Source organism: Bifidobacterium sp. LH_230 (genome assembly GCF_056357555.1).
The window spans coordinates 1-115343 of sequence record NZ_JBKEWJ010000002.1; the positions used below are offsets into that span (position 1 = coordinate 1).

The following is a 115343-nucleotide window of genomic DNA, read 5'->3' on the forward strand; positions in this document are numbered from 1 at the left end:
CGAACCGGCGGCAGCGCCGCCATCGCCACGCCCCTCGACCACATCGTCGTTCTTCAAGGTCACCATCATTCAATCCTTCCAGAATGGCAGCCCATACACAAACAATTAGACACCCTCAGACGGCGATCACCACCGCGCCCAACGTCAGCAGCAGGATCACCGCGCCGATGCGCGCGTCCGACGGCATCCCGGCCAGTCCGGCCGGTCCCGTCACCCAACGGATCAGCCACACCTGCAACGACGGCATCGCCATCACCAGCAGATTCGACACCCACATCGCGACTGTCATCGCCGGCTTCACCCGCAACGCATCCACCGTCGCCGACCACGCCGTCCGCACGGCATCGCGCAGTTGCGCGCCCACATTCCCCAACATTCGCATCCGTACAGCACTCACGCGCCTCATGGTACGCCGCGGGGGGGGGCTGTTGTTTCCGATGTTTTACAATGGGAGCCGACGGCAACGGCAAGGAGATGACCATGATTCCGATCGAGGATGTGTATCGACAGATCGTAGAATTCGCCGTCGCCGCGGGAGCTGAGAAGGTCGTGCTGTTCGGTTCGCGGGCCAAGGGCACCGCGCGTCCGAAAAGCGACATCGACATCGCGATCGCCGGTTGTCTCGATTTCGACCGGCTGTACCAGCGGTTGCAGGACGACCTGTGGTCGCTGCTCAAAATCGACGTGATCAATCTGGATGAGCCGATCACCGACGAACTGCGCGACGAGATCGCGACAACCGGAAAGGTCCTCTATGAAAAAGTATGAGAACTACGCCTCCGCCCTGCGTTCGTTGCGTCAGGCTCACGATCAGGACCTCAGCAATGAGTTCGTGCAGAGCGGCGTGATCGACAAGTTCGAGTTGCAGTTCGAACTCGGCTGGAAGCTGTTCAATGCGCTGCTCGCATACGAAGGCGATCCGGTGTCGGCCTCCGGCTCGCCCCGCGACGTGTTGAAAACCGCGTTCCAGTATTACGACTTCATGGATGAGACGACATGGTTGCGCATGCTGCGTGACCGCAACGATTCGGCGCATATCTACGACGCGGACAAGGCGTTGCGCTTGTTGGATGCGATCATCGCCGACTACATCCCCGAATTCGAGCGGGTGAATCAGGGACTGATCGAGCGATACGGTGCAATGCTGACCGAATAGGTGCTCTTAGCCTGGCTGTCTCTTGGCACGGCCATCTCTCTCACGGCCATCTCTCAGCGTGGCAGATTGGTTAGTCCGTTGCCGTATTGCCCCGCTGAGACCCCTGTCGGCGTGGTGTTTTTGCAACGGTCTGTTCATTTCGCCACGCTTGGCTGTCCCAGCGTTGCAAAACGGCTAGTTCTTCGCCTGATTGCTTCGCTGGGATGCCTGTCGGCGTGGTGTTTTTGCTATAGTCTATCCGTTTTGCCACGCCGAACCGAAATGCTAATCAGTTATGTCGTCGGCGGGCGTGAAATCGATGGTGAGGGTGCGGCCCATGCCGTGAGCCAGCGCTTCGAGCGTTTTGAACGACGGGTTGATGCGCGCGTTTTCGATGCGCGCGATGGTGATGCGCGACACCCGCGACCGTTCCGCCAGCTGGTCCTGCGTCAGTCCCGATTCCTTGCGCGCCCGTACCAGCGCCTGTCCGATCTGAGGGTAGATACCGTCCGATTCTTCTTTCGTCGTGCTCATAATCATGCTCGCTTTCTCTGGCGTTACTCCTGTCAGAAGTTATTGCAGCGGTTTTCCAATCAGACAGATACGTTTGACGGTTATTCGTCTATGTTTTTGCGTGGATATGAGCCATGATGTAATGGAATGAGAGCATATAAAGTCCATTCATTATCTTCGCTGTTAAACCGTAATTCGCCTCCAAGGGATGTGATTATCATATGATGCATGCGTAGCCCTTCTCCGGAAGCTGGCAGATTAGACACCATCTTTTCCTTGACGGTGTTGGTCTGTGTGATGGTAACAGCGTCATCGTTTTCCGTGACTATCATGTAATAGTTTGATTCGGCTGAACCGTGGCGAAGAATATTGGCGAATATTTCGGTAATTAAATGCACTATTTCAGTGCCCGTTGCATCTTCAATGCATGGAGATGCGTCTACGCTGATATCGATATGACCGGTGAATCCGTGTCTTTTAAGATTCTCTTGCCCTTCTCCTATGGATCGACGAATGTCGGTCCATGCATGTTTTGACGCTGGATGATCGGCATGGGTCGTTTCGCTGAGCGTGCTTATCATGGTGCGAATGTTGCGTAACGCATGCTCGCTGAGATGCATGATATCGGTCAAACGAGGATCCTGCGTCGTACCGTCGTCGATATTCTGTTGCGCCAGCAATATGATTCCCGTCAAATCTCCCGTTATTGAGTCATGCAGGTCGCGGGCCAAGAGAAGCTGCTGTTCGGCTTGCCGAATATGGTGGTATTCGATGTCCTGTTGCCGCTGTCGTATTGCAAGCCGCTCATTTTCCTCATGGACGTGAAGAATGAACCCGAAAACGTATGACATGGCAGCGAATATGAATGTGAGTCCCATATTCATCAAGGAGAACGTTGTCCATTGCCTGAACAATAGATAATTGTGCCATAGCAGGGTGCAGGCCGCGAGCACGACGGGGAATATGATATGCCGTGGTCTGCCGATATATGCGAATAATCCAAGGACGAAACACACCCCTATCTCGAGAATGGACCGCCCATATGATGATGGGCTTGCGAGAAGAATCGCAAATAGTGTTATTTCGGCATAGCCGCTGATTACCGGAATACACGGCAGTGTCATTAACGTCAGCGACTGGATGATGGCAACCGACCACTGCCAGATGTTTTCAGGCTTCATGATTGAGAATTGCAGCAGTGAGTATCCCGTGACTATCGTGCATAGTATGGCAAGAGTTTGGTTGTGCTGATACCGCTGTAATGCCGATGTCATGATATTCGGTATTCGTGTCATGCATGTACTTTCCGTGACCATAGGGCGATTGCTTCTCGTTTGCTGCCGACGCCTAATTTATGTACGGCATGGGCGATATGAGTTTTGACGGTCGACGCCGTGATTCCCAAAGAATGTGCGATTTGTTCGGAGGAATATCCTTGTGAGCTGAGCGAAAGGATGTCTTTTTCACGCGCGGATAATAACAATACGAATGGTTTGCCGGTTGACGTCAAACGAAGATGCGCGGTATGCGGGTCATCGAATTGAGCACCGAATGTCGGATCCGCTTCGAGCAGTGCCGTCATGACGTTTTCCAGCCGTCCGATTTTTTCTTTTGGCATCACTCCCTGCATTCCAACGCGCCGTGCCTCGTCGTAATATGCTGATGGCTCGTACGATGTGATGCCGAGCAGTATTATCCTGCCATTTTCATAACGCAGCGCTTCGCATAGATCGATTCCGGATAAACCTTTCATCGACATATCCACCAATATGAGTTCGGGCAGTGGCCTCATGCCGGCGACGGAACGTCGAACATGTTCGAGCGCGGACTGTCCGTTGCGTTCGGTCCACAGAATGCCGAATGATCCGGTTCGTCCGAGAAGCGATGCGAGAGCGTGAATCGAAAGCACGTCATTATCGACTATTGCAATCGAATGCGTTGTCTGCGGTGATGTGGTCATCATTGATGTCATCCTTTGGACTATGAAAGATTGCGAACGGAATTCGCATATCCATACGATATAGACAACGTTTGCAAGACGTTGCCAGCATACCACTTCAAAGAGGAAAGGAACAACAAGTATGGACGTATGGGACAAGATAATACGGCATGCAAATCATATTGGTCCGGCACGTTGCATATCTGAACGGCGGGAATGCATATGCGTAAATCAGGCATGATGCCATTGGCTGCGGCCGGATTGATCTTGCTCGTTACGTTGTCCGGCTGCGCGCCGTCAGGTGGAATGGCTGCGATTGACGGTGGTTCCGAGCCCGATTCTCGTTTTATGAATTGGGACAAGGCCAATCAGGAGTATCGGAAGACCGTGTCGTCCTTTCCGTTCGAACTGAAGAACGGGGATCGTTTTCCGCAGGATATGACCAAAACCGGCAGTACCGACGAGAACGGCGATCCGGTGCTGTATGAGCGGGGCAGCGGGGCAAGCCAGGCGTACTTTTTCTGGATGTGCTCGGTGGAGAAGGATGTTCTGGACCATGTGCAATCCGACCCGCAACAGGCTCAGACATCCATCGCCGAATTGCGGCGGGTGCTCGATACGGACTGGTACCAAGCCCATGTCGAGGACCCGGATCGGCGCTTCGTCAATGCGCTCGACGCGGCCGAACTGGGTGATATGTCGGGGCTGAAGCAAAATTTCGATGCGGGTGCATGCCTGAGTATCCTCGCTCGGCAGGATTCCTGATGATGGCGGTGATGATCCGGTGAACGTCATGAATCGAGGAATGGGTGCGATAGCGGGTGCAGGAGCACTCGCGATCGCATTATGCGGATGCTCGTCCGTACCGGTCGGCTCATCCGCACAGATCGATACGTCCGCTCCGGAGATCCGGACGGTGAGTGTGACCAAAGGAGCACTGGTTCCGGTCGCCTCATTCACCAACGTGGTGCGTTCCGCCGCCGCGTTCACGGTCAGCGCCCCTGCGCGCGGCTGGTTCCGCCCAACCGTGGAACTTGGCGCCTATGTGACGGCGGATGCCGTGCTCGGCTGGGTCGGAGGAACCAGGATCGCATCGCCCGTAGATGGAGTGGTCGAGGCCGTGGCCGCCGCCAATGACGTCGCCGCGCACTATCCGGTGTTCTCCATCCGATATACCGGCATGTCGTCCACCGTGGACGCTTCGGCGCTGCTGAAAACCGTGGGGATCGACACCGTGTTGCGGGGGCGGTTCCAGATACGCGACGGCCAGGGGCCGACGGACTGCTTGGCCGTCGTGGAAACATCCGTGGCTGCGTTTTCGGCAGACGATACCGCGGATGGCGCGACGAACGGCATCGCCGCCGTGATTCCGGACGACGATGATGCCAGAAACGTCGTTGCGATCGGAGCCGGAACCATCGCCGGCGGCGACGATTCCTCCGACGCGACGCAATCTGGGGATGATGGTGCGGCGGGGTCCTCGTTGGTGCCTCAATCGTCGTCATCGAACATGCAGTGCCTGTTCCCCAAAGACGTGTCCGCGCGCACTGGGCAAAGCGTCACCACCGTATTACGGGCACCGCAGACCGAGCGATCGCTGATCGTGCCGATCACGGCCGTGGCCGGGCGGAGCGGTTCGGGCGAAGTGTTGAAGAAAACCGACGACGGTTTCGAGAAGGTCAAAGTGACCTTGGGAGCCTCGGACGGCACTTCGATCATCATCATGTCCGGATTGCGGGAGGGGGATGAGGTATCCGCGGCAGCGCCGAATCTCGTCCCTCAGTCGGTCGGATCATGACCGTGAACGTGTGCGGCGTTTCATCCGACGAACATCGTCTCCAAACGATGTCGGAGCCGCTGATCTCGCTTGACCACGTGAGCGCAGGTATACGTTTGCCACGAGGCGGCAGACTGATCACCGTAGACGATGTGACGGCGACGTTCCAACGCGGCACCTCCACGGCGATCGTCGGTGCATCCGGCTCAGGAAAAACCAGCCTTGCGTCGATCATCGGGCTGCTCAACGTCGACTTCACCGGTGAACTGCGCTTCGCCGGTGAGGACATGTCACGTTGCTCGGACGCGCGGCGCGCGAAACTACGCAACGGGCATATCGGTTTTGTCTTCCAGAACTACTCGCTGATCGATCATCTGAACGTGTGGGAGAACGTGGCGCTTCCGTTGCAATACCAAGGGCGTGCGAGACGTTTGGCGCAACGACGGATCGCCATGCGCAGATTGGCCGAAGTCGGTCTGCGTGATCGTGCCAAGGATAGGCCTTCGCGGCTTTCGGGCGGCGAGCAGCAACGTGTGGCGATTGCCCGGGCGTTGGTCGCGAACCCCGATCTGGTGATCTGCGATGAACCGACCGGTGCCTTGGACACGGTCACCGGACGTATGGTGGCCGACATGCTGTTTCACCAGATACGCGATCACGGCACCACGTTGATTCTTGTCACTCATGACCCGCGACTCGCCGCACGATGCGAACGTGTGCTGCACATGAGCCAAGGAGGGTTGCGATGCTCGGCATGATCGTCAACGATCTGCGTCTCACGCCGTTGCGTACGGCGCTCACCGCGATATCCATGCTGATCGGCATTCTCGCCCTGATCGCTTCGGTACTGATCGGCACGTTGGGAACGGATTATCTTCAAGCGGTGCATGCGAGGATGAACGGTCGTGAACCTACATGGTGCGCCACGATCAACGGCACCGATCCGGGGAACGCGAACGCCGATCTTGCGCTCATGGATGCTCTGGCCGCATTCCCGGACGGCGCGATGAGCGTCGCCTACCAGCAGGACGATTTGACGGTTCGTGCCGAGTCGAACGGCATGTCCGCGGATATGCACGCGGAGTTCATATTGACCGATGCCCAGAGGCTCGCCGTATTCCCGATGAATGTGGATGGCGGTTGGCTCACCGACGCGGACGGGTTCGCTCCGGTCGAGGTCGTTGTCAATCGTGCCGCGTCGAATCTGATCGGACGGCACGATGGCATGATGGTGATCGGGATGCGCGGCTCCGCACAACAGGTCTCCGCCCGTATCAACGGCGTTGCCAACGATGGAGCAAGTGATGCCAGACTGTACGTAAACGCCGCGAGCCTTGCAACGTTCGCGCCGCAACTGTGGAGTCCGCAATCGTTGTCGGTATATTGGCATGGCGACGAGTTGGATGATCGACAAGTGGTCGGTGCCCTGAACGATATGCTTGCCGATACCATCGGCGGCGTCGCGGCGGGATGGTCTCGCGTCGACGGCGCGCAATCGTATGCTTCGGTATTGCTGTTCCTGCAAGTCGGCACCGAGATCACCGCATTGCTGTTGCTGTTGGTCTCGGCCATCGGATTGGTGAACATCGGCCTGTCCGGCATCGAACAGCGTTCCCGTGAACTGCTCATTCGCCGAGCGCTCGGTGCCACGCGAACCGCCATCGCCGTATTGGTGGTCGGCTCGTCGCTGCTGCTCGGCATATTGGTCGCCGCAATCGGCATCGCCATATCGGCCGTGCTCGTCGCAGTTGTTCCGCCTTTGCTCACGCTGGACGTGCCGCTGGAACCATCGCGGTATCCGACGGATGCCGCGCTCGCCGCATGCCTGGCCGCTTGTGCGACGTCATTGTTCGGCTCGCTGGCACCGGCCATCAAAGCCGCCCGTCTGCAACCCGCGTTGGCGTTGCGGTGATAAGTTGCGGTGACAACGCGACCCGAAGTGGCGATCGGACCCATCCCGCGTGAAGAATACGGGCATGGTCGCGGGTTGCGGTTTCGCGTTGCAACATGCGTCCGGTAGGGTAGTGGGCTATGTGTGGAATTGTTGGATATGCAGGAAACGTTGAAACCGCGTGCGGCAAGCCTCTGGAAGTGTGCTTGCAGGGCTTGAAGCGCCTCGAATACCGCGGATATGATTCGGCCGGCGTGGCCCTGTCTGCCCCCGGCATGGAGCAGGTCGCCGTACGCAAGAAGGCCGGCCGCCTCGCCAATCTCGTCGAGGACATCGAACGCAAGCCGATGCCGCTCGCCACGGTCGGCATCGGGCACACGCGCTGGGCCACCAACGGCGAGCCGTCCGACGTGAACGCGCACCCGCACACCAGCGCGGACGGCAAGGTCGCGATCATCCACAACGGCATCATCGAAAACGCCTCCCAGCTGCGACTCGACCTGCAGGCCGAAGGCTACCGGTTCTCCTCGAGCACCGACACCGAGGTCGCCGCGAAACTGCTCGGCAAGATCGTCGACGCGATCATCGCGGAGGACGGTAAGCCCGACCTGTTCAAGGCCGTGCGCCGACTCGCCCGCATGCTCGAAGGCGCGTTCACGATCCTCGCGACCGACTGCCGCCAGCCGGACATCGTCGTCGGCGCACGCCACGATTCGCCGCTCGTCGTCGGACTCGGCGACGGCGAGAACTTCCTCGGCTCCGACGTGGCCGCGTTCGTCGCGTACACCAAGCGCGCGCTCGAAGTCGACCAGGACCAGGCCGTGTGCGTTTCCGCCGACAAGGTGATCGTCACCGACTTTTTCGGCAACGTGATCGACGATCCCAAGACGTACACCGTTGACTGGGACGCGTCCGCGGCAGAAAAGGGCGGCTGGGACTCGTTCATGGACAAGGAGATCCACGAGGACCCGGCCGCCGTCCAGCGCACGCTGCTCGGCCGTCTCGACAAGCACGGCGATCTGAACCTCGACGAGGTGCGCATCGAGGAGCATGACTTCAAGGCGATCGACAAGATCATCGTCATCGCGTGCGGCACCGCCGCCTACGCCGGCATGGTCGCCAAGTACGCGATCGAACACTGGGTGCGCATCCCGGTCGAGGTCGAACTCGCGCACGAGTTCCGCTACCGCGACCCGATTCTGACGCCGCGCACGCTCGTCGTCGCGATCTCGCAGTCCGGCGAGACGATGGACACGCTCATGGCCCTGCGCCACGCCCGCGAACAGGGGTCCAAGGTGCTGGCGATCTGCAACACGCAGGGCGCATCCATCCCGCGCGAATCCGACGCCGTGCTCTACACGCACGCCGGTCCCGAGGTCGCCGTCGCCTCCACCAAGGCGTTCGTTGCGCAGATCACCGCCGCCTACGTGCTCGGCCTGTACCTCGCGCAGGTCAAGGGGGCGATGTTCCGCGACGAGATCCACGCCACGCTCGACGCGCTCAAGGCCATGCCGCGCAAGATCCAATGGATCCTCGACACGCAGGCCAAAGCCGTGCAGAAGGCCGCCGAACAGATGGTGAACGCGAAATCGTTCCTGTTCCTCGGCCGCCACGTCGGCTACCCGGTGGCGATGGAGGGCGCACTCAAGCTCAAGGAGATCGCGTACACGTTCACCGAAGGGTTCGCGGCCGGCGAATTGAAGCACGGCCCGATCGCGCTTGTGGACGAAGGCGAGCCGATCGTGTTCATTGTGCCGCCCGAACGCGGCCGCAACGTGCTGCACGCGAAGGTGATCTCCGGCATCGAGGAGGTCAAGGCGCGCGGCGCGTTCATCATCGCCGTGGCCGAGGAGGGCGACCCGGATGTGGAGCGTTACGCGGACGTCGTGTTCTGGCGGCCGCAGTGCCCGACGCTGATGAGCCCGCTCGTCGACGTGGTGCCGCTGCAGCTGTTCGCGATGGACATGGCCAAGCTCAAGGGCTACGACGTCGACAAGCCCCGCAACCTCGCCAAGTCCGTCACGGTGGAGTAGCAGTTCAGCCGCAAGATAGTTCCGGCGTGGTCCGGTGCCGGCTGACATATATGTTGCTCGACACGCTCCGGGCTGAGCCGTTAAGAGAACAGTCCAGTGGACTGTTCTCAGGCGAAGTGAGCAGCTTGCTGCGAAGAATGCGCGAAGCGCATTGCCAAGTCTTACGGTCGATCAACATATATGCCAGACGGCACCTCGTTTTTGTGGAATGTTACGGTTTGATCTATCTGCAATAAGTTTGATAAAACGTAACGTTATGTACTACATAGGGAACGGCCGGGATATGCGTTGACCGACCGTATGACTTGGCCGAGCGGCCCGGAGCGTGTCGGGCAACGCATATCCCGGCCGCTCCCGGTCACCGCTGGAACTGTGGAAAGTCGGGTGATCAATGACACAACGGCACCGATGGGTGACGGATGAGCCGCATATTCCGTTCGATTTTGACGTGCTGTATGAGGATGCGGGGATTGTCGTGATCGACAAGCCGCATTTTCTGGCGACCACGCCGCGCGGCATGTGGTATCGCGAGACGGCGTTGATTCGGCTGCGCGAGCGGTATGGCGAGCCGGATATCGTGCCGGCGCACCGGTTGGATCGGCTCACGGCCGGCGTGGTGGTGTTCGTGCGTGACCCCGCACTGCGCGGGGCGTACCAGATGCTGTTCCAGGAGCGACGCACGACCAAGGTGTACGAGTGCCTGGCACCGGCGGCGCCGATTCGCCGGCCGCAATACGGAACGGTGACGCGGCTCGAGCCGCCGCGCGTGTTTCCTCTGCTGCGGCGCTCACGCATCGTCAAGCAACGCGGGATATTGCAGGCGTATGAGGAGCCGGGCGAGGTCAATGCCGAGACGGTGATTGAACTGGGATCTGAGGCTTGCGCGCGTGACCCCCTCGGTCGGCTGCGCCGACAACTCCCCCTATCAGGGGGCACAGAAAAGCCAACGACGCGGCTTCCAACGTTCGGGAGTGCAAGGACAAAGCCGGTCCGCGCCTATACGCTGCATCCGCGTACCGGCAAAACACATCAGCTGCGAGTCCATATGAACTCGCTTGGCCTGCCGATCATCGGCGACGACTTCTATCCGCATATCGTCGAACGGGTCTACGACGACTTCAGCCAGCCGCTCGAACTCGTCGCCCGGCAGTTGTCGTTCATCGATCCCGTCACCCGCGAGCCGCGCACCTTCACATCCCGTATCCCGCTGGGCTGAGCCGCTCACAACAGATTTGCGTGACATTTTGGCTACTTCCGGTGCGTTACTGGCCAAAATGTCACGCGAACAGGCCCATATGCGTGACATGTGGGATAGGAGGCGCGTGCCGCTATCACAAACATCACGCATATGGGGCTGTCCGCGTGACATATGGGATAGGAGTCGTGTATCACTAGCCGGAATGTCACGCAAGGAGACCTGTGAGCGTGATGTTTTGGATAGGAGCTACGTGTCGCCGGCCAAAATGTCATGCGGACCGGCCGGCTGCGAGGGGTATCTTGCAGTTGTAGGGCATGCGTGACGGCTCGGCAGGGGTGAGTGACGGTTTGAGCCGGTGAAAAGGGCCATTTTCCAATGGTCGGTTTGCTCGTTGTCGATACGGTATGGCGACTTATGCCCTACAACTGCAAGATGTCCCCACTACAAGGCTCTTCACTGGTCTGCGAGGGCGAGAATCGCTGTTCGTTCTTGCGGTTCTTATGATGGCGTCTGTTGAAGCGGATTCCGTGGCGGCTCTTACTCGCTGAGCTGGGGGCGCTATCGGCGAAAGAGAACCGCCCATGTCCTGTGTCAGGCATTGAGATCGCGCACGGAGGCTCGTTCGACGAGAGCGGCGGGGATGACGTGCTTGACGCCGGTGGGCAGCGTTTCGCCTTCGCATTGGCGGGTCACCATCGAGAACGCCTCGCGGCCGATGCCGTCGAAATCCAGCCGCATCGTCGTCAGTTCCAGCCGCGGCACCGTGCCGACCAGCGAATCGTCCACGCCGATCACGCTCACGTCCTCCGGCACGCGCTTGCCGGCCGCGCGAAGCCCTAACATCGCGCCGTACGCCATCTGATCGTTCGCTGCGTACACCGCCGTGCAGTCCCGCTCATGCGCGAGCGCCAGCCCGGCCTGATAGCCACTATCGGCTTCCCAGTCGCCGATATACACCGGCGGCACTGGCAGTCCTCGCTGCTGAAGCGCCTGCCGCCAGCCGTCCTCGCGGTTCTCGGCCGCGACCGACGTCGCAGGTCCGGCGATGTGATACACCGTGCGATGCCCCTTGCCGGTCAGATAGTCGACCACGGCTTCCGAGCAGCCGTATTGGTCGGCGTCCACGGTGGGGCAGTGGTCGGTCGGCTTTTCCGAGATGATGACTACGGGCAGTTCGGCCGGTGGTTCGAAGGTCAGGAAATCGGCTGTCTGCTCCTCCATGACGACGATCACGCCGTCGACCGGCAGTTGCTTGACGCGTTCGACCGCCGCGCGCAGCGTGCGTTCGCGACCTTGGCCGATCGTGAGCATGGTGATCGCGTAGCCGTGTTCGTTGGCGGCGGTGGAGATCGCGTTGAGGATGCGCACGTTGCCGTATGCGCTCATGTTGAACATGACCACGCCGATGTCTTTGAACCGGCCGTGTTTCAACGCGCGCGCCGCGTAGTTCGGACGGTAGCCGAGCTTGCGCATGGCCGCCTCTACCTTCTCGCGCGTGGCGGCCTTGACGGCGGTGCTGCCGTTGGCGACGCGGGAGACGGTCTGCGGGGAGACGCCGGCTTCGATGGCGACGTCTTGCATGGATATCGTGGATGGACGGTTCATGATTCACTTCCGAACGGCGATGTTTTCGTTGCCATTATACGGGATGCTGCGGCGTGGTTCAGCATTATTGCCGGTTTGATAGAAATTTTTATGATGATTTGATTCATACGGCGTGCCGTGTATCAGCGGATGCGCTATGATGGCAGTGCGAAAGGAATGATAACGCAAACATTCATGTTCCGAACAATGACGAAAGGACAGCAATGACGCAGCGCAGAGCGTTCCGCTGGCCGCAACCGCTTGAGGGCCAGACGGCCCGAATCTGGTACGGCGGCGACTACAACCCCGATCAGTGGCCGGAGGAGGTCTGGGACGACGACATCCGCCTCATGACCAAGGCCGGCGTCAACCTCGTCTCCGTCGGCATCTTCAGCTGGGCGAAGATCGAACCGCGCGAAGGTGTGTTCGACTTCGACTGGCTCGACCGCATCATCGACAAGCTCGGCAAGGCCGGCATCGCCGTCGACCTCGCCTCCGCCACCGCCTCGCCGCCGATGTGGCTCACCCAGGCCCATCCGGAGGTGCTGTGGCAGGACTACCGCGGCGACGTGTGCCAGCCGGGCGCGCGCCAGCACTGGCGTCCGACCAGCCCGATCTTCCGCGAGTATGCGCTCAAGCTGTGCCGCGCGATGGCCGAACACTACAAGGACAACCCGTACGTCGTCGCATGGCACGTGAGCAACGAATACGGCTGCCACAACCGCTTCGACTACTCCGAGGACGCCGAGCGCGCCTTCCAGGACTGGTGCAAGGACCGCTACGGCACTATCGACGCCGTCAACGACGCGTGGGGCACCGCCTTCTGGGCGCAGCACATGAACGACTTTTCCGAGATCGTTCCGCCGCGCTTCATCGGCGACGGCAACTTCATGAACCCGGGCAAGCTGCTCGACTGGAAACGCTTCAGCTCCGACGCGCTCAAGGCGTTCTACATCGCCGAGCGCGACCTGCTCGAGGAGCTCACCCCGGGCCGTCCGCTCACCACCAACTTCATGGTCTCCGCCGGCGGCACCGGCCTCGACTACGACGACTGGGGCGCGGAGGTCGACTTCGTCTCCAACGACCACTACTTCACGCCCGGCGAATCCCACCTCGACGAGATGGCCTACTCGGCCTCCCTGACTGACGGCATCGCCCGCAAGAACCCGTGGTTCCTCATGGAGAACTCCACCGGCGCCGTCAACTGGCGTCCGATCAACTACCGCAAGGAGCCCGGCCAGCTCGTGCGCGACGCCCTCGTGCACCTGTCGATGGGCGCGAACGCGATCTGCTACTTCCAGTGGCGTCAGTCCAAGGCTGGTGCCGAGAAGTTCCACACCGCGATGGTGCCGCACGCGGGCGAGGACAGCCAGGACTTCCGCGACGTGTGCGAACTCGGCGAGGATCTGCAGCGTCTTGCCGACGCCGGCGTGCTCGACACGAAGCTCGCCAAGTCGCGCGTGGCCGTCGTATTCGACTACGAGTCCGAATGGGCCACCGAACACACCGCCACCCCGACCCAGCAGGTGCGCCACTGGACCGAGCCGCTCGCATGGTTCCGCGCGCTCGCCGATCTGGGCGTCACCGCCGACGTGGTGCCGATCCGCTCCGACTGGGACACCTACGAGGCCGCCGTGCTGCCGAGCGTGTACCTGCTCGACGAGGCCAACACGCGCCGCGTGCGCGACTACGTCGCCAAGGGCGGCAAGCTGTTCGTGACCTACTACACCGGCATCTCCGACGAGAAGGACCACATCTGGCTCGGCGGCTACCCCGGTTCGATCCGCGACGTGGTCGGCGTGCGCATCGAGGAGTTCGCGCCGATGGGCACCGACTTCGAAGGCGCGCTCGACCACCTCGAGCTGACCAACGGCGCGGTCGCGCACGACTTCGCCGACGTGATCACCTCCACAGCCGACTCTGCCCGTGTGCTCGAGACGTACAAGTCCGAACCGTGGGTCGGTATGAACGGCGTGCCGGCGATCACCGTCAACGAGTACGGTGACGGCAAGGCCGCGTACGTCGGTTGCCGTCTCGGCCGCGAGGGTCTGGCGAAGAGCCTGCCCGAGCTGCTCGAGGCGATGGGCGTCGACGTGGCGTCCGGCGAGGCCGGCGCGGGCGACGTGCTGCGCGTCGAGCGCACGAACGAGGCCGGCGACGTCACGTTCCACTTCCTGTTCAACCGCACGCACCACCCGGTGAGCGTGCCGGCCGACGGCGAGGTCGTCGTCGCGTCGCTCGCGCACACCGGCGACGACAACACGGTGACGATCGACCCGAACGGCGTCGCCATCGTCAAGCGGTAGCCTGATCGTCATGTCGAGCGAGTCGCGGCCGAGTCGAGAAATCTTGCGGAGCGTCTGTAAGATTTCTCTGCTCGCTGCGCTCGGTCGAAATGACATGGTGACTTGCGCTCGGTCAAAACGACGTAACGGTTTTCCGACGGTCGTTGTGGCTTGATAATCAGCGGCTCTCCTCATGGTATTGACGTGAGGAGAGCCGTTTTCTTATGCCTTCTTATGGCTCGGTGTGTAGACTCGATACGAGCATCAGTCATCGGCATCGAACGGAACAGGGGAGCGGCGAACATGAGCGCACGGCAGACGATCGACCACGCGCAACGCATCATGGCCGCGATCCTGTCCGCCGTCTGCCTGCTCGCCGTCGCCGCATGCGGCCAGCGCGACACGCGCACCGAAATCGTCGTCTGGTCGTGGGAACCGAGCATGAAGACCCTGGCCGAGGCATTCGAGGCGGCCAATCCCGACATCCGCGTCACCATCAGGGACACGAGCGGCTACGAGAACCTCAACAGCGCCATCCAGGACGGCTACGGTCTGCCCGACGTCGCCCAGCTCGAATACTTTGCACTGCCGCAGTACGCGGTCAGCAGCCAGCTGCTCGACATCACCGATCGGGTGAGCGGATACGGCGACTTCTACACGCCCGGCTCCTGGGGCTCCGTCCAGCTCGGCGGCCGCACATATGGTCTTCCGATGGACTCCGGTCCGATGGCGTTCTTCTACAACAAAGACGTATTCGAACAGGCCGGCGTGGACGCGGCGAAGATCCGCACCTGGGACGACTACTACGAGGCCGCGAAGAAACTCAAGGCGATTGACGTGTACATCGCCGCCGACTCGGGCGACGCGAGCTTCTACAACGCGATGATCTGGCTGGCCGGCGGCCGCCCGTTCCACACGTCGTCGGACGGCAAGACCGTCACCGTCGATCTGACCGGCGACAGCGGCACACGCACGTTCACCGAATTCTGGCAGAAGATGATCAACGAAGGGCTGATCGACACGACCGACAAGACATGGTCGGACGGCTGGAAGAAGAAGCTCGGCGCGGGCACGGTCGCCTCCGTGTTCTCCGGCGCGTGGATGCCGTCGCTGCTGCTATCGGACGTGCCGGGCGGCGCCGGACTGTGGCGCGTCGCGCAGATGCCGACCGAAGACGGGCGCGAAGCCACCTCGGAGAACGGCGGATCGGCGCTGAGCGTCCTGCAGTCGACCCGCAAGCCGGACGCCGCGTTCCGGTTCGTGGACTACGTGTGCCACAACGCGGCCGGCATCGCCACGCGCATCGACGGCGGCTCGTTCCCCGCCGACAAGTCCACGCTCGCCGACGCGGACTTCGCCAACAAGACCACCGTGCGCGACTCGCGCAACATCGACATCGCGTACTTCGGCGGCCAACAGTACAACAAGGTGCTCTCCGAGGCGGCCGAAAACGTGACGACCGGCTACCAGTACCTGCCGTTCGAGGTGTACGCGCGCAACGACTTCAGTTCGACCGTGGGCAAGGCGTACGACTGGTCGGCGGCCAAATACAAGTACGAAAGCGTCAAGGACCGCATCGAGGCCGGCGAGACCAAGCCCAACGGCAAGCCTCTCGAACTGCCCGAGCACCCCGGCAAGCGCATCACGCTGCTCGACGGCATCACTTCATGGCAGAAGGATCTCAAGGAGTATGGCTTGAACCAGGGCTTCACGATCAAGTAGAAGAGGTCATGGGATACGACCGTCGGCCGAGGATATTTTCACCAGTACGTGTCATTTCGAGCGAGGCTGAGCCGAGTCGAGAAATCTTCACGCCCGTTGATCGGCAGGAGATTTCTCCGCTCGCTTACGCTCGGTCGAAATGACAGGAGACTTTGCCGCATTGACTGCTACCGCGCGGTGTTGCGCTCGTAGATCGCGGCCATGCCCTTGAAGATCAGATCCGGATCGTATACGTCGATCAGCTCCGTGTCGTTCTCGAGCACGCGGCCGAGTCCGCCGGTCGCTACCACTTGGAAGTCCTCGCCGATCTCCTCATGGAACTGCCGGATCGTGCGCTCCGTGCCGCCCAGGAAGTTGTAATACAGGCCGGCCTGCATCGCCGTGCGCGTGTTCGTCGCCAGAATCGAGTTCGGCCGCGTGATCTCCACCTCCGGCAGCTGCGCCGTCTCGCCCCACAGCGCGGCCGCCGCGGTACGGATGCCCGTCGTGATGATGCCGGCCGTGATCGTACCCTTCGCGTCCACGTAGTCGAACGTCGTCGCCGTGCCGAAATCGACCACCAGCACCGGCCCGCCGTACGTCACGTACGCGCCGACCGAATCCGCCAGCATGTCCGCGCCCAGCGACTTTGGATCGTCGATGCGGATGTTGATGCCGGTCTTGACGCCCGGCCCGACCACCATCGGATCGACGTCGAGGAACTTGATCATGCTCGCGCGGAACGAATGCATCACCTTCGGCACCACCGAACAGATGATCACGTCATCCACGTCGTCCGGCGAGAAGCCGCTCAACTCGAGGAACTGCATGATCATGAGGCCGTATTCGTCCGACGTGTGGTTCGCCTTCGTGGTGATGCGGTACGTGCCCACGATGTCGCCGCGGTCCAGAAAACCGAGCACGATGTTGGTATTGCCGATGTCGACCGCGACAAGCATGAGATTTCCCTTCTGCCGAGTGGAATGCGCTGGGTATTCAGTGTAGTCGGTGCGGTAGGGTGACGCATGTGAATGACGACGAAAAACCTGCTGAGGAACGTGGAATCGCGCGACTGGACCGGCGCGGCGTGACCGTGCTCGTATGCACGGGACTCGCGTGCGGACTGCTGTCTGGACTGTTCGGCATCGGCGGCGGCACCATCATCGTGCCCGCGCTGGTATGGCTCGGCCTGAGCCAGCGGCACGCGGCGGCGACCTCGCTCGCGGCCATCGTGCCCACATCGATCTCCGGCGTGGTCTCCTACGCCACGGAAGGCAACGTGAACTGGCTGGCCGCCGCCCTGCTCGCCCTCGGCGTGATCGCCGGCAGCCAGCTCGGATCGCTGCTGCTGAGCCGTCTGCCCGAAGTCGTGCTGCGGTGGATCTGGGTGGCGTTCCTCGTGTTCGTGATCATCCAGCAGGTCACGTTCACGCCGCCGCGCGAAGGGCATCTCGTGCTGCACGTGTGGTCGGGCGTGTTCCTCGTGCTGCTCGGCGTGGTGACGGGCGCGCTCGCCGGCGTGCTCGGCATCGGGGGAGGGGCGATCATGATGCCGGCGCTCTCGTTCCTGTTCGGCGCGAGCGACCTGATGGCGCGCGGCACGTCGCTGCTGGTCATGTTCCCCGGCGCGATCTCCGGCACGGTCGCGAACTGGAAACGCGGGATCGTGCATCTGAAAAGCGGACTGATCATCGGATGCTGCGCGGTGCTGACCGCGCCGCTCGGCACGATGATGGCCGGCTGGCTCACACCGCGCGCCGGATCATTGCTGTTCGCCGCGTGGCTTACGTTCCTCGCCGTGCGCAGCACGATCGTCGCGCTCAAGGTGACCCGCGCAGACCGCGCGACGCACTGACGGCGTGTTGTGACATGTCTTCCAGCGAAATCACATCGATGAGGGTAGGATGGGAGGCGTTGTAACCGACAAGGGTGCGGCACGGCGCGTGGACGCGCGGGCGGCGCACCGCTGTTTCGAAGGAGAACCAGTATGGTCTATCGCATGATTTACCGGAGACCATAAGAAACCGCGAAATTCCAACGTTTTTAAGCCTACCAAAACCCCGAAAATCGGGGTTTTTCTTTTTACCCGACGTTTTATCATGGAGGCATGAAAGACACCAGCCTGACGGCCTCGCGGGGCCTCGCTACGCTAACACCGAGCATCACGGTGGTCAACACGCACGGCACAAAGAAGTATCGGGCCTACACCTGCTACCGCACAGCCGCCGGGGACTGGCGGCAAATCACGGGAAGCGCGCCCGTACCGGAAGTACCCGAAGAAGAAAACCCGGCCGTCCATGAACTGGCCAAGTCAATGGCCGTGACCGCGATGGAAAAGAACATGCGCCGCAAGCTTGCCACCGGCAAGACCGGCACACCCCGCACGCACAAACTCAGCGAGGCAATAGAGCTTTTCTGGAAGGACAAAACAAAGCGCAATGTAAGGGGCAACACGCGTTACACGTATGAAAAACAGCTTGCCGCCGTGGGCAAGCGGCTACCGGACAAGAGCATCAGCGCATACAGCACCGCCGAGCTACAGGCCGTCGTGGACGCAATACCTGAAGCGGCCAAGGTGCTGAAAAGCATATACTACCAAGCCGTCCGCGAGGGATGGATACGAGCGGCGGACGACCCGACGCGCTACCTACGTATTCCAGCCGCACCGAAGGTGCGCAAGGCGCAAGCAAAGCACACCGAGGACTGGATTAGTAATGCGCCGGGCCTACTCCTATGGCTAGCCGAGCCGAACACGACCGACCCCACCACAGGGGAGAAAGAGCAGAACCGGTTCCATCGGTTCTATGCGCTCTACCTCATGGAGATGGGTATGGGTCTGCGCCGCGAGGAAGTGCTGGGCCTTCAGTGGAGGGACGTGGATTTTGACCACCGGCGCGTGAACGTGGCTGAGCGCGCCATCATCGAGCTACGAGGGAAAGCGACGGTCAAGACCGGAGGCAAGACCGAATCAGCGGCAAGGCTCCTACCGCTATCGGGAAGAATAAACGACGTATTGCGTGCCAAGCGGGATGCCGAACGGGGCAAACCGGACGATTGGGTTTTCCGCACCAGCAAGGGCACGTTTTTCAAGCCGTCGTACCTTACGGCCATCTGGCAAGAATTGCTTCTGGCCTACCACAATTGGGCCGTGCAGGACGACATCGCCCGGAGCCAACGGACGGGCAAGCCGCGTCAATGGCCGGACGAGAAGGAAATGACGAAGAAGCAATGGAGCGCTATGGGGTACGGGCCGTGGAAATGGAGGCAACACGACAACAGGCATCTAGCCGAGAGCATCATGGAAATGTATTCAGTCGATTGGGCCGTTCGAAAAGACATACTCGGGCATAAGAAGGAAGCCGACGTAACCGCACGATACACGCACACTACCGAGCAGAAGCGTCGGGAGGCCATCGAACTAATTGATAGCGAACTGACCCCAAGGGAGCCGGAGGAAAGCTACCTCACAGCCGAGCAGCTACAGGCCATCGAGGAGGAACCCGACTACAACTGACAAGCGTGGTACGAGCGCGGTACGCGACGCACAACGCAACGCAACGCACGAGCATCGTCGGCACATGCGGACGCACCGCCGCCGAACGGCACACCCCCGGCGTTCCGCCGCGCAAAGCACGACTCCACGGCGGGGCACCGTTCGGCTTGCGGCACATCGTCCGCGCACCGCCGCCCCGTGCTTATGCGTCACTACTGGCACGGGCGTACCGCTACGGCCCCGTACCACGCCCCTACGGGGGTCAATCAATCGGGATGCCATTCTCATCGACCGGGAACGGCAACGCCGTTGGGCTGGACATGTCCACGGGGCATATGTCATCGTCCGTCACCGGCTGGGGTGTCTTGACTGGGGCCGTTTCGGTCTTCTCGACGTACCCGCGGCCATCAGCGCCCGAGTGCGTTACGCCGGTGGACTCGCTTATCATTGCCCGCAGTGATTCATCCGCGAGCTTTTCCGGCCATTCAGGACCTGCGACATGACGGAACTCGATGGTATCCCCGTCCGAGCTGAGCGACGCGCACACCGTACTAATGCGTCGGTTTATCGGCCCCTGTTTCGGTTCAAACTCATCGTAGCCGTACCAGCCGCTCATAGGTCTATTAGAAGTGAATATCACCGTGTCGTACAACGCCCTTTTGTTTGCATACCGGGCCGTCAACTCCACGGGATACCGGTCAGTCCAACGCAACACATCATCGAGTCTCATACGGCCATCAAAATCCTCAACGATGACCACCGACTCGCCCCTGTAAGCGTCCCAAGGATGTACGTAATCCGTCAGCCTGTATACGTCCCTATCATGCCGCTTACCATAGAGCCAAGCCCACAAGGATTTTCCTACGCCGGTTTCACCATACACGTACAGGCAACGCACATCACGCATACCTTTTCCCTTCTCCTTCATCCAAATCTCATAGGCCCGGTCAAGGTATTTTGCAAAGGCCAACAGCTTCGGGTCTTTCCTCATCAGCTCGTCAGGGTCAGCGCCTGTGAGAACCCTTTTCACCGCATCATCGCGGGTAGCCAAATCCGTTCGTTTGCCCTGCTTGGGAAACTCAAAGCCGGGAGACTGCCAAGGGCCTTCTATTCGCGTCTCCATCTTCGAGACGTACCGTGACGCCGCCTCAGGACGACGCGCCACTTCGATGCACGTCTGGTCTGGGAACAACTTAGCGAGACTACCGCCACGCATCTGCGGGGTGGCAATGAAAAAGCAATAGTGTCTCATGCCGTTGTACTTGCCGCCGTCCCCGTATAGCCAGCCTCCATCGGGGGCCTTGGGCCGAGGCCCTTTTTCCCATTTCCCCGTTTCCGGGTTCCAAACCGTGGAGCCGTCCCCCTCCTCCTTCTGGCCTATCCAAGACCACGACGGACGCCCCTCCAACACCTTCGTGATGATACGAACATCCCCATGAACGTATTTCGATGGAATGGTGATGAACCATGCCGAGGCATTCATGTCATGACTCAACTGCGAAATCTTCTTCTTCGACGGATAGCGGATTTCACGCACGAAAGACAAAGCCATTCCAAGCACCTCCATTTTTGTAGGGAAGTCCCCCCATTTTTGTAGGGAAGTTCCCGCCATGCCCGGAATACCGGAGAAACATATTCACCCAGACCAAGCACACAGTACTTCTCCATACATATTTTTTTTGTAGGGAAGTTCCCTGCATTTTGTAGAGAAGTTAAAAAGCCCCGCGAGGCCTACTCCCATAAGGGTTTTCATCATTTTGTAGGGAAGTTCCCCGTAATGTTGCGCGCCCGGGCGGCAAAGCCGCCCGTCGCGTCTGCGCCCCCTTACGGGGGCTTGACCCCCGCTGACGCGGGGGCCACGGGGAACTTCCCCCAGTGTCCACATTTGTGGACATTACTTCTGCCGGGACTTACGCCAGCTCAACGCATCAGTGAGTCGGTACCACGCCCGCCCGTTCTGCTTCTTGATGGAGTCGCGGAAAACGCCCTGCGCCGTCAAGCGCATTATCTGTGTATCCGAGACCTCACCCAGTACGGCGACATCGGACTGAGACACGTAGGGTTCGCCGTCAATAATTCTCATCATCGTTCTCACCTCCCTTCTCGTTCCAGTAGGCCTTATAAGCCCGTTCCCGGCTATGACTCCATGCCTCGGCCAGCTCGCGGACGAAAAGCCCAATAACAAGAGCAAGAACCGCAACCCATACCGGCACGCGCGTAGACACCAGCCATTCCAGTACGTCATGCACCGTCATCGACCCGCCTCCGTATCTTGCGAAGCCCGCGCCTCGGCTCGTTGCTGTTTCCATCGCTCGTAACCGCCCTTAGAGACCTCGATACGGCCGTTATGCGGGGGTCTATCTCCTCCTCCGTCAGCCCCTCCAGCCGGTCGGGGTTCGTCACGTCGAGGGGTTTCTGCTGGGCCTGTAGCCGTGCCAGTTCCCGGCGCACCGCCACCCCCACGAGCTTTGAAATCGTCATGCCCGGCATCGCCGCTGCCCACATCCTGAGGGCCGAGTACGTCGCCGGTTCCAGCCAAGCCTTCACGGGCCGCTTTCGTCCGTCCATGATGAAAATCCTTTCCGTCAATCCAAACCAACGCGACGAACACCGTTGCCGCCGTTATCAGCCCCAGCAGAAAGCCGAGAACAAAAGACGCAAGAAGCTCAATCATGCGAAGCCTCCCATCGAAGCTCCTGGGCTTCCTCGCGTTTCTCATTCCGCCACTCACGCTCCATCTGCTCAGCAAGCGTGTCGTGTGTTTCGCCATCGCGCAGCATCTGCGATTGCATACGTCGAACGTCAGCCATGCCTTTTCGCATCAGCCCCGCATTGAATGAGACCGCGAGCGGTTCGAAAAGCACGTCTTCGGCAATGGCCGAATCAATGGACATCATCCCAATCAACCCCCATTGCCCTTCTACTGCAATAGGTTTATTGCCGAAGTAGTGCCAAAGCTCCACATACTCGGGCAAGCTCATATCCGTTCCCTGCAATGCCTCAGCAAGAGGCACGACACCGCTCGGAATAGCCATAAGAACACCTCCTTACGAGGGGCGGGGCCGAAGCCCCGCCAGTCGTACCAGTCCGATTACTTGCCTTGCACGGGCTCGAGGTCGTCCACGATGACGCTATAGCGCACTGAAGCATACTTGCCGCTCACTGCGGCGTATGGTGTTACGATGACCTTTTCCCCAGCCGGGGCGAGCGGTATGTATTGCGGCCAGTCCTTAGCGACGCGGGCCTTGACGCTGATGCCCTCGGCCACGACCCACGCCCCGGCATCATTCTGAATCTGCACGACCACACCGCGAAGGGGATAGACCGGCTTGCCGTCAACCAGCTTCTGCGTAGTGGAGGGCTTGCCATCAGCTCCACGCTCCATCTGAGGCTCCGCATCCTTATAGCCCTGAAGGCAAACGATACGCATCAGCCAAGCGCTCGTAGGAAGAACGAGCCGAGAAATCCTACCGTCCATGATGAACGTCCTTTCAGTATTCGCATCGGCCTTTCCGACGTGTCACCGTGGATATATCGGACGTGCGATTTTTCAAAAACCCCGGTGGACTGGGGGTTTCTCGTGAAACGGGAAGTAGTTAATATATTCGTAACATAAGTTTTACAAACACGTAACATTAGCTCGAAAAGCGGATTGCAGAGGCCGTGAAAACGGGGCCTGTAAGGGGCCTGTAGGTGACGAAAAGTCGCCGTGGCCGATATTAACCTTGCGAGGCCGGAAAGACCGGCACGGAAAGGCAAAACATGAAGACGATACGAATCACGAGCGACCGGGGGCTGGCCTTGCCCCAAGGACTCGAAGCTGCCTATGAGGGGAATGCAACCGTGGTCGTTTCCGGCATGCCGATGGAGATTGTACGCGAGGACATTCTGGACGGCGCGACCCGGATTGCAACCGCCGCGATGGAATGCCTCGGACTGCCTCTCTTGAGCGAGGAGGAAATGCCCACAGAAGACGACAAGCAAAGGCTGCTGGACGTCTTCAATGATTGGTTCTTTGAAGACCGGCCAAAAAGCGAACGGGACACGTTCGACACATATAACACCGCCGCCATCCGAGGTACGGGCCCACTGACATGGGACTGGGACATTTATAGGCCCAGCAAATGGCTTCTATGCCGGTGCCTCTCCGCATGGGTACTATGCCCCGAAAACATGGTAGGCATACCCTGCGCCGAGGCGACAATACGCAAGACAAAGCGAAAGTGCCCCAAGCTCCACCTGCCCGCCATGGGAACGAGCCAAACCTACGCCGCCACCGGGATGCTCGACGATGCGGCATGTTGGATTCGATACGCAAAGAGCCTCCCCGATACCGAGCTGCAAATGCTGCTCAGCAGTGCGGTGGATGACCCCCGGTTTGCCATGCAGCAGCTATGCAAAGCGCGGGGAATACTCTACGACATTCGCTAACACACAACATGCGGGATGTCATACCATCCCAGCCTATAATCATTCGTAAAGGTGTCGTGTTCTTTTACCGGACTTTTTACCGGGGAGAATACGACACCAGCAAAACCCAATAGTTCCAATGCAAAGGAGCATATTTATGGTCTACCGCATGATTTTGCATCCCATATACTGAATCGTTGAAAAATAGCCATTTCTTCTTCCTGACGTTGCGCAAAAGCGCAACTTTTTGTGTCATTGATTGTGTCATTGTGGTACACTCAAACCATGCGAAAAAAGGACGGCCTCGCGGGGCACGACTGTGTCGTAGAGACAATGAACAATCACCGACCCGTGTACAAGGCAGTGCGGTACTACTACGACGCTGAAGGGCGGCGTCGATTCATCACAGGGTTTGCCCCTCGTCCATCGGATGACGCCCCGCAGATAGAGAAGGACGCCGCGCGGCAGGCCGCGATCCTTGCCCTACAGAGGAACGTCCAGCGCAGGCTCGAAACCCCCCGACCAGTACGTAGCCGAAAGCATAGGTTGTCTGAGGCTATTGATGGATGGTGGGAAGAGAAGGATCTGAAGAACATCGCGGACTCCAGCCGCGACATCTACCGGCGCGAGATCGACAATCACCTACGACCCAACGGTGCCGAACGTCCAGACAAACCCATTGCGGAGTACACGACGGAGGAGCTACAGGCCATCGTGGACGGCCACCCCAGCATCGCAAGGTTCATTCAGGGCATCTGGGGCTATGCCGAGCGTATGGGATGGTTGCCAAGGGGAAAGAACCCCGCGCAGTACCTCAGGACGGAAAGCAAGCCGAAGGTGCGCGAGTCCCAAGAGCGATACGTGGAGGACTGGATCCGTCATGCGGGACACCTGCTCTGGTGGCTCAGCGACCCGAACAATGCCTATCACCGACGTTGGTACGCGTTCTTTCTCATCGAGCTTGTATGCGGCTTGAGACGTGGTGAGGTATGCGGTCTGAGGTGGGGTTGCGTGGATCTGCGGGCCACGCACGAGTCGATACGTGTCGAGGGTACCGTCATCGAGGTAGGTGGGAAACGCCGGGAGCAACCCTATGGCAAGACCGACTCGTCACAGCGAACTATACATATGCCCCGACGTGTGGAGGATGCACTACGGGCCATACGCCCGGCGCATCCAGACCCAAACGATCTCGTTTTCCATACCCAACGAGGAACCCCGCTCAAGCCCAGCTACACGGGGGAGCAATGGAACATCATCCAGCGAGCCTTCTACAACAGCGAATTGAATCCCGCTGACCCGCTCGACAAGACCCAATGGAGCAAAGGAGGCTATACCTCATACCGCTGGAGACAGCACGACAACCGGCATATTTTCGCATCGATTTTGGAGATGGAGGGCATCGACTTTGCCGTGCGTCAAGACCTACTGGGACATGCCCGGCCAAGCGTGACCGATCGCTATACCCAGACGACGAAAGCGAAACGACGCGAAGCCATCGAGCTTGTCGATGACGCACTGCTCTACCACGGCGAACCGAACAAGGACATGACAGCCGCGCAATGGATAGACCAACGCAAGCGAAAGCCCCAGCCGATCCGCATCACCGGACAGGCCCAGCCCAAAGACACAGTGGAGGAGCTACGCAGACTCGCAGATGGTCTCAAACCAAGGCAAAGCACGAGCCGGATACGGAGGAAGACCACCCGAGCCTGAGAGCCGATTTCAGCCCATGTCTGTACAGGGTATCGAAAAAGGCCGGAATCGCTTTCCAGCGTTCCGACCCTTCACCAGCAACAAGCACACACTTTGCCTTGGTTGATGGTTCGATTTCAGCGTTCCTCAACCCCGCTCGTCTGCGGCCCCCACACACCAGCACCCCGGCCCCTGCCACACCCGGATCAGCCGAGGCCACGGACGCACCCGAAACGGGTCGACGGAACGAACGGACAAACAAGGACTCCGGCAAAGGCCACCTCATTTGTCCGTTCGTTCCTTTCCTCGACCCGAGGGCGCATCCCGCACCTCGACACCCGGCGAGGCAGAAACCGAGAACATCAGCACATCGGAGCCGCTACGAACGGGAATCACACTTCATCCCAATCTCCATCAGCCTGTGCCTTCGCTTGTTTCGCTTGCAGATCCGCTACCTGACCATCCCTCTTCGCTACCTGCCCGGCCAGCCGCTTTTCGGAATAGCCCAGCTCCTGCATCATGGACAGGATGCTTTCCGACTGTGGTAGGTCAGGCCAGACCGGCCCCGACACCTGCGTGAACCTCACCGTATCGAAATCATCATCCAGCGTCACTTCCACCGTTGAAACACGACGGGCCAGCGCACCATCACCGTCATGGGCCAGATCCTCTTCCGAATACCAACTCGGCATAGCCGCGTTGGACGTGACGATCAACAGCGTGAATAGCGCGTACTTGTCGTGATACCTAGCACTGAGCTTTGTTCCCGGAGCGCCGTTGTACCAACGGGTGATGTCTCCCAGTGGCGGTACCCAGCCACGACCGAACTCATCCCATACGACCGTCTCCTGACCGGAGTAGTCATCGAACGGGTTTGCCCCCTGCGCTTCAAAATATGACCGCCCCCGGCGCTTTGCGAGACAACGCGCATACAGCGACTTTCCCGCACCCGGCTTCCCAACGAAACATAGAATGTCCACATCCCTCATGCCGCTATTCCATGCCCGATGCTTCATGCCAGCGGCATACGCTCTATCCAAGTCCCTTGCGTAGGTAGTCAGCGACAGATCCTGAGCTATCAACTCATCCGGATCCGTGCCTTCGAAAGCCTTTTCTCGTGCCTCATCACGAGCCACGAGATCTTCCCTTTGACCTTGCTTGCCTCCCATCACAAACCCGTCCGACATATACGGGCCAGCGACTCGCGTGTCTTCCTTGCGGCAATACAGATCAGCCGCTTCTTTTTTCGTTGTCCTCCGACAGTAGATGTCATACGGAAAGAACTTCAAGAACTTCGAGCCGTCTATACGCGGCGTGTACACAACCATCTGGGCATGAGCATACGGAGCCTTGCCCGTCGTACTGGAATTCGACCCCAGCTCAATCTGAAATTCCCACTCCCAATTCTTGCCCCTATCGAGAATGGCCTTCAGCCTTGAAACGGCCTTCATATACCGACGTTCATCTCCTACGGGATACGTCAAATCCTCCCCACCCAGCGACCAGACCGGCACGGTCAAAAAGAACGACTGACATTGACTGCCCAAGTACCGGGGATTTTCCTTGCCATCCAGATCCTTCTGCATTGCGATTGCGGCCTGAGATGCAGATGGACGGAACATAGCCTTGTCGCAAACACTACGGCATCCCTCGGCATATAGCCAGCGCCAGCCCAAGGACTCCGCATCATCGAAATCATCTTCCGGGCTATCCCACGGCACCGGGAATGCCGTATTGCCCCTACCTCGGCCTTCCACGCGCTTCACAACGATGGATCCATCGTCCTGCCGGATATACTTCTTCATGTCGAAACCTTTCTGTTTCAGTGCCCTGCGGAGAACCCATCTCCAAGGGGCTTTTTCTATTTCTTCCCAGCCCTATATCGGCCTCTTTTCTGTATGAAGTTCAGCCGATTTGTATGAAGTTCAGGCAAAATCTGTATGAAGTTCCAATGCCCCGCGAGGCCTACTCCCACAAGGGTTTTCAGCATATTTGTATGAAGTTGCCACGTAGCAAGGCCTTTCAGGCCAGCCGCCGCACGGCGGCGGCTCCGTGGCAACTTCACCACCCGGATCCATGTGATCATTTCCCGTGGTTCCGTGCAAAGGCCTGCGCTTCATCCAGCCGGTACAGCCAGCGTCCGCCGTGCCTGATGCACCATCCATCGAAGCGCCCCGCGATCCGCAGTTGTTTCACACGTGCCGGGTCTCTGCCAAGGAGCCTCGCGAAACTCGCCGCTGACAAATACAACACCCCGTCAATCTCATACATCCGTCGTTCTCCTTTCCAAGGACGAGGGCCGGGCGTCGGCCCGACACCAGCCCAGTCCCGAAAGACCACGCATAGCCCCGGTCTCGATGACCCGGCCCCTTCCAGCTCATTCCCCCAATACGCGCGAACCGACACAGCGGGTCGCTCCACCTACGCGCGGGGATACGTACAGCACCACCAACAGTGCCGTAGCCTCGTAGGTGTCCAGCCGACTCAAAGCCCGAAGGGTTTCTCCCGCCCCTCAGCCTCAAGCCGCTCGCGATCGGCCCAGTACCGCTCGTTCTCCTTCTCCTTGCGTTTCGCTTGATCCGATTCGGCCTTGCAAGCCCAAAGAACAACGGCCAGAACAAGAAGCGCTATCAGGCCCAACACCCAGCCCGGAACAGGCACCGTGACCCACATCGTCCACCACGACGCATCGGACCAACGCGGGTGCGTCAGCCACTCACCGATACTCATTGCCGTTCTCCTCTCCGAAGCTCATGCGACGCCGGGGCCTGCGTCCTTGCCCGATAGGCCTTTCTCCAATCCTCGAACCCGGCTCTGGTGAATCGAGCATCACCGAGGCCAGACCGTTCGGGTTCCCTTGAGGCATCCGTTCCCGGCGCTGGGGGGCTTGCTCCTCCTGGCCGTTCACGTACTCCTCGACCAGCCAGATCATCAGCTCGGTCAGCGTCTCGAACCGACGCCCCCGGCCTACGTCCCGATACAACTCGTCCTTCAGGGATGGATCCACCCAGAACTTCACGGCTTCCTTTCCGTCCTGCCTCGGCTTTCCCATGACATTTCCTTTCCACAACGACACCGACCAATGCGGCTACCGCACCGCACACGAACCCGACCAGAAACAGCGTCATTCCTCGATCTCCACATCTTCCAGTCGCGCTCCGCGCTCCTCCTTCAATCGCTCCACGGCGTTCAATACCCCCACCGGTTCGAACAGCCCCTGAAACGCATCCTCGGAAACGGTTCTTTCGATGTACGAACCATCGGCCTGATAGGAGTGAGAAGGAATGCCCTTCCGATCAGCCCATTCAACGAACTCAGCCACCGAGACGCCGGTGCCTTTGAGGCAGACGGCCAGCGGATAGATGCGGTTCACGTCGAACGGCAAAGCAACATACTCAACCATTTCATAGCCTTCCCCTACGAGGAGGGGGCCAGTCTCAGCCAGCCCCCTTCCCTTGCTTCATCACTTGGCCTGCGGCCTCTGAACCGGAACAAGATTGTCGACAAGCACCGAGCAATTCAAGGTGCCGTTGAAGGCCGAGAACGTGACCGTCACGTTCCCCTCAGGCACGAAGGCGGTCCAGCGGGGGATAGATACGGGCTGACGCACCCGCACCTTGACACCCTTCACCTGAAGCTCATGCTCACCGGTGGTCGGATCCAACGCGGCCGCCTCCAGCCCGCGAGCCTCATACGCAGGCTTTCCGTCGAACAACTTCTTCTTGTCCGTGGGCTTTTTGTCCTCCCATTCAACGATGGGGCTAGTGGCCTCCACACGTGTATTGGCCGAGAACTGCCATCCGAAGATCTGCTCGAACTGCTGAGCAGTGAGGTTCAGCTTGCCGGGGTACACCACGGCGGAAACAACATCAGACATGTCAAAACCTTTCTGTCTATTCGCGCGGGCCTTTCCCGTGCGTCACTATCCCTATATCGAGGAGAGCAAAACCCGGAAAACCCCGGTACAACGAGGAAAACGCAAAAACCCGGCCCCCGACGAACGGATTTGAAAAGTGTGAGATACATCACACCCCAAAAATGTGAGCTACATCACACAATGGCAAATACCGGGATAGGTACGCGCACGGCGCTATACTGGAACCGACAACAAGAAAAATGTGTCATTGCTTGTGTCATTTGGAATGGGCCAAGTGATGCAAAACCCAGCAATGACAAAGCAAAGGAGCATATTCATGGTCTATCGCATGATTTTCAACCAGACCGCGTATTTCGGCCGCGGAGCGATCAAGGAGATCCCGGCCGTCGCGAAGTCGCACGGTTTTACCAAGGCGTTCATTGTCACCGATCCGGTGCTGCTGGAGACCGGCACCGCCGAGAAGGTCACCAAGGTGCTTAACGAGGCCGGCATGCCGTATGAGGTGTTCTCCAACGTCAAGCCGAACCCGCCTGTCGAATGCATCCAGGACGGCGTGAAGAAGTTCGCCGAATCCGGCGCCGACTTCCTGATCGGTCTGGGCGGCGGCTCGCCGCAGGACACGTGCAAGGGCATTGGCATCATCACCGCCAACCCGGAGTTCGCCGACGTGCTCTCCCTCGAGGGTGTGGCCGACACGAAGAACCCGTCCGTGCCGATCTTCGGCGTGCCGACCACCGCCGGCACCGCGTCCGAGACGACCATCAACTACGTCATCACCGATACCGCGAACAAGCGCAAGTTCGTCGCCGTCGACCCGCACGACATCCCGATCGTCGCGTTCGTCGACCCCGACCTCACGGACTCCATGCCGCGCGGCCTCAAGGTCGCCACCGGCCTCGACGCCCTGACCCACGCGATCGAGGGCTACATCACGCCGGGTGCGTGGAGCCTGTCGGACTGCCTGTCGATGCAGACCATCCGCATGATCGCCAAGAACCTCGCCAAGTCCGCCGACGGCGACATCCCGGCCGGCGAGCAGATGGCGTACGCCTCCTACATCACCGGCATGGCCTACTCGAACGTCGGCCTCGGCCTCGTGCACGGCATGGCCCACCCGCTGGGCGGCCGCCTCGGCGTGGCTCATGGCGTGGCGAACGGCATCCTGCTGGCCCCGGTCATGGAGTACAACAAGGACTACACGGGCGAGAAGTACCGCGACATCGCCGACGCGTTCGGCGTGGCCGACGCGTACACCGGCGACCTCGAGACGGTACGCGAGGAGGCCGTGCAGGCCGTCCACAAGCTGACCGTCGACCTCAAGAACCCGACCACGATCTCCGAGGTCGGCGCTACCGAGGCCGATCTGGCGCCGCTCGCCCACGACGCGTTCAACGACGTGTGCACGCCGGGCAACCCGCGCAAGGCCACCGAGGAGGACATCCTCGCGATCTACAAGTCGCTGATGTGACGGTTGCGATCAGATAACAACATATGATGGGGCGGAGCCGTGAGTGGTTCCGCCCCATCGTTTTATGCAACGGCGCCTGTGATCATTGCCGTGTCATTTCGAGCGAGGCGCAGCCGAGTCGAGAAATCTTTCGGAGGCATTGCCGGGTAAGAGATTTCTCCGCTCGCTAGCGCTCGGTCGAAATGACAAATGGGGCAAGTCGTGATCGGTCGAAATGACAGATAGGCGCGCTATGTTCGGTCGAAATGACAGGATTCCGGAATATCACGCGCCTTTATGCGCGATCGGCTTCCACTGGGCCTTGGCGAAGATCGCCTGGAACGAGATCGGCACATAGCTCAGCATGTAGATCGGGAAGCTCAGCACGTAGGCGAACAGCTCCTTGTTCGTTGCGCCGATATGGTCGCGTTCCACGATGATCGTGAGCGCCGCGAGCGCCATCATCGTCACCACGGCGGTCACGATGCTGGACGCCCACCCGCCGAGTGAGGCGACCTGGCTCTGCCACGTCACGAACCCGCATGCGGCGAACAGCCAGCCGAGCATCATGCGCGCGATCGCCAGCACCATGAACGGGCACAGCAGCAGCGTGAAGTCCACGGCCGAGAAATCACGCTCGCGCACCGCGCGTTTGATCAGCGCCGGGCCGTAATAGCGGAACACCTGCAGGAATCCCTTGCTCCAGCGCAACCGCTGCCGCCAGCTCTGCTGGAAGGTGACCGGCTGCTCGTCGTACAGCATCGCGGTGCCGCAGTAGCCGATGCGGTCGCCGTGCAGCACCGAATCCATCGTGAATTCGAGATCCTCGGTCAGCAGGTGGAACTTCCAACCCTTGTTGCGCTGCATGACCTCCTTGGAGAACATGAACCCGGTGCCGCCCACGTGGCAGCTGGTGCCGAGCCGCATACGCGAGGCGGACAGGAAGCGCGATTCGCGGATGAACCACAGCGCCGAGCCGGACGACACCCAGTTGTCGGACAGGTTCACCGAGTTACGGTAGCTGGTCAGGATCTTGAATCCGGACTGGAACGCCTTGTTCATCTCCTCGAAGTAGTTCGGGGCGAGTCGGTTGTCGGCGTCGAACACGAAGAACGCGTCGTACTTGTCGCTCGCGCCGGACTCGTTCATCTGGTCGAGCAGGTAGGTGAGCGCGTAGCCCTTGCCGATCAGCTCCTTGTTGAAGCGTTCGATCACGTGGCAGCCCTTGGAACGGGCCAGATCGGCGGTGTGATCGTCGCAGTTGTCGGCGACGAGCCAGATGTCGATGAGCGTGTTCGGATACGTCTGCGACTGGATGTCTCCGATGAGGTTGCCGATGACGCCCTCCTCGTTGCGCGCGGAGATAAGGACCGCGTAGTGCCGGTCCATCGGCGCGTCGGGGAAGGTGATCGGCTTGGCGACCAACGAGATGACCACGCAGATCGCCTGATACACGATGCCGACCGTGCCGACGATGTACATGAGGATGTCGAGGACGGATAACAGAGCCATCAGCGCCACCTGCTTCTCGGATTGTCGTCGGATGAGGTACGTGCGGGAGCCTTCGTGCGGTCGGTCCCATGATGATCGGCGTCCCCTCCGGACTTGCCGGTTGCCGTCGCATCGTCGCCGGCCGTGTCCTCCGACGCGACATCATCCGCGTCGCCGGTGCCGTTCAGCCCATCCAAGCCGCCATGCCGCGTCTCGTCCCACTTGCCAAGCACGCCCTTCGGAATCGCCATCGTCGCCGAATCGTCCAACTGTTCCGAGGTCGGCATCTGGTACACCTGCTCGGTCAGGTGGCGCAGCTCCTCGTCGATCGGCACGCGCGCGCTCGAACCCTTCGCGGCGCGCGGCATATGCTCGGTGACCGGCTTGAATACGTGCTCGCCGATCGCCTCGGCACCTTCGACCACCTTCGACTTTTTCACCGTGTCCGGATCGTACAGCAGCGGCGAGTCAACCAGCTCGTAGCGCTTCGTATATACCTTGAAGATCGCCTGCAGGCTCGCGGTGATCGGCAGCGCGAGGAACGCGCCGAGCGCGCCGAACACCGAGCCGAACACGAGCACCGCGAGGAACGCGATCGCCGGATTCAGGTCCATCGTGCGCTGCGAGATCTTCGGGGACAGAATAAGGTTCTCGAACTGCTGGTAGACGGTGATGAACACGAGCACGCCCACCGCGTACAGCACGCCGTTCGACCCCCATGCGAACACGACCGGCAGCGCGCCGCCGATGTACGTGCCGACCGTCGGGATGAACTGCGAGACGATGCCGCAGAACAGGGCGAGCGGCAGCCAGTACGGCACGTGGATGATCTCGAGGAAGATCGCCGTGCATGTCGCGTTGATGAGCGCGAGAATCGAACGGGAGAACAGGAATCCGGAGATCTGGTCCTGCACGATCGTCCATGCGAGCAGGAAGCGGCGCTGCTGGCCGTCGCCGAGCCACTGGCACATGCTGCGGCGCATCTTCGGACCGGCCGCGGAAATATAGTACGTGACCATCACGATGGTCATCAGGTCAAGCAGCGCACTGAATAGGCCCATCGTGGTGCTCACGGCCTGACCGGCGAAGTTCGCCACCCACGAGGTCTGCAGGTTCTTGAAGATCTCGCCGCCGAGCGCGTCGATCTCGGGCATCCTGAACGACGAATACTGGTTGACGAGCGCGACGATCTGGTCGTAGAGGGCGGGGATGCCCTTGACCATCGAGATCACCTGCTGGACGAACATCGAGCCGAACAGCGCGAACAGCGCGCAGATGATCACCGCGAGTCCGACCAGGCTCACCGCGGAGGCGACGCCGCGCTTCCAGCCATGGCGGATCATGATGAGCACCATCGGCTCGATGGCGAGCGCGATGAAGATCGAGATGACCAGATCGAGCACGATGTAGTCGATCTTCGCCCATGAATTCCATACGAAGTAGGCGAGGAACACGGCGATCACCGCGTACAGCAGTCCGCGTCCCCACCAGTCCGGCGGCCTGCGCGAGTCGCCCTTCGCCGGGAACACCGACGCGAAATCGATTCTTTGGTCATCCTGTCCAGTCATGGCTCCCTATTCTAACGACGTCCGGTCATTTCGGACCGGCATTACCGTGCTGTCGTTTCGATCGGAGCGTGACTCCACTGTCATTTCGACCGAGCGACAGCGAGCGGAGAAATCTTTTCCGATGTTTGGCGCCTCGGTAAGATTTCTCGACTCGGCGTTGCCTCGCTCGAAATGACAATGAGAAAGAGCTCGTCGCCGATCTCGTTCGTACGGATGATGCGGGTGTTCCCGCGGCGTTTGTATGCTGAAGATATGCTGAATGTTTCGATCGTCATTCCCGCGTGGAACGAATCCGAACGCATCGCCGACTGCCTGCTCAACACGATCCGGCAGACGGTGATGCCGTATGAGGTGCTCGTCGTCGACAACCGGTCGACCGACGACACGTGCGCGATTGTGGAGCGGTTCATCGCCGAACACCCCCAAGCGCCGGTCAAGCTGCTGCATCAGAACGAGGAGCAGGGGCTGATTCCGACGCGCAACTTCGGCCTGAACGCGGCCACGGGCGACGTGCTGGGGCGGTTCGACGCGGACTGCATGATCAAGCCGGATTGGGTGGAGGTCGTCTCGGGCATCTTCACCGAGGACCCGGAGGCGATGGGTGCGACCGGGCCGGTGATGTACTACGACATGCCGTCGCGGCATTTCGGTTTGAAGGGCGACAATTCGATCCGCAAGCGCATCTACCGTGCGGACGGCGGCCAGCCGCTGCTGTTCGGCTCGAACATGGCCGTGCGGGCGAGCGCATGGCGGCAGATCGCGGGCGAGGTGTGCCGCGACAAGTCGGACGTGATGCACGAGGACATCGACCTGTCGCTGCATCTGATCGGCAAGGGGCTGAAGACCGTGTATTCGCCGCGCATGATCGCGGGCATGAGCGCGCGGCGCATGGACACGTCGTTCGGTTCGTTCCTCAACTACATGCGTCGCTTCCGCAACACGTTCGACGCGCACCCGCAGCATTGGCGCAAGCACAAGCCGGAGATCCTGTTCACGGCCATGTACCCGGCGATGCACCTGTTCTATCCGGTGTGGCAGAAGGTGCTCAACACCGCCGACATCAACCCGGCCGAGGCGGCGTGGATCAACGAGCAGATGAAGATCGCCGAAAAGCAGGGCCACGAGCTGTACGACGAGACGCCCACCGATGAGGAATACGACGAAAAGCACGAGTGAACGGGCATATCTTGCAGTTGTAGGGCCTTCCTGCGGGCTGAACCCGGATATGACGTAATCGACGTCAGGCGAGATGCTTGGAATATGGCGGTATTCCGGCATCGTTCGCGAAGTGCGGAAGCGGGCTTCGCCGGCATGAGGCCCTACAACTGCAAGATATGCCGTTTCCCGTCTATCCTGTTCGCGCGCATACGTCCACAGGATGACGGCGTGTCCAAGTCCGCTGGTCTAGAGTGGATGTATGAGCATAGACAACACTCAGGGGAATGTTGATTTTCCACAGCGGCCACCGATGACGACGATGCCGCAACAGACGCAGCCGTATGCGTATTCGCCGCAACAGGTGCCGCCGAATCCGTCGGCGGCCATGTCGATCCGCGGCCTGTGCAAACGATTCGATCAGAAGATCGCCGTCAACGGCCTGTCGCTTGACATCCCGGTCGGCTCGTTCTACGGGCTGGTCGGCCCGAACGGTGCGGGCAAGACCACCACGCTCAACATGGTGACCGGTCTGCTTGTGCCCGACGCCGGCTTTGCGCTCATTCTCGGCCACGACGTGTGGCGCGATGTGAACACGGTCAAACGCATGATCGGCGTGATGCCGCAGCCCGACCAGATCTTCGACCGTCTCACCGGCATGCAGCTGCTCGTCTACTCGGGCATGCTGCGCGGCATGGGACGCGCCGAATCGGTGCGCCGCGCCAACGACCTGCTCGCCGCATTCGATCTGACGGGCGCGGCGAACACGATGGTCGCCGATTATTCGGCCGGCATGACCAAGAAGATCTGCCTCGCCTCCGCGATGATCCACAGCCCGCGCATCCTCGTGCTCGACGAGCCGTTCGAATCGGTCGACCCGGTCTCTAGCGCGAACCTGAAGGACATCCTCATCGAATACGCGCGTACCGGCGGCACGGTCATCATCTCCTCGCACGTGATGGCGCTGGTGGAGAGGATGTGCACGCATGTGGCCGTGATCAACAACGGTCAGGTGTGCGCGGCCGGCACCGTGGACGAGGTCGCGGCCGGCGAGGATCTGGAGGACCGGTTCCTGCAACTAGTCGGCGGCCGTCACGAGGCCGCCCACCTGAGTTGGCTCGACGGCGGCGCGAATACGGTGGCACCGTCGAGCGTCAATGCTGTGTCATCTCAACCGGAGCGTAGCGAAGCGGAGAGATCCGATCAGGCCGTGGGCGCGCAAGATTGCTCGACTCCGCCACGCTCCGCTCGAAATGACAATGACGAATTGAATGGTGATATCCACCATGGCACGGGAGAGACGCGATGAGCGCCGCGTTGACACTCGTGCGCATGCGCTGGGCACTCACCTGGGCCACGCTGCGCAAGTCGGTCTGGCAGACCGTCGGCTATGCGATCGCGCTCGTGATCGCGGTCGGCACGGTCGTCTCCGTGGGCGTCGCCGCATGGTTCATCGGCGGTCTGCCGCCGTTCCTCCAACCTGATGACCCCGGCTCACTGCCCGTCAACATCCTCGGCCCATCCGGCGTTGTCAACTCGGTCGCCGTACTGGCCGGCGCGTTCCTCACGCTCGCGGTCGGCCTGTTCCAGATCATGCTGCTCGGCGAAGGCTCCACGATGAGCCCGCGCAAGTTCGCGCTCTACGGCATCCCGGACCGTGAACTGCAGTTCGGACTGTTCCTAGCCGGTCTGACCGGAACTCCCGCGATCACCGGGCTGCTCTCGCTCATATTGTGGGCGTTGGCCTTCCGCATGTTCGGCCCCGTCGCCGTCATCGCCGTGATCGTCGCCGCGCCGATCGCTGTCGTCACGATGATGAGCGTGTCGAAGATGCTGCTGTCGCTGTCGACCACGCTCGTCATGTCGAAACGCGGCACCGGCGTGTTCTATATCGTCATTGTCATGCTGTTCGTCAGTCTCATGCAGATTCCGAGCATCGTGTTCAATTCCGGCGCGGCGGACGGGTTCAGCCTCGACGGCGCCGCGATGGTCGCGTCCCTCGTCGCGTGGACGCCGTTCGGCGCGCCGTTCCAGCTGCCGTACGACGCGATGCTCGGCGACTGGCCGGCGTCGCTCGCACGTATCGCGATCCTTGCGATTGCCTGGATACTGTGTTTCATGGTGTGCACGTGGTGTCTTCGCCGTGAACGACTCACCGTGGGCGCAGGGGACAAGGCCGTGAAAACGAAGGGCATCGGCGCGTTCGGCTGGATGCCCGACTCGCCGTCCGGCGCGGTGTCCGCCCGACTGCTGACCTATCTCAGACGCGACCCGCGGCAGGCCATGATGTTTGTCATGCCCGTGTTCTTCCTCGTCATCTTCTCGCTGCAGGCGCACGGCATCAGCGGCATCGTCTGGCAGGTGCTCATCTGGTCCGGCTGGGGCATGGCGATTGTCGAAAGCAACGGTTTGGCCTACGACGGCCGTGGTTTCACCATGCAGGTGATCGCCGGCGTGCCCGGGTTCACCGACCGCATCGGCCGCGTGCGCGTCTACGCGTCCATCATCGTCGTCTATATGGTCATACTGTTCGTCGCGGTCGCGGTCATCACCGGCGACTGGGCGCGGCCGGGCGGCCTCGTGACCGGACTGACGTTCGCCGCCGCCGGACTCGGCGTCGCGTTCAGCGGACTCGGACTGGCCGAGATCACGTCGTGCGTGCTCATGTATCCGGTCGCCTCGATGGACAAGCCGTTCTCCTCGCCGCAGGGCCGCATGGTCGCGCAGGGATTCTTCCCGTTCGCGTATCTGATCGGCAGTTTCCTCGCCATGCTGCCGACCGGCATCGCCGCGATTATCATGATCGCGGTCTTCCCGACCTCGTTCGGCACGATCTACTGGCTACTCATCCCGATCGCGCTGCTCAACGGCGCAGGTGCGCTCGCGCTCGGTTCGTGGCTCGGCGGTAAGCTGTTGGACGCGCGGATGTTGTCGGTCGTGCATACGCTCGACTCGTTCGCATCATTGCAGAAGTAAATCGGCAAGGAGAGTGACGTGTCGGTCGCAACCGCAACGACCATCAGTGAACGGCAATGGTCGCGCATGATCGTGAGGATCCGCCGACGGCGTATCCTTCGCGTGACCGTCACATCGCTGATCGTCGTCGCACTATGTTGCGCGTACGTGATCGCCGACGTCACCGATCTGATCGCCGGACCGCTGACCTTGCAGCCGGTCGAACGCAGGACGATTCCGACCGCACTGGCCTCGCGCAACACCGGCACGATCGCCGGCACTGCGGATTCGTCGGCCGCCATCGACGCCGATGCCGCGAAGCGGCTTATCGACACGTTCGGTAGGACCAAAGGCGTCGGCGACCACTATTCGGTCGCGATCGCCGCCGCGGATGGCACGATCGTCGCCCAACACGACGCCGACACGCCACGCGAACCGGCATCCACCATGAAAACGCTCACCGCCCTCGCCGCATCGAACACGCTCGACATGGGATCGACGCTCTCCACCGACGTCTATCTGACCGACATCGATGCCTCCGACGGCAACGGCACGTTGATCCTGCGCGGCAACGGCGACATGCTGCTGTCCGCCGAGAGCAGCGACCCCGATCACGTCAACGGCCGGGCCGGACTCGGCACGCTCGCCGAACGCGCGGCGAAGGCGCTGCGCCGGCAAGGCGTCGGCTCGGTGACGCTGATGGTCGACGACTCCCTCTTCGGCGCCGATCGGTACCCGTCCGACATCGCCGAGAACAACCCCGGCAACCTGTACTACACGGGTGTCAGTTCCCTCGCCATCGACGGCGGACGGCAATGGGACGGCGACGCGCCCGCCAATCCCGACATTTTCAGCGCATACCCGGAATTGAGCCAGACCACGGCTTCGGATGCGGCGCAGGTGTTCGCCGCGAGACTCGCCGAACAAGGCATCACCGTCTCCAATGAGGCTATCGACGTGGCCACCACGGAACGGGCGAGTGCAACCGACGGCCTGACGCCGATCGCGTCCGTCGAATCGGCCACGCTCGCCGAAATCCTCGCATTCGCGCTGCGACACTCCGACAACACGCTCGCCGAGGAATTCGGCCGGCTCACCGCGCTCGCCGCGGGGAAGGACAACACTCCGCAAGGCGCGACCACGGCCGTGCGGAACGCGCTGACTACGCTTGGCGTCGACACGACGGGCCTGACGATGGCCGACTGTTCCGGACTGTCGCCGGGATCGAAGGTGAGCGTGACGACACTCGTTGCGGTGCAGGCGCACAACCTGACGGTCGGCGGTGCGGCCGCGGCGGCCGAAGGATTGTCGATTCCGGGCCTCGTCGGCACGGCCGCTGGCCGCGCGGTCAGCGACGACACGCTCGGTCTGCTGCGCGTCAAGACCGGCAGCCTCGACGAGGTCACGTCGATGACCGGCAATGTGTCGCGCATCGGCGGCGGCACGCTCGCGTTCTCGGTGATCGTCAACAAGTCGGACGACTGGTCCGCGGCGAAGGCGGCGATCGACGTGTTCGTGGACGGGCTGGCGAGACTCTAGCGGCTCATGGACGAGGCGACACGGTTGGCTGCCATGCGTGACGGGCGACCGAGAGCAAAGGCGAGATCATGGTATATACGAAACGATTGAAAGCCGGCATCGGCGCGGTGCGCGCGGCGCTGCACGGGATCGGCATCGACCGGCAGGCCGAGAGGTTCGCCCGGCACGGCGAACATGAGACGGACTCGGACGCGCCGCTCGTGCTGGTCGCATGCTCCGGTGGCCGTGATTCGATGGCGCTGGCGGCCTTGGCCGGCACGGTATGCGCGAGTCTGGGCGTGCGCTGCGGCGCGGTGATCGTCGACCACGATATGCAGGACGGTTCGGACGAGGTCGCCCAAGCCGCCGCCGACCGGTGCCGGGGGTTGGGACTCGCCCCGGTGATCGTGCGCCGAGTGCAGGTACGTGCGGACGGTAGGGGAGCGGAGGCCGCGGCGCGGGACGCCCGGTATGCGGCGATCTGCGAGACGGTCCGCGACACCGGCGCGGTGGCGGTGTTGCTCGCGCACACCAAGAACGACCAGGCTGAGACGGTACTCATCGGATTGCTGCGCTCCGGGGGCGTGGACGCGCTCGCCGGCATGCCGGAACGGTTCGTTCGTGAGGATGTGGTGTTTGTCCGGCCTCTGCTGTGCATGACCCGTGAGGATACGACGGGGGTATGTGAAGATCTTGGGCTGGAATGGTGGGACGATCCGACCAACGGGGATGCCGTACTCTCGGCCCCCTCTGATGAGGGGGCTGTCAGCCATAGGCTGACTGGGGGAGAGAACACCGGTTGTATCCAAGGCGCGAGGGGTGTACGCTCCCCCAGTCTCACTGCGTTCGACAGCCCCCTCGGCCGAGGGGGCCGAGAATGGCATGATCTTCCGTTGCGATCGCGGATTCGCCACGGGCTGATGCCGTTTCTGGAGGAGTTTTCCGGTTCGGACATCGTCACGCATCTTGCGGACGGTGCCCGTCTCATGCGCCGCGACAAGGACTACCTCGACATGCAGGCAGACCGGACGGCGGCCCGGGCCATGCTCGACTCCGGACCGGATGATGCCGTGCGATTGTCTGTCAAGACGCTGCAATCCGAACATCCCGCCATCCGTCTGCGTGTCATCGCGCATGCGCTGTCCGCGGCGAACATCGCCGCCACGGCCGTGCAGATCGAATCCATCGACCGTCTCATCGGCGACTGGCATGGCCAGTCGGCTGTGAATCTTCCCAGAGGATACTCAGCCTTCCGTCAGAAACACGTCATTCGTGTGTGCCAAGATGGTGCGCATGCGAATCGCCGACGTCCAGAATGATATTGACCACGAACTGGTCAGCAAAGAACAGATCGACAGCAAGATCAACGAGATCGCGGCCCGCGTAAGCGAGGAATACCGCGGCAAGGACCTGCTGCTCGTCGCCGTGCTCAAGGGCGCGGTCAATACGCTTGCCGCGTTCTCGCAAGCGCTGCGCATCCCCGTCCAACTCGACTTCATGAGCCTGTCCAGCTACGGATCGGGCACCGAGTCGAGCGGAACCGTGACGATCCGGCAGGATCTGTCCACCGATGTTCGCGGCCGGCACATCCTGATCGTCGAAGATATCATTGACTCCGGGCGCACGCTGGCATGGCTGGTCGACGAACTCAAACGTCGCGGCGCGGCCTCCGTCGAGATCTTCGCGTTGCTGGAAAAGCCGGCACGGCGCGAGGTCGACGTCGACGTGAAATATCGCGGCTACGAGATCCCCGACGAATTCGTCGTCGGATTCGGCCTCGACTATGACGAGCGTTACCGCAATCTCGACTCGATCGCGGTGCTCAAGCCCGAAGTGTACCAAGGAGTGAACGCATGAGCTATCCCCAGGGTCCCCAGCAGCAGGGGCCGGCCAACAACAATCCGTTCGGCAACCCGTTCAACCGCAACAACGGCAATAACGGCGGCAACAATGCCAACGGCGGCAACGGCAAGAAGCCGTTCTGGCAGTCGCCGTGGCTGTGGGGCGTGCTGCTCGTCGTGCTCGCGGTCGTCTCGTTCCAGATCTTCGCGGGCACCGGCTCGCAGACCATCGATACGAAGGACGGCATCTCGCTGCTGCAGTCCGGCGAGATCAAGTACGCCGAGATCGTCGACAACACGCAGCAGATCAAGCTCGAGCTGAACAACGACTTCGTCAAGAAGGACTCCGAGACCGGAAAGACGCGCAACTACGGCAAGAACGTCCAGTTCTACTATGCGTACGCGCAAAGCGCCCAGGTCGTGCAGCTCATCAACAAGGCCAATCCGTCGAAGGGCTGGACCACGAGCATGCAGCAGAGCGGCATCCTGAGCTACCTGCTCAACATGCTGCTGCCGATCGTGCTGCTCGTGGCGCTGTGGTGGCTGCTCATGCGTAACATGGGCGGCGCCGGCGGCATGCTCGGCATGGGCGGCAAGAAGAACAACGGCAAGCTGCTCGACGGCCAGACCCCGACCACCAAGTTCGCCGACGTGGCCGGCGAGGATGCGGCTGTGCAGGAGGTCGAGGAGATCAAGGACTTCCTCAAGGACCCGTCCAAGTACAAGGCGCTCGGCGCGCGCATCCCGCGCGGCGTGCTGCTGTACGGCCCTCCGGGCACCGGTAAGACGCTGCTCGCGCGCGCCATCGCCGGCGAGGCGGGCGTGCCGTTCTACTCGATGGCCGGCTCCGACTTCGTGGAGATGTTCGTCGGCCTCGGCGCGTCCCGCGTGCGTGACCTGTTCGACGAGGCGAAGAAGAACGCGCCTGCCATCATCTTCATCGACGAGATCGACGCCGTCGGCCGCAAGCGCGGCTCCGGCATGTCCGGCGGCCACGATGAGCGCGAGCAGACGCTCAACCAGCTGCTCGTCGAGATGGACGGCTTCGACAACGACACCAACCTCATCATCATCGCTGCGACCAACCGTCCCGACGTGCTCGACCCCGCGCTGCTGCGCCCGGGCCGTTTCGACCGGCAGGTCGCCGTCGAGGCACCGGACCTCGAAGGCCGCGAGCAGATCCTCAAGGTGCACGCCAAGGGCAAGCCGTTCGTGCCGGACGTCGACCTGCACATGGTCGCCGTGCGCACGCCGGGCTTCACCGGCGCGGACCTCGCCAACGTGCTCAACGAGGCCGCGCTGCTGTGCGCCCGCGCCGGCGCCCAGCTGATCGACAACCGTGCGATCGACGAGGCCATCGACCGCGTGCAGGCCGGTCCGAAGCGCAAGTCCAAGGGCATGGCGCTCGACGAACTGCGCAACACCGCCTACCACGAGGGTGGCCACGCGCTCGTCGCCGCCGCGCTGCACAACACCGACCCGGTCACCAAGGTCACGATCCTGCCGCGAGGCCGCGCGCTCGGCTACACGGCCGTCATGCCGACCTCCGACCGCTACTCGCAGACCCGCAACCAGCTGCTCGACCAGATGGCGTACGCGATGGGCGGCCGCACCGCGGAGGAGATCGTGTTCCACGATCCGACCACCGGCGCGTCCAACGACATCGAAAAGGCCACGGCCATCGCCCGCACGATGGTGCTCGAATACGGCTTCTCGAAGAAGCTCGGCGCGATCAAGTGGGGTACCGAGGACACCAACGGCGCCGACTACGACGCGCTCGCCCCGCACAAGTACTCCGATCAGACCGCCGAGATCATCGACGAGGAGGTGCTCCAGCTGGTCGAAACCGCGCACAACGAGGCGTGGACGATCATCAACGAGAACCGCGACGTGCTCGACGAACTCGTGCGTCAGCTGCTCGTCAAGGAGACGTTGAACGAGAAGGAGCTGGCCGAGATCTTCTCGAAGATCCGCAAGGCTCCGGAGCGCCCGGTGTGGCTGTCGAACGACCGCCGGCCGGATTCGGACCTGCCGCCGGTGGAGATCCCCGAGTCGCTCAAGCGTTCGGTCGGCATGAAGCCCGGCGAGTGAGACGGTATGAATGATTGAAGTTGCGGCGTGCTGCATCGACGGCACGCCGCAACTTGTATGTGAGGAGAAGACGTATGGCATATGACGAGGAAGGCGTGAAGCAGGCGGTGCGCCTGTTCCTGAAATCGATCGGTGAGGACCCGGACCGCGAGGGGCTGCTGGAGACCCCGGACCGCATCGCGCGCGCGGGACGCGAGATCTTCGCGGGACTCGACAAGGGCCCGCAGGAGGTGCTGGCCAAGCGGTTCCCGGTCGAAACCGACGAGATGGTGCTCGTGCGCGACATCGAACTGTTCTCGGTGTGCGAGCATCACCTGCTGCCGTTCCACGGCGTGGCGCATGTGGGATACATTCCGTCCAACGGACAGGTCGTGGGGCTGAGCAAACTGGCGCGCCTCGTGGAACTGTACGCGCGCCGCCCGCAGGTGCAGGAACGCATCACCCAGCAGGTGGCCGACGCGCTGATGGAATACGCGAACGCCAAGGGCGTGATCGTCGTGACCGAATGCGAGCACATGTGCATGGCGATGCGCGGCGTGAACAAGCCCGCCTCGCGCACCGTCACCTCGGCCGTGCGCGGCGTGATGCGCAATCCCGCCACTCGCGCCGAGGCCATGAGCCTGATCATGGCGCAGCACTGATGTAAATCGTTTGGAAGGGGATACGACATGACTGATCTGCAAGGCTTGCATGACACCGACCGCACGCTCGTGATGGGCGTGCTCAACATCACCGAGGACTCGTTCTCGGACGGCGGTTTGTGGCTCGACCCGGCCAAGGCGCGCGAGCACGGCCTCGCGATGCTGGACGACGGCGCCGACATCATCGACATCGGCGCGGAATCCACGCGACCCGGCGCCAAGCGCGTGTCCGAAGCCGACGAGCTCGCTCGCGTCACCGGCGCGGTCAAGGCGCTGCTCGGCGGTGAACTCGGCCATCACGATGCGATCCTGTCGATCGACACGACCCGCGCGCTTGTTGCCGCGGCCGCGCTCGAGGACGGCGCGCAGATCATCAACGACGTCTCCGGCGGCACACTCGACAAGGAACTGCCGCACGTCGTCGCCGACCACGACTGCCTGTACATCGTGCAGCATTGGCGCGGCTGGCTCGCCGGCGCGAAGGGCGCGACGCCCGACGCCGACACTTCGCACTACGAGCACGGCGTGCTCAGGGATGTCAAGGACGAGCTCATGCGTCAGGTCGACGCGGTGCTCGAGGCCGGCGTCAAACCCGAACGTATCGTCATCGACCCGGGTCTGGGCTTCTCCAAGCCCGGCATCGAGCACAACCTGCCACTGCTCGCCGGCCTGCAAGCGTTCGAGGACACCGGCTATCCGGTGCTCATCGGTGCGTCGCGCAAGCGGTTCGTCTCGGCCGTGCTGGCAGAAGCCGGATTCAGCGAACCTGACATGGACGACCGCGACAACGCGACCGCCGCGATCTCGGCCCTGAGCGCCGAACACGGCGCGTGGGCCGTGCGCGTGCACGACGTGCGCCGCAGCCGCGCCGCCGTGGCCGTCGGACAGCAGTGGCGTTCCGCGCAGCACTGAAGCCTATCGCAAGGAGAATGATGATGGACACGATTCGTCTGACCGGCGTGCGGGCGGACGGCACGCACGGCGTGCTCGACTTCGAACACGAGCAGCCCCAGCCGTTCGTCGTGGACGCCGTACTGCACGTCGACTTGGCCCGCGCCGGCCACAGCGACGACCTTGACGACACCGTCAACTACGGACTGGTCGCCGAACGGATCGTCGACATCATCCAAGGCGAGCACGTCGATCTGATCGAACGGCTTGCCGCCCGCATCGCCGACGCGATCCTCACCGAGCACGAACTCGTACGGTCCGTCGATATCACCGTGCATAAGCCGAATGCGCCGATCACCGTGCCGTTCGCCGACGTGGCCGTCTCCATCAGCCGCAGCCGCGACGACGCGGACACGACTCGACGTCCGGCCGCACAGTCGTCGTCATCGTCCGATGTCCACCATGCGGTCATCGCGCTCGGCGGCAACATCGGCGACGTGGCGGCGACCCTGCGCGCGGCCGTCGCCGGCATCGACGGTCTCGACGGCACGCAGGTCACCGGCGTCTCCCCGCTGTACCGCACCGCCGCATGGGGCATGGCCGACGGCACACCGGACTTTCTCAACGCCGTGGCGGAAATCACGACCACGCTGTCGGCGGCCGACCTGCTCGCCGGACTGCAGTCGATCGAAGCTGCACACGGGCGCACGCGCGAGTCGCACTGGTCGTCGCGCACGCTCGACCTCGACATCATCGACTACGACCACGTCGTCAGCGACGACCCGAATCTCACCCTGCCGCATCCGCGCGCATGGCAGCGGGCGTTCGTGCTCGCGCCGTGGCATGCGCTCGACCCCGGAGCCGAGCTCGCGGGGCCTCACGGGGGAGCGGTCGCGGACCTGCTCGCCGCGGCTCCCGACCGGGACGACGTGCAGCGTGGCGATGCCGGCTGGATGACCGGCGGCAACGAACGGGACGATGAGGCGGATTCACTGGACGTCGCCGCGCCGGCCTGCGTGTCCGGACGGCACGACGACGGGATCGCCGGACGCAGCGCCGACGCGACCTCGCAAGATCCGGTGTTCCGCACCGCGGTCGTGTCGATGGACAGCACGTCGCATGACGCCGAGCATCTGTTCCGCTCCGCGATCGTCGCGATCGACGGCGTGCCGGGCACGCAGATCGACGGCATCTCGCCGCTCTACCATGTGAGCAACTTCGAAGGACCGGACGCGATGGCGGCCGTCGTGCAGCTGACCACGAACCTTGGCGCGCGCGAACTGATCGGCGTGCTCGGCGGCATCGAACAGTCCGTCGTGGCCGCCGTCGCGGACAATGATCTTTCGCCTCACGATCCGCGGTATCATCGTCTGCTCGACCTCGACCTGATCGATATGGCCGGCGTGACCTCGGACGAACCGGACTGCCGAGTGCCGTGGCCGAGCGCGAGCCGGCATGCGGCGGTGCTCGCCCCGTGGCTCGACATGGACCCGGATGCGCGCCTCGGCGGCGACCCCGTCTCCTTCCTGCTCGCGACGGCTCCGGACGCCGATCGCGTCGGACTGCTCACGGATCATTGGATCATCGGAGGAACGCTATGAAGGCACACCGGACACCGTGGTGGTACTACCTCATCGCCATCGTATGCGGTTTGATCGGCGGTGCGCTGCTCGCCAAATACGATGAGGCGACCGGATTCGCGCTGATCGGCGTGCCGTGGTTCATCTCCGCGCTGCTGTTGCTGCTCGGCGTGAGCGTGCTGGTCATGGCATTGCAGGTACACAAATACGCGACGACCGACCCGTGCAAACGCGCCGCGCTGAAGCCGCTCGACCCGCAGAAAGCCGTGTCCACGCTGGTGCTGGCCAAGTCGCTCGGTCTGGTCGGGGCCGCTCTCGCCGGATGGTACGGCGGGCAGATCCTCATGATCATCGACCATGCCGAAGCGCAGTATTACGCGCAGGCGATCCTCGAATGTGCGATCGCGTGCGCGGTGTGCGTGGCCGATATGGTGATCGGCATCGTCGGGGAGTGGCTGTGCCAGCTGCCGCCGATGGACGGCCCGGAAAGCGCCAAGATGAAGGAGGCTGCGCGCCGCCAGCGCGGCATTGCGCCGGCGGCCGTCAAGTCGAGGCCGTAGCCGTTACGCCTGCGGGACGCGGATCATGGCCTCCTGCGCGATCACGGCGACCAGTTCGCCGTCACGCGAATACACCTTCGCGGAGCCGAGTCCGCGCCCGTGGGCGGCGGTCGGCGTGTCCTGCACGTACAGATGCCACTGGTTGATGTCCACGTCGCGATACCACCACATCGAATGGTCGATCGACGCGTACGAGATACCCGGCGTCGAAATGCTGAGCCCTGCGCGACGCAGCACCGGTTCCATCATGAGCTGGTCGCAGCCGAGGGCCAGCATCGCGCGATGCATCACCTGCGGCACCTCGACCGTGCCGTCAGCCTTCATCCACACCATCTGCGAACCGGAATCCTGTTTCGCGCTTTCCTTGTCCGGTCCCAGCATGATCGTGCGCGTCACGTGACGGATGTCGAACGGCGACTTCTCCGCATAGAACTTGGCGAACGGGGAATGCTCCGCATACGGGGTCATCAGTTCCTTCGCGCTTGTCAGCGACTCCGGATCGGGCACGTCCGGCATCGGATCGGAAAACTCGACACCCGACTGTCCGGTCTGCTGGAAGCTGGCGATCGCCGTCAGGATCGGCCCCTCCGACTGCGTCACGTTGATGCGCCGGGCCGAGAACGACCGTCCGTCGCGCAGCTTCTCGACGTCGAACAGCAGATCCTGCCGGATGTCTCCGGCCGAAATGAAATAGCCGTGGATCGAATGCGGCAGACGATCCGGATCGACGGTGCGCGACGCCGCGATGATCGACTGCGCGATCACCTGGCCGCCGTAGACACGACCAGTCGGGAAGTACAGGCTTTCGCCGTTGATGTACATATGCCCGCGGTATTCCGACGGCTCCCCAAGCCGCAGGACCTTCACCAGATGCTCCAATGGCGTAAGCGCTTCAGCATGTGTCATGACGTTCAACTTCCGATCTCTTGGCTAGCGGTTCATGCAATGCCAGCAGTCTATCGGCCTCACGTAAAAAACGGCAGGGCGTTTTGTAACAAGCGTAAGGATCATGTAATGCAAACGTGAACGGCCGGTGACGGGAGAGCCACCGGCCGTTCGTCGTATCTGTGCCATTGCGATGCGTGCGCTGTGCGGGGCGACATGCGACGGCATGCGTTGCTCGGTCAGCGGATCATTCGGCCTTCTTGCGGCCGCGGCGCTTCATCGTGCCGGCTGTCGCGTTGGCGGCGTCGAAGATCACGGCCTTGTCGTTCGGATAGACGGTGCCGTTGACCGACTGGAACGCGATCTCGCCCTCCGGCGCGTCAGCCAGCTCGAAGTACTGGCCGATGGCGGCGACGAGCGTGGCGTCCTTCACGCTGATCGACGCGGTCTGCTTGCCTTCCGGCTTGCTGAACTTCACCGAGTTCTCGGCCTTGGCAGTGGTCGGGGTGACGGCGATCTGACGGGTCTTCTCGTTGATGAGCACCTTCACGTACGCCGGATAGCCCAGTTCGATGGCGGTGGCCTTGTTGAACTTCACCGCGCCCGAGGTGACCGTCATCACGGTTTTGCCGGCCGGCTTGACCAGACGCACTTCCTCAAATCCCTGCAATGCAGACGCCATAATGCGCTCCTTATTGTCGTGATAATTTTATCGAATAATCGATACTCCATTCAAGCTATAATTGTACCGTCAATTTGCATCCAATTCATTCAAAATCAGTAAAAAATATCAACGATATATCCGATATATCTATCGCGATATTCATAACAATTACCGTACGGTTCTAATCGATATACGCTTATGATGTGGTACCGAAACATCAGGGTTATTGTCGGCGTTATTCGTCCCCGTAATCCAGATGAACAATGGCAACGCATAAAACGCGTATGCCTCGAATTGAATATACAGATACGCCACCAGAATGATCCAGCATACGGTCTGTCTGCTCCACGAATGGTGCACGCTGACATGCACGAGCATCATCACCACCAGCAGCGCAAAGCACAGCAGACCGAATTCCGTAATGAAACTCGCATACGCGCTCATCGTGAACGTATTGACCGGAGCCTTCGCCAATCCGTCGATCTCGGCGTTCTTCATGCCGCCGTGCGCGTCGTACCAGCGTCTCGCCCCCGCATATCCGGTACGGACGGCCGCGTAGATGTTGCCCGAACCCCAGCCGAACAGCAGATGCATGAGATCATGCTTCCACGCCCACATCGGCGCGAGCATATGGAAGATCCTCGCGCTCATCGAACCGTCTCCCGCCAGCATGCCGTTCGTGGCCAGCGAATTGAGACGCGGATTGAACATCACCGCGCTGATGCCGCCGCCCGCCATCAGGCTCATCGCGCCCACGAATCCCACGGTCACTCGGCGCGAACGGAAATTCACGGCCGACACCAGCCACAGGAACGCGGCCACGATAGAATCCAGCACGATGCGCGTGCCCGATCCCATCGCGATCGCGCCGATCGCGAACGCCGGCACCAGCACGCCGATGCGACGGTCACGTGTCAGCCAATAGACGGGCAGCAGCACGCCGAACAGATGCATGCCGATATAGCTCGGCTCGGCGAACATGAACTGCGGCCTCGTACTGGCGTAATACCGGTAGATCAGCTGCCAGAAATAGACCCTGACCGGCTGCCAGTCCCAATGCTTGACCAAGGCGACGTATTGCAGCACACCGGTGGCGAACGCGACGATATACGCCGCGAACAATGTGGTGACGAGCGGCCGTACCGGCACCTGCTTGAGCCGTATGCCGATATCCAGCGAGGCAAGGCCTGACAGGCCGAGCAGCACCGACAGCAGCGACTTGGCGATCGCCGCGGGCTGCATGCCGATCGTCTGCCAGCCGTACACCGACATCGCCGCCAACAACACGGGGAACAGGAAGAACGGCAGGAAGCGGCGCGCGGTGTCGCGCAGATATCGCCAGTTGACGATCGCGTACAGGGCGAACAGCCACGGCGATATCGGCGTCCAATACGGCAGCGCGATGCCGACCCTGGTGCCATCGAACGGCAGCATGGCGACGGCGGCGAACAGCAGCATGTCGGACGGCGTGATGGTGATGCGGCTGACCCGTTCGGTCATGTCGCCGCGGTGCAGCGGCTCAAGCGGCCGGGGCGGTTGCGTGGATGCGGATGCGGACGATGCGGTCATGCGAATGATTTCCTCTCATTGATGCTGTCTCGTACCTTAGCAAGTGAATATGTGGAATCTGTGCCGGACGGCGTACTGGATGAACGATGTGTGAGGGAAACGAGACGATTCGACAAGGGGGTACAGGGTGATTGATAGTATCGATGTGTTTTGTGTGCACATTGATTGATAAGGGAGAATCTCGTGGTTTCCACAGAGAACAACGAACCTCAGACCGGCCAGCTTCAGGCCGAGCCGGCCGAGGGCCGTGACGGTGGCGTCACCCTGATGGATATGCTGCGGATCATCCGCAAGCATGTCATCGCCGCGATCATCACATTCGTGGTCGTATTCGCCGCGGTCTGCGCCTATACGCTGCTGACCCCGCCGAAGTACTCGTCCACGGCGCAGGTGTTCGCCACGTACAGCGATTCGGCGCCGAACAGCGGCGACATCTCGACCATCAACAGCGCAAGCTCCTACATTTCCAACCAGATCAAGTCGTACCCGACGCTGGCCACCACCGAATCGGTGCTGCAGCCGGTCATCGACGATCTGGGCCTGACCGTGACGGTCAAGCAGCTTGCCGCCCAGCTGACCGTGACCAACCCGTCTCAGACCGCGTTCGTCAACATCACGGTCGAGGACGCCTCCCCGCAGCAGTCCGCGGCCATCGCGAACGCCGTGGCCAAGTCGCTCAGTTCCGTGGTGCAGAACTCGTTGTATGCGTCCGATCAGAAGTCGCCGGTCAAGCTGTCGGTCGTGCAGCAGGCGTATGAGCCGACTTCGCCGAGCTCGCCGAAGGTGGCGCTCAACATGGCGATCGGCATCGTCGTCGGCGCCATCCTCGGCGTGTTCGTGGCGCTGATCAAGGACCTGCTGTCGACGCGCATCCAGGAGGCGCACGATCTGCAGGAGATCATCGACGCGCCGATCATGGGCCGTATTCCGGACGATGAGAACCTCAAGGGGTCCGTGCCGGTCATCATCTCCGCGCCGAGCAGCTCGATCGCCGAGGAATACCGCCGTATCCGCACCAACCTGTCGTTCACGCAGCCGGTCGAAGGCACCAAGTCCCGTCTGGTTGTGATCTCGTCCGTCAGCCCGAACGAAGGCAAGACGACCACGTCGTGCAACATCGCGGCGACCCTGGCCGAAAACGGCGCGAGCGTGCTGCTCATCGACGCCGATCTGCGTCACCCGTCCGTGGCCGACAAGCTCTCCCTTGAAGGCAACGCCGGCCTGGCCCACGTGCTGTCCGGCCAGGCCGCCGTCAAGGACGTCGTGCAGCGCTACTGGAAGCCGAACCTGCACATCATGCCCGCCGGCCCGAAGCCGCCGAACGCGTCCGCGCTGCTCAACTCGCTGACGATGAAGGAGCTGATCAAGCAGGCGCTCACGCAGTACGACTATGTGCTCGTCGACACCTCGCCGATGATCGTGGCCAACGACGCCGCCATCTTCGGCGCGATGGGCAACGGCATCGTGCTGGTCTCCGGCCGCGACGTGACCGATAAGCGCGAGCTGCGCGACATCGCCGCCCAGCTTGACAACCTCGACGTGTCGGTGACCGGTTTCGTCTTCAACTTCGCCAAGGAAAGCAAGAAGACGAGCAGCTACGGCAACTACTACTACGATGACGACGAGGAGTCGAACCGTAAGAAGGGCAAGAGCCGCAAGAAGTCCGGCGCTCGCCGCGCGAAGTGACCTGAGCTGATATAGGAAGGCCGCGGCACCCATGATTGTTGATGGGTGCCACGGCCTTCTGCGTTTGCGGGGGATATGAGGCGTTGTCAGGCGGTGGCCTTGGCGATTATGGTCAGGGCCTGGCTGATCTGGTCGTAGGCCTTCTGGAACACCGGGAAATCCTTGCGGTGCGGGTCCTCGATGGACATCGGGGCGGGCAGCATCGGGCGGATCATCGACGCGTTGTCGATGACCGATTCGATGCGCTCCTTGCGGGTCGCCCCGGTGATGAAGCCCTGCTGGGCGCAGTAGGCGCACATGTTCGCGAAATCGGGCAGCAGGAACGTGCGACGGCTGGCGCGCGGTGCGATCGTGGCGATGTCCTGACGCTGGTGCGGCTCGAAGCACAGGATCAGATCGGCCGAATCGGCCAGCTGCGGGGTGATTCGCTTGGAACGGAACGCGCTCGGGTCGATGCCGGCCTGCTCCATGAGCTTGGCGCTGGACGGGTCGATGGCATGCTGGTCGAGGCCGCGCGTGCCGGCGCTGTCCACTTCGATATCGGGATCATTGAGATAATGCGACAGCATCAGCTCGCCCATAGGGGAGCGGCAGATGTTACCGGTGCAGACGAAAAGAATCTTCATACCTACCACCATAGTTCGAGAAAGGGGGTTGCGCTGTCAGCGCGTGTTGGTTCCCGGGATCGGTCCGGGAAATCCCGGGAACCGGAATAATGACATACATGAACATTCGCACATCGATGTGCCTTGGAACATGGCCGTTCTGTGCGACAAAACGAACATGGCTGGTTCCCGGGATCGTTCGTGCGCAATCCCGGGAACCAGCCATGAGCTGCCGTGAGGCTCCGCTTAGCGCAGGGCGAGGTTCGCCGCGCCGATCAGACCGGCGTCCTGGCCGGCCGTGGCGGCGACGATCTTCGCGTGGCCGCGGTAGGCGCTGCCCTCAAGGAAACGCGCGTAGTTGTAGCGTGCCGGCTCGAGCAGGATGTCGCCGACGGCCACCACGCCGCCGCCGATCACGAAGATGTCCGGATCGAGGACCGCGGCGGTCGCGGCCATCGTGCGGCCCAGCCACTCGCCGATCTTGTTGAAGGCGTACAGGCCGAGCACATCGCCCTCCTGGGCGGCCTGCGAGACCATCGGGCCCTCCAGCTTGGTGATGTCGCCGCCGCACAGCTCCAGCAGGCGCTTGGCGTCCTGCGGGCGACGGCGGACGGCCGACTTGGCGAAGTTCTCGAGCGAGGTGCCCGAGGTGTAGCGTTCGGCGCAGCCGCGCAGACCGCAGCCGCAGTGGTCGCCGTCCGGGACCATCGGCAGGTGGCCGATCTCGGCGGCCATGCCGAAGGAGCCGCGGTACAGCTCGCCGTTGATGACGATCGCGCCGCCGAGGCCGGTGCCCACGGTCAGCGCCACCATGTTGCGACTGCCCTGGCCGGCGCCGTGCACGTATTCGCCCCAGCCGGCGCAGTTCGCGTCGTTCTCGATGATGACCGGCACCGCATGGTCGATGAGCTCGCCGATGTGCTCGGACAGGTCATAGTTGATCCAGGCCGGGATGTTCGCGGCGAAGGTCATGGTCTTGCGGTCCGCGCCGACGTTGCCGGCGGCGGAGACGCCGATCGCCTGAATGTCATGGCCGGCGGCGATGGCCTCGCGGTAGACGCTGGCGATGTTCTGGTTGATCGCATCGGCATCCATCGGGGTGGGCACGCGCCAACGCTGCACAATGGCATCGTTTTCATCGCACACGGCGGCGGCGATCTTGGTTCCTCCGATATCGACGGCAAGGGTGGACATGGCTCTCCTTTGATAGTTCCGAATGCCTGTAGACACTGGAATCATAACGGCGAGAGCAGACGATACGGAGATGTCGCGCGCGGATCGTCGACAAAACGTCGTGATTCGTATGTTGGGAGCGCTCACAGTCGGCGTGTCCTAATTACCGGTCGTCAAGCAAACGATGTCACCGGGATGGCGCGCGGTTCCGGATACGGTGCCGGGGCTCCACGGCAGAAGTGGCGATCGTTACGCGCGACGAATACTATTCGTACCAGAACCGATTGAGTCGTCCGGGGAGGAACCGATGAGCGTCAGACGAGTGATGGGCACCGAAACCGAATACGCCGTGTCGCGCGCCGACGGGCAGCACGCCAATCCCGTGCAGCTGTCTTTCGACGTGGTCGGCGCGGCAGCGACCGAACGCAACGCGCATATCCGCTGGGACTACCGGCAGGAGGACCCGGTCAACGACGCGCGCGGTACCAGACTCGAGCGTGCCGCGGCTCGTCCCGACATGCTCACCGACGCGCCGCAGCTCAACATCGTCAACGTGATCGCCGCCAACGGCGGCCGCGTCTACGTCGATCACGCGCATCCCGAATACTCCGCGCCCGAAACCACCGATCCGTTCGAGGCGGTGCGCTACGACCACGCCGGCGACATCATCATGCTGGCCGCCGCGCGCAAGGCCGCCGACGTCACCGGTCGTCCGATCGTGTTGCACCGCAACAACGTCGACGGCAAAGGAGCCAGCTGGGGCACGCACGAAAACTACATGATGCTGCGTTCGGTGCCGTTCGACACGGTCGCGCGACTCATGACCGCGCACTTCGTCACCCGGCAGATCTACACCGGCTCCGGCCGCGTCGGCATCGGCGAACACAGCGAAACGGACGGCTACCAGCTGAGCCAGCGCGCTGACTACTTCCACATGAAGGTCGGCTTGCAGACCACCTTCGACCGGCCGATCATCAACACGCGCGACGAATCGCACAGCACCGACCAATACCGTCGCCTGCACGTGATCGTCGGCGACGCGAACCGCATGGACGTGCCGCAGACGCTCAAGCTCGGCACGACCTCGATGCTGCTGTGGCTGGCCGAGCATGCCGACGAAGCCGGGCTTGACATGGACGATCTGTTCGAACAGATCGAACTTGCGGACCCGGTCGCCGCCATGCACGCCGTCTCGCACGACCTGACGCTCGCCGAACCGTTGCCGATGGAACACGGCGGCGCGATGACCGCGTGGCAGATACAGGTCGCATTGCGTGCCGCCGTCTACGCGGTGGCTGCAATGGTATACGGCACCGACACCAGCGGCGAGCCGGTCTGGCCCGACAAGCCGACGCGCTCGATCATGGCGATGTGGGGGCAGGCGCTCGCCGACACCGGCGCGATCCGGCACGCCGACGACGACCATCGACTGACGCTGAGCGCGGAGGCGAGCCGCATCGAATGGCTGTTCAAATGGCAGCTGCTCGAGAAACTGCGGCGCAAAAGCTCCGGCAGCTGGCACGACCCGAAGCTCAAGGCCGTTGATCTGAGCTGGGCCGCGCTCGATCCGGCGCGTTCGGTGTTCGCCAAGCTGCGCTCGCATACCGAACGGGTCAATACGGATACGCAGGTCGCCGCGGCGGCCGAACAGGCGCCCGAAGACACCCGCGCCTGGCTGCGTGCCGAAATCGTCAATCGGTATCCCGAGCAGGTCGTCGCCGCATCCTGGTCGCATCTGACGGTGCGCGCGCATCCCGACGCGGTGGACGACGTCGACTGGTACGGCAACGCCAGCCGTCCGCAGATCCGCCAATCCGATCTGTTCACGCTGGACATGTCCGACCCGCACCGGTTCGATCGAACAACGTGTGAACGGATTGTGGACGAATGTTCGAGCGCGGCGGAAACGCTGTCGAGGCTCTCTGCAATCATCACCACTTCCAGATAAAATCGAACATGGTAACTGTACATTTCGCACAAGGGCACAGAGGAAGACGGCACGCCGGGCTCTTGGCACCATGACCATCGAACATATACACGTAACGCCGGTAGCCGGCGGCAAACGAGGAGACACATGGAACTGAGAGAACTTGCTCTGGAGGTGGCGCGCATCGCGCAGGACGCGGGACGGCATGCGCTGGGCGACCAGATGAACCCGCGTGATCTCAAAGGGCTGCATCTGGCCGAAGACAAGCCGTCGACGCTGGATGTCGACGACCGTCTCGTGCGGTTCATCACCAACCGCATCTCGTACGTGGAGAACTTCAACGGGCTGTGGCAGGACCGTCCCGCCGAATGTCATCCGGGGGAGCGCTACTGGTGCGTGGGCAACATCGACGGCATCATCAACTACACGCGCAACATGCCCGAATGGGCCATCACGATCTCGCTGTTCGAGTTCAACGAGGAGCTGTCCGCCCAGCCGATCCTCGGCGTCGTGCACGCGCCCGGCCTTGGCCTGACCTATCTGGCCGCGCGCGGCCAGGGCGCCATCCGCATCCGCAAAACCGCGGTCGGCGAGAAACGCGAGAAGATCATGCCGTCCACCACCGCGCATCTGGAAGGATCGGTGGTCAGCTACGGCATGTCGTATGTTCCGTCCGAATCGAAGCGCGCGCTTGACGTGGTGAGCGCGATCGCCGGTCAGCCGGCCGACATCAAACGCATCGGCCCGGCCTCGCTCGACCTGTGCAAGGTCGCGGACGGCACCTACGACGCGTATTTCGAGCCACACCTGCACAAGTGGGACGTGCCCGCCGTGTCCGCCGGCGCGGTCGTGTGCTGGGAGGCACAGGCCAAGCTGCGCACGTGGAAGGGCGGCCAGGTGCATTGGCGCCGCGGCAACGACATCGTCGCGTCGAACGGCCTGATCATCGATGAGCTGCGGCCGTACCTGCAGTGACGAAACGGTTATGATCGTATCGTGATCGCCAACGATTGCTCCCCTCGGGTCCTTCCCAAGGGGAGCATGTCTGTTATGTAGGGATGGAGGGAGCTATGCCTCAGGAATTCGTGCAGGGCAAGGCCGAGCAGGCCGCCGAACAGCGCGAGGAAACCACGCGTGTGGAAGCCGCCAAGGCGCAGGAGGCCGGCGATGTGCTGGATTCGGTGCTTGACGACATCGAATCCGTGCTGGAGACCAATGCCGAGGAGTATGTGAACAGCTTCGTGCAAAAAGGCGGCGAGTGATGCCGCAGCTGCGCGACAGCGGCAACAGCGGGCCGGGCGCGACGGTGCCGCTGTCCCCGCAGTTCGAAGGATTCGCCCGAATATTCGGCGTGGAGACCGAATACGGTGTATCGGTGACCGGCGCGAGCCGGCCGGTCGACGCCGGTCAGGTCGCGATGATGATGTTTCAGCCGATCGTCTCGCGGTCGCGCTCCACGAACACGTATCTGACCAATGGCTCGCGCCTCTATCTCGACGTCGGATCGCACCCCGAATACGCGACCGCCGAAGCCCGGGACCCCAAGGATGCGCTCGCTCAGGACTTGGCTGGCGAACTGGTGATGCGCCGGCTCGCGGCACAGGCCCAGCAGCGGCTGCGTGACGGCGGATACGGCGAGCGCCTGCGCGTGCATGTGTTCAAGAACAACGCCGATTCGGCCGGTCATTCGTTCGGATGCCATGAGAACTATCTGGTTCGCCGGTTCGTCTCGCTTGAACAGGTCGAACATGAGCTGTTGCCGTTTCTCATCACCCGGCAGCTGTACACGGGTGCCGGCCGTGTCACCGACGAGGGATTCGAGATCACGCAGCGGGCGGATTATCTGGACGAGGCGGTATCTTCGGCCACCACGCGGTCGCGTCCGATGGTCAACACGCGTGACGAGCCGCACGCCGATCCGGAGGAGTTCCGCCGTCTGCATGTGATCATCGGGGATTCGAACCGTTCGCAGTGGGCGACGTGGATGAAGCTCGCCGTGACTCATCTGGTGCTGTGCGTGATCGAGGAGGCGGCTCGTCGGGGACAGGACAGTGGTTTCGCATCGTTCGCGCTGGCCGATGCCGGGGCTGCGAATCGTGCGGTCAGTCGTGACCTGACCTGCCGCACGGCGCGGCTGCGATTGGCCGACGGCCGCGACGTGGGCGCGTTGGACATCCAGCGTGGCTATCTGCGGATCGTCGAACGGTTCATGCGCGACCATGCCGACGCGATGAACGCGGCGTTGCCGCATGATACGGCGGACCGTATTCTCAGCGAATGGCGGCACGTGCTGTCTGTCCTGGAGTCCGCCCGCAGCGCCGATCTGGCCGACCGCATCGACTGGGCGGCGAAACTGCGCCTGTTCGACGCTCTGCAGGCCCGGCATGCCGGCAAGGTTGCGCAATCGAAGCTCGAACAGCTTGACATGGATTACCATGACATCGTCAATGGAACGCTGTATGACTCTCTGCTGCGGCGGGGCGCGATGATGCGACTGGTGGATGATCGGGATGCGCGGCAGGCGCTGACCGATCCTCCGGCCGATACGAGGGCCGCGCTGCGCGGACGGTTCGTCGCCGCAGCGTTGGCGTCCGGTGCGCAGTTCTCCTGCGATTGGACGAGAGTGACGCTGACCGGCTCCGAACATCGCGAAGTCGTGATGCTGGACCCGTTCGCGGGAGAGCCGACCGCGGAATACGAACAACTGATGCGCGCGCTGTAGCCGTGGAACGCCGGTCGAACGCGCTGCGGATATAAATACGGGATATGAATAAGCCCCGACCGTCTATGGTCGGGGCTTTCTCGTCAGTCGTTGCCGAGACTACCGAGCGGAACCGCTTACTCGGTGATTCACTCGGTGACGGCCTTCTTCAGCAGGGAGCCAGCGGAGATGCGCACGCCGTAGGTGGCCGGGATCTCGATGGTCTCGCCGGTACGCGGGTTGCGACCGGTACGGGCGGCACGCTTGACGCGCTCAGCGGAGAACAGACCGGTCAGCTTCAGGCCTTCGCCGGACTGCATGGCCTCGACGAACACGTCCTGGAAAGCGTTGACAGCCGCCTCGGCCTGGGCCTTGGTCAGGTTGGACTTCTGGGCGATCTTCGAGACGAGATCAGACTTGTTGTATGCCATAAAGCATCCTTCTTGAGTCAGGGAATGGTCCTCCTAGGTCGAACCATTCACACGTTCATACTGAATAATAGCGCACGATCTTGCCAAATACCGCATTTTTCAAGGGTTTTCGAGTGAATTTACCCTGAAACCGGCATATTTGGACACCGAGGACCCCATATCACCCGCAGGGACTGTCCGATTGCCCCGCAAAGGGCTTGAACATTGGGCTGAGAGGGGATGCCGACCATTGGAACACACGATGTCAGATGAGGTTGCGCTTGTCCAGCCAGCGCATCGCGCCCGCGCCCAGCGGGATACGAATCCAGAAGAACACCACGCGGTACAGCAGCGTGGCGGACAATGCGACGCCGGCCGGCACGCCCATCGCGCCGAACGACACCGTCAGCGCCGCCTCGACGCCGCCCAGACCGCCCGGGGTCGGCACCGAGGAGCCGATCGCATTGGCGATCATGAAGATGAAGAACGTTTCGATCGGATTGGTCATCTGACCGAACGCCAGCAGCGCCGCCCAGAATCCCAGTCCCGTCGCGATGTTGAGGATCAGCATGCCGACGATGCCGGGCAGCAGCTTCACCGGATCGGACAGGATGTCGATCAGCTGGCGGGCGTACGCCTTCACCAACGGCAGCACGGTGCGGGCGACGAAATGACGCACCGGGGGAATCATCATCGCCACGGCGAGCGCCATCAGCACGATGCCGAGCACCACGATCAGCGTGTTCGTCGGAATCATGCTGCTCAACGCGTCGCTGCCGGTGAACAGGCCGACCAGCACCGTCAGCAGCACGGTGCCGACGTAATACACGACCAGCACGGCGCCCATGATCGCGGTGGCGGCGGTGTTGCGGTATCCGCTTTTGCGCAGGAACTGCAGGTTCACGAACGCCGGGCCGACGCCGGCCGGCATCGACACCATCGCGAAGCTCTGCGCCACCTGCGACATGAATACGCCCATAGGGCTGCGCTTGTCCTTATCCACAAACGCACCGAGTTCCAACGCCGATCCTAGCCATGCGATCAGGCCGAGCAGCAGACACAGCACGGCCATCATCGGGTTCGCGTTGCGGACGGCGGAGATCACCTCGTCAGGCTTGAGCTGCGTGAACACCACCGATACGGCGACGACCATCAGCGCGATGCCGACGAACGACCGCAGACTGAACCGCGACAACGTCACCGGTTCCATCGTCTCGGCCGTATCCTGCGGCACCAGATCATGCAGCCGCGCACGCAGGTCATCGAGCATATGCCTGTCCCAGCCGTCCAAATCGCGCGTCGCCTTGGGCACGGCCGCCTTCTGCACGAACGGGATCAAGGCCGTGACCGTATCGTCGCCCCACACGGAGCGTCCGGCCGCGACCGCACGTTCCGGCCCGATCAGCACGGCCAGCAGGATCAGCAGCTGCACCTGGTCGAGCGCGACGTTCGCCGGCGTGCTCGCGTCGTCGCCGTTCTGCCAGCCGGCGATGATCGGCGTGCCGGACTCCAGGCGAGCCAACGTGTCCGGGGTGATACGCCGGTGCGTGTATCCTCGCCGGTTCGCCACCGACAGGAACCGCATGAACGCGACGGCATCCTCGTCGCTGATCGTATTGCGGTTGCATTCGTGGATCGCGTCGCTGCCCTGCAATACCAGAATCGACGATTCGCCAGTATCGGCCACGCCGTAGACGCGCGGCGTGGGCAGACCGCAGTTCTTCAGCCCGAGCAGCATCGCCATATGATGCTGGGTCGCCTCGCGCGGCGAACGGTCGCGTCGCGTGGATACGCCGGTGAACCTGATCCACTGCCACAGCTGGCGCATGTAGCCGGCCGTATGCGACTGGCTGTCCAGTACGGAGATCACGAAATGGCGGCCGCGGTCGTCTTCGGCGTCATAGCGGCGGGATCGTTCGACCAGATCGTCGTCGAGCGCCGTTTTGAGTCCGGTGTCGATGCCGTCGCCGTCGACATGACGCGTCAGACGCGTCAGATGCAGGTCGATGCCGGCCAACGCCTGCACCAGCTCCTCGCCCCACACGCCCTGGTTCTTCGTGCCGACCGCGAACCGCAGCAGCATGCCGATCAGTCGGCCGACCGCGAACGACACCAGCACGCCGGACACCGAATTGACCGACAGCAGCACCAGCAGCGTGGCCACGGCGTACAGGATGTTCCATCCCCATTTGACGGTGGAGCGCGTGCGCCTGGGGCCGCCTGCGGTCAGCAGCGCGGCCGCCCCCGCATAGAAATCGGGCAGGAGGCTGGCTCCGGTCCAACTGTTCGGCGAGCTCAACGCCGAAACCAGCGTGGCATCGCCGAACCGGGATACGGCCAGCGATATGCCCCATACGGCGCCCAAGGCGCCGAACATCGCCAGCACCGACAGCGCGGCCTGCATCCACGCGCGGCTGAACAGCAGTTGCGCGACCACCATCACCACGATCGACACGATCGACAGTTGTTGCAGAAGCGTTACCGGCAGGTCGATCATCCAATTGAGCGCCTGGCCGGCCGTATGCGCATCCGTCTCCACGCCGGCGGTGATGCCGTGCAGGTACATGGCCGACAGCATCGCAACGGCCGCAAGCAGCACGGATGCTCCGGCCCGCAGCAGATCGCCGGCGTCGTGGATGCGCTTCGGCGGCACGTCGTCGATAACGGTCGTACTGGTCTGTTCCATCGTTTCGTCCATCATCGTCCGATCATCGTTCGTAAAACGCGATTCCGCCGGCGAGACGGTGCGCTCGCCGGCGGAATCGGCCGCGTGGAGCTGATATCATCAGTGTCACGCTTGATTGGTTGGGAGTAGGGGAGTCAGCGTAGGTCGGCGCTGACGGATCGCGGGTCAGCGGTCGAAATCGACCAGCTTGCTCGCCACGCCCGTGTACGTGGCCGGGGTGAGCGCCTTGAGACGCGCCGCGGTCTCGGGATCGAAGGACTGCTGGTCGATGAACGCCTCGACCTGTGCGCGGTTGATCTCGTGGCCGCGCATCAACTCCTTGACCTTCTCGTACGGCTTGTCCATGCCCGGCAGGCCTCGCAGTTCGCAGGCGCGCATCGCGGTCTGGATCGGCTCGCCGAGCACCTCCCAGTTCTCGTCCAGCTCGCGCGAGATCACATGGTCGTTCGGATGAATGGACTTCAAGCCGCCCATCAGGTTGTACAGGGCCAGCTGCGAGTAGCCGAGCGCCGAACCGATGTTGCGCTGCGTGGTCGAATCGGTCAGATCGCGCTGCCAGCGGGACTCCACGAGCGTGGCCGACAGGGTGTCGAGTAGCGAGCAGGAGATCTCGAAGTTGGCCTCGGCGTTCTCGAAACGGATCGGGTTGACCTTGTGCGGCATCGTGGACGAGCCGGTCGCGCCCTTGACCGGCACCTGAGCGAACACGCCGCGCGAGATGTACATCCACACGTCCACGCACAGGTTGTGCATGATGCGGTTCGCGTGGGAGACGGTCGAATACAGCTCTGCCTGCCAGTCATGGGATTCGATCTGCGTGGTCAGCGGATTCCAGGTCAGTCCCATGCGGTTCGTGACGAACTCGCGCGAGACGGCGATCCAGTCGACGTCCGGGCAGGCGGCCAGATGCGCGCCGAACGTGCCGGTCGCGCCATTGATCTTGCCCAGGTACTCCTGGTTTTCGATGTGCTTCAGCTGGCGGTTGAGACGGTAGACGTAGACCGCGAGCTCCTTGCCGAGCGTGGTCGGCGTGGCCGGCTGGCCGTGCGTGAGGCTCAGCAGCGCCTTGTCGCGGTACTCGTCGGCCTTTTCGGCCAGATGATCGATGATCTCCTTGAACGCCGGGGTCCACACCTGCTCCATCGCGTTTTTCACGCAACGGGCGATCGACAGGTTGTTGATGTCCTCGGACGTGCAGGCGATGTGCACGAGGGTCTTGAGCGCGTCGTTGATGTTCGCGAGCTCGGCCGGGGCCTTGTCGATCTGGTCGTCGATGTAGTACTCCACGGCCTTCACGTCGTGGTGGGTGACGGCCTCGTGCGCGGCATGCTGCTTGATGCCCTCGGCGCCGAAATCCTCGGGGATCGCGCGCAGGAACGCCTGCTCGGCCTCGGTGAACGGCTTGACGCCGTCGACGATCGGCTGGTTGCCGTTGCCGTCGAAGCCGTTCGCCAGCAGGATCATCCATTCGACCTCGACGCGCATGCGCTCGCGGTTCAGGGCCGGCTCGCTCAGGTATTCGACGAGCGGGGCGGTGGCGTTGTGGTAACGGCCGTCGAGCGGGGTCAATGCGATTGCGGGGGAAATATCAGTAAGCTTCATGGATTCTAGGGTACTTCCAGCCGTGAACCGGGCGGTGTCGTATGCTGAATGATTGTGAACGAAGCGCGCATATTGGTGATTGAGGACGATGCGGACATCAACGAGGTGACGTGCACGCGGCTGGAACGTGCCGGATTCGACTGCACGGCCGCATACTCCGGTTCGGAGGCGCGGCTGTTGCTGGAACGCGGTGCGGCCGGACCGTCGACCGGCCGTGACGGCGATGATGCCGGCTGCGGGTTCGACTGCATCGTCACCGATCTCATGCTGCCCGGATTGAACGGGGAACAATTGGTGACGATGCTGCGCGAGAACGGGACCGGCGTGCCGATCATCGTGATCTCCGCGCGCGACACCGTCGCCGACCGCGTGGCCCTGCTCAAACTCGGCGCCGACGACTATCTCGTCAAACCGTTCGACCTGGACGAACTCGTCGTGCGCGTCGAAGCCCAACTGCGCGGCCGCGGCTACGCTCACGGCCTCGCAACCGGCTCGGCTCCCTCGACCGAACAGGTGACGGCACCGGTCGCTTCGGACGATCACATGCCCGCTCTTATCGCCGGCCGCTGGACTCTCAACCCCGCCGCCCGCGCATTCGCCATCGACGATAAGCCGGTATCCCTCACCAACACCGAATTCAACATCGTCGAACTGCTCATGGCCCATCCCAACACGGTCTTCACCAAACAGCAGGTCTACGAACTGTGCTGGGGCGAGCCGTACATGATCGACGACAACACCGTCACCGCGCATGTGAGCAAGATCCGCGCCAAATTGAAGCCCTCCGGCACCGACTCGTACATCACAACCGTCTGGGGACTCGGCTTCAAGCTCAACGTGTGATCGCCGTCGTGCGTCATGATTTCGCAAGACTTTCGCAAGATTTCTGCGAGACTTGCGCGACGGTTGCGCAAGATCCGTTCCGTACAGTGAGTCTCATCGTCCGGAACACCGAGGGAAAGGAACGGAAGATGGACGCGATTCGCATACGGTCGCTTGCCAAACGGTACGCCGGCAAGCGTGTGGTCGACCATTTCGACATGACCGTGCCGCAAGGCGCGATCTACGGATTCGTCGGCAAGAACGGCGCAGGCAAGTCCACCGTGATGAAGATGATCGCCGGACTCGCCATGCCGGGCGACGGCGAGATCGCACTGTTCGGCAACGCGGCCAACGGGGCCGGTGGTTCGTCCGGCGGCGTGCAGCGCGTCGGCGCATTGATCGAGAACCCCGGTCTGCTGCCGCACATGAACGCCTTCGACACGATGATGGCACAGGCGCTCGCGCTTGGCGTGGCCGACCCGAAACCCGTCTGCCGCGACCTGCTCGACCAGGTCGGTCTCGGCAACGTCGGCCGCAAGAAGACGGGAGGCTTCTCGCTCGGCATGAAACAGCGGCTCGGACTGGCGCTCGCCCTCGTCGGCGGGCCGGACCTGCTCCTGCTCGACGAACCGCTCAACGGCCTCGACCCGGACGGCGCGCGCACCATGCGCAACTACCTCGTCCAACTCAACCAGCAGCGCGGCATCACCATCGTCATCAGCTCGCACGTGCTCGACCAGTTGGAACGCATGTGCACCCACTACGGCGTCATCGCGAACGGCCATATGGTGCGCGAAATGACCGCCGAACAGGTGCAGGCCGAATGCGGCGACAGCCTCACCGTACGCACCGCAGACACCGCGACCGCGCTCGCCATCCTCGAAGAGCGTCTGACGGGCAACCCGGCCGCCCCGGTGCGCTTCGCCGCCGAACCGGACGGCTCGATCACCATATCCGGCGGATTCGATGCGGCCGAAGTCTCGCGCGTATTGCATGACGCGAACCAGACCGTTCTCGAACTGTCCGCGAAATCACGAGACATGGAAGACTATTTCGTCGCCCTTATGGACGGCGCTCGCACGGAAGGGAACCTGCGATGATCAACCTGTTGCGTTCCGACCTGTACCGACTCATTCACGGCCGCAAATTCTGGGTCGTCACCATTTTGGTCGTCCTGCTGACCGCAGGCCTGCTCACCACGCTGATGCTGCTCGGCGCCGCCACCGGAACCGCGCAGACCGATACCGACGGCGTTTCGGTCACGACCAATGCCGCCTCCGGCTTGGCGGCATCCACCCGCATGATGGACTCGCATACCGCGATGCTGTCCAGTTCGGGACTGGGCAACGGTTCCGTACTGTCCATGATCGTCGCGGTGCTTGCCGTACTGGCCGTGATGGATGACTGGGATGCCGGTTTCGTCAAGAATCTCATCGCCGGCCGTCGCGGCCAAACATCATACGTCGCCGGCCGACTGCTGCTGGCCGCGCTGCTGGCCGCATGGAACATGGTCGTGACGATCGTCTCGCTCGAGCTGGCGTGCCTGGCGCTTGGTGTCCGGTTCCGCCACACGGAAAGCCTCAGCGCCTATCTGGGATTCTGCGGGTTGAAGATGCTGGGCGTGGTCACGTTCGTGCTGATCGTCGTCGCATTGGCGATGATCGTGCGCAGCAAGGCGTTCGGCATCGCCGCCGCGGTGCTTGTCGGCGCGGGCATCCTGGGATCGCTGCTGAACATCGTCCTGTCGGTGATCGCCGCGTATGCGCCGTGGGTCGGACAGCTTACGCAGTGGTTGCCGTCGAACAACGCGAAACTGTATGCCGACAGCGCGGGCCTGTTCGCCACGGCGGCCGGCGGCGTGTCGCTCGGCATGCCGGTCTGGGCGCACGCGCTGATCTGCTTCGCCGGCTGGATCATCCTGTCCGTCGGCGCGGCCCTCCTCGTCAACCGCCATCGTGACGTGTGTTGAGCTTCATGGCTTGGCTTGAGACGTACTTGCGTCTGTTGTAGTTTTCGCGGTGGCCGCGGCTGGCAGGCATAACCTGTTCCCGACACGCTCCGGGCCGCTCGGCCAAGTCTTACGGTCGGGCACAGGATATGCCTGCCAGCCGCTCGGTATCGTTGATAAGTTACGTAGATCGAACTCAGGTTGAGTTTCACAAAACGTAACGATTACATGCAAGAGAGCGTGGGGCGGCGGGATGCATATTGTGACCGTAAGACTTGGCCGAGCGGCCTGGAGCGTGTCGCAATATGCATCCCGCCGCCCCACGCGGCAACGCTGGGACCAAACATACACGAGCAAGATGAAACGTAGGATGGGTGCATGATGATTGTGGGGCTGCTGGTCGGGCTGGTTGCGGGGATTGCGATCGGGGTGGCGGCGTATGGGCGGCAGATGCGGCGGATGGCGCGGTTCTTGCGCGAGCGACCGGCGGGGAGCAACGCACGATTGGGCGTGGAATTGCCGGGCGAGACGAGCCGGGAGCTGGCTCGCGCGATCAACGCGCAGCTGGACGCGATACAGGACGAGCGGATCGCCGCGATGACCAAGGCGCAGGAGTTCCAGCGTGATCTGTCGTCGCTTGCTCATGACGTGCGTACGCCGTTGATGGGCGCGCAAGGGCATGTCCAGCTGGCGATGGCGGGGGAGCTGTCTGCGGATGACGGGCGGCATCTGCGGGCGGCGCTGCAACGGTTGGATGACATGCGCGGGCTGCTCGACCAGCTGTTCGCCTACGCACGGGCGAACGATCCCGATCGCACGCTTGACCTTGAGTCGGTCGCCGTACAGCCGCTTGTGGCGGAAGTGCTCGTCGGTCATTATCCCGAGTTCGAACAGCTCGGATGGGAGCCGACCATCGACTTCGACGACGAACGGTTCACGCTGGAAGCCGATCGGACCGCGTTGCGACGCATCGTCGACAACCTCGTCACCAACGCGCTGCGTCACGGCAGCGGCGCTCCTACGATCACGCAGCGCGGCGATACGGTTTCGTTCTCCAATCCGATCGGCGCCGAAGCCGCCGCGGGGCTTGACCCGAGCAAACTGTTCGACCGGTTCTATCAGGCCGACGACACACGTGGCACACGCGGCTCCGGTCTGGGGCTCGCCGTCGCGCAGTCTCTCGCGCAAGCCATGCATCTACGACTGAGGGCGGCGCTAAGGGCGGGACATGAAGATCATGCCTCAACGCTGGTTATCGCTATTCACCCGGCATGATTCGATGACTATACGAAAGCGGTTTGGAAGGTTTTCCCCATCGCCGCTGCAAGCCGTGCAAGCGTGACTATGGTGGGAGAAGTCTCGCCGTGCTCGATATTGATAATGGTGGTCTTGGCTACACCGCTTTCACGGGACAGCGCGTCCATGCTCATGCCGGCGTCGGTTCGCGCTTTGGAAAGCTGAATGCCCACGGTCATTTGAGCCATGTAGGCGTTGACCAATTCCGCCATTTCCGGATCTTGCATGGCCTCATTGAACATGTCGTCAAATGATTGTGTTGGCATTGTGTTCCTCCTGGTATTGCTTCATGATCCGGTGTGCCGTGGCTAGTTCTCGCTTTGGCGTCTTCTGCGTCTTTTTGGTGAATCCGTGAGTGATGATGCAGGTGTTTCCCTGAATGAAGAAGAATGGTGCTCTCTGGATATTGCCTCCGAATTGTGATCGAATTTCCCATATGTCAGTGTCGAGCTTTTTCACCCATTCTTGTTGCATGGCAACGCCGATGCCGAAGATTTCTATGTTTCTGATAGTCGCATACACTTTGGCGCGATCATTGCGTCTGAGCTTGCGCACCCATTCCAAGAATGGTGACACTCCCTCCTTGGTTTGGTAATACAGAAATTGCAGCATGTTGTTTCTCCTTGTATGGTAGTGAATTCACTACCGAATGTCAATGTGGAATCAGTCGTGACCGTTAAAGGTATCCATTTCGGTGTAGCGGTCGGCGGACGGGGCGATGGGGATGCCGCCATGCATCATGCGGCCGCGATAGTAGCGGGTCTCCTCGAGTTCGCCGTCGATGACCTGATGGAAATGTTGTTCGTGCGCGTTGACCGCGGGGGAGCCGAGGTCGGTCGCGTTCTGATAGGCGGCCTGATGGTATTTGAGCCAGTGCGTGATCTCCTTGCCGTCCGGCGCGTTCTGGACTTCGGCGCCGGCGTAATCGCGGCTCCATGACGAGGCCGCCGTGCCGGGGGTGCAGGAGCCCGCGCCGTCGATCGTGCCGTATGTGGTGCCGTCGGCGGTTTTCGTCGCGTAGCCGTGGATGGTCAGCCAGTTCTCGGATGCGGGATTCGCGGCCCCATCGAGCGCGGCGACCAGTTCATCCTCCATTTCAATGCTGGTCACCCATGTCCTCGACGGGATCGGATGGTTCGCGACTGGCGAGCCGGCCGTCACCACATGGTCGATCGTGTACTGGTCGGCCATGTCCGCGGCGATCGCGGCCGCGACGATGCCGCCTTGCGAGTGTCCGATCAGCGCGACCGGCTCGTCGGGGCCGATGCCGGCCTGTCGCATCGCCTCGACCACCATGCGGGCGCTGTCCGCACCCATGCGCTGCTTGGGATCGTCGCTCATCAGTTCGACGTTCTGCGCCCATCCGAACGGCGAATCGTCCTCGCCGTCCGTGCCCGGAATCGTCACCAGCCAGCCGACCGAACCGTCGGCCCTCCGGTATTTCTGGATCGCGATCGTCGCATAATCCAATCCGCTGCCCAGATCCACCTTGCCGAGCCGTTCCTCGGCCAGGCGTCGCAGATGCTCCAACGATTGCGCGACGGACGACGACGCGCCGACCACCGGCATGTCGGTCGCGACCTCCTGCACGTCGAGCGTGTTGCCCTGCAGGAGATCCTTCACGGGTTTGGACAACAAGGCGAATCGGCCTGCCGCCACGTTCACCTCGTCGGTGCGTCCGAGACTCTCGATCGGATTGATGCCGGAGGCGAACGACCCCAATCCGCTCATCAATCCCTCGTGCGCCCCGGCGGAGGATGTCAGACCCCAGATCGGGTTGAACCGGCCCTCGTGCAGGGAGCCGGCCACCATGCCGCTACCGGCCAAGGCGGCCGCGCCTGCCGCGGTGTAGCCGGGCTGATAGCGGGACACGCCTTGCGTCAGCTCGTTGACCAGACGGGCCGCCCACGATTCGCCGTCCGCATACAGGCTGTGGGCGCGGATCAGCAGCATCGCCATATCGTCGAGTCGGGCGCCGAGGCGTTCGCATTCGCGCGCATGGTCGACGCATCGGCCGATCAGCCGGTCGTACGGCAACGTGGCATGTCCCGCTATCTCGCCGCCGACCAGACCGGAGGCGAGCGTGGCGCACAGCGGCACGCTGAATCGTTGCTGCGCCAGATGCAAGGCGGTGGCGGACCATGAAGACGCCGCGGCTCTCCAGTCGCCGGCGGCGTCGAGCAAAGCGCGGGCCGTGGCCGTATACTCCTCCCGGGTGGCGGCCGAATACCGTGTGCCGCCGTGGATGACCGACGTGACCTGCCATCCCATCATGCACCGCCGATCCAGGCGATGCGATGCGTCTGTGTCGCGGCGTCCAGCATGCATTGCCCGTCGGAAACGAATTCGGCCAAACGTTGACGGAACAGGGCGGCGGCGTTGCCTTCCCAGGATATGCCGAGCGCGCGGGTCCGTGCGGCCGCGGTGCGCTCGGCGGCGACTCGCGTGGATCGCTCGTTCAGGGCGACCGAGTCGCGTCCGCCGGCCACGACGGTGCGGCACCGGCAGACGGCGGATATGCCAAACGGGACGTATGGCGTCGGGGATGCGGCGAACGGGGATGCCGGCGCGGCGAAGGGCGAGGTCTGCTGTGTGAAGATAGCGGTGTTCATGAACTCATTGAACGGGGCGCGACCGGGGTGTGTCCAGTTGAAACGGGGCTGTGGACGCAACCTCGAGTTTCGGGCGTGTTGTGGATAACCCAGTGTGATTCGTCCACAATTCAGCCGTATTGCGGACGTCCGGTCTGGCGCTACACTGGGCAACTATGCCGACAACAGACGTCCTTACCAATTCCGCTCATCCCAAGCGGACAATCAAACGCGTACGCAAGGACCCCGACGAACGACGTCGCGAGATCCTCGCCGCCGCGGTCCGGCTGATCTCCGAACGCGGCTACAACGGCATCTCCCTGCAGGACGTGGCCGACGAAGTGGGCGTGACCAAGCAGGGCGTGCTGCGCTACATCGGCAGCAAGGACAACCTGTTGGCGATGGTGTACCGCGACAACTACAACGCCACCGGCAACGTCGAGGAATTCATGGAGTCCGGACTGCCCGGCAGCACACCCGACGATCTGCGGTTCCCGGCCTACCTGCGATTCCTGGTGCGGTACAACTCCGGGCGTCGCATGCTGGTCCAGCTGTTCTCCGTGCTGCAGGTCGAGTCGTTTAACCCCGATCATCCGCTGCACGACGAGTTCGCGGGACGCGCGGACGGGATGTGGGAATACTATTCCGCATTCGACTGGCATATTCCGCCGCAGATGGGATCGTGGGACGAGAACATGCGGCCGGTCGTGCGCCGGGCGATGGAGACGATGGACGGCGTGCAGCTGCGATGGCTGCGCGAGCCGGCCATCGACCTCAACGAGGAATGGGCCGATTTCGAGCCGCTGCTGTTCCCTGCAGAGGTGTGGAGGGGGTATTGCTGACGGTCCGTCATGAACGTGATGTGAATCGGTTTTTGATGCCTGCTATGTGCAACTGCGTATGAGTTGTCCCGTGCGGATGCGCGTGTCGTGTGCACCCTCGTATTAAACTACCAGTTGGTAACTAAAATCGTCTTTGGATTTCATCGAAGAAAGCGAAACCGCCATGACCACAACCGACTCGACCCTGCCATATCGAAATCCTGATCTGGCGGATGATGTGCGCATCGCCGACCTGCTCTCCCGCATGACGCTGGAGGAGAAGGTCGGCCAGATGATGCAGCTCGACGCCCGCAGCGCCGACCTCGAGGACCTGATCGTCAACAAGCACGTCGGTTCGATCCTGCACACCAGCCCGGAGGACCTGCCGAAGGCCGTGCGTCTCGTCAACGAGCGCACCCGTCTGGGCATTCCGCTGGTCATCGGCGACGACTGCATCCACGGCTACTCGTTCTGGTCCGGCGCCACGATCTTCCCCGAACAGCTCGGCATGGCCGCCAGCTGGGACCCGGACAGAATCGAGGCCGCCGGGCGCGCCACCGCCGAGGAGGTCTCCTGCACCGGCGTGCACTGGACGTTCTCCCCGGTGCTGTGCATCGCGCGCGACACCCGCTGGGGGCGCGTGGGGGAGACGTTCGGCGAGGATCCGACGCTCATCGGCGAACTCGCCTCCGCGATCGTGCGCGGCTATCAGGGCGGCGCCAAGGCTGGCGAGCCGCTGCCCAAGGACGCGATCCTCGCCTGCGCCAAGCACTTCGCCGGCTACTCCGAAACGCAGGGCGGACGCGACGCGTCCGAAGCCGACCTGAGCCACCGCAAGCTCGAATCATGGTTCCTGCCTCCGTTCGAGCGCGTCGCGAAGGAAGGCTGCGGCACGTTCATGCTTGGCTACGAGTCGATCGACGGCGTGCCGGTCACATTCAACAAGTGGCTGCTCACCGACAAGCTGCGCGGGGCATGGAACTACCGCGGCATGCTCATCACCGACTGGGACAACGTCGGCCGTTCCGTATGGGAGCAGAAGGTCAAGCCGGACTACGCGCACGCGGCCGCCGACGCGGTCAAGGCCGGCAACGACCTCGTCATGACCACGCCGCAGTTCTACGAGGGTGCGCTCGAGGCCGTGCGCACCGGACTGCTCGACGAATCGCTCATCGACGCGGCCGTCTCGCGCATCCTCGCCGTCAAGTTCCGTCTCGGCCTGTTCGAGGACCCTCGTCTGCCTGATGAGACGCGCATCGCCTCCGTGATCGGCTCCGACGCCCACCGTCACACGAATCTCGAACTGGCCCGCGAATCCGTCGTGTTGCTGCGCAATGACGGTGCGCTGCCGTTCGTGGCCGAAACCGCGAGCCGCATCGCCGTCGTCGGACCGCTCGCCGACGACGCGCAGAACCAGCTTGGCGACTGGGCCGGCAGCTCCGGCCAGGTCAACTGGATGCCCGACGGTCAGCCGCGTGACATGATCGCCACCGTGCTTGACGGCATCCGCCAGCTCGCCGGCGATTCGTGCGATGTCGTGTACTCGCGCGGCGCGAACGTCGTCGACCTCGTGGATGATCCGGCCGGCAAGTTCTTCCCGGACGGCCAGCCGCGACCGAAGGTCGCCGTCAACGCGGCCGTCGACCAAGGCCTGATCGACGAGGCCGTGGACAATGCGCGTCAATCCGACGTCATCGTCGCCGTAGTCGGCGATGTCGTCCAGCTGATCGGCGAAAGCTGCTCGACCGCCACGCTCGACCTGCTGGGCGGTCAGAACGCGCTGCTCGACGCGCTTGCGGCCGTTTCCCGCGAAACCGGCAAGCCGATGGTCACCGTGCTCATCAGCTCCAAGCCGCAGATCCTGCCCGCGAGCATCGTCGGCGCGAACGACGTGTTCGCCAAGCGTTGCAACGACCCGACCGCCGGCGTCGGCTCGATCCTGTGGGCGCCCAGCCCCGGCATGGAAGGTGGGCGCGCCATCGCCGAGATCATCCTCGGCCACGTCAACCCGTCCGGGCGACTGCCGATCACGTTCCCGCGCCACGCCGGCCAGCTGCCGGTCTACTACAACCAGATCCGCGGCCAGCACGGAGACCGCTACGCCGACCTCACGCAGGACCCGGCGTTCGCATTCGGCGAAGGCGAGGGCTACACGACGTTCGAGTACGGCGAACCGACCATCACCGGCGGCGCCTCGTATGACGACGGCGCGTTCGCGGTCGGCGACACCGTGCATGCCTCGATCACGCTGACGAACACCGGCGAGAGGACCGGCACCGAAGTCGTGCAGGCGTACATCAACGACGTCGTCACCTCCTACAGCTGGACCGACCGCGAATTGAAGGCGTTCCGCCGCGTCACCCTAGAACCCGGCGAAAGCACGACCGTCACGTTCGACATCCCCGTCGCCGACTGCACCATCGTCGACCCGGACGCGCGCCGCATCGTCGAACCCGGCGAGTTCGAACTGCTCATCGGCCACTCGTCGCGCCGCAGCGACCTCAAGTCCGTGACGTTCACCGTCGCGTAGTGCTTCGTCGGGCTTAAATTGATGCGTGCTCATTCTTGGCTCCCTCGGTTAGGCCGATCCGTATAGCAAACGCCGGCGGCGTTTGTAGGCGAGGTGCGAGCGACAGCGAGCCAGCAGAGCGCGGCCGCAGGCCGTCCGCAGTTGCAGGACGCTGTCGGCGAAGCCGACTGGGGGAGTATCAAAGCCGTCATATTAAATTCGACAAAGTACTAAGCCGCTTGACGCAAGAAGCGTCGTCTATTGCCCGTTTTGCCGTTCTCATATACGGCGAAACGGGCAATTCTGTATGTGTCGCAGAGGAAGCTCCTCGGTGATCGTGCTCCGTCGTGCCGTATATCTGATAGTCTAGTTACCAATCGGTCAATTATCGGGCGGTGACGATGCCGTTCGTGATGGCCGTCCGTTGTTTGAAACGAGGCTCATATGAGCGATATCGCATCCACGCTTCCGTCCATCGACGACCTGACGCTGGAAGAGAAGGCGTCGCTGACATCCGGTTCCGACGCATGGCATCTGCAAGGCGTGGAATCCAAAGGCATCCCCGGCTACATGATCACCGACGGGCCGCACGGTCTGCGCAAGGCGGACGCCTCCAGCACCGGCGAAACCGACCTGAACGCGTCCGTGCCCGCCACCTGCTTCCCTCCGGCGGCCGGACTCGCCAGCTCGTGGAACCCGGACCTCGTGCGCGAGGTCGGCGAGGCAATGGGCGAGGAATGCGTGCAGGAGAAGGTCGCCGTGATCCTCGGTCCCGGCGTCAACATCAAACGCAACCCGCTCGGCGGTCGCTGCTTCGAATACTGGTCCGAAGACCCGTACCTGGCGGGCCATGAGGCGATCGGCATCGTCGAAGGCGTGCAATCCAAGGGCGTGGGCACCTCGCTCAAGCATTTCGCCGCCAACAACCAGGAAACCGACCGCCTGCGCGTCTCCGCACGCATCTCGCCGCGCGCCCTGCGCGAAATCTACCTGCCGGCGTTCGAATACATCGTCAAACACGCGCAGCCGTGGACGGTCATGTGCTCCTATAACCGGATCAACGGCGTACATTCCGCGCAGAACCGTTGGCTGCTCACCGACGTGCTGCGCAAGGAATGGGGATTCAAAGGCATCGTCATGTCTGACTGGGGCGCCGACCATGACCGCGTCGCCTCGCTCAACGCCGGGCTCAACCTCGAAATGCCGCCGACCGGCACTGACGGGAAGATCGTGGACGCCGTGAAAGGCGGGCGCATCCAGCCGGCACAGCTCGACGACATGGCGCAAGGCATGATCGATCTGGTCAACAAGACCCGTGCCGCGATGAGCGTCGACGGATACCGGTTCGACGTGGACGCGCACCACGAGATCGCGCGCCGCGCCGCCGCCGAATCGATCGTGCTGCTCAAGAACGACGATGCGATCCTGCCGGCGAGCAAGGCCGCGAAGATCGCTGTAATCGGCGAATTCGCGCGCACCCCGCGATATCAGGGCGGCGGCTCGTCGCACATCACCCCGACCAAAACGACCTCATTCCTCGACGCGCTCACTGACCGCGGCATCAACGCCGCATTCGCGCCCGGATTCACGCTTGACCTCGCCCCAGCCGATCCGACCCTCGAATCGCAGGCCGTGGACGTCGCCAAGGGCGCGGACGTCGTGCTCATGTTCCTCGGACTTCCGGAAGCCGCGGAATCCGAAGGATTCGACCGCGACACCATCGACCTGCCTGCCAAGCAGATCGAACTGCTGCAACGGGTCGCCGCCGCCAACGCCAATGTGATCGTCGTACTGTCCAATGGCTCCGTCGTCTCCGTCGCGCCGTGGGCGGCACAGGCCAAGGGCATCCTCGAATCGTGGCTGCTCGGCCAGGCCGGCGGCGCGGCGCTCGCCGACATCGTCTTCGGCGACGCGACCCCGTCCGGCAAGCTCGCACAGACCATCCCGATGGACATCAACGACGATCCGAGCATGATGAACTGGCCCGGCGAGGAAGGGCACGTCGACTACGGCGAAGGCGTGTTCGTCGGCTACCGCTACTACGACACGTACGGCAAGGCGGTCGACTATCCGTTCGGCTACGGACTGAGCTACACGACGTTCGACATCACGGACATATCGGCCGTCAAGACCGGTGCGAACAGCGCCACGGTGAGCGCGACCGTGACCAATACGGGATCGATGACCGGAGCCGAGGTCGTGCAGGTGTACGTCGCGCCCGGCAAGGCCGATGTCGCCCGTCCCCGGCACGAGCTGAAGGGATTCGCCAAGGTGACCGTGTCGCCCGGCGAGTCGCGCACCGTGACCATTGATCTGGACGACCGCGCGTTCGCATACTGGTCGGAGAAGTTCGATGACTGGCACGTCGAAGCCGGCGAATACACGATCGAGGTGGGCGTCAGCTCGCGCGATATCGTGGCGGCGGTGCCGGTCGCGCTCGACGGCGACGGCAAGTCGATGCCGCTCGACGACTGGTCGACGTTCGGCGAATGGTCGGCCGACCCGGTCGGCGCGAAGGTCGTCGCGGCGCTCGAGGCCGCGGGCGAGCGCGGCGACATGCCGAAGCTGCCGGACAACGACATGATGCGCATGTTCCTCATGAGCTCGCCGATCAATTCGATGTCGATGCTGGTAGGCGCCGACGGCACGTCGATCACTGATTTCATGCTTGCCGAATACGCGAAGCTGACCAAGTAGTTTCGGGCCGTCGGAACGAGGGTGGGGCTACACCAGGCGCGGCTCCACCCTCGTGGTCTTTGACGACGACACGCCGATTGTTGTATGTGCAACTGTTGTATGTGGGACGTATTATTCTTTTCTGTTGCATATACAACAGTTTCATGTGGGACTGTTGTATGACCAACATTATGATGGGAGGCATATGGATCAGCATGTCCTCAGCATCGAAATGCGCATGCTTTCCAAGGCCGTGGACCGGTATCTGGGCGAAAGCATGCCGGAATCGGCGCGGGATGCGACCGGAGGCAACGCCCACATCATCCTGTTCCTCGCCCGTAACCGGGACAAGCCGATCTACCAGCACACCATCGAGCAGAAGTTCTGCATCACCCGATCCACCGCGTCGCGCGTACTTGCCCTGATGGAGAAGAAGGGGCTTATCATACGCGAACCGGTGCCGCACGACGCGCGGCTCAAACGCATCGTGCTGACGCCCAAGGCCGACGAGATCGTCGCCGATCTCAAGGCGAACGGCGAGCGGACCGAGCGTCTGCTGGTCGAAGGACTGAGTCCGTTGGAACAGGCAACACTGCGCCAATGCATCCGACGCATGCGGCAGAACATCAACGAGGCACAGCGCGAATTTGAACAACATGCGGTTCCCCAGACACATACGGCGCCATCGCCGGACGAGGAACCCGAAAACGCCGACCATACGAAGGAGGAGAGCAAATGAGCGATAACGCAGCCGCCACCGAAGCGGCCATCGAACGGTCGCGCAAGGCCGTCGAACCGGCCCGGCCGAAGCACATCATCCGCACACTCGCCGGATCGATGCGCGAGTACAGGAAGGAAAGCCTGCTCACGCCGCTGTTCGTGTTCATCGAAAGCATCCTGGAAATCGTGATCCCCACGGTCATGGCCTCGCTCATCGACCAGGGCATCACCGGCGGCAGCATGCCCGCCATCGTCAAGTTCGGGCTGATCCTGCTCATCTGCTCGCTTGTCTCGCTCTCCTGCGGCTTCCTCGCCGGCAAGTTCGCGGCCATCGCAGCCGCCGGCTTCGCGAAGAACCTGCGCCGCGACCAGTTCGAGAAGGTGCAGGCGTTCAGCTTCACCAACATCGACCGGTTCTCCACCGGTTCGATCATCACCCGCCTGACCACCGATGTGACCAACCTGCAGAACGCGTACGGCATGATGATCCGCATGGGCGTGCGCGCGCCGATCATGGTCGTCGTCGCATGGATCTTCTCGTTCCGCATCTCGCCGTCGATCTCGCTCGTGTTCCTCGCCTGCGTGCCGATCCTGGGCCTCGGCCTGTGCGGCCTCGCCGTCCTCGTGCACCCGGTGTTCGAGCGCGTGTTCCACACGTACGACGCGCTCAACAACGTCGTCGACGAGAACCTGCAGGGCATCCGCGTCGTTAAGTCCTACAACCGCGAATCCTTCGAGATCTCCAAGTTCGACCGCATCTCGCAGCGCATCTTCAAGGACTTCACCAAGGCCGAACGCATCATGAGCTTCAACAGCCCGATCATGATGTTCTGCATCTACGCGTCGATGATCCTCATCTCGTGGATGGGCGCGCAGCAGATCGTCGCCTCCGGCAACAACGCCGCGCTGGGCCTGACCACCGGCGACCTGACCGCGTTGGTCACCTACGCGATGCAGATCCTCATGGCCATGATGATGCTGTCGATGATCTTCGTCATGATCATCATCTCCCAGGCGTCCGCCGAACGCATCTGCCAGGTGCTGCAGGAGGAAAGCACCGTGACGAACCCGGCCAAGCCGGTCACGACCGTCGCCGACGGCTCGATCAGCTTCGACCACGTCACGTTCCGCTACTCCGGTACCTCCGAAAAGCCGGTCTTGGACGATATCAACCTTGGTATCTGGTCTGGCATGACCGTCGGCATCGTCGGCGGTACCGGTTCCTCCAAGTCGTCGCTCGTGCAGCTGATCCCGAGACTGTACGACGTCAGCTCCGGCTCGCTCAAGGTCGGCGGCGTGGACGTGCGCGACTACGATCTCGAGGTCCTGCGCGACCAGGTCGCGATGGTATTGCAGAAGAACGTGCTGTTCTCCGGCACCATCGCCGAAAACCTGCGCTGGGGCAACCCGAACGCCACCGACGAGGAGATCCGCTACGCCTGCCAGCTCGCGCAGGCCGACGGCTTCATCCAGGAATTCCCCGACAAGTACGACACGTACATCGAACAGGGCGGCACCAACGTCTCCGGCGGCCAACGCCAGCGCCTGTGCATTGCGCGAGCGCTGCTCAAGAAGCCGAAGATCCTGATCCTCGACGACTCGACCTCGGCCGTCGACACCAAGACCGACAAGCTGATCCGCGCCGCGTTCCACAACGAGATCCCGGACACGACCAAGATCATCATCGCCCAGCGCGTCGCCTCCGTACAGGAATCCGACATGATCCTCGTCATGGACAACGGCCGCATCATGGCCCGCGGCACGCACGACGAGCTGCTGAAGACCTGCGACGAATACCGGTCCATCTACGAATCCCAGACCAAGAACACCGCCGAAGGACAGGCCGCGCTCGACGCCGCGGCCGCCAAGGAAGCCGCTGCGGTGCGAAACGCCGAACAGGAAGGAAAAGCGCGATGAGCGACAAGAAGCAGAACTTCGCCAATCGCAAACCGGGCATGGGCAAACCCGCCCCCGGCACCACCAAGCGCATCTTCGGATACATCATGGCATACCGGTGGCGCGTGATCGCCATCGTGATCTGCATCCTCGTCGGCGCGGCCGCACAGGCCGGCTCCGCGCTGTTCCTCCAGTCGCTCATCGACACGTACATCCTGCCGATGGTGGGGGCCGAGAACCCCGACTGGGGGCCACTGCTGCGAGCCGTCACCCTCATGGGATGCCTGTACGTCGCCGGCATCGTGGCAAGCTGGCTATGGCAGTGGCTCATCGTCACCGTCGAACAGGGCACGTTGAAGAAGATCCGCGACGACATGTTCGCCCACCAGCAGTACCTGCCGATCCGCTACTTCGACACCAACGAGCACGGCGACATCATGAGCCGCTACACCAACGACACCGACACGCTGCGCCAGGCCATCAGCCAATCGTTCCCGCAGATGTTCGCCTCGATGATCTCCGCGGTCGCCGCCATCATCTCCATGCTGTGGCTGTCCATCCCGATCACCGTGTTCGTGCTGCTGTTCACCGTGCTCCTGTTCTTCATCATCCGCAAGGTCGTCTCCCGCGCCGGACGCTACTTCGTCAAGCAGCAGCAATGGCTCGGCGACGTCAACGCGTTCGTCGAGGAATCCGTCAACGGGCAGAAGGTCATCAAGGTCTTCAACCACGAGGACGCCACGCAGAAGACCTTCGACGAGAAGAACGAGGAACTGTTCGAAGCGGCCGCCGAAGCGAACACGTGGGGCAACGTCACCATGCCGATCGTCGGCAACATGGGCTACATGCTCTACATCCTGCTCGCCATCGTCGGCGGCGCGATGGCCCTCGGCGGCGTCGGCAACGTCGGCCTGTCGGGCTTCGGCACGTTGACGCTCGGCACCCTCATCTCCCTGCTCACCCTGTCGCGCTCGTTCATCAACCCGCTCGGCCAGGTCTCCATGCAGCTCAACATGGTGATGATGGCGCTCGCCGGCGCATCCCGCATCTTCGCGCTCATGGACGAGGCCGTCGAGGCCGACAACGGCACGGTGACGCTCGTCAACGTCGAACTCGGCCCGGACGGCCGCGCCATGCGCGAAGTCGACCACGAGACCGGCCATTGGGCGTGGAAGCGCGAGGAAGGCGACGACGGAACGCGTTCGCTCAAGGCCGCCGAAAAGCTCAAGGGAGCTGCCCGCGAAGTCGCCGTCAAGGCCAAGGAACAGGCCGTCACCTCGCCGGACGGACGCTACACGCTGCTGCGCGGCGACGTGCGCTTCACCAACGTGACCTTTGGTTACAACCCCGACAAGCCGGTATTGCACGACATCACCTGGTTCGCCAAGCCGGGCCAGAAGGTCGCGCTCGTCGGCGCGACCGGCGCGGGCAAAACCACGGTGACCAACCTCATCAACCGGTTCTACGACATTCAGGAAGGCCAGATCCTCTACGACGGCATTTCGGTCGCCGGCATCAAAAAGCCCGATCTGCGCCGCTCGCTCGGCATCGTGCTGCAGGACGTGAACCTGTTCACCGGCACCGTGATGGACAACATCCGCTACGGCCGGCTCGACGCCACCGACGAGGAATGCATCGAGGCCGCGAAGCTCGTGAACGCGGACGGCTTCATTCGCATGCTGCCGCAGGGCTACCAGACCGTGCTCGAAGGCGACGGTTCCGGCCTGTCGCAGGGCCAGCGCCAGCTGATCTCGATCGCGCGCGCCGCGGTCGCCGACCCGCCGGCACTGATCCTCGACGAGGCCACTTCGTCGATCGACACCCGCACCGAGGAGGTCGTGCAGGCCGGCATGGACGCGCTCATGAAGGGGCGCACCGTGTTCGTCATCGCGCACCGCCTGTCCACCGTGCGCAACTCCGACGTGATCATGGTGCTCGACCACGGCAACATCATCGAACGCGGCTCGCACGACGAACTCATCGCGCAGCGAGGAGAGTATTACCAGCTTTACACTGGCGCGGTGGAACTCGAGTAACAAGCCGATACGGACGGCCTGACGGCCGACTGTCACATACCTCAGCGCTGCCGCGCTTCGGCGTCGCCTACGGACAGTCCACTGGACTGTCCGCTTGACGGCTCCGCAGCTTTACACTGGCGCGGTGGAACTCGAGTAACGGCTGGTGTCGTAGGGGCTTTCCGAAAGGAAGGCCCCTTTTCACGTATATGGAACGCCGATTAAGCTGGACGATGATACGACGCGCGAAAGGAGCGGACATGGACAACGATGCGGTGCTCGACATGCTGGAGCGAATCGGCGGCGACGTGGCCGTGGTCGGATCGATGAACGCCGACTATACGGTCGTGACCGAACGGTTGCCGAAACCGGGAGAGACGGTGAACGCGGGACCGCTCGTCATCCTGCCCGGCGGCAAATCAGGCAACCAGGCCGCATCGGCCGCCAAGCTCGGCGCCCATGTGCGCCTGTTCGGCTCGGTGGGCGACGACACGAACGCCGACTTCCTGCTCGGCGAACTCAACAAGGCCAGAGTGGACACGGCGCATATCCGCCACGTGCCCGGTCCCAGCGGCACCACCGTCATCACCGTGGACGCGCACGGCGAAAACACGATCGTCTATTCACCAGGCTCCAACGCACAGGTCGACGTCGCCTACATCGAAGCGTCGCGGAACGCGCTCACCTCGGCCACCGTGCTCGGACTGTGCCTCGAAAGCCCGATGGACACGGTCATCGCGGCCGCACGCGCGGCTCACGACGCCGGCATGACGGTGCTCGTCAACAACTCGCCGTTCGTGCCGCGACTGCCGCAGGAACTGGTGGATGCAACCGACATCCTGCTCGTCAACGAGCATGAAATGGCGCAGATGCTCGACATCGACGAGCCGGTCGACGGGGACTGGAACGATTTCGACTGGACGGACGCGCGGCAACGCATGGCCGTGCTCGGCTTCCGGCGGACGATCGTCACGCTCGGCGGCGAAGGATCGGTGATATTGAACTCCTCGGCATCGTCCGACCCGACGAACGAGACGCATGCGGAACGAACCGGGAACGACGACCGCATCACCCGCATCGCTCCGGTTGCGGTCGATGCTCTCGACACCACTGGATGCGGCGACGCGTTCATGGGCACCATACTTGCCGGCATCGCCTCGGGGTTCGCACTCGACGACGCCGCGCGACTGGCCTCCTACGTGTCCGCCTACGCGGCGACCGGCCACGGCGCCCAAGCCTCATACGGCACCGCCGCGCAGATACGGGACCGGTTCCGGCACTAACCGCGAACACATGGCGTAACCGGCCCGGCGCGTTCGAAGCGCAGCCATCCATCGTCGTGCGACGACTCGGATACACCGCGATGCCGCACGGCAGGTGAAAACCAGTTGAATTCTGCGCGCCGGCGACCGCCGGGACTACCGGCACGCGCTATCCGGCGATACCCTGAATATGGCAAGGATTCGTCCAAGGGAGGCATCCATGAAGAACATCATCCTCGATCTCGACACCGGCATCGACGACACGCTGGCCATCGCCTACGCGCTCGGCAGCGGTGAAGCCGAACTCATCGGCATCACCGGCACTTTCGGCAACGTGACCGTCGATCAGGGCGTACGCAACGTGCTCGCCGTCACCGACCTGTTCGGACACCCCGAAATCCCCGTCTATCGCGGCGTCGACCATCCGCTCGCCAAGGACACGTTCACCGTAAGCGCAGGATCGGCGTTCATCCACGGCAAAAACGGCATCGGCGAAGTCGACATCCCCGACTCGAACCGCGAACCGGAATCCGAATCGGCCGTCGACTTCATCATCGACGCGGCCAAAACGTACGGCAAGGAACTGACCTACGTGCCCACCGGATCGCTCACCAACATCGCGACCGCCCTGCAACGCGCCCCCGAAATCCGCAACCTGCTCGGCGGCATCGTGCTCATGGGCGGTGCGCTCACCGTGCCCGGCAACGTGAACGCGTGGACCGAGGCGAACATCGCGCAGGACCCGGAGGCGGCCGACTACCTGTTCCGCTCCGGCGTACGCAGCGAAATGATCGGCCTCGACGTGACCATGCAGACGCTGCTCACCCGCAAGCAGACCAAGCAGTGGCGCGACCTTGGCATGCCGGCCGGCAGGTTCCTCGCGGACATGACCGACTACTACATCCACGCCTACGAGCAGACCGCGCCCGGACTCGGCGGCTGCGGACTGCACGACCCGCTCGCCGTGGCCACCGCGCTCGACCCGACGCTCGTGGCCACCATGCCGATCAACCTCAAGGTCGAACTGGACGGACCGACCCGCGGCCGCACGATCGGCGACTACGACCGGCTGAACGACCCGTTCAAGACCACGTCGGTCGCCATCGCGGTCAACGTGTCGCGCTTCCTCGACGACTTCATGGCCCGCGTCACGTCCATCGCCGCACACCGTTGACCGGATTCGATTCCGCTTGCCGGGAAACGTCCCGTTCCCTGCTGCTAAGCTGAGCGGCAGGGAACGGGACCATGCAACAGCACGAAACGATACCGGCCGGCGAAGCATACAGCGCATTCGACGAGGAACGATGGGCGAGCGAACCTCCCAAATCACGCTCGCGCACCGCGTTCGAACGCGACCGCGCACGACTCATCCACTCCTCCGCATTACGCAGACTTGGTGCGAAAAGCCAGATTCTGATCGCCGGCACCGACGACTTCGCCCGCACCAGACTCACCCACACGCTCGAAGTCGCCCAGATCGGCCGGCAGATCGGCAAACTGCTCGGCTGCGACCCCGACGTGGTCGACTGCGCATGCCTCGCCCACGACCTCGGCCATCCGCCGTTCGGCCACAACGGCGAACGGGCATTGGCCGATATCGCCGCGAGCATCGGCGGATTCGAAGGCAACGCGCAGACCCTACGGCTGCTCACCCGCCTCGAACCGAAGGTCTTCCACCCCGACGGACGCTCCGCGGGCGTGAACCTCACCCGCGCCTCGCTCGACGCGGCCGTCAAATACCCGTGGACGCTCGCCGAAGCGGACCGGCATCCCAAAGGTGAGCGCAGCAAGAAGTTCTGCGTCTACCCGGACGACGAGCCGGTGTTCCGATGGCTGAAAACCAACGCGCCGGCCGCCACCAAACCCATCGAATGTCAGGTGATGGACCTGGCCGACGACATCGCCTACAGCGTGCACGACGTGGAGGATGCGATCGCCACGGGCGCGTTCGATCCGGTCGCGCTCGTCGACCCGCGCGTGTTGGACGGCATCGTGACCGCGACACGCGAATGGTATGGCAGCCGATGGGACGCGGACGAACTGCTCGCCGCCCTCCGCCGGCTCAAAACCCTGCATCTGTTCCCCGACCATTTCACCGGTTCCAGATCCTCGCTCGCCGGGCTCAAGAACATCACCAGCGACCTGATCGGCCGGTTCTCATGGTCGGTCGAACAGGCCACCCGAGACACGTACGGAGACGGCCCGCTCGTGCGCTACGGCGCGAACGTGGTCATTCCCGACGAGACGAACTATGAGATCGTCGTGCTCAAAGGCATCGCCGTGTACTTCGTCATGGCCCCGAACGAACGCGAACCCATGCATCAGGAGGAGCGCAGGATCATCGAGGACCTGATCGACGTGCTCATGGCGAACGGCGCCGCGCCGTCCGACGCGCTCGAAAGCGTGTTCCTCGACGATTGGAACGAAGCCACCAACGACAACGAACGTCTGCGTGTCGCCATCGATCAGGTCGCCTCCCTCACCGACAACTCCGCCCTGGCCCTCCACTCGATTCTGTGCTGAGCTGGCTTGCCGGTTCCTTACCGGTTCGCTGTCGGTTCGTTGAACAGTGAGATGCGTTGGCCGGGTTCGGCCGGCATATATGATGCCAGACACGCTCCGGGGCGCTCGCCCAAGTCTTACGGTCTGGCATCATATATGCCGGCCGAACCCTCGCTGATCCGTATTGTTACGAAACGTCAGATATTACTCAGCTCAGTGCGAGACTTACGTAACGTATTGCTGGAACGAGGGAGCTGGCGGCGCATGCAATGTGAGACCGTAAGACTCGGGCGAGCGCCCTGGAGCGTGTCGCACGTTGCATGCGCCGCCAGCTCCCGGACTCTCAGCGCAAAAACAAGCCAGCTCCCAGCGTGCCGGTATCCTAGAGCGTTATGGCCGGGATGATCAAGAAAGAAGACGTGGAGAAGGTGCGCGCCGCCGCGGACCTGTATGACATCGTATCCGCAAGCGTGACGCTCAAGGCGTCCGGCACGGGCACGTTCGTCGGACTGTGCCCGTTCCACGACGAGAAGACCCCGAGCTTCAACGTGCGTCCGGCGCTCGGCGTATGGCACTGCTTCGGCTGCGGGCTTGGCGGAGACGTGTTCAAATTCGTCGAACAGCAGGAGAACATCGACTTCCGCGAGGCGGTCGAACTGCTTGCCGACAAGTACCATATCGAACTGCATTACGAGAACGGCCAGTCGACCGACAAGCCGGTCGGATCGAAGCGCACGCGTCTGCTCGAGGCGAACGAGGAGGCGCAACGATTTTTCGTATCCCAGATCCTCACCAAGGAGGCGCTTCCCGCCCGCAAGCTGCTCGGCGGACGCAACTTCAGCCAGGCCGACTGCGAGCGCTTTGGCTGCGGCTACGCGCCGCAGGGTTGGGACAATCTCGTGCGTCATCTGGCGGGCAAGGGATTCACGCAGCAGGAGATGCTGGACGCGGGCCTCGCAAGACAGGGCCAGCGTGGCATCTACGATTACTTCCGCGGCCGCGTCACTTGGCCGATCCGCGATTCGACCGGCCGCACGCTCGGCTTCGGCGCGCGCAAGCTGTACGAGGACGACACGGTCAACGCGAAATACATCAACACGCCCGACACGCAGCTGTACCGCAAGACGCAGGTGCTGTACGGCATCGACATCGCCAAGGCCGCGATCGTCAAGAAACGCCAGGTCGTGATCGTCGAAGGATATACGGATGTCATGGCCATGCATCTGGCCGGCATCGACACGGCCGTGGCGACCTGCGGCACCGCGTTCGGCGCGGAGCACGCGAAGATCGTACGCCGTCTCATCGCCGACGATTCGCTCGGCGCGGTGCAGCTGGTCGGCCCGCTCAAGGTCAACGGACAGTCGTTGAGCTCGCGCATCGTGTTCACGTTCGACGGCGACGCGGCCGGCCAGAAGGCCGCGCTGCACGCGTTCGGACTTGACGCGGCGTTCCTGTCGCAGACGTTCGTGGCCGTGGCCGACGACAATCTCGACCCGTGCGACCTGCGGATTGAACGCGGCAACGAGGCGGTGCGCTCGCTGATCGACCATGCGAAGCCGTTGTACGACTTCGTGATCGACGCGGTGGTCGACCGGTTCGACACGTCGTACACGATGGGCCAGCTGGGCGCGGTGAAGGCCGCGGCCCCGCTGATCGCGCAGATCCGCGACCGTTCGCAGCGCGACGTGTACGCGCGCAAGGCGACGCGCCGCATCGGCATCGACCTGGACATCATGCAGCGCGAGGTGCGTGACGCGGTGCGCCGGCTGCACACGCGCGACGAGGACGCGTATGCAGCCAAACGCCGTGTCGGATCGTTCGGCGGCGGCATGCCGGGGGAGAGCGGTGATTTCGGCGGTGAGCCGGGTGCCGGTTTTGCCGGGCGCCCGATGCCCGGGCAGAACCCGTATGCGAATCCGGCCGCACGACGGTCGCTGGAACGGCGCGACGCGAACGAACAGACCTACTATCGTGTGGACGATGCGGTGTTCATCTGCGAACAGCAGTTCATGGCCACGCTCATTCAGGTGCCACGGGCGATCGATCCGGCCATGTTCGCCTCGCTCACGCTGTCGAATTTCATGACGCCGGTGTTCCGTTCCCTGTTCCAGGCGATCGCCGCGGCCGGCGGCCTGCCTACGGCGGACATGCCGCAAGGACTGTGGCTGCACAACCTCGCCAAGGCGGGCGGACCATTGCTCGAACCGGTGGTCAACGAGCTGGCGGTGATGCCATTGCCGCTGCCGCCCAACGAGAACGACCTGAAAGCGGGAGATGCGGGCAGCGCGGCGGCCGTGCAGACGAACGGTGCGGCCGCGCAGCTGCGCCCAGCCACACCCGCCGAACAGCAGTATGCGGCCGAACTGACCGCGAAACTGCTTGACATGGGTTTCATGCGGCGCATCGGCGCGGCCAAACGGCAGATGGCCGCCCTGCCGGACGGTGAGCAGAAGATCGCGATCCTCGGCCAGATCACGCAGATGGAAGCCGCCCGCAAGGATCTCGCCGCGCAGGTCTACGGCAACAACGTCGGCTGACGAATCGCGTGTCATCCCCGCCGTCATGTGTCCCGAAGATGAACTTTGCCTACGCTGCGGTGACATTTTGATGATCGATATGGTCTGCGACGCTGTGCGGCCATAGGGTGAAAGCATGAAGCAGTGGCATGATGACGGCAGGATCGAGATGGCCTCGGGCTCGCAGATGATGGCGGCGATGGAATCCGCGGCGAGCGTACCGGAACCGGTGGGGTTGCCGGGGTCCACGCTGATTCCCCGCCCGTTGCGCCGTCCCTTTGACGGCATGCGCGGCCGCATGAGGGAACGGCTGTCGTCCGTTCGCCGTACGCGTTCGGAACGGGAGCGTGCATCGCGGGAGGCTCGCGCCCGCCGACCGTTCCCGTGGTGGGTGTATGCGGCCGTGTTCGTGCTGTTTTCGGCTGCGGCCGTGTCCATGCTGCAATGGAGCGTGATGATCGCCCGCAGCCGCACCACGCCGTGGGAGTTCTTCGTCAAGATGTTCGGCATCGGCCCGGACGGCAAGGCCGTTGCGGCCGGCCAATTCCAATTCCTGCTCAACCTGCTGGTGATCGGCGTCGTCTACGCGGTGCTGGTGTTTGCGATCAACCGGTTCTGGATCGCCAGCGGCCTGTTCGTCACGGCCGTCGGCGTCATTGCCGTGCTCGAACGCATGAAGGTGCTGGTTCGCTCCGAAACGATCCGACCAACCGATATCACGCTGATGGCCAGCGGCGGCGCGGGCGGCATGGGCGACACCGTCACCAACACGCCGGCCGGCTCCGCCGAGGCGATCGTCCAGATGACGGTCACGGTCGCGATCCTGCTCGCGATCTGCGCCGCCGCCGCAATCTTTGACGGCCGCGGCTCGCTGATCGCCACCCCGCGCCGGTTCATCGGACGCATCCGCCGCGGACTCGCCGCCGTGATCTGCGCCGCGATGCTTGTCGCGTTCGCCGCCGACCTCGGCACCACCGGCTCATGGGCGAACTCGTTCGCCGCCGGCTTCGGCGACAAGGCGAAACTGTGGGATTCCATCGAGGACGCACAGTCGAACGGCGTCGCGGTCGGCTTCCTGCGCCTGACCCGTCCCAAGGTCATGGACCAGCCGGCCGGCTACAGCGAGGCGACCATGCGCAAGCTCGCGCAACGGTACACGTCCGAGGCGGCGGCCATCAACGCAAGCCGCACCACGAACCTCACCGACAGCACGGTCGTCATGATCCTGTCCGAATCGTTCTCCGACCCGACGCGCGTGCCCGGCATGACGCTTAACGAGGACCCGATGCCGTATATCCGTTCGCTCAAGAAGACCACCACGTCCGGTCTGATGCTCTCGTCCGGCTACGGCGGCGGCACCGCGAACCTCGAATTCCAGGCGCTCACCGGACTGAGCATGACCAACTTCGACGCGTCGCTGTCCAGCCCCTACCAGCAGCTCGTGCCGCAGATGAGCTGGTCGCCGTCGTTCAACCAGATCTGGAACGCGGCCGGCGACACCAGCCAGGCCGTCCACCCGTACAATCCTGCGCTGTACTCGCGCACCACGAACTATCGTAAGTTCGGTTTCGCGAACTTCTACTCGCAGAACGATCCGCTCATCGCCGATCATGCGAAGCGGCTCGACCGGTCGCACTACATCAGCGACGAAACGTCGTACGACAGCGTGCTGAACCTCATCAAGAACGCGACGAACGGCACGTCCGACGGTTCCGCGAACAGCACGTCCGGCAGCCAGTTCATCCAACTGGTCACCATGCAGAATCACATGGGGTACGAAAACTGGTACGACCACAACCAGTTCAAGGCCAGCTCCACCACCGGCACGCCGCTCGCCGCCGACGAGCGCACGCACATCGACACGTACGCCAAGGGCATGAGCTACACCGACCAGTACACCAAGGAGTTCCTCGCCAAGCTCGACGCGATGAGCAAGCCGGTCACCGTGATCTTCTACGGCGACCACCTGCCGAGCATTTACAAGCATGCCAGCGCCGACGACCGCAACTCGATCCCGCTGCACGAGACGGACTATTTCATCTGGTCGAACCAGGCCGCACGCAAGGCGGCGGACGAGCCGGAAACCGCGGGCAAGAAGAGCGGCAATCATGCGGGCGGCGACGGTCCGGACGCCGCCGAGAACGCGTACACCTCGCCGAACTATCTCATGGCGCAGACCGCCACGCACCTGAACGCGCGCGTCTCGCCGTACCTCGCGTTCCTGACGGCCATGCACCGCGCCGTGCCCGCGATGGAACCGCCCGTGGTCAACGTGACGCAGGGCTGGACGCGCATCCCCGAGGGCACGCCGCTCTACCTCGACGCCAGCGGACAGCGGATCGACGTGAGCCGCGCGCCGGCCGCGACCAAACGGCTGCTCGACGACTACCGGCTGATCCAGTACGACATCACCGCCGGCAACGGCTACCTCAAGTCGTTGGGATTCATGGACGTGCCTGAAAAATAGTCGTCGCACATTAAAAACTTAATGACAAACGATAAATTTGGCGTATACTGGAAGCGTAAGCATCACTATCGATGACGAGGAGGTCATCATGGTCACGCAATCCGCATCTGCGACCCGGCAATCCAAGCCGGACATGCTGCTCGACCGTGCGGGCGGCGCGGCGGTCATCATCGCGCGCATCGCGGCGGTCGTCCTCGCGTTCTTCGCGCTCATCCAGCTCGTCATCACCGTCCTGTTCCTGGTCGACGGCCGTTCGTTCACGCCCGACGCCACATCGGACTACGCCGTGTCGATGGACGCCGGCATCGGCACTGCGACCATCACCGGGCATTTTCTCGACAGCGACATCCGGCTCGTCGACTGGACGACCGACGCGATCAACGTGCCGGCCGTCGTGCTCGTCAGCCTCGAACGCACCGCGATCTTCGTGCTGCTTGCGCTCGTGTTCGGCGAACTCGCCGCACTGCTCGCGAACCTGCGCGACTGGCTGCGCGATCGCGCGCGTTACGCCGATACCGACTCCGGCACGCCATCGCCGTTCCGCACCGTGCCGATCGAACGGCTCGACCGCGTCGGCTGGTATCTCATCGCAGCGCCCGTCTCCGCGCTCGTCGTCTCCGGCATCTGCGCGCTGCTCGGCTGTGCGGTGTCCGTGACCGGCGGCGCGTCCACGGCCGTTCTCATCATGCTCGGCGTCCTCTCGTTCATGTTCGCGCGGGTGTTCGGCTACGGCGCCGCGTTGCAGAACGACGTGGACGGACTGCTGTGATCGCGGCGATGCCTGTGATGATGGGAGTGCGGCGATGAGCGGGCGTATCGTGCTTCGGCTCGACCGGATGATGGTCGAGCGCGGGCGTTCGCTGAACTGGCTGGCCGATCAGGTGGGCATCACGAACGTGAACCTGTCGAAAATCAAGAACAACCGCGTCTCGGCCATCCGGTTCAGCACGCTCGCCGCGATCTGCGAGGCGCTCGACTGTCAGCCCGGCGACATTCTCGCCTATGAACCGGACGACGATGAACAGATGTGACGCATCCCGGATGTCACGCGACGGCAAAGGCAGGGGATTCGCCGTCGCGTGACCAGCCGACGGCCTCCGCGCCGCCGCTGCCGATACGGCGATGCGAGGCGAACGGCATCAGGGCCAGCGCCGCCGCGAAGCCGACGATCGCATACAGGAACATCCACCGATACGATCCCGTGGCCTGCTGAATCAGACCGAACAACGTCGGACTGATCGCCGCGCCGGACGATGTGGCGAGATAGTAGTACGCCGTCAACGTGCCGGTATGCTCGGTGCCGCCTAGCTCGGTCGCCCACGGCAGCGCGTTGACGAGCACCATCATCCACAGAATCCCGAACGCGAACGCCAGATACGGCAGCAGTTCAGCGCGGCCGACCCACGGCATCGGCGCCAGCATCGCCATCGCCAGCACCAAGCCGGCGCCCATCGTCGCGCGCCGGCCGAACCGCGTGCCCATCCAGCCGGCCGGAATCGCGAACAGGATGCCGCTGACCGCGAACCAGACCAACCCGCCGCTCGCCGCGCCCGCATCCATGCCCAGATCATGCGTCGCATACAGTGTGAAATACGTTTCGATCGCGCTCGACCCCATCGTGTACAGGAACAGGACCAGCAGGATCGTGCGGAACCTGCGGCGGGCGTCCACGTCAAGATCGAGTTGCGGAACCGCCGCGTCGCGGAACTCCCTCCATCCGACGAACGGCAGCCGCGCCGGCTCATGCGGCTTCGTGCGGTACTTGGCCGGCTCGCGCACCAGACACGTCAACGCGGCCACGGCACCGACCATGATAAGCGCGCCCGCGACGAACGTGACGGACATGCCGTAGCGCCGGTACAGCAGACTGCCGCCGCCGAGCGCGAGCACGTTGCCGATCGAACCCATGAAGTTGATGACGCCGTTCGCGGTGCTGCGCTGGCCGGAGGCGGTCACGTCGGGCATGAGCGCGACGATCGGCGCACGGCAGGTCGACATGAGCACCGCGTACGCCACGACCGCGATGATCGTCAACGGCGCGTTCGGCGCGGCGGCGATGAGTATCAGGCACACGGCCGCGGCGGGGATGGCGAACAGGGCGAACGGGATGCGCCGGCCCCAACGGGTACGCACCTTGTCGGACAGAATGCCGCACAACGGCTGGATGGTGAACCCGCATAGGTTGTCGATGCCCATGATGATGCCGACGACGGCGGTGGGGATGGCGAGTTCCTTGAGTTTGATCGGGACGAACGCGTTGTACATGGCCCATGCGGCGGCGATGGCGAGCATGCCGAACCCGATGGAGAAGGTCTGGACGAGATCCAAGCGGGGCACGATCCGCGATGCGGTGTGTGCGGTGCCTGAGGTGCGCGACGCGGGCGCGGAACCGGCTCGGACGTGCGGCATGCGGGCTGCTGCTTGATGTGCTGCCATCCTGATCTGCATGATTCCAGTAGTAGTTGCGCGAATCGTCGCGACCGTGGACCGGATGGTGTGTTGCGGTGAAGCGAAGATGAATTCTTACGGACCGGCGTGGCTTGGGCTGGGCCGGGCGGCTTGCCGCGGCGGGCGGCGACGGGATGGACTGCTGCGTGGCGATTGGATGGGTCGACAGCCATTGGATTGGTCCGATCCGAATTGGACCGGTCCATGTGCGGGCAATGTGCGTTTCCGATAATGGTCGCGTTGCCAATCGCACAATGACGAACAGGACCGGCCATCTACGGACGGCCACGCAATCACTAGGGGGACACCATGACGCAGAACCGCGCCGAACTCAACCGCAACCTCGCCCAGATGCTCAAGGGCGGCGTCATCATGGACGTGACCACGCCCGAACAGGCCAAGATCGCGCAGGACGCCGGCGCATGCGCCGTCATGGCGCTCGAACGCATCCCGGCCGACATCCGCGCGGCCGGCGGCGTCTCGCGCATGTCAGACCCGGCCATGATCAAGGGCATCCAGGCCGCCGTGTCCATCCCGGTCATGGCCAAGGTGCGCATCGGCCACATCGCCGAAGCGCGCATCCTGCAGGCCATCGACATCGACTACATCGACGAATCCGAAGTCCTCTCGCCCGCCGACGACGTGTACCACATCGACAAGAACCAGTTCGACGTGCCGTTCGTATGCGGCGCGAAGAACCTCGGCGAGGCCCTGCGCCGCATCGCCGAAGGCGCCGCCATGATCCGCACCAAGGGCGAGCCGGGCACCGGTGACGTCATCCAGGCCGTGCGCCACATGCGTACCATGAACAAGCAGATCCACGAACTCGTCTCGCTGCGCGACGACGAGGTGTACGAGGCCGCCAAGCAGCTCGCCGTGCCGGTCGACCTCGCCAAGTACGTGCACGACAACGGCCGCCTGCCCGTCGTCAACTTCGCGGCCGGCGGCGTCGCTACCCCGGCCGATGCGGCGCTCATGATGGAACTTGGCGCCGAAGGCGTGTTCGTCGGCTCCGGCATCTTCAAGTCCGGCGACCCGGCCAAGCGTGCCGCCGCCATCGTGCAGGCCACCGCGAACTGGCAGGACGCCGACCTGCTCGCCAAGCTGTCCGAAAACCTCGGCGAGGCGATGGTCGGCATCAACGAGGACGAGATCCAGACCATCATGGCCGCCCGCGGCGAGTGACCTCGCGTCCGTTCCGTTGACCCGATCGGAGGTTCACTTATGGTCGTAGCCGTCCAATACATCTCCAAAGAGGAGTCCGACGACGCCGAAACCGCACAGCACGGCGTGACCGGCATCCTCGCCGTGCAGGGCGCGTTCGCTGAACACGCGGCCGTGCTCGACAGACTCGGCGCGCCGTGGAAGCTGCTGCGCGCCGCCGATGATTTCGACACGTCGATCGACCGCGTCATCCTGCCTGGCGGCGAATCCACCACCCAGGGCAAGCTGCTGCGATCGACCGGCCTGTTCGAGCCGATCGCGCGGCACATCGCCGCCGGCAAACCGGTGTTCGGCACCTGCGCCGGCATGATCCTGCTCGCCCGCAAGCTCGACAATGATCCGAACGTGTACTTCGGCGCGCTCGATGCGACCGTCCGCCGCAACGCGTACGGACGCCAGCTCGGCTCGTTCGAGACGACCGCCGACTTCGGCCGGCCCGGCGAGACGGACTACCTCGCCGGCCTGCCGCTCGTGTTCATCCGCGGGCCGTACGTCGTCTCGACCGGGCCAAACGCCGACGTGAAGACAACGGTCGACGGGCATCCGGTCGCGCTGCGGCAAGGCAACATCCTCGCCACCGCGTTCCACCCCGAACTCACCGGCGACACGCGGCTGCACGAACTGTTCCTCTCGCTATAGGGCACTGTAGCGCACCGTAGGGCGGCCGGGTTTCCGCAGGGCCGTGACGGAATGCTCGTGGGACCACAGTCCTGCGGGCATGTCCCGCCGCGAGGAGGTAGGGTGAGCATGTCGCGTAATGGCAAGGAGGGGAACACATGCAGCTGCGACTCGACCGGCACAGCAGCGTGCCGATGTACCGGCAACTGGCCGGCGAACTGCGCGAGCAGATCGTCTCCGGCATGCTCGCCGAAGGCTACCGGCTCCCGCCCGAACGCGAGCTGGCCGCACGCATGTCGGTCAACCGAGCCACCGTCCTGCAGGCATACCAGCAGCTCAAGGACGAAGGACTGATCGCGTCCAAGGTCGGCAAAGGCACGTTCGTGCTGCCCGCCGCGCCGGCACCCTCCGAAGTTCCATCACCAGCGTCGCCGACACGGGAACGGTCATTGTCAGTGCCGGCATCGGGATCGTCGACCATCCCGGCGTCATCCGCGGCTCCTGCGACTTCCGGCCATTCCCGTCCGCAGGTCGTCACCATCCGCGACACGCAGCGCGCCGCGGCCAGCTCCGAACCGACCGTCATCCGACCGCCGTGGTCGGTGCTGTTCAGCGACTATTCCAACCGGTTCACCTACCACGACATCGCCGAAGCCGAACGTGCGCAACGCGGCGGCTCCGGCGGTGCCGGCACGATCATTGACTTCGCCACCGGTTCGCCCAACCCGACCGACATCCCCGACGACCTGCTGCGCGCGGTCAGCCTTGAAGCGTTCGCCTCGCACGACTTCGACGGCCAGCCCGAATCCCCGATCGAAGGGTTCGACGAACTGCGCGACCTGCTGGCCGAACATATGCGCACCCGCGGCGTGCACTGCGACGCGCGCAACGTGATGGTGCTCTCCGGCTCCGAACAGGGCATCGACCTGATCGTGCGCGCGTTCGTCAACCCCGGCGACCGCGTGCTCGTCGAACAATCCACGTTCTTCCCCGCATTGCAGGCGTTCCGCTCTGCCGACGCGCGCATCGTCGGCGTGCCGATGGACGAACACGGCATGCGCACCGACCTGCTCGACGGCTACTGCGCGCGGTTCCGTCCCAAACTCATCTACACCGTGCCCACGTTCCAGAATCCGACTGGCACCACGCTGCCGATCGAACGGCGACGCGAACTCGTCGACGTGGCGAGGCGATACCAGTGCCTGATCATCGAGGACGACGCGTACGGGGAACTGTGGTACGGCAGTCCGGGCGGGCGGCCGGTGCCGCTCGCGGGCATGGAGAACTCAGGGTACGTGATGTACCTGTCGACGTTCTCGAAAACCGTGACCTCGGGGCTGCGCACCGGATGGGTGGTGGCCGATCCGCATGTGATCGCGCGGCTGGCCGCGTTGCGGCGCATGGTCGACCAGCATACGAGCACGTCGTCGCAGCGCATCTGCCTGGAACTGCTGCGCGAGGGGCGGATCGCCGCGCACATGCGCGCCCTGACCGCGGCGTACCGGGCGCGACGGGACACGGCCGTGCGTGCGCTGGAAAGATACGCGCCGGGTGACATGCGCTGGAACGTGCCCGAAGGTGGGTACTACGTGTGGGTCGCATTGCCGGACGGCGTGCGTGCGCTGGACGTGCTCGCCGACTGCCGCTCACGCGGCGTCACGTTCATGCCGGGAGGCGTGTTCGATGTGGACGAGACCGACGACACGCATATCCGGCTCAACGTCGTGCGGCCCGACGCGACGGATATCGAACGAGGCGTGCGCGTGATCTGCGAGGCGGTCGATAATCGTGTCCGGGATCGTGATCGCAGCCGATAACTGCGATGGCGATCAGGTGGTCACGAACAGTCAAAGTGTCGGGAAAGGGGACTTATCATGACGCAACAGGAGACCGCGCCGTTGGCGACCGTCGAATCGGCCGGCAGCGAGGACGGCATCACGCTGATCATCCATGCGGGTGCGGGCGACCGTGGCAAGCACCATACGCCGGAACGTTCGGCACAGGTGCAGGCCGACCTGCGGCGTGCATTGGACGCCGGATATGCGGTGCTGGAAGCGGGAGGCGCGGCCGAGGACGCGGTGGTCGCGGTCATTCACGTGATGGAGGACGCGCCCGAATTCAACGCAGGACGGGGAGCGGCGCTCACCAGCGACGGATTGGCGCGCATGGACGCATGCCTGATGGACGGCGACGGGGAAGTCGGCGCGGTCGCGGGAGTCAGCACGGTGAAGAACCCGATCGACGCGGCGCGGGCCGTCAAGGATCGGACCAAGCACGTGCTGTTCGCCGATCCGACCGATGAGGAAATCGCCGCATGGGGCGTGGAAACCCGGCCGAACGAGTATTTCGTCACCGAGGCGCGACGGCGCTCGCTGGCCGAGGCACAGGCCGGCGGCGACGCGTGGGCGAAACGGGCCGGCGGGGTCGCTGAGGCTGAGGCATCGGGCGACAGTGTGATCGGCGACGAGAAGCACGGCACGATCGGCGCGGTGGCACGCGATGCGGCCGGGCGGATCGCAGCCGGCACCTCCACCGGCGGCATCACGAACCAGATGCACGGCCGCGTCGGCGACTCGCCGCTGCCCGGATGCGGCACATTCGCCGACCAGCGCACCGTGGCCGTCTCCTGCACCGGCATCGGCGAGGCGTTCATCAAGGCGGTCGCGGCGCATCAGGTGTCCGACCGTGTACGGTTCGCCGGCGAATCCGTGCACGACGCGGCCGTGGCCACGCTCGAAGAAGTCGCCGCCTATCACGGCGACGGCGGCATGATCGTACTGCCCGCGACCGGCCGCGGCGTGGTAGCCTACAACAGCGAAATGATGAACTTCGGCTACCGTAGCGCCGCCGGAGAGCGCGTCAACGGGTGAGCGTGCGGGCGGTTTGACGATCGAGAGGCTGATTCCGAGTGCTGTCGGAGTCGGTTTGACGATCGAGAGGCAGGCTAGGGCGGTCACACGGTCGGAATGAGGCGTTTCCTCATGGAATATGGCTGATATGGCGTGCTTGTTCGCGTTCAGTCAGCCTCTCAATCGTCAAACCGACCTTTGCGCAGAGACAAAATGACCTCTTGATCGTCGAACTGCCGGCAGTCGCACGGCGTGTGACGATCAAGAGGCTTGACATTGCTCAGGCGAGCTGAGCGAGCAGCGCCGGCAGCTCGACCATCGTGTCGATGACGGCGTCGGCGCCGGCCCTGACGAACGCGTCACGCGCGGCGGCGCGGGCCGCGGCCTGATCGGCGGGGGAGAGCGCCTCGAACTCGTTCTGGCTCAACGCCATCTGCGAGCTGCCCTCGGTCACGCCGATCGTGAACACGCCGGCGTTCTTGCCCTCTCGGATGTCGGAGAGCGTGTCGCCCACCTTGGCGGCGCGGCGCACGTCGGTCACGCCCAGCGTCTCAAGGTTGCGGAACACCATGTACGGGTAAGGACGGCCGAACCCGTTCGTGGAGTCCGGGCTGAACCAGCAGTCCGGCGCGTAGCCGTTCGCCGCGGCCTGCGGCACGACGATGTCCATCATCTTGTCGGTGTATCCGGTGGTCGAGCCGATCTTGATGCCGGCCTCGCGCAGGGCGGCGATCGCATCCACCACACCCGGCTTCGGATCGGCGAACCCGTCGAGAATCGAAAGCAGCTTCGGCTCGAAATGCGCGTACACGGCGTCCACGTCCGCATCGGTCGGCGCCGAGCCGTGCTCGTCCTCCCAGGCGCGGGCGATGCGGTCCATGTGCAGCATCGTGTTGATGTGGTCGTGCTTGAGCATGCCCATCGGCTTGCGCGTTTCGGCCATCGTCGGTTCGATGCCGAACTCCTTGAACGCCTCCTGGAACGCGCGCACCGGCGCGAAGCACCCATAGTCCACGGTGGTGCCGGCCCAATCAAAAATCACGGCCTCAAAACGATTGGTCATAATACTGTTCCTTACGAAGTTGATGGTGAATAACTCGAAATCCCAAGGTGTGGCGGGAGGGTATGCGTTGCCCGATCATAAGCAGCGCAGGCATGTGCTAAGCTGTGCGAGCACATGCCGGAGCGAAGCCGAGCGGCTTCGGAGCGTATCGGGCAACGCATACCCTCCCGCCACACCGTCACACCCGATGTGATCGAGCGTTGGTTCGTCTCAGGCGGTGAGCTTCACGCCGGCCGGAGCGGCGGCCTTGATCGGCTCGCCCGCGGCGTCCATCGCGGCGATCGCGGCCGGCACGGAATCCGAACCCGTGGCCGCCTTGAGCAGTCCGCGCTCGCCCATGTACAGCGCCAGCAGCTCGGTCACCTTCTCGATGTCGTCGGCGTAGATCTCGCCGATGTTGCCCAGACGGAACGTCTCCTCGGTGGTGAGCTTGCCCGGGTAGATCGCGTAGCCGCGCTCCTTGATGAACTCGTACATGTCGTGGAAGTCGAACTGCGTGCCGTCCGGGTACAGGAACGTGGTGATGATCGGTCCCTGATGCTCGGCGAGGAACACGCGGAAGCCGAGCGCCTTCATGCGCGCGATGAGCAGGTGGTTGTTGAGCGCGTAGCGGGCGGAGCGCACGGGGATGCCGCCCTCGGCGAACATCTCGTCGAGTGCCTTGGAGAACGCGAGCACCACGTGGGTCGGCGAGGTGTAGCGCCACTTGCCGTTCGCCTTCTCGAGCGTGTTCCACTGGTCCCACAGGTCGAGCGAGAGCGAACGGGCCTTGCCCTTGGACGCCTCGAGCTTCGCCTTGTTGCAGATGATGAAGCTGAAGCCCGGCACGCCCTGGATGCACTTGTTGGCCGAGGAGACGAGGAAGTCGATGCCCCAGCCGGCGACCGGGATGTCCACGCCGCCGAACGAGCTCATCGCATCCACCATGAACGTGCAGCCGTGCGCCTTGGCGACGGTCGCGACCGCGGCGATGTCGTTGAGCAGACCGGACGTGGTCTCGGAGTGGATCATGGACACGTGCGTGATCGTCGGATCGTTGCGCAGGTATTCGTCGACCTTCGCCGCGTCCGGGATGCGGTCGTACGGTTCCGCGTACTGGACGTAGTTGATGCCGGCGTGCTCGCAGATCTTCACCTGACGGTCGCCGTACGCGCCGTTCGTGCACAGCAGCACCTTCTCGTCCTTGCCGATCACGGAGGTCAGCACGCTTTCCACGCCGAACGTGCCGGAGCCCTGCATGAGCACGGCGGTGTACTCGGACGGGTCGCAGTGCGCGAGTTCGAGCAGCTGGCGGCGGATCTTCTGCGTGATCTGCTGGTAGTCCTCGTCCCACGTGCAGTGGTCGAAGAGCATCTCCTCCTTGACGGTGCGCGTGGTGGTCAGCGGGCCGGGGGTGAGCAGCTTGTATTCGTTTGCCATGGTTGGTTCCTTTCCTGATGTCCGTTGCCGACTGTAGTCACTTGCGTAGTTCCTGTAATCTTCTACGTAGTTTTACGACTTCCGCCGGCGTGTTGTCTGTAGTTCTGTTGGTTTGTTCAGTTTCCGTTTGATTTATTGCTGGCTGATGGTTGATAATCGCTGGAATAGTTCCGGCGTGGGCTGTTGGCTGGGGTATATGTTGCTCGACACGCTCCGGGCCGCTCGGCCAAGTCATACGGTCGAGCAACATATACCCCAGCCAACAGCAGTTTGATTCGAAAAACTTACGTTAGATGGATCAAACGTGATGTTGAACGGAAACGTAGGGGTGGGGAGCGGTATGTGTTGTGCGACCGTAAGACTTGGCCGAGCGGCCCGGAGCGTGTCGAACGACACATACCGCTCCCCACCCCGGTAGGGGCACCTACGTAACGGTGCTGCCCAGAAACTTATTGATAAAGCGACTCACTTGCCTTGCGCGATGCGTTTGCACTCGGCGGAGAAGTCCTGGTGCTGCTGGAGCAGGTCGACGGTCAGGGGCTTGGGGAAGGTCTTGGAACGCTTGGATGCGTTGGCCGGGGCCTTTTCGCCCACGTACAGCGGCGTCGGATACGTTTCGAGCAGTTCCTTGCGGCCCTGGTCGATGATCACCGCGGCCATCTGCTGCGCCTTCGGGTTCGTCGCACGGCCCTTGTCGAGCACCGCCACCGATTCGGTCAGCGAGTAGTTGCCCTCCTCGGGGTCGACGTAGTCGATCGGCAGGCCCTTCTTCTTGTCCGCGACGGCCTGGTGGCGCAGGCCGAAACCGATCGCCACCTCGCCCGAACGCACGGCCTTCAACGGTCCGGAGCCGGACTGTTCGAGGTGCGGGCCGGCGTTGCGGTAGATCGCGGTGAGGATCTGCTTGCCTTCCTCGCCGGTGCCGTACGCGTCCGCAATGGCCTGGATCATCAGCCAGCCGGTCGACGAGCCTTCCATGTCTGGCACGGAGATCAGTCCCGCGTACTTCGGGTCGGCAAGCTCCTTGAAGCTCTTCGGTGCGTCCACGCCGGCGGCCTCGAGCGCCTTCGTGTTGACGATGATCGCGCCTTCTTGAGCGGTGGTCGGGCGGCGGTAGTTCGGCGCCTTCGAATTCTCGGACGTGCCCAGCAGCTGGGACTTCACGTCGGTCAGCGGCGCGAACATGTGGTTGCGCTCCTGCGCCGAATCGACGTAGTAGGAGCTCATGGTGAGCATGTCGGCCTCGAGCGCCTTGCCCTCGGCAAGCATTTTGCCGCCAAGCTCCGAGGTGCCGAAGCTCTGGATGATGTACGGGTCCTTGAACCCGTTGTTGTCGAGCGCGTGCTGGAAGGCGACCACGGCCTCGTCATCGGCGTTCGTGTAGATCACGACTTGGCCGTTGGCGGAGGCGGTGGAGGTCGCGCCGAAGCCGAAGCCGACGAGCAGCACGGCGAGCACGGCTGACAGTCCCGCGGTGAACGCGTTGCGGGCGCGACGGTTGCCGCTGGTCGGCAGCGGGAAGTCCGGCGTGCCGTTCTCGGCGGCCTGCACTGCGGCCGTGAGCTTCGTGTCGGCGGCGACGGTGGAACGTGCGGCGGCGACCTGCGGCGTGCGCACGGTGGCGCGGGCCGCGGCGCGGGCGCGCTCGGCGGAACGGTCGCGCGTGGCGAACGCGATCACGCCCTTGACGACGAGGTTCGTCACGAGGATGAGCAGCGAGAGCACGAACACGTCGTCGAACTTGGCGATGTGCTGCAGCGCGGAGATCTTCGTGGTGATGACCTGCGTGCGCGCACCGGTCAGGAACACGACCGCGGAGATCGTGACCATCGCGTTGACGAAGTAGTAGCCGAACACCTGCAGGATGGTCGGCAGCGCGTTCGGCGTGACCACGCGCACGATCGTCTTGATCCAGTTGTCGCCCATGAGCTTGGCGGTGGTCTCCCAGCCGGCGTTCATCTTCGAGAGCGAATCCTTGATCATCTGGTACGGGGTCGCGAAGTAGTGGATGATGTTCGCGGCGATCAGAATCCAGAACGTGTTCTGCAGTCCGGAGCCGGAGAACGCGAACAGGAACGCGATGCCGAGCACCATGCCAGGCACGGTGTTGATGATCGCCGAGATCGCGTCGACCGAACGCTTCGCCCAGTTCGGCAGCTTGGAGCGCGACGTGACCAGACCGGCCGCGTATGCGAACAGGCAGCCGATGATCGCGGTCATCACGGCCACGTACAGCGAGTTCGTGAACACCTGCGTGAGCTCTCCGGATCGGTGAACATGTTCGCGATGTGCGCGAACGTCGGCGCCGTGTTGAACGGCCATTCGGAGACGAACGGGATGAGCAGGATCACCGCGAACACCGACAGGGTGCACACCAAAACCACCACGGAGGCGATGCCGCACGCCCAGTCGCGGCGCGGCCCCTTCGGCAGGTCGACCTGACTGATCTGCTTGTAGCGGATCGCGAAGCGTTCGAGCACGGTCATGAGGATGATCGAGATGATCGACGGGATGAGCATGAACACTGCGATCACGGCGCCACGGTTGAAGTTCGGGATGGAGCCGAGCATCTGGTTGAACAGCGTCATCGCGAGCACGTCGTATTCGCCGCCGACCGACGTCGGGATGCCGTAGTCGGTGAACGCGAGGAAGAACGACTGGATGAACGCGACGGCCATCGTGCCGATCAGCGGGCGCAGCACCGTGTTGAGGAACGTGGTCAGGGGCTTGTCGCCCATGATGTGCGAGACGATGATGAACTTCTTGTCGACGAACTGGAAGCTGTTGTTGATCAGCAGGAAGCAGGTCGGCAGCGTGTAGATCACATAGCCGAGCAGCAGGCCGTTGAACCCGTAGATGTCGAACAGCTGGTGGCCGCCGAGCAGCCGGGTGATCAGGCCCTGCTTGCCGAACGAGTAGATGATCGCGAAGCCGTACGTGATGGTCGGCAGCAGCATCGGCAGCTGGGCAAGCAGCCCGACCGCCTTCTTGAACCCGGCCGGCACGTTCGTGCAGTTGATCGTGTACGCGAGCAGGAACGCGAGCAGCACGGCCACGAGCGCGGAGACGGACGAGACGGCGAGCGAGTTGGTGATCGAACGCGTGAATTCGGGGCGGGAGAGCACGGCCGCGTAGTTGGCGAGCGTCGCGGAACCGTCCGCCGTGGTGAACGACTTGACGATGACGAGCACCATCGGCACGACGAGGAACGCGGCGAACGCGACGGCCACGATGACCAGCAGCGTCCATAGTTCGGTCTGCTTCGGGGCGCGCGGACGGCGTTCGTAGTTGACGATTTCGGGGCGGATGTTGGGCAGCTGGTTGGCCGCCTGGATCGATTCGGCGGACATGTCAGGCCTCCTGCGCACGTGTCTCGGTGGAAGCCGCGGCGGCGGGCTGCTCGGCTTGCGCGTGCGAGTCGCCCTCGTTGAACAGCGTGTAGATGTTGTTGCGCTTGACCTCGAGCTGGTGCAGGATGAACTTGCGCACGAAGTCGGACGCGGGATGCTCGATGATGTTCTCCGGCGTGTCGTACTGCGCGATCTTGCCGTGGTTGATGATGAGCACGCGGTCGCTCATCGTGCACGCCTCCTCCGGGTCGTGCGTGACCATGATCGTCGTGAGCTTGTACTGTTCGACGATCTGCTTAATCTTCGCCTTGATCGATTCCTTGATCACGCCGTCCAATGCGGACAGCGGCTCGTCGAGCAGCAGCAGCTTCGGCTTCATCACCAGCGTGCGGGCGAGCGCGACGCGCTGCTTCTGACCGCCCGACAGTTCGTCGATGCGCTTGTTCAGATGCTCCTCGAGTCCGAGCAGCGAGATCAGCTCCTTGATCTCCTCCTCGGATGAGATGCCAGGGTTGTTGCGCAGACCGTACGTGATGTTCTCGTAGGCGGTGAGGTTCGGGAACAGCGCGTAGTCCTGGAACACGATGTTGAACCCGCGCTTCTCCATCGGCACCTGGGTCAGGTCCTCGCCGTTGTAGATGATCTGGCCACTGGTCGGATCGGTGATGCCGAGGATGATGTTGAGCAGCGTGGTCTTGCCGCCGCCGGAGGGGCCGAGGATCGACATGATCTGGCCGTCGCCCAGCGTCAGGCTGATGCCGTTGAGGACGTGGGTGTCCCCGAAGCTTTTGGTGATGTTGTTCAGTTCGAGCATATTTCTCAACTTGCCTTCCGGCAGACTGCTCGTGGCGGCCTGCGCGCTATCGATGCCGGCCGAATGCCTGCATCCCCGTTCGGTATTCAGTTATGTGCGACCGAACTTCATGCCGCAGTTTCCATAGTCGGGCACGAATCGGCCGTGCAAGGCCAGTTGAGGGGAAAGCTCAATAAAAGAATGGTGAACAATGAGTAAAACTACGCCACGACGCTGTAGTTTCGTAGTTTTGCGAATAGAGGGGACTCGTTATGGACGGCGGACACGTCGGAAACAAACCGCGACGCAGCGTCGCCCTGCAAGGTAAGGCGTGATAAAGATGCGGTCTCAGTCGTGGTATGCGCGATCCGCGATGATCTTGCCGGACCGGTCCAGTTCGGTGGAGAACCGGCCGTAATCGCTCAGTATCACGCCCATATACAGCATGTCGACGATCGCCGTGTGCGCCACGCGCGAGAAGATCGCGTTGCCGTAGATCGTATGCTCGCCGCGGCCCGCATACAGGCACACGTCCGCCCAGCTGGCCAGGGGAGTGCCGGATGCGTTGGTGACCGCGATCGTATGCGCGCCCTGCGATTTCGCCAGCCGCAGCGCCTTCACCGTGTCCGACGACGAGCCGGAATACGAGAACGCGATCGCGATGTCCGTCGATTCGAGATGCCCGGCGCCGATCTGCTGCATATAGGCGTCGGTGTTCAGCCTCGCCTTCAGGCCGAGATAGCCGAGCTTGGTGAACAGATCGGTGGCCGGAACCAGCGAGTTCTCCACGCCGTAGATGTCGATCAGCGAGGCTTCGGAGATCAGCGACACCGCCTTGCGGAACGCCGACTGATCCAGTGCCGACGCCAGATCGTCCAACAGCGTTTTCGCGCTGCTGACGGCCTTGAGCGGCACCGAATCCAGATCATCCCACGGGTTGAGGTCGAATCCCTCCAGCGGGTCGAAGGTCACGCGGCGTTCGGCCTCCGGGTGGCGCAGCACATACCGCAGTTCGCGGTAGCCGCCGAATCCGAGCTTGCGGGAGAACCGGATCACCGTCGGCTGGCTGACTCGGGTCACCTGCGCAAGCTGGCCGACGGTCAGCTCCGCGGCTTCGGCGATATGATCGCGAACATACTGTGCCACCGCCCGTTCCGCTGGACGCAGCGACGGATACACATGGTCGATGCGTTCGCGGATACCGACCGAAGACTGCATGAGCATCTCCTTCAAGCCTTGATCTGATTCGTGTCTCAGCATATGCGACGCGAGTGTATTCACGCTCGTGGAAAGTTAACGGCACGGTGAACACGCATTGAACACTTCAGTTTCCGCTGTGTCGGTATGCGCGCTCGTTCCGGAGTGGAATCGGCAGCGGCGATGGCGTACGGTCGCGCGATAATGGAGCGCATGGTGACGATAACGGTGGGCGCGCCGACGCATCCGGCCAGCGAACGGCTCTACGGCGTCTTCTTCGAGGACATCAACCACGGCGCGGACGGCGGTCTGAACGCGAACATGGTCGACAACTACAGTTTCGACGGTGTGTACCTGCGTCACGAATCGTTGCGGCTCAAAGGCGCCGACCGGTGGCGCACCGAGGCCGACCCGCTGCGCAACTGGCGGTTCGCCGGGCTGACCGCGACCAGCTGCGGCACCGAGATCCGCGGCGAGCACGGGCAGCGGGTCGCGACCGACTGCCCGGCCCCGCCGATCCACCGCAACAGCCGATACGCGCGGCTGACGATAGCGACGGACGCCGCGTCCGGTGACGCGCCGGCCGATGGCGGCTCCGCGGCATCGATCGAAAACCTCGGATACAACGGCGACGGCGACTATGCGGACTTCTGCGCGATGTCGATCGAGTCCGGGCACGCATACGATTTCTCCGCCTGCGTTCGGTCTGCCGACAGTAACGCGGCCGATGCCCCGATCTCGCTGCACGTCGTCGTGCTCGGAGCCGACGGGCATCCGCTCACCGACGACGTGCGGTTCGACATCGACCGGTTCGCCGGCGAGCCGCTGCGCGATGGTTGGATTCAGGTACGCCACCGGCTGGCCGGACTCGATTCCGGGTACGGCAAACTGCACATCGACGTGATCGGTAAGGCGGGGTCCGCGTTCGATCTTGATCTTGTTTCGCTGATGGACGCCGATTATTGGGGTGCGGGCGATCCGAAATGGCGGTACGGCCGGCTGCGGCGCGATCTGGTCGAGTCGATCGCCGCATTGCGCCCCTCGTTCGTGCGCTTTCCCGGCGGGTGCATCGTCGAAGGCGTGACCCCGGGCAACGAATACCGGTGGAAGGATACGGTCGGTGCCTTGCCCGCCCGGCGCCAACAGGCCAACATGTGGGCGTTCAAAACGCCCGACGGCTCCACATACTCGCAAAGCTACCAGCTCGGCTTCTACGAATACTTCTGCCTGTGCGAGGATCTCGGCGCCAAGCCTCTGCCGACACTGTTCGCCGGCATCACCTGCCAGTCGCCGTACCGCGATCCCAAGCATGTCGACACCGACTCCGACTGGTTCCGCAGCGTCGTCGTGCAGGACTATCTCGACCTCATCGACTTCGCCAACGGCGATCCCGCCGACAGCGTTTGGGCCGCCGTGCGACGCGACATGGGCCATCCCGAACCGTTCGGACTCGACATGATCGGCGTGGGCAACGAGAACTTCGGCACGGACTACGTCGAGAAATTCGATGCGATCAGCCGTGCCATCCACGCCAAGGACCCGCACATGCTGTGCGTGATGAGCGCCGGCCTGTTCCCGTTCCGGCTGCCGATGCGCCGCACATGGAACCATGCGCACGAGGTCGCGGCCGGTCAGGTACCCGGCGTGGAGGCGACGCCGGCCAATGCCGGCAGTGACGGCGACGAACCCGGTTTCGGCTCGCCGTCCATCCTCGTGGACGAACACGCGTACCACTCGCCGGAATGGTTCATCTCCCAAGCCCGCCGCTTCGACGACTACCGGCGCGACGGCACCGGCGTGTACTTCGGCGAATACTCGGCCAACGGCTACTTCGCCGCCCAGCCGCAGGACTACGACCATGCCAGCCAATGGCGTTCGGCGCTCGCCGAAGCCGCGTTCCTCACCGGATGCGAACGTAACAGCGACATCGTCAAAATGACATCGTACGCACCGCTGCTCTCGCACGTCACCGGCCACGGCTGGGAGCAGAACCTCATCGAATTCAACCCCGCGCACGTCCAGCCGAGCGTCAACTACGAGGCGGAACGGCTGTTCTCCACGAACTACGGTCCGATGATCTGCGGCTGTCACAGCGACGAGGACGCAGACGATCTGTTCTTCTGCGCGACCGGCGACGATCCCGATATCGATCCTGCCGTCGATCCCGCTTTCGCGGAAATGCAAACCGGTGACAACGATCGCTCCGGCAATCGTGCGCAACGGTTCATCAAACTCGTCAACACAGGGGAGCGGCGCATCTCGCTGACCCTGAACGTCACCATGCCGGTGACGGGCGTCGATGCCGGGACGTTGCGCTCGCTGCACGTCGAAACGCTAGCCGCGGACCCGCACGAACGCAACACGATCGACTATGCCGGCTCCGGGCATGACTGCGTCAGCCGGTCGGTGCGTGACTCGGTGCTGCCGGCGGACGCGAGCGGACCGGTGCGCGTCGCGCTCGCCCTGCCGCCGTACAGCATCACGCTGGTGCGGCTTTCCTAAGCGGTTCCGACCGGCGAAAAACTTGGGGGCGGTCGGAACCGCAGAACTAGGGGCCGTAAGGCTGAGCGGTTGTTTTCGTTGGAATCGGTCGGAAAACAACACGGCGAAACTACGTACTTGGGCCGGCGCTTCGATAAAATCGCTGAAGTTAACGAACGGTGAACTTCGGAGGAACAATGCGTCGCTGGGCCATCGAGCTGCTCAAAAGCGAAACGATCCTGATCGTCGCCACGGTGCTCGCGATCATCTCCTGCTTCATCGTTCCGCCGGACGCCGACTACAAGGATTACGTGCACATGAGCACGATCAGCCAGCTGGTGTGCCTCATGCTCGTGGTGTGCGGCTTCCAACGCATCGGCGTGTTCCGCATCATCGGCTCGCGGCTGCTGCACCACGTCGGCACCGCGCGAGGCCTGGTGATCACGCTCATCTCGCTCACGTTCTTCTCGGCGATGCTCATCACCAACGACGTGGCGCTCGTCACGTTCATCCCGTTCGCGATCTCCGTGCTCATCATGGCCGACATGGAGGAGTACGCCGTGCTCGTCGGCACGCTCATGACCATCGGCGCGAACGTGGGCAGCATGCTCACGCCGATCGGCAACGCGCACAACCTGTACTTAAAAGCGCTCACCGGCATGCCCGCGATGGAGATGATCGGCATCATGGCGCCGTATTCGGCCACCGCCGCGGTGATGCTCGTCATCATCTCGTGCATCGTGTTCGGCAAGAAGCCCGTTTCGGAATTCCGTTCGCTCGACGGCGCCGGCATCGAACAGGGCGTGCTCGCCCCGTCGAGCGAAGGCCACCAGCCCGACGAGATCCGCATCACCGGCTACGGCGCGGGCTACGGCGGCTGGCGCACCGTCGTCTACACGCTGCTGTTCGTCGTCTGTCTGCTCGCGGTGAGCGACTTCATCCCGCTGTGGGCCATGTGCGTGATCGTGTTCGCCGCGTTCCTCGTATGCGACCGCAAGGTCTTCAAGAACGTCGACTGGGGTCTGCCGCTCACGTTCACCATGTTCTTCATCTTCATCGGCAATATGAAGCGTGTGCCGGAATTCTACGAACTGGCCGCCTCGCTCGTCAACATCCGCCCGCTCGAGGTCGCGGTCGGCTCCAGCCAGCTCATCAGCAACGTGCCGACCACGCTGCTGCTGTCCGGCTTCACCGAACAGTGGCGCCCGCTCATCATCGGCACGAACCTCGGCGGCATGGGCACGCTCATCGCCTCCATGGCCTCGCTCATCGGCTACAAGAACGTCGTGCGCAAATACCCGCACCAGAAGGGCCGGTATCTGGCCGTTTACTCGGCTGTCAACGTGCTGTTCCTCATCGTGCTCGTCGGGCTTTCCTGGATCATCGAGCCGTGACATTGTCGCGAGTGCCCCGCCGTTAGTCGCACGAATGTCACGGGAAACTGTCCGTTTGCGTGATGTTGTCGCGATGATTTCGCCGGTACTCGCACGAATGTCACGGAAACGATGCGGTTGGCGTGGTGTTTGGGCGATGATGCCGGTGGGAGGGTGGCCATTCGTATGATGCTTCCGGGCGTGGCCTGATCGTCGCGGAACTATCATGAATGCACTATGGAACACGGGTGTTCCGGTCTGTCGCGAAGGAGCATCGCCATGGAAAAGACACCGCAGAAGAAGCGCCGCGAACGCATCGCGCATATCGTCGCCGGCACGGTCGGCGCGCTGATCTCCGTCGGACTGCTGCTGTATTACGTGCCGTGGCCGCAACGCATCCGCATCGACGGCGACGCGTACCGGGCCGACAAGAACGCCGGCTCCGATACCTCGTACACGATATCGCTGGACGCGACCCGGCTGCACTATCTGTTTCGGAAGGATCGCCTGGCCGGACACGTCACCATCAGGCCGGCCGGAGGCGGGGAGACGGTGATCGACCATGACCTCGACCGTTCGTTGTGGCACATCACGGACGCGACCCAGCCCGGCACCAAGGACACGGTCTCGTATTTCAGCGGGTTCTGGGTCGACTACACCGACTCCGGTCCCGACATGACGCAGGTGAGCGGCCTGCTGTCGGCCGACCGGACCTTGCTGCTGATCGAGGTCAACAGTGACCAAGACCGAGGCGTCTACATCGCGCCGGCCTCCGACGAACAGTCCGCCGAGAAGATCAAAGCCGAACTCGGCAAGGTCTTCGACATAGACGGCTGGATCGACCGGCAATAGGTCCGTTTTCGGGTTGCGTGGTATTCCGGACACTCTCCCAAAGCCACTTGGATTCATGATGTAAGCGTGATATTCGTGCGAGAACTTCGCCGGTACTATCCAAAACATCACGCTAAGATGCCTGATTTCCGTGACATTGTTGCGAGTGTCTTGCCGTTAATAGCCCAAATATCACGCTCAGGGGACTGTTGCGTGATGTTCTGGCGATTATGCCGAGAAAGTCACTCGAATATCACGGTTTGGACTGTTCAGCGGAGCAGCATGGAGATGAGAGTGCTCTTGCGCTTGGTGTAGGGCGGATAGATGGTGGCGAGCGTGTCGGGGAGCGTTGGCTTGGCGACGACGGTCTTGATGTGACTGAATTCGAGGAAACCGGCATGGCCGTGGTATGCGCCCATGCCCGACGCGCCGACGCCGCCGAACGGGAGCCGGCTGGACATCAAATGCCCAAGCGGCAGGTTGAAGCCGAGCGCGCCCGAACTCGTCTCACGCTCGAACAGCCGGCGTACACAGGCACGGTGCGAGAACACGTAGCAGGCCAACGGTTTCGGCCTCGCATTGATGAACGCGACCGCCGAGGCCGTGTCCGCGACCTCCAGAATCGGCAGGATCGGGCCGAAGATCTCCTCCTGCATCACCGGTGCATCCGGCGAGACATGCGTGAGCACGGTCGGCGCGATATGACGGCTCGCCCGGTCGCCGTACCCGCCACAGACGATATGAGCGGCGGAGGAAGGGGCAGCCGGGTTCGGCATGAGCGACATCAGCCGGTCGTAATGCCGCTCGTTGATGATCTGTGCATAGCTCGACGACCATTCGTGTGTCTTGTGCATGCCGTCATGGCCGTTGCGATCATCCGGTTGACGACCGTTTTCTGTTGCGATGCTGCCTGATGTGATGGGCGTTTGCCTCCGGCCATTCCGATCGATGCCTGTGCTTGGGACGCTGCCGGACATGACGACATCACGCCGTCCGCCGGTCATGCCGAACATCCGATATGCCGCCTTTGCGATACGCTGCGCAAGGTCATTGGCGATATCCGGCGTCGCCAACACGTAATCGGGCGCGACGCACGTCTGTCCGGCGTTGACGAACCGGCCCCACGCGATGCGCTGCGCGGCCGTATCCAGGTCGGCTGTGCCGTCCACGAACACCGGCGACTTGCCGCCCAGTTCCAACGTGACCGGTGTCAGCTGCCTCGCCGCGGCCTCCATCACGATCCGGCCGACCCGACCGCCGCCCGTATAGAAAATATGGTCGAACGGCTGCCTGAGCAGCTCGCCGGTCTCCCGTGCGCCACCTTGCACCACGGCGAACGCGCGACGGTCAAGATACCGGTCGATCAACGTCGCCAGCACGCGACTCGTCTTCGGTGAGAGTTCCGACGGCTTCAGACACACGCAGTCACCGGCCGCGATCGCATCGACCATCGGCTCCAACGACAGCAGAATCGGATAATTCCACGGTGAGATCACCAACGCCACGCCCTTCGGCTCCGCCACCGTCCAACCGGCCGCCGGCTGCAACAGCCAGTGCATCGGCTTCGGCTTGCGGGCCGCCCAACGAGCCAGACGGGGACGCGCGAACCGAATCTCCTCCAACACCAGATTGATCTCCATGAGCATCGTTTCGGTCACGGGCTTGCCGAAATCGTCATGTACCGCACGTGCCAGCCGCACACCCTGCTCTCGCAACATCCGCTCCATCGCATCCAACTGCGCCCGTCGCCACCGCAACGGTCGCGTCACGCCGTTGCGGAATGTTGCGTGCAGACGCTCGACTGTCTGATGTATCGTGTCGGAATCGCTCATGTCCCCGTTATACCAGTTCTGTTGGCGGGGCGAGGGATTGCGTTGCGGCCCATCGACGCATCTCGCGGCCTGTATTTGCGAGTTGTAGGGCCTTGTTCGGTCTAACTGGTCTGCTGCGGTTATTCGCCGGGCGTTGGGAGACGTGAACGAATGGCGGAATTTCAACGATTTCGTATAGCATTGGTGTAATCGCCATCGGCCGTTCTCCTAAAGCGAGGCCCTACAACTCGCAGATATGGTTCTGGCGTGGTTTCTTCGATGACTATTGGATGCGGCTGAATGTGCGGTCATCCGTATGTTGTTGACGCGCGATGCTATGATAGCTCGCGAAAAAAGCCGCGGAACACGTCATGCAACGGTTCACAAGACCATGGCGCACGGGCCGCGACGGCGCTCGCCGAACCATCATCAATGGGCGACGAACGGAACATGTGGTAACACCGGGTTCGGCGAGACGATGCAACACAACGTCCTTGCGAGCATGCCGGTGGCCAAATCGAACGCAACGAATCAATCGCAAGGAACAACTATGCGTTATACGGTAATCGGCGCGGGCGCGATGGGCCTGCGCTACGGCATCCTGCTGCAGGAACACACGGACGCGCACGTCGACTTCATCGACGCGTGGACGCCGCACATCGACAAGATCCGCGAACAGGGCGGCGTGTACGTCAGCCGCGACCACGAAAACCGCCGTCTCATCCCGATCAACCTGTACACGCCGGAGGAATACGATGGCGACCCGGACGTGTGGATCATCTTCATGAAGCAGATGCAGCTTGAGGAGATGCTGGGGCGCTGCGCCCACCTGTTCAAGGACCACCAGGTCGCGTTCAGCGCGATGAACGGCTGGGGCCATTTCGAGAAGATCGCCCAGTATTTCAGCGAGGATCGCATCTACGGCGGAACCGCGCTCGTCGCGACCGTGTTGAACGGCCCGGGCGACGTGGACTTCATCGGCAAGTCCGGCGCCGGCACCATGCACATGTGCGCCATGACCAACGAGGTCACCGACATCGAGAAGGCGATCTTCGCGGACTTCCAGAAGGCCAACCTCAACCCGGAGATCTCCGACGACTTCAAGGGCATGTGCATGGCCAAGATCGTGTTCAACTCCGTCGTGAACACGCTGTGCACCATGTACCAGATCACGATGGGCCAGTTCATCAGCTACCCGGGCGCCCGCGACATGGCCATGCAGCTGATCAACGAGGCATACGACGCGTGCGAGCGCGCCGGCATCAAGCTCATCAACACGCGCGCCGAGGAACTCGAATCGGTCGACTACGTGAGCCGCACCGGCAACCCCTTGCACTATCCGTCGATGTACCAAGACATGAGCCGCGGCCGCAAGACTGAGGTCGACTACATCAACGGCTACATCGCCAAGATCGGCCGTGAGCACGACTACGTGTGCCGCACGCACGAGTTCCTCACTCATGGCGTGCACCTTGCGGAGCTTGCGTTCCAGTACCATCACCAGAACGACGCCAAGTGATGTTGCGATCGGCATGGTCTTTCGGATGCCGCCGGTTCGACATCCGAAAGACCATGCGGCGCATGTGCGTGATTGCCTGCAGCGTCTTCTCCAGTGCGAAACCGGACGCGTCAACCGTGGACAGGTGCGGTGCTTCCACTGAGAATCAAGTAGCAAGAAGCCGCTAGGGGAGCGGAATGCAATACTGGAGAATGCGGCAATGGCGCAGAACTCTTTACGCATGTGCCAGTCAGTGAGCCGACGCCGGCAGAGCGGCGTCACTCCAAGTGGATGATCCCCGTGATCACCGCGGTAGGTTATAGGCCCTAATGTTGACTGGAAACCGATACGGCAAAGCCCTTGGAAACCTGAAAGGCCAGTGTTTCCAAGGGCTTTCTCGTGACCCCGGCCGGGCTCGAACCGGCGACCCTGAGTCATGGCCCGTTCTTCATTGGGATGAAACGGCGCTTCTCAAGAGGTCAGGAATCGTTGGAATTCCAAGGACTATCACATACGACGGAATATGATGCATTCAGTACGAAATGGTATTCCAGGTCTTTCATGTTGACTGAATGTTGACTGGCCCGGCTGTCTCCAGCTTAATTACCGAAGAGTGAAGAAAGGGTCCATGGCATCAGCCGCGGACCCCGGGAAGGCGCTCAGCTCAGGTTACTTCCTGTTGTTTCGCCAGTCGATGGCCGCCGCGTAGGCGAGGATGGCCACGTAGGTCACCCATGCCATCGTCGGCGAGATCTGCCCGGCCAGAGCGACGGTGGACGCCGCCGCGATCGTCGGGAACATTCTGGAACCATCGCATGGCTCCTTCTTGTTGGATACCATGAGGAATCCCTTTCTGACTGTGTTGTTATGGGACGGCTCGCGCCGCCGCTTCCTCATGCGCCCGTTTCACTTGGCGCAAAGGGGAAGCTGTGACCATCCTACGGGATGTCACTCACTTGCGCGAGAGGCGTTCGGGTCCGTATAATCGTTGTGGTGGCTGAAGCCGTTTCACCCGCGAGGCAAACAATTTATGGTGGCCAACATAGACTTTCGCCGAGCGGTCGCAGACGCCACTTGGGGTGCTGACTGCCCCTGTTATGGATGTTGAGGGCTGGTATCGCAAGACGCCAGCCCTCTTCTCGTTCAAAGCCAAGGGAGACGATGGGTTACTGGCCGACGGATCGCAGCGGGCCACGTACCGGCATGCTGGTATACTACCCTTCGTTTGGCCCCGTAGCTCAGCTGGATAGAGCATGTGACTTCTAATCTCAGGGTCGCCGGTTCGAGCCCGGCCGGGGTCACGAGAAAGCCCTTGGAAACACTGGCCTTTCAGGTTTCCAAGGGCTTTGCTGTATCGAGTTCCAGTCAACATGAGTCAACATGAATGAATTTGCTTCGTTGCTGGCTGGAGCCACAATCTATATGCGATAGGTGATGGGTGCTCTCTGGAATGAGAGAGCACCCATCACGGGTGAGATCACTCCTCGGTGGACACCCAGCCGGCGGCGTGGCGGGCGTAGCGCTTGCGCATAAGCACGCAGCCGGTGCCGGATACGGCGAGGATCGCGGCCAGCGTGGTCACGGTGGCGGATTCCACGCCGGTGTTCGACAGAGTCTTGCCGGACTGGTTGGTCTGAGAAGACGTCTGCTTCTTGGCCTCGGCTTCCTTCTTGGCGGCGGCTTCGGCCTTCTTCTTGGCCTCTTCCGCGGCCTTCTTTTCGGCTTCCGCCTTCTTTGCCGCCTCTTCGGCCTCCTGCTTCTTCTTAGCTTCCTCCTCGGCCTTCTTCTGTGCCTCGGCTTCGGCCTTCCTGACGGCTTCAAGCTCGGCGTCTGCGGCTTCCTTATCGGCCAGCTTTGCATCGTAGTCGCTCTTGGCGGCCTCGTATGCGGCATCCGCCTCGTCCTTTGCCTTGGCGGCGGTGGCCAACGTGGCCTTGGCCGCATCAAAAGCCTTGTTCGCGGCTTCGAGATCGGCCGGAGCGTTCTGATACTTGGCGATCGTCGCGTTCGCATCAGCCAGCTCGGATTGCGCGGTCTTCTTGGCGGCGGAGGCCTGATCGATGGTCTTCTGGGCTGCGGCGATGGCGGCATCCGCGTCGGCGATCTTCTTGTTCAGCTCGTCGACGGTCTTCTGCGCGGCATCAGCGGCCGCCACGGCCTTCTCCTTATCAGCCTCGGCTGCGGTCTTGGCGACCTGTGCGGTTTCGATGTCCTTGGCTGCTGCGGCGGCATCCGCGTCAGCCTTGGCGATCTGCGCTTCGGCGGCGGCCTTCGTGGCTGCCGCGTCCTTGGCATCCTGCTCGGACTTCGCGATCGCCTGATCGGCGGCCGTGACCTTGCCCTTCGCTGTATCCACGGCAGCCTGTGCGTCGGCGGCCGAGGCAGTCGCCTCGTCCAGTGCCTTTTGCGCGGCGGCAGTGGCCTTCTGCGCGGCAACATAAGCAGCCGTTTTCTCGGCCTGATCGGCCTTGGCCTTCTTCAAGGCCTCGGCCTTATCGCCCTGCGCGGCAACCGCATCGTCGTACGCCTTCTGCGCGGCCGCAACGGCTGCGGCCTTGTCGTCGGCCGTCTTCTGCGCGACGGTCACCGCATCCACGGCCTGCTGCGCGGCCGTCTTGTCGGCGGCAAGCTGATCGGACGCGGTCTTCACGGCTGCGGCTGCGGCATCGGCTGCGGCCTGCGCGTCCTTGTACGTCTGATCGGCGTTCTCCAGTGAGGACTTGTAGGCGGTGAGGTCGGCGAGGTAATCTTCCGCGCTCATGATTCGGCCAGTGCCCAGAAGAGCACCTCCAGTAACGCCTACAGTACCGTTATTCCACAGGAATTCCTGTCCCCAGACGTTAGGATATAGTGTGCCGGTCTGGCTCACTCCAAATCCAGTGATAGTCCATCCATCATCGATGATGTTGAGATAGTGTCCAGTCTGACATACTAAGCTTGTGCCGAAATTTGACGGATACGGGCAGCCCGTAGCAGTAGGGTCGCCTTCTGACCATTCTCCGCGTTGCAGAGCTTCGTAGTTGGCCTTTTCCTCTGTGTACCAACCATTGAATGGATCAGTGCTCGCGAAGCCCCATGCCAGGTTCTCTCCGGTCTTGAACTGCTGCGGATGCCCGATGTTCCCATTCGCGTAGTCCGTGTCGGCCATACCGATCGCCATGAGAGTGTCC

The 115343-nt window shown here is 62.8% G+C and carries 97 protein-coding genes and 1 tRNA gene (1 of these 98 running past the window's edge); 57 read left to right on the plus strand and 41 right to left on the minus strand.

Annotated elements, in window-relative coordinates; translation table 11 throughout:
* Nucleotides 1-115: 115 nt before the first annotated feature.
* A complete protein-coding gene (locus AC1A0G_RS01050; RefSeq protein ID WP_476526846.1) occupies nt 116-376 on the minus strand; it encodes a hypothetical protein in 261 nt (86 codons plus the stop codon).
* A 104-nt stretch (nt 377-480) separates the two neighbouring features.
* On the opposite strand from AC1A0G_RS01050, the gene AC1A0G_RS01055 reads away from it, so the two are divergent.
* Nucleotides 481-768 (plus strand): nucleotidyltransferase family protein, encoded by a 288-nt coding sequence (locus AC1A0G_RS01055; RefSeq protein WP_476526847.1) that lies wholly within the window; start codon nt 481-483, stop codon nt 766-768.
* The gene (locus AC1A0G_RS01060; protein ID WP_476526849.1) at nt 755-1156 is read left to right on the plus strand and encodes an HI0074 family nucleotidyltransferase substrate-binding subunit; all 402 of its coding nucleotides are present in this window, start codon (nt 755-757) and stop codon (nt 1154-1156) included. Before AC1A0G_RS01055 ends, AC1A0G_RS01060 begins: the two co-directional genes overlap by 14 nt.
* Nucleotides 1157-1420: 264 nt before the next feature.
* Here AC1A0G_RS01060 and AC1A0G_RS01065 read toward each other — a convergent pair whose 3' ends face one another.
* From AC1A0G_RS01065 to AC1A0G_RS01075, 3 genes are all read right to left on the minus strand, one after another.
* On the minus strand, nt 1421-1669 hold the full coding sequence (locus tag AC1A0G_RS01065) for a helix-turn-helix transcriptional regulator (protein ID WP_219069054.1): 249 nt from the start codon (nt 1667-1669) through the stop codon (nt 1421-1423).
* Nucleotides 1670-1749: 80 nt separating this feature from the next.
* The gene (locus AC1A0G_RS01070; RefSeq protein WP_476526851.1) at nt 1750-2964 is read right to left on the minus strand and encodes a sensor histidine kinase; all 1215 of its coding nucleotides are present in this window, start codon (nt 2962-2964) and stop codon (nt 1750-1752) included.
* The gene (locus tag AC1A0G_RS01075) at nt 2940-3611 is read right to left on the minus strand and encodes a LuxR C-terminal-related transcriptional regulator (protein WP_219069051.1); all 672 of its coding nucleotides are present in this window, start codon (nt 3609-3611) and stop codon (nt 2940-2942) included. Before AC1A0G_RS01075 ends, AC1A0G_RS01070 begins: the two co-directional genes overlap by 25 nt.
* Before the next feature lie 198 nt (nt 3612-3809).
* Here AC1A0G_RS01075 and AC1A0G_RS01080 point away from each other — a divergent pair, with 198 nt between their 5' ends.
* The 6 genes from AC1A0G_RS01080 (at nt 3810) to AC1A0G_RS01105 (ending at nt 10504) form a co-directional block, all read left to right on the plus strand.
* Nucleotides 3810-4352, plus strand: coding sequence for a hypothetical protein (locus tag AC1A0G_RS01080; RefSeq protein WP_219069049.1), 543 nt, complete (start codon nt 3810-3812; stop codon nt 4350-4352).
* 40 nt (nt 4353-4392) lie between these two features.
* Nucleotides 4393-5385 (plus strand): hypothetical protein, encoded by a 993-nt coding sequence (locus tag AC1A0G_RS01085; RefSeq protein ID WP_476526853.1) that lies wholly within the window; start codon nt 4393-4395, stop codon nt 5383-5385.
* A gap of 47 nt (nt 5386-5432) precedes the next feature.
* Nucleotides 5433-6122, plus strand: a complete 690-nt coding sequence (locus AC1A0G_RS01090; RefSeq protein ID WP_219069191.1) for an ABC transporter ATP-binding protein — start codon at nt 5433-5435, stop codon at nt 6120-6122.
* Nucleotides 6110-7276, plus strand: coding sequence for an ABC transporter permease (locus tag AC1A0G_RS01095; RefSeq protein ID WP_476526855.1), 1167 nt, complete (start codon nt 6110-6112; stop codon nt 7274-7276). The genes AC1A0G_RS01090 and AC1A0G_RS01095 overlap by 13 nt, the downstream gene beginning before the upstream one ends.
* 119 nt (nt 7277-7395) lie before the next feature.
* Nucleotides 7396-9288, plus strand: a complete 1893-nt coding sequence (gene glmS / locus AC1A0G_RS01100; protein WP_476526857.1) for a glutamine--fructose-6-phosphate transaminase (isomerizing) — start codon at nt 7396-7398, stop codon at nt 9286-9288.
* A 391-nt stretch (nt 9289-9679) separates the two neighbouring features.
* Nucleotides 9680-10504, plus strand: coding sequence for a pseudouridine synthase (locus AC1A0G_RS01105; RefSeq protein ID WP_476526858.1), 825 nt, complete (start codon nt 9680-9682; stop codon nt 10502-10504).
* Nucleotides 10505-11077: 573 nt separating this feature from the next.
* Here the strand turns inward: AC1A0G_RS01105 and AC1A0G_RS01110 are convergent.
* A complete protein-coding gene (locus AC1A0G_RS01110) occupies nt 11078-12067 on the minus strand; it encodes a LacI family DNA-binding transcriptional regulator (protein WP_476527118.1) in 990 nt (329 codons plus the stop codon).
* Nucleotides 12068-12294: 227 nt separating this feature from the next.
* Here AC1A0G_RS01110 and AC1A0G_RS01115 point away from each other — a divergent pair, with 227 nt between their 5' ends.
* Nucleotides 12295-14376 carry a beta-galactosidase gene (locus AC1A0G_RS01115; protein ID WP_476526859.1) on the plus strand — a complete coding sequence of 694 codons (2082 nt, stop codon included), beginning with the start codon at nt 12295-12297 and terminating at the stop codon, nt 14374-14376.
* Between the two features lie 321 nt (nt 14377-14697).
* Nucleotides 14698-16077, plus strand: coding sequence for an ABC transporter substrate-binding protein (locus AC1A0G_RS01120; RefSeq protein ID WP_476527119.1), 1380 nt, complete (start codon nt 14698-14700; stop codon nt 16075-16077).
* Nucleotides 16078-16244: 167 nt separating this feature from the next.
* On the opposite strand, the gene AC1A0G_RS01125 is transcribed toward AC1A0G_RS01120, so the two are convergent.
* Entirely contained in the window at nt 16245-17015 is a 771-nt protein-coding gene (locus AC1A0G_RS01125) for a type III pantothenate kinase (protein WP_476526860.1), read from the minus strand.
* Between the two features lie 68 nt (nt 17016-17083).
* On the opposite strand from AC1A0G_RS01125, the gene AC1A0G_RS01130 reads away from it, so the two are divergent.
* Both AC1A0G_RS01130 and AC1A0G_RS01135 read left to right on the plus strand, forming a co-directional pair.
* On the plus strand, nt 17084-17911 hold the full coding sequence (locus AC1A0G_RS01130; RefSeq protein ID WP_476526861.1) for a sulfite exporter TauE/SafE family protein: 828 nt from the start codon (nt 17084-17086) through the stop codon (nt 17909-17911).
* Nucleotides 17912-18163: 252 nt separating this feature from the next.
* Nucleotides 18164-19570 (plus strand): tyrosine-type recombinase/integrase, encoded by a 1407-nt coding sequence (locus AC1A0G_RS01135; protein WP_476526862.1) that lies wholly within the window; start codon nt 18164-18166, stop codon nt 19568-19570.
* A 241-nt stretch (nt 19571-19811) separates the two neighbouring features.
* On the opposite strand, the gene AC1A0G_RS01140 is transcribed toward AC1A0G_RS01135, so the two are convergent.
* The 6 genes from AC1A0G_RS01140 to AC1A0G_RS01165 all read right to left on the minus strand — a co-directional run bounded on the left by AC1A0G_RS01140 (nt 19812) and on the right by AC1A0G_RS01165 (nt 23027).
* Nucleotides 19812-21101 carry a hypothetical protein gene (locus AC1A0G_RS01140; protein ID WP_476526864.1) on the minus strand — a complete coding sequence of 430 codons (1290 nt, stop codon included), beginning with the start codon at nt 21099-21101 and terminating at the stop codon, nt 19812-19814.
* Nucleotides 21102-21443: 342 nt separating this feature from the next.
* Nucleotides 21444-21635: a hypothetical protein gene (locus AC1A0G_RS01145; protein WP_476526866.1), complete on the minus strand. Its 192-nt coding sequence runs from the start codon at nt 21633-21635 to the stop codon at nt 21444-21446.
* Entirely contained in the window at nt 21619-21804 is a 186-nt protein-coding gene (locus AC1A0G_RS01150; RefSeq protein WP_476526868.1) for a hypothetical protein, read from the minus strand. Before AC1A0G_RS01150 ends, AC1A0G_RS01145 begins: the two co-directional genes overlap by 17 nt.
* Entirely contained in the window at nt 21791-22117 is a 327-nt protein-coding gene (locus AC1A0G_RS01155) for a hypothetical protein (protein WP_476526870.1), read from the minus strand. Before AC1A0G_RS01155 ends, AC1A0G_RS01150 begins: the two co-directional genes overlap by 14 nt.
* 98 nt (nt 22118-22215) lie before the next feature.
* Entirely contained in the window at nt 22216-22584 is a 369-nt protein-coding gene (locus tag AC1A0G_RS01160) for a hypothetical protein (RefSeq protein WP_476526871.1), read from the minus strand.
* Between the two features lie 56 nt (nt 22585-22640).
* On the minus strand, nt 22641-23027 hold the full coding sequence (locus tag AC1A0G_RS01165) for a hypothetical protein (RefSeq protein ID WP_476526873.1): 387 nt from the start codon (nt 23025-23027) through the stop codon (nt 22641-22643).
* Between the two features lie 284 nt (nt 23028-23311).
* Between AC1A0G_RS01165 and AC1A0G_RS01170 the strand changes: the two genes are divergently transcribed.
* Both AC1A0G_RS01170 and AC1A0G_RS01175 read left to right on the plus strand, forming a co-directional pair.
* Nucleotides 23312-23980 carry a hypothetical protein gene (locus AC1A0G_RS01170; protein WP_476526874.1) on the plus strand — a complete coding sequence of 223 codons (669 nt, stop codon included), beginning with the start codon at nt 23312-23314 and terminating at the stop codon, nt 23978-23980.
* A 525-nt stretch (nt 23981-24505) separates the two neighbouring features.
* Nucleotides 24506-25675 carry a tyrosine-type recombinase/integrase gene (locus AC1A0G_RS01175; protein WP_476526876.1) on the plus strand — a complete coding sequence of 390 codons (1170 nt, stop codon included), beginning with the start codon at nt 24506-24508 and terminating at the stop codon, nt 25673-25675.
* A gap of 371 nt (nt 25676-26046) precedes the next feature.
* Here the strand turns inward: AC1A0G_RS01175 and AC1A0G_RS01180 are convergent, their stop codons facing one another.
* The 5 genes from AC1A0G_RS01180 to AC1A0G_RS01200 form a co-directional block, all read right to left on the minus strand.
* Nucleotides 26047-27459 (minus strand): hypothetical protein, encoded by a 1413-nt coding sequence (locus tag AC1A0G_RS01180; RefSeq protein WP_476526878.1) that lies wholly within the window; start codon nt 27457-27459, stop codon nt 26047-26049.
* A 679-nt stretch (nt 27460-28138) separates the two neighbouring features.
* Entirely contained in the window at nt 28139-28384 is a 246-nt protein-coding gene (locus tag AC1A0G_RS01185) for a hypothetical protein (RefSeq protein ID WP_150353630.1), read from the minus strand.
* A complete protein-coding gene (locus tag AC1A0G_RS01190) occupies nt 28371-28706 on the minus strand; it encodes a hypothetical protein (protein WP_150353629.1) in 336 nt (111 codons plus the stop codon). Before AC1A0G_RS01190 ends, AC1A0G_RS01185 begins: the two co-directional genes overlap by 14 nt.
* Before the next feature lie 72 nt (nt 28707-28778).
* Nucleotides 28779-29057 (minus strand): hypothetical protein, encoded by a 279-nt coding sequence (locus AC1A0G_RS01195; RefSeq protein WP_150353628.1) that lies wholly within the window; start codon nt 29055-29057, stop codon nt 28779-28781.
* 60 nt (nt 29058-29117) lie between these two features.
* On the minus strand, nt 29118-29531 hold the full coding sequence (locus tag AC1A0G_RS01200; protein ID WP_150353627.1) for a hypothetical protein: 414 nt from the start codon (nt 29529-29531) through the stop codon (nt 29118-29120).
* Nucleotides 29532-29847: 316 nt separating this feature from the next.
* Here AC1A0G_RS01200 and fucO point away from each other — a divergent pair, with 316 nt between their 5' ends.
* Complete coding sequence (gene fucO / locus AC1A0G_RS01205; protein WP_476526880.1) at nt 29848-30999, plus strand: lactaldehyde reductase; 1152 nt, start codon at nt 29848-29850, stop codon at nt 30997-30999.
* A 264-nt stretch (nt 31000-31263) separates the two neighbouring features.
* Here fucO and AC1A0G_RS01210 read toward each other — a convergent pair whose 3' ends face one another.
* Together AC1A0G_RS01210 and AC1A0G_RS01215 are read right to left on the minus strand one after the other, a co-directional pair.
* Nucleotides 31264-32490, minus strand: coding sequence for a glycosyltransferase family 2 protein (locus tag AC1A0G_RS01210; protein WP_476526882.1), 1227 nt, complete (start codon nt 32488-32490; stop codon nt 31264-31266).
* Nucleotides 32490-34037, minus strand: coding sequence for an AI-2E family transporter (locus AC1A0G_RS01215; RefSeq protein ID WP_476526884.1), 1548 nt, complete (start codon nt 34035-34037; stop codon nt 32490-32492). Before AC1A0G_RS01215 ends, AC1A0G_RS01210 begins: the two co-directional genes overlap by 1 nt.
* Before the next feature lie 252 nt (nt 34038-34289).
* Between AC1A0G_RS01215 and AC1A0G_RS01220 the strand changes: the two genes are divergently transcribed.
* The 11 genes from AC1A0G_RS01220 (at nt 34290) to AC1A0G_RS01270 (ending at nt 47269) form a co-directional block, all read left to right on the plus strand.
* Nucleotides 34290-35213, plus strand: a complete 924-nt coding sequence (locus AC1A0G_RS01220; RefSeq protein WP_476526885.1) for a glycosyltransferase family 2 protein — start codon at nt 34290-34292, stop codon at nt 35211-35213.
* 241 nt (nt 35214-35454) lie between these two features.
* On the plus strand, nt 35455-36501 hold the full coding sequence (locus AC1A0G_RS01225) for an ABC transporter ATP-binding protein (protein WP_476526887.1): 1047 nt from the start codon (nt 35455-35457) through the stop codon (nt 36499-36501).
* Nucleotides 36498-38168 (plus strand): ABC transporter permease, encoded by a 1671-nt coding sequence (locus AC1A0G_RS01230; protein WP_476526889.1) that lies wholly within the window; start codon nt 36498-36500, stop codon nt 38166-38168. The genes AC1A0G_RS01225 and AC1A0G_RS01230 overlap by 4 nt, the downstream gene beginning before the upstream one ends.
* Before the next feature lie 66 nt (nt 38169-38234).
* Nucleotides 38235-39686 carry a D-alanyl-D-alanine carboxypeptidase/D-alanyl-D-alanine-endopeptidase gene (locus AC1A0G_RS01235; protein ID WP_476527120.1) on the plus strand — a complete coding sequence of 484 codons (1452 nt, stop codon included), beginning with the start codon at nt 38235-38237 and terminating at the stop codon, nt 39684-39686.
* Nucleotides 39687-39754: 68 nt separating this feature from the next.
* Nucleotides 39755-40984, plus strand: a complete 1230-nt coding sequence (gene tilS / locus AC1A0G_RS01240) for a tRNA lysidine(34) synthetase TilS (RefSeq protein ID WP_476526891.1) — start codon at nt 39755-39757, stop codon at nt 40982-40984.
* The gene (gene hpt / locus AC1A0G_RS01245) at nt 40959-41522 is read left to right on the plus strand and encodes a hypoxanthine phosphoribosyltransferase (protein WP_476526892.1); all 564 of its coding nucleotides are present in this window, start codon (nt 40959-40961) and stop codon (nt 41520-41522) included. The genes tilS and hpt overlap by 26 nt, the downstream gene beginning before the upstream one ends.
* Nucleotides 41519-43597, plus strand: coding sequence for an ATP-dependent zinc metalloprotease FtsH (gene ftsH, locus AC1A0G_RS01250; protein ID WP_476526894.1), 2079 nt, complete (start codon nt 41519-41521; stop codon nt 43595-43597). The genes hpt and ftsH overlap by 4 nt, the downstream gene beginning before the upstream one ends.
* Before the next feature lie 74 nt (nt 43598-43671).
* The gene (gene folE, locus AC1A0G_RS01255) at nt 43672-44238 is read left to right on the plus strand and encodes a GTP cyclohydrolase I FolE (RefSeq protein ID WP_476526896.1); all 567 of its coding nucleotides are present in this window, start codon (nt 43672-43674) and stop codon (nt 44236-44238) included.
* 27 nt (nt 44239-44265) lie between these two features.
* Nucleotides 44266-45150 (plus strand): dihydropteroate synthase, encoded by an 885-nt coding sequence (folP, locus tag AC1A0G_RS01260; RefSeq protein WP_476526898.1) that lies wholly within the window; start codon nt 44266-44268, stop codon nt 45148-45150.
* Between the two features lie 23 nt (nt 45151-45173).
* Entirely contained in the window at nt 45174-46730 is a 1557-nt protein-coding gene (folK, locus tag AC1A0G_RS01265) for a 2-amino-4-hydroxy-6-hydroxymethyldihydropteridine diphosphokinase (RefSeq protein WP_476526900.1), read from the plus strand.
* Nucleotides 46727-47269: a DUF3180 domain-containing protein gene (locus tag AC1A0G_RS01270; RefSeq protein WP_476526901.1), complete on the plus strand. Its 543-nt coding sequence runs from the start codon at nt 46727-46729 to the stop codon at nt 47267-47269. The genes folK and AC1A0G_RS01270 overlap by 4 nt, the downstream gene beginning before the upstream one ends.
* 3 nt (nt 47270-47272) lie before the next feature.
* Here the strand turns inward: AC1A0G_RS01270 and AC1A0G_RS01275 are convergent, their stop codons facing one another.
* The 3 genes from AC1A0G_RS01275 to AC1A0G_RS01285 form a co-directional block, all read right to left on the minus strand.
* Nucleotides 47273-48175 carry an acyl-CoA thioesterase gene (locus AC1A0G_RS01275; RefSeq protein ID WP_476526903.1) on the minus strand — a complete coding sequence of 301 codons (903 nt, stop codon included), beginning with the start codon at nt 48173-48175 and terminating at the stop codon, nt 47273-47275.
* 226 nt (nt 48176-48401) lie between these two features.
* Nucleotides 48402-48836, minus strand: coding sequence for a hypothetical protein (locus AC1A0G_RS01280; protein ID WP_476526905.1), 435 nt, complete (start codon nt 48834-48836; stop codon nt 48402-48404).
* Between the two features lie 150 nt (nt 48837-48986).
* Nucleotides 48987-50387 (minus strand): hypothetical protein, encoded by a 1401-nt coding sequence (locus AC1A0G_RS01285; RefSeq protein WP_476526907.1) that lies wholly within the window; start codon nt 50385-50387, stop codon nt 48987-48989.
* A 183-nt stretch (nt 50388-50570) separates the two neighbouring features.
* Here AC1A0G_RS01285 and AC1A0G_RS01290 point away from each other — a divergent pair, with 183 nt between their 5' ends.
* The gene (locus AC1A0G_RS01290) at nt 50571-52073 is read left to right on the plus strand and encodes a tyrosine-protein kinase domain-containing protein (protein WP_476526908.1); all 1503 of its coding nucleotides are present in this window, start codon (nt 50571-50573) and stop codon (nt 52071-52073) included.
* Nucleotides 52074-52159: 86 nt separating this feature from the next.
* Here the strand turns inward: AC1A0G_RS01290 and AC1A0G_RS01295 are convergent, their stop codons facing one another.
* Nucleotides 52160-52699 carry an arsenate reductase/protein-tyrosine-phosphatase family protein gene (locus AC1A0G_RS01295; protein ID WP_476526910.1) on the minus strand — a complete coding sequence of 180 codons (540 nt, stop codon included), beginning with the start codon at nt 52697-52699 and terminating at the stop codon, nt 52160-52162.
* Between the two features lie 225 nt (nt 52700-52924).
* Nucleotides 52925-53872, minus strand: a complete 948-nt coding sequence (locus tag AC1A0G_RS01300; RefSeq protein ID WP_476526912.1) for an ROK family glucokinase — start codon at nt 53870-53872, stop codon at nt 52925-52927.
* 286 nt (nt 53873-54158) lie between these two features.
* Between AC1A0G_RS01300 and dop the strand changes: the two genes are divergently transcribed.
* The 4 genes from dop (at nt 54159) to pafA (ending at nt 58500) form a co-directional block, all read left to right on the plus strand.
* Nucleotides 54159-55799, plus strand: a complete 1641-nt coding sequence (dop, locus tag AC1A0G_RS01305; protein WP_476526914.1) for a depupylase/deamidase Dop — start codon at nt 54159-54161, stop codon at nt 55797-55799.
* Nucleotides 55800-55925: 126 nt separating this feature from the next.
* A complete protein-coding gene (locus AC1A0G_RS01310; protein WP_476526916.1) occupies nt 55926-56753 on the plus strand; it encodes an inositol monophosphatase family protein in 828 nt (275 codons plus the stop codon).
* A 95-nt stretch (nt 56754-56848) separates the two neighbouring features.
* Complete coding sequence (locus AC1A0G_RS01315; RefSeq protein WP_476526917.1) at nt 56849-57040, plus strand: ubiquitin-like protein Pup; 192 nt, start codon at nt 56849-56851, stop codon at nt 57038-57040.
* Entirely contained in the window at nt 57040-58500 is a 1461-nt protein-coding gene (pafA, locus tag AC1A0G_RS01320; RefSeq protein WP_476526919.1) for a Pup--protein ligase, read from the plus strand. The genes AC1A0G_RS01315 and pafA overlap by 1 nt, the downstream gene beginning before the upstream one ends.
* 128 nt (nt 58501-58628) lie before the next feature.
* Here the strand turns inward: pafA and AC1A0G_RS01325 are convergent, their stop codons facing one another.
* From AC1A0G_RS01325 to purB, 3 genes are all read right to left on the minus strand, one after another.
* Complete coding sequence (locus tag AC1A0G_RS01325) at nt 58629-58910, minus strand: HU family DNA-binding protein (RefSeq protein WP_094730650.1); 282 nt, start codon at nt 58908-58910, stop codon at nt 58629-58631.
* A gap of 244 nt (nt 58911-59154) precedes the next feature.
* On the minus strand, nt 59155-61575 hold the full coding sequence (locus AC1A0G_RS01330; protein WP_476526921.1) for a lysylphosphatidylglycerol synthase transmembrane domain-containing protein: 2421 nt from the start codon (nt 61573-61575) through the stop codon (nt 59155-59157).
* Nucleotides 61576-61740: 165 nt separating this feature from the next.
* Complete coding sequence (purB, locus tag AC1A0G_RS01335; RefSeq protein ID WP_476526922.1) at nt 61741-63177, minus strand: adenylosuccinate lyase; 1437 nt, start codon at nt 63175-63177, stop codon at nt 61741-61743.
* A gap of 48 nt (nt 63178-63225) precedes the next feature.
* Here purB and AC1A0G_RS01340 point away from each other — a divergent pair, with 48 nt between their 5' ends.
* The 4 genes from AC1A0G_RS01340 to AC1A0G_RS01355 all read left to right on the plus strand — a co-directional run bounded on the left by AC1A0G_RS01340 (nt 63226) and on the right by AC1A0G_RS01355 (nt 67222).
* Nucleotides 63226-64020 carry a response regulator transcription factor gene (locus AC1A0G_RS01340; RefSeq protein ID WP_476526924.1) on the plus strand — a complete coding sequence of 265 codons (795 nt, stop codon included), beginning with the start codon at nt 63226-63228 and terminating at the stop codon, nt 64018-64020.
* A 128-nt stretch (nt 64021-64148) separates the two neighbouring features.
* On the plus strand, nt 64149-65099 hold the full coding sequence (locus tag AC1A0G_RS01345; RefSeq protein ID WP_476526926.1) for an ATP-binding cassette domain-containing protein: 951 nt from the start codon (nt 64149-64151) through the stop codon (nt 65097-65099).
* Entirely contained in the window at nt 65096-65968 is an 873-nt protein-coding gene (locus AC1A0G_RS01350) for a hypothetical protein (RefSeq protein ID WP_476526928.1), read from the plus strand. Before AC1A0G_RS01345 ends, AC1A0G_RS01350 begins: the two co-directional genes overlap by 4 nt.
* A 357-nt stretch (nt 65969-66325) precedes the next feature.
* Nucleotides 66326-67222, plus strand: a complete 897-nt coding sequence (locus tag AC1A0G_RS01355; protein WP_476526930.1) for a sensor histidine kinase — start codon at nt 66326-66328, stop codon at nt 67220-67222.
* Between the two features lie 8 nt (nt 67223-67230).
* Here the strand turns inward: AC1A0G_RS01355 and AC1A0G_RS01360 are convergent, their stop codons facing one another.
* The 4 genes from AC1A0G_RS01360 to AC1A0G_RS01375 are packed head-to-tail and all read right to left on the minus strand — an operon-like array spanning nt 67231 to nt 69855.
* A complete protein-coding gene (locus tag AC1A0G_RS01360) occupies nt 67231-67509 on the minus strand; it encodes a helix-turn-helix domain-containing protein (RefSeq protein WP_476526932.1) in 279 nt (92 codons plus the stop codon).
* Complete coding sequence (locus AC1A0G_RS01365) at nt 67490-67855, minus strand: type II toxin-antitoxin system RelE/ParE family toxin (protein ID WP_476526933.1); 366 nt, start codon at nt 67853-67855, stop codon at nt 67490-67492. Before AC1A0G_RS01365 ends, AC1A0G_RS01360 begins: the two co-directional genes overlap by 20 nt.
* A 51-nt stretch (nt 67856-67906) precedes the next feature.
* Complete coding sequence (locus tag AC1A0G_RS01370; protein WP_476527121.1) at nt 67907-69514, minus strand: alpha/beta fold hydrolase; 1608 nt, start codon at nt 69512-69514, stop codon at nt 67907-67909.
* On the minus strand, nt 69514-69855 hold the full coding sequence (locus AC1A0G_RS01375) for a hypothetical protein (RefSeq protein WP_476526935.1): 342 nt from the start codon (nt 69853-69855) through the stop codon (nt 69514-69516). The genes AC1A0G_RS01370 and AC1A0G_RS01375 overlap by 1 nt, the downstream gene beginning before the upstream one ends.
* Before the next feature lie 155 nt (nt 69856-70010).
* On the opposite strand from AC1A0G_RS01375, the gene AC1A0G_RS01380 reads away from it, so the two are divergent.
* The 13 genes from AC1A0G_RS01380 to AC1A0G_RS01440 all read left to right on the plus strand — a co-directional run bounded on the left by AC1A0G_RS01380 (nt 70011) and on the right by AC1A0G_RS01440 (nt 90249).
* Nucleotides 70011-70676, plus strand: coding sequence for a TetR/AcrR family transcriptional regulator (locus AC1A0G_RS01380; protein ID WP_476526936.1), 666 nt, complete (start codon nt 70011-70013; stop codon nt 70674-70676).
* A 163-nt stretch (nt 70677-70839) separates the two neighbouring features.
* On the plus strand, nt 70840-73185 hold the full coding sequence (locus AC1A0G_RS01385; protein ID WP_476526937.1) for a glycoside hydrolase family 3 N-terminal domain-containing protein: 2346 nt from the start codon (nt 70840-70842) through the stop codon (nt 73183-73185).
* 423 nt (nt 73186-73608) lie between these two features.
* Nucleotides 73609-75861 (plus strand): exo-alpha-(1->6)-L-arabinopyranosidase, encoded by a 2253-nt coding sequence (locus AC1A0G_RS01390; protein ID WP_476526939.1) that lies wholly within the window; start codon nt 73609-73611, stop codon nt 75859-75861.
* A 184-nt stretch (nt 75862-76045) separates the two neighbouring features.
* Nucleotides 76046-76579, plus strand: a complete 534-nt coding sequence (locus AC1A0G_RS01395; RefSeq protein ID WP_476526941.1) for a MarR family winged helix-turn-helix transcriptional regulator — start codon at nt 76046-76048, stop codon at nt 76577-76579.
* The gene (locus AC1A0G_RS01400; RefSeq protein ID WP_476526943.1) at nt 76576-78477 is read left to right on the plus strand and encodes an ABC transporter ATP-binding protein; all 1902 of its coding nucleotides are present in this window, start codon (nt 76576-76578) and stop codon (nt 78475-78477) included. The genes AC1A0G_RS01395 and AC1A0G_RS01400 overlap by 4 nt, the downstream gene beginning before the upstream one ends.
* Nucleotides 78474-80492: an ABC transporter ATP-binding protein gene (locus tag AC1A0G_RS01405; protein WP_476526945.1), complete on the plus strand. Its 2019-nt coding sequence runs from the start codon at nt 78474-78476 to the stop codon at nt 80490-80492. Before AC1A0G_RS01400 ends, AC1A0G_RS01405 begins: the two co-directional genes overlap by 4 nt.
* Nucleotides 80493-80731: 239 nt before the next feature.
* Nucleotides 80732-81754, plus strand: a complete 1023-nt coding sequence (locus AC1A0G_RS01410) for a ribokinase (protein WP_476526947.1) — start codon at nt 80732-80734, stop codon at nt 81752-81754.
* A gap of 199 nt (nt 81755-81953) precedes the next feature.
* Nucleotides 81954-82907 carry a nucleoside hydrolase gene (locus AC1A0G_RS01415; protein ID WP_476526949.1) on the plus strand — a complete coding sequence of 318 codons (954 nt, stop codon included), beginning with the start codon at nt 81954-81956 and terminating at the stop codon, nt 82905-82907.
* 71 nt (nt 82908-82978) lie between these two features.
* Complete coding sequence (locus AC1A0G_RS01420) at nt 82979-84256, plus strand: deoxyguanosinetriphosphate triphosphohydrolase (RefSeq protein ID WP_476526950.1); 1278 nt, start codon at nt 82979-82981, stop codon at nt 84254-84256.
* A 371-nt stretch (nt 84257-84627) separates the two neighbouring features.
* The gene (dnaG, locus tag AC1A0G_RS01425) at nt 84628-86772 is read left to right on the plus strand and encodes a DNA primase (RefSeq protein ID WP_476526952.1); all 2145 of its coding nucleotides are present in this window, start codon (nt 84628-84630) and stop codon (nt 86770-86772) included.
* A 115-nt stretch (nt 86773-86887) separates the two neighbouring features.
* Nucleotides 86888-89218, plus strand: a complete 2331-nt coding sequence (locus tag AC1A0G_RS01430) for an LTA synthase family protein (RefSeq protein WP_476526953.1) — start codon at nt 86888-86890, stop codon at nt 89216-89218.
* 88 nt (nt 89219-89306) lie between these two features.
* Complete coding sequence (locus AC1A0G_RS01435) at nt 89307-89987, plus strand: hypothetical protein (RefSeq protein WP_476526954.1); 681 nt, start codon at nt 89307-89309, stop codon at nt 89985-89987.
* 34 nt (nt 89988-90021) lie between these two features.
* Entirely contained in the window at nt 90022-90249 is a 228-nt protein-coding gene (locus AC1A0G_RS01440) for a helix-turn-helix domain-containing protein (protein WP_476526955.1), read from the plus strand.
* Nucleotides 90250-90262: 13 nt separating this feature from the next.
* Here AC1A0G_RS01440 and AC1A0G_RS01445 read toward each other — a convergent pair whose 3' ends face one another.
* The gene (locus AC1A0G_RS01445) at nt 90263-91654 is read right to left on the minus strand and encodes an MFS transporter (RefSeq protein WP_476526956.1); all 1392 of its coding nucleotides are present in this window, start codon (nt 91652-91654) and stop codon (nt 90263-90265) included.
* 321 nt (nt 91655-91975) lie between these two features.
* Here AC1A0G_RS01445 and pdxS point away from each other — a divergent pair, with 321 nt between their 5' ends.
* From pdxS to AC1A0G_RS01465, 4 genes are all read left to right on the plus strand, one after another.
* The gene (pdxS, locus tag AC1A0G_RS01450) at nt 91976-92851 is read left to right on the plus strand and encodes a pyridoxal 5'-phosphate synthase lyase subunit PdxS (RefSeq protein ID WP_476526957.1); all 876 of its coding nucleotides are present in this window, start codon (nt 91976-91978) and stop codon (nt 92849-92851) included.
* Between the two features lie 39 nt (nt 92852-92890).
* A complete protein-coding gene (pdxT, locus tag AC1A0G_RS01455; RefSeq protein ID WP_476526959.1) occupies nt 92891-93529 on the plus strand; it encodes a pyridoxal 5'-phosphate synthase glutaminase subunit PdxT in 639 nt (212 codons plus the stop codon).
* A 137-nt stretch (nt 93530-93666) separates the two neighbouring features.
* Nucleotides 93667-95325, plus strand: a complete 1659-nt coding sequence (locus tag AC1A0G_RS01460; RefSeq protein ID WP_476526961.1) for an aminotransferase-like domain-containing protein — start codon at nt 93667-93669, stop codon at nt 95323-95325.
* 57 nt (nt 95326-95382) lie between these two features.
* On the plus strand, nt 95383-96378 hold the full coding sequence (locus tag AC1A0G_RS01465) for an isoaspartyl peptidase/L-asparaginase family protein (protein WP_476526962.1): 996 nt from the start codon (nt 95383-95385) through the stop codon (nt 96376-96378).
* Between the two features lie 259 nt (nt 96379-96637).
* Here the strand turns inward: AC1A0G_RS01465 and phnX are convergent, their stop codons facing one another.
* From phnX to AC1A0G_RS01495, 6 genes are all read right to left on the minus strand, one after another.
* Entirely contained in the window at nt 96638-97420 is a 783-nt protein-coding gene (gene phnX / locus AC1A0G_RS01470) for a phosphonoacetaldehyde hydrolase (RefSeq protein ID WP_476526964.1), read from the minus strand.
* A gap of 210 nt (nt 97421-97630) precedes the next feature.
* Nucleotides 97631-98839: a 2-aminoethylphosphonate--pyruvate transaminase gene (locus tag AC1A0G_RS01475; protein WP_476526965.1), complete on the minus strand. Its 1209-nt coding sequence runs from the start codon at nt 98837-98839 to the stop codon at nt 97631-97633.
* A 465-nt stretch (nt 98840-99304) separates the two neighbouring features.
* Complete coding sequence (locus tag AC1A0G_RS01480) at nt 99305-101089, minus strand: extracellular solute-binding protein (protein ID WP_476526967.1); 1785 nt, start codon at nt 101087-101089, stop codon at nt 99305-99307.
* Nucleotides 101059-102189 carry an ABC transporter permease family protein gene (locus AC1A0G_RS01485; RefSeq protein ID WP_476526969.1) on the minus strand — a complete coding sequence of 377 codons (1131 nt, stop codon included), beginning with the start codon at nt 102187-102189 and terminating at the stop codon, nt 101059-101061. Before AC1A0G_RS01485 ends, AC1A0G_RS01480 begins: the two co-directional genes overlap by 31 nt.
* A 1-nt stretch (nt 102190) precedes the next feature.
* Nucleotides 102191-103003 carry an ABC transporter ATP-binding protein gene (locus AC1A0G_RS01490; RefSeq protein WP_476526971.1) on the minus strand — a complete coding sequence of 271 codons (813 nt, stop codon included), beginning with the start codon at nt 103001-103003 and terminating at the stop codon, nt 102191-102193.
* A gap of 327 nt (nt 103004-103330) precedes the next feature.
* Entirely contained in the window at nt 103331-104200 is an 870-nt protein-coding gene (locus AC1A0G_RS01495; protein ID WP_476526973.1) for a MurR/RpiR family transcriptional regulator, read from the minus strand.
* A 192-nt stretch (nt 104201-104392) separates the two neighbouring features.
* Between AC1A0G_RS01495 and AC1A0G_RS01500 the strand changes: the two genes are divergently transcribed.
* From AC1A0G_RS01500 to AC1A0G_RS01510, 3 genes are all read left to right on the plus strand, one after another.
* Nucleotides 104393-106681 carry an alpha-L-arabinofuranosidase C-terminal domain-containing protein gene (locus AC1A0G_RS01500; RefSeq protein ID WP_476526974.1) on the plus strand — a complete coding sequence of 763 codons (2289 nt, stop codon included), beginning with the start codon at nt 104393-104395 and terminating at the stop codon, nt 106679-106681.
* Between the two features lie 176 nt (nt 106682-106857).
* Nucleotides 106858-108054, plus strand: coding sequence for an SLC13 family permease (locus tag AC1A0G_RS01505; protein ID WP_476526976.1), 1197 nt, complete (start codon nt 106858-106860; stop codon nt 108052-108054).
* A gap of 258 nt (nt 108055-108312) precedes the next feature.
* Nucleotides 108313-108885: a hypothetical protein gene (locus AC1A0G_RS01510; RefSeq protein ID WP_476526977.1), complete on the plus strand. Its 573-nt coding sequence runs from the start codon at nt 108313-108315 to the stop codon at nt 108883-108885.
* A gap of 248 nt (nt 108886-109133) precedes the next feature.
* Here AC1A0G_RS01510 and AC1A0G_RS01515 read toward each other — a convergent pair whose 3' ends face one another.
* Nucleotides 109134-110861: an aldehyde dehydrogenase family protein gene (locus AC1A0G_RS01515; protein WP_476526979.1), complete on the minus strand. Its 1728-nt coding sequence runs from the start codon at nt 110859-110861 to the stop codon at nt 109134-109136.
* A 364-nt stretch (nt 110862-111225) separates the two neighbouring features.
* Between AC1A0G_RS01515 and AC1A0G_RS01520 the strand changes: the two genes are divergently transcribed.
* Nucleotides 111226-112194, plus strand: a complete 969-nt coding sequence (locus AC1A0G_RS01520; protein WP_476526980.1) for a ketopantoate reductase family protein — start codon at nt 111226-111228, stop codon at nt 112192-112194.
* A gap of 648 nt (nt 112195-112842) precedes the next feature.
* Here AC1A0G_RS01520 and AC1A0G_RS01525 read toward each other — a convergent pair.
* Entirely contained in the window at nt 112843-113013 is a 171-nt protein-coding gene (locus tag AC1A0G_RS01525; protein WP_476526982.1) for a hypothetical protein, read from the minus strand.
* A 387-nt stretch (nt 113014-113400) separates the two neighbouring features.
* Here AC1A0G_RS01525 and AC1A0G_RS01530 point away from each other — a divergent pair.
* Nucleotides 113401-113474: transfer RNA gene (locus AC1A0G_RS01530), tRNA-Arg, on the plus strand.
* A 176-nt stretch (nt 113475-113650) separates the two neighbouring features.
* Here AC1A0G_RS01530 and AC1A0G_RS01535 read toward each other — a convergent pair.
* Nucleotides 113651-115343 carry the 3' portion of a CAP domain-containing protein gene (locus AC1A0G_RS01535; RefSeq protein ID WP_476526984.1) on the minus strand. It continues 1316 nt past the right edge of the window, so only the last 1693 of its 3009 coding nucleotides appear in the window; the start codon falls outside the window, past its right edge — the gene reads right to left on this strand; its stop codon occupies nt 113651-113653.

Bases quoted from the DNA above. Each gene is read 5' to 3' on its own strand.
- AC1A0G_RS01050 (WP_476526846.1), bottom strand. From the start codon at position 376: ATGTTGGGGAATGTGGGCGCGCAACTGCGCGATGCCGTGCGGACGGCG.
- AC1A0G_RS01055 (WP_476526847.1), top strand. From the start codon at position 481: ATGATTCCGATCGAGGATGTGTATCGACAGATCGTAGAATTCGCCGTC.
- AC1A0G_RS01060 (WP_476526849.1), top strand. From the start codon at position 755: ATGAAAAAGTATGAGAACTACGCCTCCGCCCTGCGTTCGTTGCGTCAG.
- AC1A0G_RS01065 (WP_219069054.1), bottom strand. From the start codon at position 1,669: ATGAGCACGACGAAAGAAGAATCGGACGGTATCTACCCTCAGATCGGA.
- AC1A0G_RS01070 (WP_476526851.1), bottom strand. From the start codon at position 2,964: ATGGTCACGGAAAGTACATGCATGACACGAATACCGAATATCATGACA.
- AC1A0G_RS01075 (WP_219069051.1), bottom strand. From the start codon at position 3,611: ATGATGACCACATCACCGCAGACAACGCATTCGATTGCAATAGTCGAT.
- AC1A0G_RS01080 (WP_219069049.1), top strand. From the start codon at position 3,810: ATGCGTAAATCAGGCATGATGCCATTGGCTGCGGCCGGATTGATCTTG.
- AC1A0G_RS01085 (WP_476526853.1), top strand. From the start codon at position 4,393: ATGGGTGCGATAGCGGGTGCAGGAGCACTCGCGATCGCATTATGCGGA.
- AC1A0G_RS01090 (WP_219069191.1), top strand. From the start codon at position 5,433: ATGTCGGAGCCGCTGATCTCGCTTGACCACGTGAGCGCAGGTATACGT.
- AC1A0G_RS01095 (WP_476526855.1), top strand. From the start codon at position 6,110: ATGCTCGGCATGATCGTCAACGATCTGCGTCTCACGCCGTTGCGTACG.
- glmS (WP_476526857.1), top strand. From the start codon at position 7,396: ATGTGTGGAATTGTTGGATATGCAGGAAACGTTGAAACCGCGTGCGGC.
- AC1A0G_RS01105 (WP_476526858.1), top strand. From the start codon at position 9,680: ATGACACAACGGCACCGATGGGTGACGGATGAGCCGCATATTCCGTTC.
- AC1A0G_RS01110 (WP_476527118.1), bottom strand. From the start codon at position 12,067: ATGCAAGACGTCGCCATCGAAGCCGGCGTCTCCCCGCAGACCGTCTCC.
- AC1A0G_RS01115 (WP_476526859.1), top strand. From the start codon at position 12,295: ATGACGCAGCGCAGAGCGTTCCGCTGGCCGCAACCGCTTGAGGGCCAG.
- AC1A0G_RS01120 (WP_476527119.1), top strand. From the start codon at position 14,698: ATGGCCGCGATCCTGTCCGCCGTCTGCCTGCTCGCCGTCGCCGCATGC.
- AC1A0G_RS01125 (WP_476526860.1), bottom strand. From the start codon at position 17,015: ATGCTTGTCGCGGTCGACATCGGCAATACCAACATCGTGCTCGGTTTT.
- AC1A0G_RS01135 (WP_476526862.1), top strand. From the start codon at position 18,164: ATGAAAGACACCAGCCTGACGGCCTCGCGGGGCCTCGCTACGCTAACA.
- AC1A0G_RS01140 (WP_476526864.1), bottom strand. From the start codon at position 21,101: ATGGCTTTGTCTTTCGTGCGTGAAATCCGCTATCCGTCGAAGAAGAAG.
- AC1A0G_RS01145 (WP_476526866.1), bottom strand. From the start codon at position 21,635: ATGATGAGAATTATTGACGGCGAACCCTACGTGTCTCAGTCCGATGTC.
- AC1A0G_RS01150 (WP_476526868.1), bottom strand. From the start codon at position 21,804: ATGACGGTGCATGACGTACTGGAATGGCTGGTGTCTACGCGCGTGCCG.
- AC1A0G_RS01155 (WP_476526870.1), bottom strand. From the start codon at position 22,117: ATGGACGGACGAAAGCGGCCCGTGAAGGCTTGGCTGGAACCGGCGACG.
- AC1A0G_RS01160 (WP_476526871.1), bottom strand. From the start codon at position 22,584: ATGGCTATTCCGAGCGGTGTCGTGCCTCTTGCTGAGGCATTGCAGGGA.
- AC1A0G_RS01165 (WP_476526873.1), bottom strand. From the start codon at position 23,027: ATGGACGGTAGGATTTCTCGGCTCGTTCTTCCTACGAGCGCTTGGCTG.
- AC1A0G_RS01170 (WP_476526874.1), top strand. From the start codon at position 23,312: ATGAAGACGATACGAATCACGAGCGACCGGGGGCTGGCCTTGCCCCAA.
- AC1A0G_RS01180 (WP_476526878.1), bottom strand. From the start codon at position 27,459: ATGAAGAAGTATATCCGGCAGGACGATGGATCCATCGTTGTGAAGCGC.
- AC1A0G_RS01185 (WP_150353630.1), bottom strand. From the start codon at position 28,384: ATGAGTATCGGTGAGTGGCTGACGCACCCGCGTTGGTCCGATGCGTCG.
- AC1A0G_RS01190 (WP_150353629.1), bottom strand. From the start codon at position 28,706: ATGGGAAAGCCGAGGCAGGACGGAAAGGAAGCCGTGAAGTTCTGGGTG.
- AC1A0G_RS01195 (WP_150353628.1), bottom strand. From the start codon at position 29,057: ATGGTTGAGTATGTTGCTTTGCCGTTCGACGTGAACCGCATCTATCCG.
- AC1A0G_RS01200 (WP_150353627.1), bottom strand. From the start codon at position 29,531: ATGTCTGATGTTGTTTCCGCCGTGGTGTACCCCGGCAAGCTGAACCTC.
- fucO (WP_476526880.1), top strand. From the start codon at position 29,848: ATGGTCTATCGCATGATTTTCAACCAGACCGCGTATTTCGGCCGCGGA.
- AC1A0G_RS01210 (WP_476526882.1), bottom strand. From the start codon at position 32,490: ATGGCTCTGTTATCCGTCCTCGACATCCTCATGTACATCGTCGGCACG.
- AC1A0G_RS01215 (WP_476526884.1), bottom strand. From the start codon at position 34,037: ATGACTGGACAGGATGACCAAAGAATCGATTTCGCGTCGGTGTTCCCG.
- AC1A0G_RS01220 (WP_476526885.1), top strand. From the start codon at position 34,290: ATGCTGAATGTTTCGATCGTCATTCCCGCGTGGAACGAATCCGAACGC.
- AC1A0G_RS01225 (WP_476526887.1), top strand. From the start codon at position 35,455: ATGAGCATAGACAACACTCAGGGGAATGTTGATTTTCCACAGCGGCCA.
- AC1A0G_RS01230 (WP_476526889.1), top strand. From the start codon at position 36,498: ATGAGCGCCGCGTTGACACTCGTGCGCATGCGCTGGGCACTCACCTGG.
- AC1A0G_RS01235 (WP_476527120.1), top strand. From the start codon at position 38,235: ATGATCGTGAGGATCCGCCGACGGCGTATCCTTCGCGTGACCGTCACA.
- tilS (WP_476526891.1), top strand. From the start codon at position 39,755: ATGGTATATACGAAACGATTGAAAGCCGGCATCGGCGCGGTGCGCGCG.
- hpt (WP_476526892.1), top strand. From the start codon at position 40,959: ATGCGAATCGCCGACGTCCAGAATGATATTGACCACGAACTGGTCAGC.
- ftsH (WP_476526894.1), top strand. From the start codon at position 41,519: ATGAGCTATCCCCAGGGTCCCCAGCAGCAGGGGCCGGCCAACAACAAT.
- folE (WP_476526896.1), top strand. From the start codon at position 43,672: ATGGCATATGACGAGGAAGGCGTGAAGCAGGCGGTGCGCCTGTTCCTG.
- folP (WP_476526898.1), top strand. From the start codon at position 44,266: ATGACTGATCTGCAAGGCTTGCATGACACCGACCGCACGCTCGTGATG.
- folK (WP_476526900.1), top strand. From the start codon at position 45,174: ATGGACACGATTCGTCTGACCGGCGTGCGGGCGGACGGCACGCACGGC.
- AC1A0G_RS01270 (WP_476526901.1), top strand. From the start codon at position 46,727: ATGAAGGCACACCGGACACCGTGGTGGTACTACCTCATCGCCATCGTA.
- AC1A0G_RS01275 (WP_476526903.1), bottom strand. From the start codon at position 48,175: ATGACACATGCTGAAGCGCTTACGCCATTGGAGCATCTGGTGAAGGTC.
- AC1A0G_RS01280 (WP_476526905.1), bottom strand. From the start codon at position 48,836: ATGGCGTCTGCATTGCAGGGATTTGAGGAAGTGCGTCTGGTCAAGCCG.
- AC1A0G_RS01285 (WP_476526907.1), bottom strand. From the start codon at position 50,387: ATGACCGCATCGTCCGCATCCGCATCCACGCAACCGCCCCGGCCGCTT.
- AC1A0G_RS01295 (WP_476526910.1), bottom strand. From the start codon at position 52,699: ATGAAGATTCTTTTCGTCTGCACCGGTAACATCTGCCGCTCCCCTATG.
- AC1A0G_RS01300 (WP_476526912.1), bottom strand. From the start codon at position 53,872: ATGTCCACCCTTGCCGTCGATATCGGAGGAACCAAGATCGCCGCCGCC.
- dop (WP_476526914.1), top strand. From the start codon at position 54,159: ATGAGCGTCAGACGAGTGATGGGCACCGAAACCGAATACGCCGTGTCG.
- AC1A0G_RS01310 (WP_476526916.1), top strand. From the start codon at position 55,926: ATGGAACTGAGAGAACTTGCTCTGGAGGTGGCGCGCATCGCGCAGGAC.
- AC1A0G_RS01315 (WP_476526917.1), top strand. From the start codon at position 56,849: ATGCCTCAGGAATTCGTGCAGGGCAAGGCCGAGCAGGCCGCCGAACAG.
- pafA (WP_476526919.1), top strand. From the start codon at position 57,040: ATGCCGCAGCTGCGCGACAGCGGCAACAGCGGGCCGGGCGCGACGGTG.
- AC1A0G_RS01325 (WP_094730650.1), bottom strand. From the start codon at position 58,910: ATGGCATACAACAAGTCTGATCTCGTCTCGAAGATCGCCCAGAAGTCC.
- AC1A0G_RS01330 (WP_476526921.1), bottom strand. From the start codon at position 61,575: ATGGAACAGACCAGTACGACCGTTATCGACGACGTGCCGCCGAAGCGC.
- purB (WP_476526922.1), bottom strand. From the start codon at position 63,177: ATGAAGCTTACTGATATTTCCCCCGCAATCGCATTGACCCCGCTCGAC.
- AC1A0G_RS01340 (WP_476526924.1), top strand. From the start codon at position 63,226: ATGATTGTGAACGAAGCGCGCATATTGGTGATTGAGGACGATGCGGAC.
- AC1A0G_RS01345 (WP_476526926.1), top strand. From the start codon at position 64,149: ATGGACGCGATTCGCATACGGTCGCTTGCCAAACGGTACGCCGGCAAG.
- AC1A0G_RS01350 (WP_476526928.1), top strand. From the start codon at position 65,096: ATGATCAACCTGTTGCGTTCCGACCTGTACCGACTCATTCACGGCCGC.
- AC1A0G_RS01355 (WP_476526930.1), top strand. From the start codon at position 66,326: ATGATGATTGTGGGGCTGCTGGTCGGGCTGGTTGCGGGGATTGCGATC.
- AC1A0G_RS01360 (WP_476526932.1), bottom strand. From the start codon at position 67,509: ATGCCAACACAATCATTTGACGACATGTTCAATGAGGCCATGCAAGAT.
- AC1A0G_RS01365 (WP_476526933.1), bottom strand. From the start codon at position 67,855: ATGCTGCAATTTCTGTATTACCAAACCAAGGAGGGAGTGTCACCATTC.
- AC1A0G_RS01370 (WP_476527121.1), bottom strand. From the start codon at position 69,514: ATGGGATGGCAGGTCACGTCGGTCATCCACGGCGGCACACGGTATTCG.
- AC1A0G_RS01375 (WP_476526935.1), bottom strand. From the start codon at position 69,855: ATGAACACCGCTATCTTCACACAGCAGACCTCGCCCTTCGCCGCGCCG.
- AC1A0G_RS01380 (WP_476526936.1), top strand. From the start codon at position 70,011: ATGCCGACAACAGACGTCCTTACCAATTCCGCTCATCCCAAGCGGACA.
- AC1A0G_RS01385 (WP_476526937.1), top strand. From the start codon at position 70,840: ATGACCACAACCGACTCGACCCTGCCATATCGAAATCCTGATCTGGCG.
- AC1A0G_RS01390 (WP_476526939.1), top strand. From the start codon at position 73,609: ATGAGCGATATCGCATCCACGCTTCCGTCCATCGACGACCTGACGCTG.
- AC1A0G_RS01395 (WP_476526941.1), top strand. From the start codon at position 76,046: ATGGATCAGCATGTCCTCAGCATCGAAATGCGCATGCTTTCCAAGGCC.
- AC1A0G_RS01400 (WP_476526943.1), top strand. From the start codon at position 76,576: ATGAGCGATAACGCAGCCGCCACCGAAGCGGCCATCGAACGGTCGCGC.
- AC1A0G_RS01405 (WP_476526945.1), top strand. From the start codon at position 78,474: ATGAGCGACAAGAAGCAGAACTTCGCCAATCGCAAACCGGGCATGGGC.
- AC1A0G_RS01410 (WP_476526947.1), top strand. From the start codon at position 80,732: ATGGACAACGATGCGGTGCTCGACATGCTGGAGCGAATCGGCGGCGAC.
- AC1A0G_RS01415 (WP_476526949.1), top strand. From the start codon at position 81,954: ATGAAGAACATCATCCTCGATCTCGACACCGGCATCGACGACACGCTG.
- AC1A0G_RS01420 (WP_476526950.1), top strand. From the start codon at position 82,979: ATGCAACAGCACGAAACGATACCGGCCGGCGAAGCATACAGCGCATTC.
- dnaG (WP_476526952.1), top strand. From the start codon at position 84,628: ATGGCCGGGATGATCAAGAAAGAAGACGTGGAGAAGGTGCGCGCCGCC.
- AC1A0G_RS01430 (WP_476526953.1), top strand. From the start codon at position 86,888: ATGAAGCAGTGGCATGATGACGGCAGGATCGAGATGGCCTCGGGCTCG.
- AC1A0G_RS01435 (WP_476526954.1), top strand. From the start codon at position 89,307: ATGGTCACGCAATCCGCATCTGCGACCCGGCAATCCAAGCCGGACATG.
- AC1A0G_RS01440 (WP_476526955.1), top strand. From the start codon at position 90,022: ATGAGCGGGCGTATCGTGCTTCGGCTCGACCGGATGATGGTCGAGCGC.
- AC1A0G_RS01445 (WP_476526956.1), bottom strand. From the start codon at position 91,654: ATGGCAGCACATCAAGCAGCAGCCCGCATGCCGCACGTCCGAGCCGGT.
- pdxS (WP_476526957.1), top strand. From the start codon at position 91,976: ATGACGCAGAACCGCGCCGAACTCAACCGCAACCTCGCCCAGATGCTC.
- pdxT (WP_476526959.1), top strand. From the start codon at position 92,891: ATGGTCGTAGCCGTCCAATACATCTCCAAAGAGGAGTCCGACGACGCC.
- AC1A0G_RS01460 (WP_476526961.1), top strand. From the start codon at position 93,667: ATGCAGCTGCGACTCGACCGGCACAGCAGCGTGCCGATGTACCGGCAA.
- AC1A0G_RS01465 (WP_476526962.1), top strand. From the start codon at position 95,383: ATGACGCAACAGGAGACCGCGCCGTTGGCGACCGTCGAATCGGCCGGC.
- phnX (WP_476526964.1), bottom strand. From the start codon at position 97,420: ATGACCAATCGTTTTGAGGCCGTGATTTTTGATTGGGCCGGCACCACC.
- AC1A0G_RS01475 (WP_476526965.1), bottom strand. From the start codon at position 98,839: ATGGCAAACGAATACAAGCTGCTCACCCCCGGCCCGCTGACCACCACG.
- AC1A0G_RS01485 (WP_476526969.1), bottom strand. From the start codon at position 102,189: ATGTCCGCCGAATCGATCCAGGCGGCCAACCAGCTGCCCAACATCCGC.
- AC1A0G_RS01490 (WP_476526971.1), bottom strand. From the start codon at position 103,003: ATGCTCGAACTGAACAACATCACCAAAAGCTTCGGGGACACCCACGTC.
- AC1A0G_RS01495 (WP_476526973.1), bottom strand. From the start codon at position 104,200: ATGCAGTCTTCGGTCGGTATCCGCGAACGCATCGACCATGTGTATCCG.
- AC1A0G_RS01500 (WP_476526974.1), top strand. From the start codon at position 104,393: ATGGTGACGATAACGGTGGGCGCGCCGACGCATCCGGCCAGCGAACGG.
- AC1A0G_RS01505 (WP_476526976.1), top strand. From the start codon at position 106,858: ATGCGTCGCTGGGCCATCGAGCTGCTCAAAAGCGAAACGATCCTGATC.
- AC1A0G_RS01510 (WP_476526977.1), top strand. From the start codon at position 108,313: ATGGAAAAGACACCGCAGAAGAAGCGCCGCGAACGCATCGCGCATATC.
- AC1A0G_RS01520 (WP_476526980.1), top strand. From the start codon at position 111,226: ATGCGTTATACGGTAATCGGCGCGGGCGCGATGGGCCTGCGCTACGGC.
- AC1A0G_RS01525 (WP_476526982.1), bottom strand. From the start codon at position 113,013: ATGGTATCCAACAAGAAGGAGCCATGCGATGGTTCCAGAATGTTCCCG.